The 115,343-nt window shown below is 43.2% G+C and carries 95 protein-coding genes and 1 riboswitch (2 of these 96 cut by a window edge); of the genes, 58 read left to right on the top strand and 37 right to left on the bottom strand.

Features of this window, described 5'->3' with window-relative positions; translation table 11 throughout:
- From AACS00_RS07675 to AACS00_RS07665, 3 genes are all read left to right on the top strand, one after another.
- On the top strand, positions 1-146 hold the 3' portion of the coding sequence (locus AACS00_RS07675; protein WP_072669433.1) for a GTP cyclohydrolase II. The gene continues 502 nt to the left of window position 1, outside the view; only the last 146 of its 648 coding nucleotides appear in the window; its start codon lies beyond the left edge, outside the window; it ends in the stop codon at positions 144-146.
- A gap of 386 nt (positions 147-532) precedes the next feature.
- Complete coding sequence (locus tag AACS00_RS07670; protein WP_110167005.1) at positions 533-2,071, top strand: L,D-transpeptidase family protein; 1,539 nt, start codon at positions 533-535, stop codon at positions 2,069-2,071.
- A gap of 135 nt (positions 2,072-2,206) precedes the next feature.
- Positions 2,207-2,863, top strand: a complete 657-nt coding sequence (locus AACS00_RS07665; RefSeq protein WP_110167004.1) for an MBL fold metallo-hydrolase — start codon at positions 2,207-2,209, stop codon at positions 2,861-2,863.
- A gap of 75 nt (positions 2,864-2,938) precedes the next feature.
- Here the strand turns inward: AACS00_RS07665 and AACS00_RS07660 are convergent, their stop codons facing one another.
- Positions 2,939-3,604: a DUF2982 domain-containing protein gene (locus AACS00_RS07660; protein ID WP_110167003.1), complete on the bottom strand. Its 666-nt coding sequence runs from the start codon at positions 3,602-3,604 to the stop codon at positions 2,939-2,941.
- Positions 3,605-3,851: 247 nt separating this feature from the next.
- Here AACS00_RS07660 and AACS00_RS07655 point away from each other — a divergent pair, with 247 nt between their 5' ends.
- Entirely contained in the window at positions 3,852-4,238 is a 387-nt protein-coding gene (locus AACS00_RS07655) for a MarR family transcriptional regulator (protein ID WP_072669429.1), read from the top strand.
- 69 nt (positions 4,239-4,307) lie between these two features.
- On the opposite strand, the gene AACS00_RS07650 is transcribed toward AACS00_RS07655, so the two are convergent.
- The gene (locus AACS00_RS07650; RefSeq protein ID WP_072669428.1) at positions 4,308-4,784 is read right to left on the bottom strand and encodes a MarR family winged helix-turn-helix transcriptional regulator; all 477 of its coding nucleotides are present in this window, start codon (positions 4,782-4,784) and stop codon (positions 4,308-4,310) included.
- Between the two features lie 305 nt (positions 4,785-5,089).
- On the opposite strand from AACS00_RS07650, the gene AACS00_RS07645 reads away from it, so the two are divergent.
- Positions 5,090-6,973, top strand: a complete 1,884-nt coding sequence (locus AACS00_RS07645) for a methyl-accepting chemotaxis protein (protein ID WP_072669427.1) — start codon at positions 5,090-5,092, stop codon at positions 6,971-6,973.
- A 124-nt stretch (positions 6,974-7,097) separates the two neighbouring features.
- Here AACS00_RS07645 and AACS00_RS07640 read toward each other — a convergent pair whose 3' ends face one another.
- The gene (locus AACS00_RS07640; RefSeq protein WP_110167002.1) at positions 7,098-7,814 is read right to left on the bottom strand and encodes a 3'-5' exonuclease; all 717 of its coding nucleotides are present in this window, start codon (positions 7,812-7,814) and stop codon (positions 7,098-7,100) included.
- A gap of 7 nt (positions 7,815-7,821) precedes the next feature.
- A complete protein-coding gene (locus AACS00_RS07635) occupies positions 7,822-9,711 on the bottom strand; it encodes a DUF294 nucleotidyltransferase-like domain-containing protein (RefSeq protein ID WP_072669425.1) in 1,890 nt (629 codons plus the stop codon).
- 234 nt (positions 9,712-9,945) lie between these two features.
- Here AACS00_RS07635 and AACS00_RS07630 point away from each other — a divergent pair, with 234 nt between their 5' ends.
- Positions 9,946-10,566, top strand: a complete 621-nt coding sequence (locus AACS00_RS07630) for an Ail and OmpX (RefSeq protein ID WP_110167001.1) — start codon at positions 9,946-9,948, stop codon at positions 10,564-10,566.
- A 101-nt stretch (positions 10,567-10,667) separates the two neighbouring features.
- Here the strand turns inward: AACS00_RS07630 and AACS00_RS07625 are convergent, their stop codons facing one another.
- Both AACS00_RS07625 and asnS read right to left on the bottom strand, forming a co-directional pair.
- Positions 10,668-11,858, bottom strand: a complete 1,191-nt coding sequence (locus tag AACS00_RS07625) for an amino acid aminotransferase (RefSeq protein WP_110167000.1) — start codon at positions 11,856-11,858, stop codon at positions 10,668-10,670.
- A 205-nt stretch (positions 11,859-12,063) separates the two neighbouring features.
- On the bottom strand, positions 12,064-13,464 hold the full coding sequence (gene asnS / locus AACS00_RS07620; protein ID WP_072670034.1) for an asparagine--tRNA ligase: 1,401 nt from the start codon (positions 13,462-13,464) through the stop codon (positions 12,064-12,066).
- Between the two features lie 436 nt (positions 13,465-13,900).
- Here asnS and queD point away from each other — a divergent pair, with 436 nt between their 5' ends.
- The gene (gene queD / locus AACS00_RS07615) at positions 13,901-14,260 is read left to right on the top strand and encodes a 6-carboxytetrahydropterin synthase QueD (RefSeq protein ID WP_110167051.1); all 360 of its coding nucleotides are present in this window, start codon (positions 13,901-13,903) and stop codon (positions 14,258-14,260) included.
- A gap of 38 nt (positions 14,261-14,298) precedes the next feature.
- On the opposite strand, the gene AACS00_RS07610 is transcribed toward queD, so the two are convergent.
- The 7 genes from AACS00_RS07610 to pabB form a co-directional block, all read right to left on the bottom strand.
- Positions 14,299-15,681, bottom strand: a complete 1,383-nt coding sequence (locus AACS00_RS07610; protein ID WP_110166999.1) for an efflux transporter outer membrane subunit — start codon at positions 15,679-15,681, stop codon at positions 14,299-14,301.
- A 2-nt stretch (positions 15,682-15,683) separates the two neighbouring features.
- The gene (locus AACS00_RS07605) at positions 15,684-17,654 is read right to left on the bottom strand and encodes a MacB family efflux pump subunit (protein WP_110166998.1); all 1,971 of its coding nucleotides are present in this window, start codon (positions 17,652-17,654) and stop codon (positions 15,684-15,686) included.
- A complete protein-coding gene (locus tag AACS00_RS07600) occupies positions 17,654-18,841 on the bottom strand; it encodes an efflux RND transporter periplasmic adaptor subunit (protein WP_072669420.1) in 1,188 nt (395 codons plus the stop codon). Before AACS00_RS07600 ends, AACS00_RS07605 begins: the two co-directional genes overlap by 1 nt.
- Positions 18,842-19,005: 164 nt before the next feature.
- Positions 19,006-20,367 carry an L-serine ammonia-lyase gene (locus AACS00_RS07595; RefSeq protein ID WP_110166997.1) on the bottom strand — a complete coding sequence of 454 codons (1,362 nt, stop codon included), beginning with the start codon at positions 20,365-20,367 and terminating at the stop codon, positions 19,006-19,008.
- A gap of 147 nt (positions 20,368-20,514) precedes the next feature.
- The gene (locus AACS00_RS07590) at positions 20,515-21,768 is read right to left on the bottom strand and encodes an aromatic amino acid transport family protein (protein ID WP_072669418.1); all 1,254 of its coding nucleotides are present in this window, start codon (positions 21,766-21,768) and stop codon (positions 20,515-20,517) included.
- Positions 21,769-22,062: 294 nt separating this feature from the next.
- Entirely contained in the window at positions 22,063-22,662 is a 600-nt protein-coding gene (locus tag AACS00_RS07585) for a CoA pyrophosphatase (RefSeq protein ID WP_040904333.1), read from the bottom strand.
- Between the two features lie 192 nt (positions 22,663-22,854).
- Positions 22,855-24,222 (bottom strand): aminodeoxychorismate synthase component 1, encoded by a 1,368-nt coding sequence (gene pabB / locus AACS00_RS07580; protein ID WP_110166996.1) that lies wholly within the window; start codon positions 24,220-24,222, stop codon positions 22,855-22,857.
- Positions 24,223-24,416: 194 nt separating this feature from the next.
- Here pabB and AACS00_RS07575 point away from each other — a divergent pair, with 194 nt between their 5' ends.
- The 7 genes from AACS00_RS07575 (at position 24,417) to AACS00_RS07545 (ending at position 31,636) form a co-directional block, all read left to right on the top strand.
- Positions 24,417-25,940: a fumarate hydratase gene (locus tag AACS00_RS07575; RefSeq protein ID WP_072669416.1), complete on the top strand. Its 1,524-nt coding sequence runs from the start codon at positions 24,417-24,419 to the stop codon at positions 25,938-25,940.
- Between the two features lie 208 nt (positions 25,941-26,148).
- The gene (locus tag AACS00_RS07570; protein WP_040904331.1) at positions 26,149-26,334 is read left to right on the top strand and encodes a hypothetical protein; all 186 of its coding nucleotides are present in this window, start codon (positions 26,149-26,151) and stop codon (positions 26,332-26,334) included.
- Between the two features lie 47 nt (positions 26,335-26,381).
- Positions 26,382-27,761, top strand: coding sequence for a YcjX family protein (locus AACS00_RS07565; protein WP_110166995.1), 1,380 nt, complete (start codon positions 26,382-26,384; stop codon positions 27,759-27,761).
- A complete protein-coding gene (locus AACS00_RS07560; protein WP_110166994.1) occupies positions 27,758-28,780 on the top strand; it encodes a YcjF family protein in 1,023 nt (340 codons plus the stop codon). Before AACS00_RS07565 ends, AACS00_RS07560 begins: the two co-directional genes overlap by 4 nt.
- 165 nt (positions 28,781-28,945) lie before the next feature.
- A complete protein-coding gene (gene tyrR, locus AACS00_RS07555; RefSeq protein ID WP_110166993.1) occupies positions 28,946-30,490 on the top strand; it encodes a transcriptional regulator TyrR in 1,545 nt (514 codons plus the stop codon).
- Positions 30,490-31,077: a ribosomal protein S5-alanine N-acetyltransferase gene (gene rimJ, locus AACS00_RS07550; protein ID WP_258306842.1), complete on the top strand. Its 588-nt coding sequence runs from the start codon at positions 30,490-30,492 to the stop codon at positions 31,075-31,077. Before tyrR ends, rimJ begins: the two co-directional genes overlap by 1 nt.
- 85 nt (positions 31,078-31,162) lie before the next feature.
- Positions 31,163-31,636, top strand: a complete 474-nt coding sequence (locus AACS00_RS07545; protein ID WP_110166992.1) for a DUF2947 domain-containing protein — start codon at positions 31,163-31,165, stop codon at positions 31,634-31,636.
- Positions 31,637-31,720: 84 nt separating this feature from the next.
- On the opposite strand, the gene AACS00_RS07540 is transcribed toward AACS00_RS07545, so the two are convergent.
- The 3 genes from AACS00_RS07540 to AACS00_RS07530 form a co-directional block, all read right to left on the bottom strand.
- Positions 31,721-32,590 (bottom strand): EamA family transporter, encoded by an 870-nt coding sequence (locus AACS00_RS07540; protein WP_110166991.1) that lies wholly within the window; start codon positions 32,588-32,590, stop codon positions 31,721-31,723.
- Between the two features lie 345 nt (positions 32,591-32,935).
- On the bottom strand, positions 32,936-34,159 hold the full coding sequence (gene alr, locus AACS00_RS07535; protein WP_110166990.1) for an alanine racemase: 1,224 nt from the start codon (positions 34,157-34,159) through the stop codon (positions 32,936-32,938).
- 256 nt (positions 34,160-34,415) lie between these two features.
- Positions 34,416-36,047, bottom strand: coding sequence for a methyl-accepting chemotaxis protein (locus AACS00_RS07530; protein ID WP_110166989.1), 1,632 nt, complete (start codon positions 36,045-36,047; stop codon positions 34,416-34,418).
- A 471-nt stretch (positions 36,048-36,518) separates the two neighbouring features.
- Between AACS00_RS07530 and AACS00_RS07525 the strand changes: the two genes are divergently transcribed.
- From AACS00_RS07525 to AACS00_RS07515, 3 genes are read left to right on the top strand one after another with little or no spacing between them, the layout of a single operon-like run.
- Complete coding sequence (locus AACS00_RS07525) at positions 36,519-37,937, top strand: SLC13 family permease (protein ID WP_181397515.1); 1,419 nt, start codon at positions 36,519-36,521, stop codon at positions 37,935-37,937.
- Between the two features lie 30 nt (positions 37,938-37,967).
- A complete protein-coding gene (locus AACS00_RS07520; protein WP_110166987.1) occupies positions 37,968-39,290 on the top strand; it encodes an ATP-binding protein in 1,323 nt (440 codons plus the stop codon).
- Positions 39,277-39,750 (top strand): response regulator, encoded by a 474-nt coding sequence (locus AACS00_RS07515; protein WP_110166986.1) that lies wholly within the window; start codon positions 39,277-39,279, stop codon positions 39,748-39,750. Before AACS00_RS07520 ends, AACS00_RS07515 begins: the two co-directional genes overlap by 14 nt.
- A 62-nt stretch (positions 39,751-39,812) precedes the next feature.
- On the opposite strand, the gene nqrM is transcribed toward AACS00_RS07515, so the two are convergent.
- Complete coding sequence (gene nqrM, locus AACS00_RS07510; protein WP_110166985.1) at positions 39,813-40,004, bottom strand: (Na+)-NQR maturation NqrM; 192 nt, start codon at positions 40,002-40,004, stop codon at positions 39,813-39,815.
- Between the two features lie 30 nt (positions 40,005-40,034).
- Positions 40,035-40,493, bottom strand: coding sequence for a NifB/NifX family molybdenum-iron cluster-binding protein (locus AACS00_RS07505; protein ID WP_110166984.1), 459 nt, complete (start codon positions 40,491-40,493; stop codon positions 40,035-40,037).
- A 414-nt stretch (positions 40,494-40,907) separates the two neighbouring features.
- Here AACS00_RS07505 and AACS00_RS07500 point away from each other — a divergent pair, with 414 nt between their 5' ends.
- The 6 genes from AACS00_RS07500 (at position 40,908) to AACS00_RS07475 (ending at position 49,741) form a co-directional block, all read left to right on the top strand.
- Entirely contained in the window at positions 40,908-41,603 is a 696-nt protein-coding gene (locus AACS00_RS07500) for a GntR family transcriptional regulator (RefSeq protein ID WP_072669404.1), read from the top strand.
- The gene (prpB, locus tag AACS00_RS07495) at positions 41,600-42,499 is read left to right on the top strand and encodes a methylisocitrate lyase (RefSeq protein WP_110166983.1); all 900 of its coding nucleotides are present in this window, start codon (positions 41,600-41,602) and stop codon (positions 42,497-42,499) included. The genes AACS00_RS07500 and prpB overlap by 4 nt, the downstream gene beginning before the upstream one ends.
- Positions 42,500-42,614: 115 nt before the next feature.
- Positions 42,615-43,739 (top strand): bifunctional 2-methylcitrate synthase/citrate synthase, encoded by a 1,125-nt coding sequence (prpC, locus tag AACS00_RS07490; RefSeq protein ID WP_110166982.1) that lies wholly within the window; start codon positions 42,615-42,617, stop codon positions 43,737-43,739.
- 51 nt (positions 43,740-43,790) lie between these two features.
- Positions 43,791-46,379, top strand: a complete 2,589-nt coding sequence (gene acnD / locus AACS00_RS07485; protein ID WP_110166981.1) for a Fe/S-dependent 2-methylisocitrate dehydratase AcnD — start codon at positions 43,791-43,793, stop codon at positions 46,377-46,379.
- 5 nt (positions 46,380-46,384) lie between these two features.
- Complete coding sequence (prpF, locus tag AACS00_RS07480) at positions 46,385-47,620, top strand: 2-methylaconitate cis-trans isomerase PrpF (RefSeq protein ID WP_110166980.1); 1,236 nt, start codon at positions 46,385-46,387, stop codon at positions 47,618-47,620.
- A 258-nt stretch (positions 47,621-47,878) separates the two neighbouring features.
- On the top strand, positions 47,879-49,741 hold the full coding sequence (locus AACS00_RS07475) for a potassium transporter Kup (RefSeq protein ID WP_110166979.1): 1,863 nt from the start codon (positions 47,879-47,881) through the stop codon (positions 49,739-49,741).
- Positions 49,742-49,828: 87 nt separating this feature from the next.
- Here AACS00_RS07475 and AACS00_RS07470 read toward each other — a convergent pair whose 3' ends face one another.
- Together AACS00_RS07470 and AACS00_RS07465 are read right to left on the bottom strand one after the other, a co-directional pair.
- Positions 49,829-50,512: a DedA family protein gene (locus AACS00_RS07470; RefSeq protein ID WP_181397497.1), complete on the bottom strand. Its 684-nt coding sequence runs from the start codon at positions 50,510-50,512 to the stop codon at positions 49,829-49,831.
- A gap of 51 nt (positions 50,513-50,563) precedes the next feature.
- Positions 50,564-50,941: a hypothetical protein gene (locus AACS00_RS07465; RefSeq protein ID WP_072669397.1), complete on the bottom strand. Its 378-nt coding sequence runs from the start codon at positions 50,939-50,941 to the stop codon at positions 50,564-50,566.
- Positions 50,942-51,151: 210 nt separating this feature from the next.
- On the opposite strand from AACS00_RS07465, the gene AACS00_RS07460 reads away from it, so the two are divergent.
- Together AACS00_RS07460 and AACS00_RS07455 are read left to right on the top strand one after the other, a co-directional pair.
- A complete protein-coding gene (locus tag AACS00_RS07460) occupies positions 51,152-51,934 on the top strand; it encodes a cytosolic protein (RefSeq protein WP_110166978.1) in 783 nt (260 codons plus the stop codon).
- 60 nt (positions 51,935-51,994) lie between these two features.
- Positions 51,995-53,029 carry a cytosolic protein gene (locus AACS00_RS07455; RefSeq protein ID WP_110166977.1) on the top strand — a complete coding sequence of 345 codons (1,035 nt, stop codon included), beginning with the start codon at positions 51,995-51,997 and terminating at the stop codon, positions 53,027-53,029.
- Between the two features lie 87 nt (positions 53,030-53,116).
- Here AACS00_RS07455 and AACS00_RS07450 read toward each other — a convergent pair whose 3' ends face one another.
- Positions 53,117-54,436 carry an alpha/beta fold hydrolase gene (locus AACS00_RS07450; protein WP_110166976.1) on the bottom strand — a complete coding sequence of 440 codons (1,320 nt, stop codon included), beginning with the start codon at positions 54,434-54,436 and terminating at the stop codon, positions 53,117-53,119.
- Positions 54,437-54,940: 504 nt separating this feature from the next.
- Here AACS00_RS07450 and AACS00_RS07445 point away from each other — a divergent pair.
- The gene (locus tag AACS00_RS07445) at positions 54,941-55,498 is read left to right on the top strand and encodes a sugar O-acetyltransferase (RefSeq protein ID WP_072669079.1); all 558 of its coding nucleotides are present in this window, start codon (positions 54,941-54,943) and stop codon (positions 55,496-55,498) included.
- A gap of 81 nt (positions 55,499-55,579) precedes the next feature.
- Here AACS00_RS07445 and AACS00_RS07440 read toward each other — a convergent pair whose 3' ends face one another.
- Positions 55,580-57,061, bottom strand: a complete 1,482-nt coding sequence (locus AACS00_RS07440) for a carboxypeptidase M32 (protein WP_110166975.1) — start codon at positions 57,059-57,061, stop codon at positions 55,580-55,582.
- Between the two features lie 429 nt (positions 57,062-57,490).
- On the opposite strand from AACS00_RS07440, the gene AACS00_RS07435 reads away from it, so the two are divergent.
- The 4 genes from AACS00_RS07435 (at position 57,491) to AACS00_RS07420 (ending at position 61,324) form a co-directional block, all read left to right on the top strand.
- Entirely contained in the window at positions 57,491-59,176 is a 1,686-nt protein-coding gene (locus AACS00_RS07435; protein ID WP_110166974.1) for a carbon starvation CstA family protein, read from the top strand.
- A complete protein-coding gene (locus AACS00_RS07430; protein ID WP_072669082.1) occupies positions 59,163-59,435 on the top strand; it encodes a cory-CC-star protein in 273 nt (90 codons plus the stop codon). Before AACS00_RS07435 ends, AACS00_RS07430 begins: the two co-directional genes overlap by 14 nt.
- Before the next feature lie 76 nt (positions 59,436-59,511).
- Complete coding sequence (locus AACS00_RS07425) at positions 59,512-60,495, top strand: ArsA family ATPase (RefSeq protein WP_445285990.1); 984 nt, start codon at positions 59,512-59,514, stop codon at positions 60,493-60,495.
- 193 nt (positions 60,496-60,688) lie between these two features.
- The gene (locus AACS00_RS07420) at positions 60,689-61,324 is read left to right on the top strand and encodes a LysE family translocator (protein ID WP_110166973.1); all 636 of its coding nucleotides are present in this window, start codon (positions 60,689-60,691) and stop codon (positions 61,322-61,324) included.
- A gap of 91 nt (positions 61,325-61,415) precedes the next feature.
- Here AACS00_RS07420 and AACS00_RS07415 read toward each other — a convergent pair whose 3' ends face one another.
- Positions 61,416-62,789 carry an alanine/glycine:cation symporter family protein gene (locus tag AACS00_RS07415; RefSeq protein ID WP_110166972.1) on the bottom strand — a complete coding sequence of 458 codons (1,374 nt, stop codon included), beginning with the start codon at positions 62,787-62,789 and terminating at the stop codon, positions 61,416-61,418.
- Between the two features lie 186 nt (positions 62,790-62,975).
- Positions 62,976-63,080: riboswitch (glycine riboswitch) on the bottom strand.
- Positions 63,081-63,519: 439 nt separating this feature from the next.
- Between AACS00_RS07415 and AACS00_RS07410 the strand changes: the two genes are divergently transcribed.
- Positions 63,520-63,678 (top strand): hypothetical protein, encoded by a 159-nt coding sequence (locus AACS00_RS07410; protein ID WP_167363644.1) that lies wholly within the window; start codon positions 63,520-63,522, stop codon positions 63,676-63,678.
- Between the two features lie 19 nt (positions 63,679-63,697).
- Complete coding sequence (locus AACS00_RS07405) at positions 63,698-64,429, top strand: chromosome partitioning protein ParA (RefSeq protein WP_110166971.1); 732 nt, start codon at positions 63,698-63,700, stop codon at positions 64,427-64,429.
- Between the two features lie 60 nt (positions 64,430-64,489).
- On the opposite strand, the gene AACS00_RS07400 is transcribed toward AACS00_RS07405, so the two are convergent.
- Complete coding sequence (locus AACS00_RS07400) at positions 64,490-64,972, bottom strand: YajQ family cyclic di-GMP-binding protein (RefSeq protein ID WP_072669087.1); 483 nt, start codon at positions 64,970-64,972, stop codon at positions 64,490-64,492.
- A gap of 17 nt (positions 64,973-64,989) precedes the next feature.
- Positions 64,990-66,048, bottom strand: a complete 1,059-nt coding sequence (locus tag AACS00_RS07395; protein WP_110166970.1) for a 3-deoxy-7-phosphoheptulonate synthase — start codon at positions 66,046-66,048, stop codon at positions 64,990-64,992.
- Between the two features lie 206 nt (positions 66,049-66,254).
- On the opposite strand from AACS00_RS07395, the gene AACS00_RS07390 reads away from it, so the two are divergent.
- Together AACS00_RS07390 and AACS00_RS07385 are read left to right on the top strand one after the other, a co-directional pair.
- The gene (locus tag AACS00_RS07390) at positions 66,255-67,145 is read left to right on the top strand and encodes a putative PEP-binding protein (RefSeq protein ID WP_110166969.1); all 891 of its coding nucleotides are present in this window, start codon (positions 66,255-66,257) and stop codon (positions 67,143-67,145) included.
- Positions 67,146-67,280: 135 nt separating this feature from the next.
- The gene (locus AACS00_RS07385; protein ID WP_110166968.1) at positions 67,281-67,763 is read left to right on the top strand and encodes a DUF4442 domain-containing protein; all 483 of its coding nucleotides are present in this window, start codon (positions 67,281-67,283) and stop codon (positions 67,761-67,763) included.
- A 21-nt stretch (positions 67,764-67,784) separates the two neighbouring features.
- Here the strand turns inward: AACS00_RS07385 and AACS00_RS07380 are convergent, their stop codons facing one another.
- Positions 67,785-69,134, bottom strand: coding sequence for a hypothetical protein (locus AACS00_RS07380; protein ID WP_110166967.1), 1,350 nt, complete (start codon positions 69,132-69,134; stop codon positions 67,785-67,787).
- A gap of 102 nt (positions 69,135-69,236) precedes the next feature.
- Between AACS00_RS07380 and AACS00_RS07375 the strand changes: the two genes are divergently transcribed.
- Positions 69,237-70,070, top strand: coding sequence for a CvfB family protein (locus AACS00_RS07375; protein ID WP_004395302.1), 834 nt, complete (start codon positions 69,237-69,239; stop codon positions 70,068-70,070).
- A gap of 242 nt (positions 70,071-70,312) precedes the next feature.
- Here AACS00_RS07375 and rsmF read toward each other — a convergent pair whose 3' ends face one another.
- The 4 genes from rsmF to AACS00_RS07355 form a co-directional block, all read right to left on the bottom strand.
- Entirely contained in the window at positions 70,313-71,737 is a 1,425-nt protein-coding gene (gene rsmF / locus AACS00_RS07370; protein ID WP_110166966.1) for a 16S rRNA (cytosine(1407)-C(5))-methyltransferase RsmF, read from the bottom strand.
- A 68-nt stretch (positions 71,738-71,805) separates the two neighbouring features.
- A complete protein-coding gene (locus AACS00_RS07365; RefSeq protein WP_181397495.1) occupies positions 71,806-74,445 on the bottom strand; it encodes a PqiB family protein in 2,640 nt (879 codons plus the stop codon).
- Complete coding sequence (locus tag AACS00_RS07360) at positions 74,438-75,697, bottom strand: paraquat-inducible protein A (RefSeq protein ID WP_110166965.1); 1,260 nt, start codon at positions 75,695-75,697, stop codon at positions 74,438-74,440. The genes AACS00_RS07365 and AACS00_RS07360 overlap by 8 nt, the downstream gene beginning before the upstream one ends.
- Before the next feature lie 70 nt (positions 75,698-75,767).
- Positions 75,768-77,558 (bottom strand): ABC transporter ATP-binding protein, encoded by a 1,791-nt coding sequence (locus AACS00_RS07355; protein ID WP_110166964.1) that lies wholly within the window; start codon positions 77,556-77,558, stop codon positions 75,768-75,770.
- A gap of 84 nt (positions 77,559-77,642) precedes the next feature.
- Between AACS00_RS07355 and AACS00_RS07350 the strand changes: the two genes are divergently transcribed.
- From AACS00_RS07350 to rmf, 13 genes are all read left to right on the top strand, one after another.
- The gene (locus AACS00_RS07350; protein ID WP_110166963.1) at positions 77,643-78,116 is read left to right on the top strand and encodes a GAF domain-containing protein; all 474 of its coding nucleotides are present in this window, start codon (positions 77,643-77,645) and stop codon (positions 78,114-78,116) included.
- 101 nt (positions 78,117-78,217) lie between these two features.
- Positions 78,218-78,850 (top strand): RNA chaperone ProQ, encoded by a 633-nt coding sequence (gene proQ / locus AACS00_RS07345; protein ID WP_004395295.1) that lies wholly within the window; start codon positions 78,218-78,220, stop codon positions 78,848-78,850.
- A 17-nt stretch (positions 78,851-78,867) separates the two neighbouring features.
- Complete coding sequence (gene prc, locus AACS00_RS07340; protein ID WP_110166962.1) at positions 78,868-80,865, top strand: carboxy terminal-processing peptidase; 1,998 nt, start codon at positions 78,868-78,870, stop codon at positions 80,863-80,865.
- 182 nt (positions 80,866-81,047) lie between these two features.
- Positions 81,048-81,722 carry a hypothetical protein gene (locus AACS00_RS07335; protein ID WP_072669099.1) on the top strand — a complete coding sequence of 225 codons (675 nt, stop codon included), beginning with the start codon at positions 81,048-81,050 and terminating at the stop codon, positions 81,720-81,722.
- A 266-nt stretch (positions 81,723-81,988) separates the two neighbouring features.
- Entirely contained in the window at positions 81,989-84,598 is a 2,610-nt protein-coding gene (pepN, locus tag AACS00_RS07330; protein ID WP_110166961.1) for an aminopeptidase N, read from the top strand.
- Between the two features lie 72 nt (positions 84,599-84,670).
- Entirely contained in the window at positions 84,671-84,892 is a 222-nt protein-coding gene (locus AACS00_RS07325) for a DUF2835 domain-containing protein (protein ID WP_040904316.1), read from the top strand.
- A 184-nt stretch (positions 84,893-85,076) separates the two neighbouring features.
- Positions 85,077-89,918: an NAD-glutamate dehydrogenase gene (locus tag AACS00_RS07320; RefSeq protein WP_110166960.1), complete on the top strand. Its 4,842-nt coding sequence runs from the start codon at positions 85,077-85,079 to the stop codon at positions 89,916-89,918.
- 70 nt (positions 89,919-89,988) lie between these two features.
- Positions 89,989-90,999, top strand: a complete 1,011-nt coding sequence (pyrD, locus tag AACS00_RS07315) for a quinone-dependent dihydroorotate dehydrogenase (protein WP_110166959.1) — start codon at positions 89,989-89,991, stop codon at positions 90,997-90,999.
- Positions 91,000-91,164: 165 nt separating this feature from the next.
- Positions 91,165-91,710 carry a cell division protein ZapC gene (locus AACS00_RS07310; RefSeq protein WP_072669103.1) on the top strand — a complete coding sequence of 182 codons (546 nt, stop codon included), beginning with the start codon at positions 91,165-91,167 and terminating at the stop codon, positions 91,708-91,710.
- Positions 91,711-92,262: 552 nt separating this feature from the next.
- Positions 92,263-94,410: a bifunctional 23S rRNA (guanine(2069)-N(7))-methyltransferase RlmK/23S rRNA (guanine(2445)-N(2))-methyltransferase RlmL gene (rlmKL, locus tag AACS00_RS07305; protein ID WP_110166958.1), complete on the top strand. Its 2,148-nt coding sequence runs from the start codon at positions 92,263-92,265 to the stop codon at positions 94,408-94,410.
- Positions 94,411-94,506: 96 nt separating this feature from the next.
- The gene (locus AACS00_RS07300) at positions 94,507-96,426 is read left to right on the top strand and encodes an ABC transporter ATP-binding protein (RefSeq protein ID WP_110166957.1); all 1,920 of its coding nucleotides are present in this window, start codon (positions 94,507-94,509) and stop codon (positions 96,424-96,426) included.
- Positions 96,427-96,434: 8 nt separating this feature from the next.
- Entirely contained in the window at positions 96,435-98,114 is a 1,680-nt protein-coding gene (locus AACS00_RS07295; protein WP_181397513.1) for a DUF3466 family protein, read from the top strand.
- A gap of 166 nt (positions 98,115-98,280) precedes the next feature.
- Positions 98,281-98,454, top strand: coding sequence for a ribosome modulation factor (rmf, locus tag AACS00_RS07290; RefSeq protein WP_040904313.1), 174 nt, complete (start codon positions 98,281-98,283; stop codon positions 98,452-98,454).
- A gap of 146 nt (positions 98,455-98,600) precedes the next feature.
- Here rmf and fabA read toward each other — a convergent pair whose 3' ends face one another.
- Together fabA and AACS00_RS07280 are read right to left on the bottom strand one after the other, a co-directional pair.
- Positions 98,601-99,119, bottom strand: coding sequence for a bifunctional 3-hydroxydecanoyl-ACP dehydratase/trans-2-decenoyl-ACP isomerase (gene fabA, locus AACS00_RS07285; RefSeq protein ID WP_004395285.1), 519 nt, complete (start codon positions 99,117-99,119; stop codon positions 98,601-98,603).
- Positions 99,120-99,188: 69 nt separating this feature from the next.
- Entirely contained in the window at positions 99,189-100,829 is a 1,641-nt protein-coding gene (locus AACS00_RS07280; RefSeq protein WP_072669107.1) for a S16 family serine protease, read from the bottom strand.
- A gap of 165 nt (positions 100,830-100,994) precedes the next feature.
- On the opposite strand from AACS00_RS07280, the gene matP reads away from it, so the two are divergent.
- Complete coding sequence (gene matP / locus AACS00_RS07275) at positions 100,995-101,444, top strand: macrodomain Ter protein MatP (RefSeq protein ID WP_110166955.1); 450 nt, start codon at positions 100,995-100,997, stop codon at positions 101,442-101,444.
- Between the two features lie 11 nt (positions 101,445-101,455).
- Positions 101,456-101,773: a DUF3634 family protein gene (locus AACS00_RS07270; RefSeq protein ID WP_110166954.1), complete on the top strand. Its 318-nt coding sequence runs from the start codon at positions 101,456-101,458 to the stop codon at positions 101,771-101,773.
- A 308-nt stretch (positions 101,774-102,081) separates the two neighbouring features.
- Here AACS00_RS07270 and AACS00_RS07265 read toward each other — a convergent pair whose 3' ends face one another.
- The 3 genes from AACS00_RS07265 to AACS00_RS07255 all read right to left on the bottom strand — a co-directional run bounded on the left by AACS00_RS07265 (position 102,082) and on the right by AACS00_RS07255 (position 105,256).
- The gene (locus tag AACS00_RS07265) at positions 102,082-103,812 is read right to left on the bottom strand and encodes an ATP-binding protein (RefSeq protein ID WP_181397511.1); all 1,731 of its coding nucleotides are present in this window, start codon (positions 103,810-103,812) and stop codon (positions 102,082-102,084) included.
- Positions 103,813-103,821: 9 nt separating this feature from the next.
- Positions 103,822-104,937, bottom strand: a complete 1,116-nt coding sequence (locus tag AACS00_RS07260; RefSeq protein ID WP_181397509.1) for an FIST signal transduction protein — start codon at positions 104,935-104,937, stop codon at positions 103,822-103,824.
- Positions 104,938-105,058: 121 nt separating this feature from the next.
- Positions 105,059-105,256: a hypothetical protein gene (locus tag AACS00_RS07255; protein WP_072669110.1), complete on the bottom strand. Its 198-nt coding sequence runs from the start codon at positions 105,254-105,256 to the stop codon at positions 105,059-105,061.
- A 253-nt stretch (positions 105,257-105,509) separates the two neighbouring features.
- Between AACS00_RS07255 and AACS00_RS07250 the strand changes: the two genes are divergently transcribed.
- The 3 genes from AACS00_RS07250 (at position 105,510) to ttcA (ending at position 108,442) form a co-directional block, all read left to right on the top strand.
- On the top strand, positions 105,510-106,262 hold the full coding sequence (locus AACS00_RS07250) for an FNR family transcription factor (protein ID WP_072669111.1): 753 nt from the start codon (positions 105,510-105,512) through the stop codon (positions 106,260-106,262).
- Between the two features lie 155 nt (positions 106,263-106,417).
- Complete coding sequence (uspE, locus tag AACS00_RS07245) at positions 106,418-107,365, top strand: universal stress protein UspE (RefSeq protein ID WP_072669112.1); 948 nt, start codon at positions 106,418-106,420, stop codon at positions 107,363-107,365.
- Between the two features lie 144 nt (positions 107,366-107,509).
- Positions 107,510-108,442 (top strand): tRNA 2-thiocytidine(32) synthetase TtcA, encoded by a 933-nt coding sequence (gene ttcA / locus AACS00_RS07240; protein WP_072669113.1) that lies wholly within the window; start codon positions 107,510-107,512, stop codon positions 108,440-108,442.
- 99 nt (positions 108,443-108,541) lie between these two features.
- On the opposite strand, the gene AACS00_RS07235 is transcribed toward ttcA, so the two are convergent.
- Positions 108,542-109,336, bottom strand: coding sequence for a glucosaminidase domain-containing protein (locus AACS00_RS07235; protein ID WP_072669360.1), 795 nt, complete (start codon positions 109,334-109,336; stop codon positions 108,542-108,544).
- Positions 109,329-110,132, bottom strand: coding sequence for a hypothetical protein (locus tag AACS00_RS07230; protein WP_072669114.1), 804 nt, complete (start codon positions 110,130-110,132; stop codon positions 109,329-109,331). The genes AACS00_RS07235 and AACS00_RS07230 overlap by 8 nt, the downstream gene beginning before the upstream one ends.
- 511 nt (positions 110,133-110,643) lie before the next feature.
- Between AACS00_RS07230 and potA the strand changes: the two genes are divergently transcribed.
- From potA to AACS00_RS07205, 5 genes are all read left to right on the top strand, one after another.
- Entirely contained in the window at positions 110,644-111,777 is a 1,134-nt protein-coding gene (potA, locus tag AACS00_RS07225; protein WP_110167048.1) for a spermidine/putrescine ABC transporter ATP-binding protein PotA, read from the top strand.
- Positions 111,761-112,618, top strand: a complete 858-nt coding sequence (gene potB, locus AACS00_RS07220; protein WP_181397507.1) for a spermidine/putrescine ABC transporter permease PotB — start codon at positions 111,761-111,763, stop codon at positions 112,616-112,618. Before potA ends, potB begins: the two co-directional genes overlap by 17 nt.
- The gene (gene potC, locus AACS00_RS07215; protein ID WP_004395273.1) at positions 112,618-113,388 is read left to right on the top strand and encodes a spermidine/putrescine ABC transporter permease PotC; all 771 of its coding nucleotides are present in this window, start codon (positions 112,618-112,620) and stop codon (positions 113,386-113,388) included. Before potB ends, potC begins: the two co-directional genes overlap by 1 nt.
- 106 nt (positions 113,389-113,494) lie before the next feature.
- Positions 113,495-114,526 carry an extracellular solute-binding protein gene (locus tag AACS00_RS07210; RefSeq protein WP_040904305.1) on the top strand — a complete coding sequence of 344 codons (1,032 nt, stop codon included), beginning with the start codon at positions 113,495-113,497 and terminating at the stop codon, positions 114,524-114,526.
- A gap of 126 nt (positions 114,527-114,652) precedes the next feature.
- Positions 114,653-115,343 carry the 5' portion of an extracellular solute-binding protein gene (locus AACS00_RS07205; RefSeq protein WP_072669116.1) on the top strand. The gene runs 347 nt beyond the window's last position, so 691 of the gene's 1,038 nt are visible here — the first part of the coding sequence; its start codon is at positions 114,653-114,655; the stop codon falls past the right edge of the window.

The following is a 115,343-nucleotide window of genomic DNA, read 5'->3' as shown; positions in this document are numbered from 1 at the left end:
CGAATAACCCGAAAAAAATAAGAGAGTTACAAGAGCACGGGATTGAGATTGTCAGTGTGGTTAATACGGCTGCACATATTAAACATGGTAATGAAGATTATTTAAAAGCGAAAGTCTCACGCGGCAAACATCATTTAAAGTTATAAATCGTGATGCTTTTTCTATATAAGCGATTGAACTTTCAGCGTATTCTCTTTCATCTGATGAATCTGTGTAAACACCTTTAGCCCAGATCACTAAAGTTTTTGTCCATAACTCATCATTTCTTCATTTGAAGTGATGAGTTTTGTTGTTTATAGATGGTGGACTTTTCTTGCGTTGGCACTACAAGATAACGCCAATCTTAGCCAAGAACAGCCGATCACGATTGGTTTAGGAAGTTGAGCTCAATGTCGATAAAGAGTGGGTAAAGCGGAGAATATTTGCCATACTTAATCAAACATCGGCTGGACGGTTTAGTGCTAGGTATCGTCTACGCTCACCAATTCTAAATTAACCTACGTTATTGGTTAGCCAAGGGGACATCGAAAATATGAAGCGTTACTCATTGATGGCCATTGTTTTGCTTTGGATTAGTTTGCCACTTTTTGCTCATGCGTCAGTGGTTCAACCTTCTGATCTCAAGGGACAAAGTGAGTATGCACTATATTATCCTCAGCAAGTCGAGAAACTCTACCAGCGTAATCAGCATCAATTAATTTGGCGAGATGAGTTGAGTCGAGTCTATTTTGAGCAGCAACTTGCACTGATTCATCAAGCGAACATTAGCCCATTATTTTCAAAACGCTATAAGCAATTACGAGCCTTGAGTGAACAACAGGCATGGGTTCAATATGATGTGTTAGCGACAGACACAGTCATCGGCTATCTTAGCTACGCTCAATTAGCCGCTCAACAAGGGATGGATTGGTTTTTTAACGGTAAATTAAATCATGTATTACCTTTGCCGAGCAGCTCTTCATTATTAGCACTGTCGGTCGCTGCGGGTACGCCTGCGATGGCTGATTTAGTTTTGCAACATGCCCCACAAGATCCTGCTTATCATCAATTGGTTTATGCTTATAGTTTTTTGTCGGCACTTAAAACGGCACCATTACCGATTTATCGACAAGTCGGTTTGAAACGCCCAGGCGATAGATTGGAAGATCGTTCTAGCTTGATCCAACGTTTAGCTCTGGTCAATATTGATGTTACCGTGATTCGTGACGATGTTTCTTGGTACGATAATTCATTAATCGAACCCATAAAGCATTTTCAGCAGTTACATGGACTAACCGCTGACGGTGTGATTGGTCCGCAGACCTTAAAATGGCTAAATGTCTCCGTTGAAGAGCGTTTAGGCTTAATTGCTTTGAATGCTGAGCGAATGCGTCTGTGGCCAGCCAGTAATACATCGATAGTGGTTAATGTACCAAGCTTTGAATTGAAGTATTGGCATGCGGGAGAAAACGTTTTTCAATCAAAAGTGGTGGTGGGACGCATTTCTCGGCCAACGCCAGTCATGACGACACGTTTAGATTCTTTAATTGTTAATCCCACTTGGAATGTTCCTTATAAAATCATGGTCGAAGACATTCTACCTATGGCGAAGCGAGATCTGCGTTATTTAGATCGTCAAAACCTAGAGATTCTACCGCGTTGGGGAGCGACACAGACTCTAGAACCGACATCGATAGATTGGGAGAATACTTCATTAGAGGCATTTCCTTATCGGATGCGTCAAAGAGCGGGCTATCACAATGCGCTGGGATTATATAAATTCAATACCCCAAATCGACGAGCGATCTTTTTGCATGATACCCCAAGTAAATATTTATTTGAGCGTGACTCGAGAGCATTTAGCTCGGGTTGTATTCGGGTTGAACATGCCGATCAATTTGCCAATGTATTGTTAACCAAACAGGGGTTAGACTCTCAACAATTTGCTCCGCAAAGTAGCCCTGTGAATCAAGCCATTCCATTAAGACAGCGCATACCAGTACAAATTATTTATCAAACGGCGTGGTATGACGCAGGACAATTGCATTTCAGAGACGATATTTATCGTCTTGATAAACGGGTTACTCAATAATGAGGATTTTTATGAACGCTGCGATACTTACTTGTACGCCGTATCCAGTTGTTTGAGTCTTGAGCACGACTTGTCAAAGCCGAATGAGAATGTCATAGTTGATGATAATTTTTTGCTGTTTGTTCAGGTTCTCTCATGTCTTTGAAGTATCAAATTGTCCCCGTTACTCCGTTTGCGCAAAACTGTTCAATTGTATGGTGTGATGACACCATGCAAGGCATCGTTATTGATCCCGGTGGAGATGTAAAACAATTAAAAATATTGATTGATCAACTAGGCGTCCAAGTGGTTAAACTGGTTTTGACTCATGGTCATTTGGATCATGTTGGGGGTACCGAGCCTCTTGCTGCTCTGTTGGGCGGGGTAGAAATTATTGGTCCTCATAAAGCCGATAATTTTTGGTTACAAGGCTTAGAAGGGCAGAGTCAAATGTTTGGTTTTCCGCTGACCGAAGCCTTTGAACCCCATCAATGGCTCGATGAAGGTGATACCGTCACGTTTGGTAACCAGACGCTTGCCGTCTTGCATACCCCCGGCCACACTCCTGGTCATGTGGTTTTATTCAGCGAAGAAGCCAGTTTAGCATTTGTTGGTGATGTGCTTTTCAATGGCAGTATTGGACGAACTGATTTTCCACAGGGTGATTTCAATACGTTGATTGATTCTATTAAAAACAAACTTTGGCCCTTGGGTAATCAAGTAACGTTTATTCCCGGTCATGGACCGACCTCAACGTTTGGTCGTGAACGAGCGAGTAATCCTTTTGTGGCTGATGAAATGCCACTTTACTAGTTGTCATCGATGTTAGGGTGTATTTTTGTGATAACAAGGAGCCTATTGTACTTTGGCTCCTAAGACAATCTTATCTTATTCGGGTTTGGCTGCGGCGAGATAGCGTCGAGCCAGACCAACAAATTCATCAGCCGAACGGTCAAGATCATTCTCCGAGATAAAAACATCAAAACCATAAAAATTACGTTGATGGTGCATTCGGTTAGCGAGCATTGCCATTAAGCCTGTGTATATTTTACCTTGTGGATCGGTATAGGGTGTTGAATCTAATACGATGTCTTCAAAAAGTAGGCTTTTATCATGCTGCTTCATGCCTAAATACAGTAAGGCTCGTTGGTTAAATAACATTTCTCGAGCAATTCTTGGGCAGATACCGTCTAAAAAAGGTCCGTAATTTTTTAAACGAATACCTATCCATGGCAGCGGTTGATGCCATCCCTCTTGTTGATAGGTACATATTCCAATTTGATTGATATTTTGCCATTTCACTACCCACCCACCATAGTAAAAATGTTGTTGTAAGTGACTGGCGGTGAGAGTAAAACCTACCCAACTTTTACGTGCTAACCAATAGCCCGCTGCACATAAAATCAATACACACATTATCGCCACTAATGCCTGTTGCCAACTGTTCGATAAGCGAATCAAAGCAATAATCATCAATAACACGAACAACAAACCGATTTTGGCGTAGAGTGAATGTCGATCGAATTGATAATTAGATAAGTGGATTGTTGGCATACCGACCTCGCATGCAAAGGCTCTATGATTAATACTCAATATTCATCGATGGTGATCACTGCGCATCACTGAAACCGTAAACAGCAAATAATGATGGACTGTTTAAATTCTAGCCGCTTATCGGGTAAATCTTGCTTTTGTTAGGTGAACTTGAGCGATACCCTACAAAAGGTCGATGAATTTTGCTATAAAACGCGCTTCAAATTTTCACCACTGCATCCTGTGCAGTGAAATGGAGAGATACTCGATGAGACTTGCTCATAAGCGTAAAGTGCAGGCAAAACTGCAAAAGCGCATCATAGCGATGGTAGCAAATATTACCTCAGCACCAAAAACAGCCAAGCCTGTAGCCGTTAATTCTGTCGTTGCCAAGCAAACGGCACAACCATCAAGTGAACCCGTTTCATCAACGATACGTGCAGATATCGTGTTAACCCCTAAACAGCAACAAGTATTTGATATTGTTGTGGCGAATGCTGAGGGCATTAATCCTAAGGCGATTGGTTTAGCGGCTGGACAAGAAGAGAGTAAAGCCGCGTCTTGGGCGACGGGGGCATTAAAGAAACTACTTGAAGTTGAATTAGTTGCCAGAGAGTCCCAAGCGGGTAATAAGGTTATTTATAAAGCGTTGTAAATGACCAATGACTCTACAACTGCTCTTGTTATTCAGGTGGCAGTTGTAGAGTGATATGGCTTATCAAATTTACTCGATCTTAGTGATGCTGCCGATTTCCAACATCGGTGCAACATCCATTTTTTCTGCATTCATCATGGCAGATAAACGCTGAACTGATGAGAGTAATAAACTTTGCTCCCAATCGGCTAAATGCTGAAACTGTTGCACAAAACTGTCTTGTAGTGGTTGGGGCGCGCGAGCTAATAGTTCTCGTCCAGTGTCTGTTAAATGAGCGTGAACTTTACGTTTATCAGTACTACTTCTGACGCGTTGTACATATTGATTTCGTTCTAGACGGTCTAGAATAGTCGTTGCGGTAGCTTGACTCATGTTGGTGTGCTTGGACAATTGACGAATCGTGACTTCACCTAATTCTTCAATTGAACGCATCAAAATTAATTGCGGACCCGTCAGCCCAGCATACTTGCTTAATTTTTTTGAATGCAAATCTATGGCTCGGATAATTTGACGAATCGCAACCAACACTTCTTCGTGTTTTTCCACAATCTTTTACCTACAACAAACAATGGACCAATTAGGTCGGACCATACCTTAGTTGAGGATAATTGAAAAGTAGAGTTATATCCTTGCTATTGAAAGTCGTGGTGGCGTTAGCCATTTTTGCTCATCCATTTCTGACAGAGAATAAAATGGTTGGAATGATGACATTTGTCACTAATTTGACGGTAATGTGATTAAAAGCAAACAGTTATTGCAACGGTGTTTATTTTTACATAATGCGTGCAAACGCTTATAAACCTCGCTATTATTTGCCGCCCAACTGTTCCTTTTATCAGCGATAATTCACTATGAAATTAACCCTAAAACAAAAGCTTATTGGCACCAGCCTGTCAGCGGTCGTCGTGATGGCGGCCGCATTAACTTGGTTGTCTGCCGATCAACTCAAACAACAAACCAGCCGTGGCGTGCTTGCCCGTGCACAAGCTATTTCTGAAACGGCATCGAAAGGTATTTCTGATTGGATTTCGATCCGAAAAGATATCTCTACGGCATTTAATGACTATACCGTGCAACCTGATGTGGTGCCTTTTTTACAACAGGCGCGTAAAGCCGGCGGATTTGACGATATTTTCTTTGGTACTGTTAACGGTGAAATGTATCGCTCCCATCCAGAGCGTAACCGAGCTGATTATGACCCTCGTACTCGTCTTTGGTATCGTGATGCCGCGAATGCGGGTAAACAAATTATCACTACGGCTTATCAAGATGCGATCACTAATGCTTTATTAGTGACCATTGCTGAACCTATTCGTCACAATGGTCAGCTACGTGGTGTGGTTGGTGCAGATGTACTGATTGATCAATTAATCAGTGATGTGTTGAGTATCGACGCGGGTGATAATGCCTACGCGATGTTGATTGATACCCAAGACGGTTATTTTCTGGCACATCCAGACAAACGATTGCTTTTAAAGCCAGTCAGTTCGCTTGATAGCGCGCTTACCATGAATGCTATTCAGCAAGCCGCTAATAGCCGTCAGCTAATGACACTGAACCATAACGGCCAAGAGAGCTTGTTTTACTTCGATCGAGTTGCCGATACGCCATGGGTATTTGCTGTGCAGATGGATAAAAATACCGAATTCGCAGCGCATACTCAATTGCTCACCGGCTTATTGATCACCGCGATTTTTATCACCTTGGTCGTGGTGTTGATTGTCTCTTGGTTAGTCAGCTTTTTATTCAGAGATTTATTACGTGTCTCTAAAGCATTAGAAGAAATCGCAACCGGAGACGGTGATTTAACGCAACGCTTAGAACCACGTAGTGACGATGAAGTGGGACAACTGGCGAAAAATTTCAATATTTTCGTCGGTAATATGCATACCATGGTCAGTAAACTGAGCGAAGTCTCAGCGTCACTGTCATCACAATCGCATATGACGGCAGCTCATGCTGAAGAGCGCAGTGCCCGTATCCGTATGCAGCAAGATGAAATTAATATGGTTGCGACAGCGATCAATGAAATGGCCGCGGCGACTCAGGAGATTGCTAATAACTCTGAACATACTGCGCAAAACTCATCCGAGGCGGTAACCGCTTGTGTTGATGGCTCTAAGCAAGTGTCGCAAACACAGAACTCTATTCTGTCTTTAGCGAAAGAAGTGCAGGTGGCAACTGGCGTTATTCAAGAGCTGGAAGAGCATGGCAATCAGATCAGTACCATTCTTTCAACCATTCAAGGCATTGCTGAGCAGACCAATCTATTGGCATTGAATGCGGCGATTGAAGCGGCTCGTGCAGGTGAACAAGGTCGCGGCTTTGCGGTGGTTGCCGATGAAGTGCGCGTACTGAGCCAACGTACACATGCGTCAACGAAAGAAATTCAAACCATGATTGAAATGCTACAAGGCACGACGGGTAAAGCCGTTGGAATCATGAATGATAGTCGGATGCTAGCCGATACGAGTGTTGATGATGCACACTCTGCGGCAGCGAGCTTGATGCAAATCCATCATGCAGTTGAGCGGATCAGTGATATGGCGACCCAGATTGCTTCGGCTGCCGAGGAACAGGCGTCAGTCACCTCTGAGATCACGCGTAATACGGTCGGTATTCGCGATGTGTCTAATGATCTTGCCCAAGAAGCTCATGATGCAGCCGCTCAAGCTGCGGAGCTATCACAGCTCTCTTATCAGCTCGACCAAGAGATCCGTCGCTTTAAGTTATAAGCTCTAATTGATAAAAGATGAGCTAATAAACTTAAGTTATTCGCGATAGTTTGTGATAAATCATAGGGAGCGAAAGCTCCCTATGTTGATCCTTGATACGAGTGATGACAACTTCAGTCAGAAGCTATAACCAAAATCGTTTAAGCCGATCATCTGGTGAATAATGGTGTGCGATTTGCGCCTGCATCAGTTCTGCTGTGGCAATCGCATCTGTCAGAGCGTGATGAGGATTATAAGCCGGTAAACCATAGCGTTGTCGGGCTTGCCCTAAACGCAGTGATTGCGGTTTTTTACCACGTAGCTTATTCCAAATTCCTGCGGTGAGGCGCTTTTGAATCTCCGCTTCAAGTTGCATGGTATCGATAATCGGAAATTCAATACCTTCGTTTATTCGTCGTTTAAAGGCTTGATCCAAAAATTCACGTTCGATCTTATGATAATGGGCGACGATGACTTTCCCTTCCAGTGCGGTTAATAACGCTTCAATTACCTCACTTAAATCGGGGGCGTGTATAATATCACTGTGCGTGATGCCATGAATGATCACCGAACCTTCGTCCAGTTTTTGTCGAGGGCGAACGATCCAGTGCTGCGCTCGCTTAAGATAGACTCGCTGTAAAGTGAAGGGTACTAAGCCGATGGTAATAATTTCATCTTTATTTGCATCAAGCCCAGTGGTTTCAAAATCCATCGCGACAAACTCAATCTCACCCAAAGTCGAATTGCCATCAGCCAGTTCAGCTTGATAAAAACGTTGCAGCAAAGGGGATTGGGCAAGCTTTTGTTTCGCTCGATATTTATAAGGCCAATCGATACTTGGCGCTTGAAATAGTCCTTTCATGCTCACCTTATTTAAAATTGCTGCTCGCTTGATAACGATATTTAAGGAAATTTTGGCCGTTACTCAAAATTTGAAAGGCATCTTTTAAATTACGTCGTTCAAATTCAGAGAGGTTTTCTGGTTCAATGTTGTTATCGGGTTCATTATTATTTTCCACATCCAGAGCTTGATGGCGAATGCGTACCATCGAAATAAACTCTAACGCATCGCGTAGATCTTGCCCTCGTCCTTTGGGTAAGATGCCCGCATCGATAATATCATCGAGTCGTTCGAACGAGTTTTTTGCCCGAGAGCCGACTGCCAGAGCATGAACGCGAATTAAATCTGCCAGTGGTGCGGTACCACGACGTTTTAGATTGATCGAATTATTGTGGCGACCATCTTTTTCCATGACGAAGTTTTTGAAAAAACCAAGTGGTGGGGTTCGGTTTAAAGCATTACGAGCCAAACAAGCTAAAAATCGGTTATTCCGTCTAGCGCGGCGGACAATAAATCCATTCAATTGCTCTGCCCATTTCAATCGGCCATAAACTCCATCTAAGTCAAAGAAGATAGAGGCATTCAGCAAAGCTTTCGGATTAGGATTATCAATCCAATCGGCAAAACAGGTTTCCCATTGTTGACGAGTCATACGCCACATTGGGTTGGTTGCCATAATCTCGCCTGTACAATAGGTGTAACCGCACTGATCGAGCCCATCACAAACAAACTGAGCTAAGTCTGCAAAATATTGACCGTGCAATCCTTCATCATAACTATCATCAAGCAGTAGAGCGTTATCTTGATCGGTGACAATCAGCTGTTCATCTCGTCCCATAGAACCCAGTGCTAAAAAGCAGTAGGGGACGGGAGGAGGACCAAACTTCTCTTCAGCCAGCTCTAATAATCGTTGCTTGAAACTACGACCAATCGTTGACATGGCGGTACCGACCATATGCGAGTTAGCGTCTTCATTAACGAGACGGACAAAAGCGGGTTTAACCTGTTTGGCTAGATTCGCCAAATCTTCAATACTATTTTGATGAAAAATTGTACTGACTAATAACAGTGAGTTATGTGATTCATGACGAACAATATCGGTCATGCCGACAATACCAATCGGATTGTTTTCCTTTAGCACGGGTAGGTGATGGACGTTGTAACGCAGCATAAACAGCATCGCTTCATAGACATAAGCGTTATGATCCAACGAAATCACTTCGCTGGTCATGATTTCAGTCACTGCATGTTGGTAATCCAATCCGGTGGCAATCACCCTTCGACAAAGATCGCGATCTGTCAGAATGCCGACGACAGGGCTGCTATCATTTTCATCATCTTGCAGGATGTTAGGGTCGATGATCAGCAGTGAAGAGACGTTCTCTTCCGACATTTTTATAGCGGCTTGTTGGATACTGGCATCGTTGTAGACGAAAGGGGCTTCGCGAGTGAGTAAATGTTTGACTTTAGAGGTGGTTAAATCATTTTGATCTTGAGTATTGGATACCGTCTGTCGTAGACGCGCATTATCTTGTACTTCAACATAATCAGCAAAAGTATCGTATTCATCGTATAACTTTTGAAACATGGCTTCGGGCATACAATAAATCAGCGTGTCTTCAATGGCGGTAACCGGAAAAAGCACTTTATTATTAGTCAACAGCCCCATTTGCCCAAATAAGCCGCCTTCTGATAATCGATTATATAATTCCCCTTTGCGACGATAAATTTCTACTACACCACTACGAACAATATATAAATCTTGAATATGATCGCCAGCATGAATGATCGGCGTATTTTGGCGGTAATAAGCAATTTCTATTTGGTGAACGGCTTCATCAAGCACTGACTCAGGAAGCTCATTAAAAGGTGGGTATTGAGCAAGAAAGTTTTTAATATCGATTAATTCTGCTTCCATCAAGGGACTCCTTTGGCCCAAATCATCCTTAATCGGGATTCTCTGGGTATCACAATATGTTTGAAATGAGTGAGATACTCATCTCTTGAGGTCGGCAATATCTGCACCTATTTCATTTAATTAATCACTTAGTCTACACGATTTTGTGGTTCAGCGCAGATTTGAGGTAGCGCCTACTCTTTTCTTCGCGATTATCCGTTATTCTAAGAGCAGATAAAGAAGATAGGTAGAGCGATGAATAAAACCAGTATATTGATGATAGCGATGGCTGTTTTTCCGCTAGCACACGCTGAAAATTCTCACATAGATCAGCGGTTGAAGTATGATTTTTTTAGCGCAGAGCTGACGTCAGGGACCATGAGTGGTTTATACGCTGCTGGAAGAAGTGATAATACGACAGCACTATCGATAGGAGTGAGCCATCAACTGGCCGAGCGACGCGTATTGTTGATCTCTGATTATAGTGCTCGCTTTTATCATCCTAATGACGAGACGATCGAACAGTACCGTTTACGATTTGGGGTTGGCTATCATTGGCCAATAATCGACAAGCTTGATCTGGTTAGTCATGCCCGAGTGGGGATGTTAAGGATCAGCAGTGATTATACCGTCGATAATGAAACTCGCTCTGTTTTTGGTGCGGATATTGGGCTACGTTATCTGATACGCCCCAACTGGGAGGCAAGTTTATTTGCCGAAGCAAATTATAACCACTGGCAAGATGAATACGTGTTTACATTGAGAACCGATTATCGGTTGACTAAGCGCTTGTCGTTAGGAGGGCTTGTTACTTATCGAGATGGTGAATTGCAAAATATCAATGAAGTTGGCATAACGATGCGAATTCATTATTAACTTTATATGTCGATATCAATTAAAAAAGCCAAGCAGAGGTTGTTTCCGCTTGGCTTTGTATTCATCGCTGTGTTTGCTCAACCTGTTGGTAGATAAGCCATTTATAAAACGACTTTAATCCCTTCACATAGAGGAGACATGTTGTTTTTCGTCATGCCTGCAACGCTTATCCGGCCAGAACCGACAATATAAATACCAAACTCTTCTTTCAATCGTTGCACCTGCTGCTTATTTAAGCCGGAGAAAGAGAACATGCCATTTTGTCGTTCGATAAAGCTAAAATCTGCATTAACGCCAATTTCTTGTAAACGAGTAACGAACAGTTCGCGCATCTCTTGAATTCGTTCACGCATCTCGGCAACTTCTGCTTCCCATTCTGCGCGTAGGGCAGGGTTTTGCAGTATGTATGTGACGACAGCAGCACCATGAGCGGGTGGATTCGAATAAATAGAGCGAATAATCGCTTTGACTTGTGAGAACGCCGTATTGGCTACCTCGGCTGAGGCGGCGACTAAGGTAAATGCACCGACGCGCTCGTTATACAGACCGAAATTTTTTGAAAATGAAGAGGCGACTAAAATTTCTGGATTGTATTGAGCAAAAATTCGTAGCCCAGCGGCATCTTCTTCGACCCCTTTAGCAAAACCTTGATAAGCAAAATCAAACAGTGGGAGTAAGCCTTTTTCTGCTACCAATTTAGCTAAGATTTCCCACTCTTCTAACGTTGGATCAATTCCCGTCGGATTATGGCAGCAGCCGTGCAGTAAAACCACATCACCTGTGGATGCTTGCTCAAGATCGGCGAGCATCGCTGGGAAATCTTTATCTTTTTTCTCGGCGTTGTAATAAGTGTACTCTGTTGTTTCAAGTCCCGCTGCACCAAATACACCATGATGGTTAGCCCATGTTGGGTTACTGATCCAGACTTTGACATCACCGAGTTGACGTTTAATAAACTCACCCGCCACGCGAAGCGCACCTGTACCACCAGGCGCTTGAGCGGTTTTAGCACGTTGAGCATTAATGATGTCGGCTTGCTCACCAAACAATAATTTCTGTACCGCTAGGCCATATTCAGTAGTGCCTTCAATCGTTAAATAAGATTTGGTTTTCTCCGATTCAAGCAGCGCAGCTTCGGCTTTTTTGACGGTCGCCAAGACTGGCGTTTCACCGGCTTCGTTTTTATAAATACCTACGCCTAAATTGATTTTGTCTGTACGAGGATCATTTTTAAACTCCTCAGTTAAACCAAGAATAGGGTCAGCAGGTGCTGCGACAACTTTTTCAAACATAATGTCCATCCATGTAAAGTTAAGGTGATACGCTTCGTACTTGGCCTTGCAGTGATGCTAGTCGCGTACCGATAACGCCAAGTCGTTTGCAAAGAGAAGATTGATTGTCAGTATTTATACCTTTCTGATTGAAAAGTGACAACCATCACGCAACGGAAAATTAAAAAAACCTCCGCGAAGCGAAGGTTTTTCATGAAAAGTAGATTTAGAAGTTGGCGCTACGTGGGGTACGTGGGAATGGGATCACATCACGGACATTACCCATGCCTGTCACATAAGAGACCAAACGCTCAAAGCCTAGACCAAATCCTGCATGAGGAACGGTGCCATAGCGGCGTAAATCACGGTACCAGCTCATGTGCTCCGGATCGATGCCCATTTCAATCATGCGCGCATCCAATACATCTAAACGTTCTTCACGCTGTGAACCGCCGATGATTTCACCAATTCCTGGTGCTAATACGTCCATAGCGGCAACGGTTTTACCGTCTTCGTTAAGACGCATATAAAACGCTTTGATGTCTTTTGGATAGTTTTTAACGATCACTGGCGCTTTGAAGTGCTCTTCAGCAAGATAACGCTCATGCTCTGAAGATAGATCGATACCCCATTCCACATCAAATTCAAACTTGCGACCAGAATCCAGTAGAATTTGAATCGCATCGGTATAGTCAACTTGTGCAAAATCTGATTGAACGAACTGTTCTAAACGAGTAATCGCGTCTTTATCGATGCGAGAAGCAAAGAATTCAAGGTCGTCACGACGTTCAGTCAGTACGGCATTAAACACGTACTTGAGCATGTCTTCAGCTAACTTAGCTACATCGTTTAAATCGGCAAAGGCAACCTCAGGTTCCACCATCCAAAACTCAGCTAAGTGGCGACTAGTATTAGAGTTTTCTGCACGGAAGGTTGGGCCAAAAGTATAAACCTTGCTCAGTGCACAAGCGTAAGCTTCAGCGTTTAACTGACCCGAAACGGTGAGAAAGGTCTCTTTACCGAAGAAGTCTTCGTTAAAGTCAATATCGCCGTTGTCTTTATGCGGTAGGTTGGTTAAATCTAAGGTTGATACACGGAACATTTCACCAGCACCTTCAGCATCGGATGCCGTGATCAGTGGGGCAGAAACCCAGAAATAACCTTGTTCATGATAAAAACGGTGGATCGCTTGAGACAAGCAGTTACGAACACGAGCGACTGCACCAATCACGTTAGTACGTGGACGAAGGTGAGCGACTTCACGTAAATACTCAATAGAATGACGTGTTTTGGCCATTGGATAGGTTTCTGCATCTTCAACCCAACCGACAACTTTAAGGCCAGTGGCAGCGAGTTCGAAATCTTGACCGCTGGCTGGGGATTCAACAACGGTGCCTGTAATTTCTACAGAACATCCGGTGGTGAGTTTCAAAACTTCATCTTGATAATTATTGAGTGAATTCGGGACCACGGCCTGAATCGGGTCGAAACAAGAGCCGTCATATAAGGCAAGGAAAGAGATTCCAGCTTTGGAATCGCGACGTGTACGGATCCAGCCACGAACAGTAACTTCACTGTTTACTGCAAGCTTGCCGCTTAATACGTCTTTTACAGGCGCGTAAGTCATGGTTAATATCGTCTCCATTGAGGTAAAAACTCAACCCAAAGTGCTGACTGCTTCCTAGAACGACTTGAAGTTACGATAACGTGTGAGTCGTTAGCGTTTTTTAGACAGATACGGTTACCGTATTCAAACAAGTTGAAGGAAAAAAGCGAAACATTAGGTTGGCTAAAATTCTACAAATTCAATGGCACATATTACCTGTCAATTTGTCCGCATCAACCTTTAATATGCTCTGATTGTTGATTTCTTATTCGAAAGGCTAAATTGATGGAATAAATGCGCTCTTCTGATCGTAAAAGCGAGGCTTATTCATCATACGAGCAAGTGGTTTAGAAAGATGAGTTGCGGGTTTTCGGTTGCCGAGGTTACTTGATTTGGCTTGTTTCAGTTGACAAGATTCCGTAGTATGACGGCTCTTTTTTTAAGCCTGAGTTTTACGATGAAAACCGAAATTTATAAAGAGTTCATGTTTGAAGCTGCCCACTATTTACCTCATGTGCCTGAAGGACATAAATGTGGTCGTTTACATGGGCACTCTTTTTTAGTTCGTCTTTATGTCGCTGGAGAAGTCGATGCTCATACTGGTTGGCTGATTGATTTTGCAGAGATCAAGGCGGCGTTTCAACCGATTTATGATCGTTTGGATCATTATTATTTAAATGATATTGAAGGATTAGAAAACCCAACCAGCGAAGTGTTAGCAAAATGGATTTGGCAACAACTTAAACCAAGCTTACCGTTACTCAGCAAGGTTGAAATTAAAGAGACCTGCACCGCCGGGTGTGTCTATACGGGGTGATTTTTAGCCAAGCTATGCTGTTAGCTTGGCTAAAGGGTCTAACTCTCTTCGTCTGTAAGGATCGTCTGTCCCCCTAGGCTTCGATAAAGGGTGCTTAGGGTTACTCGTTGATGATAGTCGTTTTCCAGTAAAGCGGCCCGTGCATTACGCTCGTTTTCTTGGGCATCTAGTAGCGTCTTAATTTCTATAGCCCCATGCTGATATTGGCTTTGATAGATACGCATTGCTTCAGCGGCGCTTTGCCATTGCTGAACTAATTTTTCAGCTTGGTACTGATAATTTTCTCGGGCGGATAAGGCATTATCGACATCCTGAAAAGCGGCATACAAGGTTTTACGGTAGTTGATGATGGCCGATTCATACTGCACTTGTGCGATATCTCGCTTTAGCTGCATTTCATTCCAATTTAAAAATGGCAAAGTTAAGTCAGCGCCTAAAGTGCCGATAGGATCGCTCAATAGTTTTTTTAGTTCCGTCGATGATCCACCTAATGCTCCAGTCAGAGTGAGCGCAGGAAAATAACTGCGGCGAGTGCTTTCCTTGGCAGCCAGAAAAGCTTGAAGTTGATACAAGGCTTGTTTGACATCGGGTCTACGTGCCAAAACTTCTGCGGGTATGCCTGCAGATATAGCAGGCAAGGCTTGAGCGGGTTGTTGATCAATTTCAATAGCGGCTTGATCTGGATCTTGCTCAAATAAAATAGCTAAGGCATTACTGGCTTGTCGATATTGTTGCTGGTAATCGCGGTGTGCAGCTTCCAATCCAGCCAGTGACCGTTTGGTTTCTAATACGGTCAAGCGTGAGGTTGCGCCATGAGTATATTGACTTTGAGCAAGATTAAAGTTTTGGATGGCGTTATCAATATCTTGCTGACTTAAACGAATTCGTTGTTTTAAATAGCCGATTTGCCAATAGAGTTGGGCGGTGGTTGCCACTAAACTTTGTGCGGTTGCTTCTCGCTCTTGTTGCGTCGCGAGGGCTTTCCATTGACTTTCATCAATCGTCGCTGAAAGCTTGCCCCATAAATCCACTTCATAACTGACGCTAATTTTAGCCTGATAGTTGTTAGACATGTCGCCATGGTTGAGATCTTTTGAACGGCTGCCGGATATCCCAGCGGCGAGATCGGGAATTCGTTGATCTCGGTCTAGATTGGCATTCAAACGAGCTTGTTTTAAAGTGAGTGTCGCTAATGCAAGGTCGTGGTTGGTGGACAGGACGCGCTCAACTAACAAATCAAGATTAGGATCTTGAAAGTTTTTCCACCACTGGCTTTCCCACACCGTATTGGTTTCTTGTTGAGGCGAATGCCAGTCATTCGCAATAAAAACAGAAGGCTCTACAAGATCATAGTGAGCGGAACAACCAAGCAGTAGCAACATGGATAAAGCTAAGCTGGAATATTGAGTTGCAGGTAACATGTTTACTCCCGGGCAAGCGCATCAATCGGATTTAGCTGAGCGGCATTTTTCGCAGGAAGATAGCCAAATAGAACACCGATTAATGTTGAGCACAAAAAGGCAGAGACGATTGGGGCGGTAGAATAGATCAAGGTAAAACTACTACCGAATGATGAAAAACCGACGCCGATTAAATAGGCGAGGGCAATTCCAATGATCCCACCACACAAACAAACAAGTACCGCTTCGATAAGAAACTGACGCAAAATATCGTTCTGTCTTGCACCAACAGCCATACGTACGCCGATTTCTCGGGTACGTTCGGTGACCGAAACCAGCATAATATTCATTACGCCAATCCCCCCGACAATTAATGAAATAACGGCGATGGCGGAGATGAGTAAGGTCATGGTTGCGGTTGTTTTTTGAATATTTTGTTGAATGGTGTCGGTATTAATCGTAAAGAAATCTTTAGTACCATGACGCATGGTTAATAAAGAGATAATCGCTTGCTCTGCCGCATCACTAGGAATGTTGTCATCAAGACGTACAGTGATTCGATTAAGATGGCTTTGACGCATCATTCGTGCATTAATCGTACTGTAAGGAACCCATATATTGAGAGCGTCGTTATTGCCAAATGCACTCTCTTTCGCCGCAGTGACGCCAATAATTCGGATAGGCAGTTTACCTGCAAAAATGACTTTACCGATGGGATTCTCATTAGCAAAAAGTGCCGTTAATGTATTGTGATCGATGACAGCTTCTTGGGCTAAGTTATCCACACTGGTTTGATCCCAATATTGCCCTTTGGCGAGTTCATAGCCACGGACTCGGAAAAAATCAGGGCCAACTCCTTGTATCGAAGCGGTGACCGATTGATTACTAAATTTGATGGTCGCGGAACTATTGACGGTAGGAGTGACACTATCAATAAACGACAGTGATTGCAGCGCTTGAGCATCTTCTGCGGTTAACGTTCGAATTCGACCGGATCGCCGATCGCCAAAGCCTGAACCAGGCATAATATCAATCGTATTGGTGCCCATGGCGGCAATACTTTCTAAAATCGACTTTTGTGAGCCATTACCGAGTGCCACCACGGAAACCACTGAAGCAATCCCAATGATGATGCCGAGCATAGTCAAGAAGGTTCTTAATCGATGGTTTGACATCGCTAACAGTGCCATTTTTAACGCTTCCCAACAATTGTCGAGCCACCTTTTGTTACGACCGACAGTTGAGGTTTTGAGTAGCGGAGTATGATGGGCAAGGGCATGTGGCTGAAGTGCCGTGTCACTGGTCGAGTGGTTGATACGATCACTGAGAATTTCACCATCTTTGATCTCTATAATGCGGTCTGCATACTGAGCTACATGCATATCGTGGGTGACGATAATGATGGTGTGCCCAAGGCTATGAAGCTCTTGCAGCAGTTGCATCATTTCTGAACCACTTTTACTGTCCAGTGCGCCCGTCGGCTCATCGGCAAGAATGACATCGCCGCCATTAACGAGGGCTCGAGCCACAGAAACACGTTGTTGCTGACCGCCGCTTAGTTGGTTGGGCTTATGATCCAGTCGTTCGGCTAGTCCTAATCGTTCAAGCAGTTTGCGTGCTCGTTCATGGCGAGTCTGTTTATCGTAACCAGCATAAATAGCTGGGATTTCGACATTTCCTAAGGCGTCTAAATCCCCTAATAGGTGGTAGCGTTGAAAGATAAACCCGAAATATTCACGGCGTAGCTCAGCCAGTTGATCAGAATTCAGTTGTGAGGTGTTTTGTCCATTCACCCAATATTCACCACAACTTGGGGTATCTAAGCAACCTAAGATATTCATTAAAGTAGATTTACCTGAACCAGAAGCGCCAACTATGGCAACCATTTCACCTCGTTCGATAGTTAGATCGATCTCTTTTAAGACAGTGAGCGTTTCATCGCCAGAAGTAAAGTGGCGAGAAACATTGACTATGTTTAATAAAGCCTCTGACATTAGAAACGCATCCCTGGTGGACTCATACGACGGCTCGTGTTGTTATTGAGTGTATTTGGCATGCCTAAAATCAGTGTGTCGCCTTCATTAAGTCCCTCAAGAATTTCTACATTGACTTTATTATTGAGGCCGATTTTGACATCACGAAATACAGCTTGATCATTTTCTAATACAGGAACTTGATAGCGAGGTTTTGGTCCTGGTTGTTTGATCAGCACTTGAGCGGGGATCAATAGTGCATTTTCTGAGCGGTGTAAAACAATGGTGACTTGAGCTGTCATACCGATGCGCAATAGTCCATCTGGGTTATCCACATCAAACAAACCATGATAGTAAATGGCCTCATCATTACTGATTGAAAGATTACTGTCATTACCAGTCATTAATGTTGGGCCGGGTTCAATAGCACGCAATGTACTGGAGTAACGTTTATTCGGTTGACCTAGAATAGTGAAATAGATGGGCAGTCCCGGAGTGACTTTAATGATGTCGGCTTCGGATATTTGAGCTTTTACAGTCATGGTATCGAGTACTGCTAGTTCAATAATTGTCGGGGTGGTTTGATTGGCATTAACGGTTTGACCTTCTTCAACGGCACTGTAAACCACCGTCCCATCCATCGGCGCTCGGATGGTGGTGTAATTGAGATCGAGGTTGGCGCTATCAACACTAATTTTTGCTTGTTCTTGCTGTGCTGCTAGTTGTTTCAGTTCTGCAATATGCACAGCCAGTGATGCCTGAGCAGCTTCGTAATCCGCTTGTGAGCTAGCGTTTTCTGCCAGCATCGCTTTTTGTCGGTTAAACTCAGCTTGAGCTTGACGAATCAATGCCTGTTTGGCTTGGTATTGGGCATTTAAACTGTTCAATGATGCTTGGGCTTCTTTGAGTTTATTCTGTTGGGCCAAATTATCGATTTGAGCCACTAAATCACCTTGTCGAATAGTGTCCCCTAAATTGACCGCTAGTGTCTCAATTTGACCTGATACTTGCGCACCAACCGCCACCAGTTTTGAGGCTTGTAGCATGCCGGTAGCAAGGACGGTTTCTTCGATGTTGCCACGCTGAACGGTGTCGGTAACGTAGGTTGTCGCATTTTTTTGGGGATACAAGATATAACCCACTGCGATAAGAATAAGAATGACGATCAAAAACGTAAGCGTCGTTTTTTTAGTAATAGAGAATGACATGGTAAAAATGAACCAGCATATAAAAGAGAATGATTATCACCATTTATAACGTTATCTGGAGATAAAACAAGCGGCGGTTAGGTAAAGCTAAGTAAAGATGGAGAAAGGGAAAATAAAAAGCCTGATGAAGTATCAGGCTTGGGAAGATCAATCGTTGAGGAAGATTAACAGATCACTTTAACCGCTAATCCACCTTGGGAGGTTTCGCGATATTTAGCATTCATATCTTTACCTGTTTCAAGCATTGTTTCGATCACTTTGTCTAAAGAGACACGGGGAGCCGATGAACGACGCATCGCCATACGAGTGGAGTTAATTGCTTTCACGGCGGCAATCCCGTTACGTTCGATACAAGGTACTTGCACTTGTCCTGCAACTGGGTCGCAGGTAAGACCTAGATTATGCTCCATAGCAATCTCTGCAGCCATACACACTTGCTCAGGACTGCCCCCGAGTAGCTCTGCTAAACCCGCAGCGGCCATTGAGCATGCTACCCCGACTTCGCCTTGGCAACCGACTTCAGCTCCAGAGATAGAAGCATTACGCTTGTACAAACCACCAATCGCACCTGAGGTAGCAAAGTAACGAATGTAGTCTTTCTCGGTTACGGTTTGGATAAATTTGTCATAGTAGGCTAAGACCGCAGGAATAATACCACAAGCACCATTGGTGGGTGCGGTTACCACGCGACCACCTGCTGCGTTTTCTTCGTTAACCGCAAAAGCATACATATTAACCCAATCGACAACGGCCATCGGATCATTAGTCGTTTTTTCAGAAGTTAGCAGTTGTTGGCGAAGTGCAGCGGCACGGCGGGGAACACGCAAAGGCCCCGGTAAAATGCCTTCAGTATTCAGACCACGTTCCATACATTCACGCATGGTGCGCCAGATATTAGCGAAATAAGTACGAACTTCTTCGTCTGAATGAAGAGTTTTTTCATTGGCCATCACTAGAGTGCTAATAGAAAGGCCGTGCTCTTGGCACTGAGCAAGAAGTTGTTCGGCACTCGTGAATGGATAGGGAACTTGGACTGGAGATTCAATCTCTTTACCAAAGTTTTCTTCATCGACAATAAAACCGCCACCAATAGAGTAGTAGGTCTTTGAGTAGACAGGATTGTCATCAATCCAAGCGTGAATTTGCATACCATTTTCATGCAATGACAAATTGCTTTTATGGAAGTTCATGCCACCTTCACGAGGAAAATCAACGGTATGGCAGTGCATGCCAACAGGAAGGCGCTCCGTTTCAGTAACGCGAGCAATAAAACTTGGAATCGCATCGATATCGACTTTTTCTGGGGTATTACCCGCTAAGCCCATAATGATGGCGATATCTGTGTGGTGACCTTTCCCTGTCAGTGATAATGATCCATAAACATCCACGGTAATTTTAGTGATGTCGCGCAATTTTCCCATTGCTCGTAAATCATCAATAAATTGTTTACCCGCTTTCATTGGGCCAACCGTGTGTGAGCTTGACGGTCCGACACCAATTTTATAGATATCAAATACACTAATCATATTGATTGCCTCAAAAGTAAGCCCCCCTTGGTTAAGGGAGGCTTTTTTATTGTTATATTTTACCTGACTAGCTTGATGTTACCGCGTGGTTGATCACGCTATTCTTCAAGCTTCAGGTATCTTTTCACTCATACGCTGATGCAGAGATTAAAGAGCGCCGTAGATTACAGAACTAATCGCGGCAAAACCACAAATAACTGTGAATATTTGTACTGGTAGTGTTGTTTTATACTTCGCCATTGCTGGTACTTTTTGCATCGCAAAAACAGGTAAAATGAATAGGATAGCAGCAATCATTGGTGCACCCATAGTTTCAATCATACCCAAGATACTAGGGTTAACAATAGCGACAATCCAAGTAGTAAGGACGATAAACAGGAGCGAGATTTTATCGATTTTACCCACAGACATTTGACTGCGTGATTTAACTAAACCGACTAAACCTTCATGAGCACCTAAGAAGTGACCAAAGTAGCTTGAAGTGATTGCTGCAAGTGCCACGATAGGACCAAGATAAGAAATCAGTGGTGATTCATGCACATTGGCTATGTATGAAAGCACACTGATGTTCTGCTCTTGCGCCATAGTTAACTGTTCTGGTGTTAAAGACAGTACCACAGAGAAGACGAAAAACATCACAAATCCCATTAACATCATTGCTGCACCAGCAGTGATCATATCGGTTTTCACGACCGCATGCTCACCGTGCTCTTGACGTTGTGATTTGGTAAATTGGCTGATGATTGGACTGTGGTTAAAAGAGAACACGATGATAGGAATGGCTAACCAGACAATCACTGGAACGGTTGACCAATCTGGAGAGGTTTCGATCATTGAAGTGTTCCAATCCGGGATAAGGAACACAGACAAAGCCAATAGAATAAATACTAGAGGATAAACCATCGCTGAGGTCGCTTTAAGCATTAATTCTTTACCAAAAACAACACCAGCAGTCATTAATGAAATTAGCGCGCCAGAGAGTAACCAGCGAGGAATGGATTCCATACCAAATTGGTGCACAAGGAAAGAGTCGACGGTATTCGTAATCCCGACTCCGTAGATAAGAACGATAGGGTAGATGGCGAAAAAGTAAGCAAAAGTGATAAGGTTGGCGCCAGTTTTACCAAAGTGTTCTTCGACGGTATCGGTGATGTCAGAGTCAGTTTTACTCGCAGAAAGAACGAAACGAGCCAGTCCTTTATGGGCAAACCAAGTCATTGGTGCTGCAATCAGTGCAAGAATGACCAGCGGCCAAAAACCACCCGCACCAGCTTTGATCGGCAGAAAAAGAACGCCAGCACCGACGGCGGTACCAAAAAGGGAAAGCGACCATACAAAATCTTTATAGGTCCACTTGCCAGTGGATTGTGTCGCTGATGTAACCGTTGTGGTTGTATTCATGTTTAATTTACTCATTTTGGGAACAGGAAATAAGTCGGGCGCAATTTTGCAGGTTTTTTTACAATAAAAAATAGATCTAAATCATGAATTGTCTGCGCCTATTGAATGATATGTCAAAAACCCCTGATTGATCACGAAAAAACTGTGCCACATGTGGAAATTGTTAATGGTTGGGTTGGTTAAGGTTATTTGAAGGTGTCATTTTATGATAATAATGCAAAGCAAACGATTGCTTTGGTGGTTGAAATAATGGATAGATGACAAAATGTGTACGTAAATTAATCATTTCAAAGGTTATCTATCACTATTAATGTGTTTTTGCAGTGCTTGGATGATTTGTGCAGTCATACCCCATATAAAATGATGTTTATATGGCAAGGCGAAGACTTTATGCAGGGAGTTTTTTATTAAAAAGGTATTACTGAGTAAATGTTTTTGATCGAAAAGATAAGCGGCTGGAACCTCGAAGACTTCTTCGACTTCGTTAGTATCAATGGACATTTCATAACGGGGATCAATGAATGCAATCACTGGAGTTACCGCAAACTGACTGATCGTCACCAGTTCTGGTAACTGGCCGAGGATCTTAATGTATTTAGCTTCTAATCCGATCTCTTCGTGCGCTTCTCTTTTGGCCGTTTGGTAAAGAGTACCATCACTGGCTTCATATTTTCCGCCTGGGAAGCTAATTTGTCCTGGATGGTGCTTAAGATGGGCGGCGCGTTTGGTTAAAACAACACTGAGGCCTTGTGGTCGTTCGACAAAGCCGACTAACACGGAGGCCTTTCTTAATGAGGCTGACTGCAAATGAGCTGCGCGGTTGAGTGACTGGGCATGGTAACCAACGGGGGTTTTGAGTAAAAAATCTTGCATCAGTTGTTGTTTACTGATCATGCCTCGTTCTCCTGCGATAAAAAGCGCGCGACGGAGTCATGCGCTCAGATCGATTAACTTACGTCATGTTGATTAGCTTTGCTACTCGAAGCTACGCAAAGTGGGCTGCTTTATCTGTGTTGAACGGCGATCATCGACCAGCAGATTAACGGCAGCGCCAAGCTATTTGAGTATTTATTTTATAAATTTAGCCTATTGTTCAAGAATTGGCAGGATCCGGCTGAGTTTATCTAACGTTTCTTGATATTCAGCTTGCCATTGGCTATCGGCGACGATACCGCCACCAGCCCAAGCGTAAATCTTCTGCTGATGGGTAACCAAGGTCCGGATGGTTATACTGGTGTCCATTTTACCATGACGACTGATATAACCAATTGAACCGCAATAAGCACTGCGCCGATGTGGTTCCAATTCTTCAATGATCTGCATCGCCCTGACTTTCGGTGCGCCAGTAATCGATCCTCCGGGAAAGCTTGCGCGCAGTAAGTCAGTGACTTGATATTGCTCATCAAGCTGGGCACGAATGGTGCTGACCAAATGGTGTACTGCAGGAAAACTCTCGATTTCAAAGAGCTTAGGTACGTGAACACTGCCAGGTTTAGCGACTCGGCCAATATCATTACGCAGCAGATCGACAATCATTAAATTCTCAGCTTGATCTTTGGCGGCTTGCGCGAGTTCATTAGCTTGTGCTTTATCGTGTCGGGGATCTTGATGACGTGGTCGAGTACCTTTAATTGGTTTGGTTTCAATGACTCGTTGATTCACTTGTAAAAAACGTTCAGGAGAGACACTGAGAATCGCGCCTTGTTCCAAGCGAATAAAAGCAGAGAAGGGAGCGAGATTACTTTGTTCTAACCGCTGATAGGCAAGCCATTCACTGCCTTGATAATCCGCGCTAAAACGTTGCGCTAGATTAATTTGATAGCAGTCACCGGAGAGTAAGTACGCTTCGATTTGGTTAAATTTTTGCTGATATTGTTGGGCGGTCATGTTCGATGACCAAGCACTGGTGAGCTGAAATGGCGGCTGAGAGAGAGGTTCGAACGAGGCAAACCAAGCCTGAGCTTGCTCAATATTGATGCCAGCCCAGCAAGCAGTTTGTTGTTGATGATCGACGATCAATGCCCACTCATAAAGCCCAATCGCCATATCCGGCATGGCAATATCGTGCTGCGCTTGCTCAGCTAATGACTCTATTCGACGGCCTAAATCATAGCCGAAATAGCCCAGCGCACCGCCAACAAAAGGCAACTCACTTTGATAAACCGCTGCTGGTAAATGGTGCGCTTGTAGTTCAGCCAGTAATGCAAAAGGATCTTTTTGTGACAATGTCACACCACTGGGTTGTTGGATTGTGGTATCATTACCAATCGTCACTAGGGTAGCAATCGGATTAGCGACCACAATATCAAAGCGGCTATCGATATGCTGAGTCGAGGCCGAACGAAGCATCATTGCCCAAGGAAGTTGCTCTACACGACTAAAAAGCTGCTGAGCGAGATCTTTTTGATAAGCGATGGGCTGCACTTGAATAAATTTTTTTTCTTCAACATTCATTTGTGTAATTTGTGACAATGGGTCACTTCACTGCGTAGCACATAAAGGAAAGCAAGAGTATCATAAAAGCCTGAAAGAAAGCTGTTTCTTGACGTAAGCGCTTAATTCAGTCGTTTGTTGCCCTTAGGCTTTACTGACTTTACCTTGTGCTTTCGGTTTCAGATTATGAACATATAACTATAATGAGGCATGCAATGACGGTAATTCGCCAACAAGATGTGATCAGCAGTGTCGCTGACGCATTACAATACATCTCTTACTATCATCCCCTTGATTTTGTCCAAGCGCTAGAACAAGCCTACCATCGTGAAGAGAGCCAAGCCGCTAAAGATGCGATTGCGCAAATCTTAATTAACTCACGTATGTCAGCAGAGGGGCATCGTCCCATTTGTCAAGATACAGGCATCGTGACTTGCTTTGTTAACATCGGTATGGCAGTCCAATGGGACTCAACCGATATGACTGTACAGCAGATGGTTGATGAGGGCGTTCGTCAGGCTTACACCAACCCAGATAACCCTTTACGAGCTTCTGTACTGATGGATCCCGCCGGTAAGCGGATTAACACTAAGGACAATACTCCAGCAGTGGTACACATTAATATGGTGCCGGGCGATAAAGTAGAAATACAAATTGCTGCCAAAGGCGGCGGTAGTGAAAATAAAACCAAAATGGCGATGCTTAACCCTTCTGATGATATTGCAGAGTGGGTGGAGAAAACGCTACCGACCATGGGAGCTGGTTGGTGCCCTCCGGGCATGCTCGGCATTGGTATTGGTGGTACGGCAGAAAAAGCTGCAGTACTGGCTAAAGAGTCTTTAATGGAACACATTGATATTCAAGAGCTGATTGCTCGTGGCCCACAAAATGCTGAAGAAGAGCTGCGTTTGGATATCTTTAATCGAGTCAATAAACTTGGTATTGGCGCGCAGGGTCTAGGCGGTTTAACCACCGTGGTGGATGTGAAAATTAAATCGGCACCAACCCACGCGGCTTCTAAGCCAGTGTGCTTGATTCCTAACTGCGCGGCAACTCGTCATGTGCATTTTACATTAGATGGTAGCGGTCCTGCAGAGCTAACACCACCTAAGCTTGAAGATTGGCCACAAATTACTTGGCAAGCGGGCGCGAATACACGCCGAGTGAATTTAGATACGGTGACCCGTGAAGAGACTCAGCAATGGAAAACCGGTGAAACCGTATTGCTGTCGGGTAAAATTTTAACTGGACGTGATGCGGCGCATAAACGCCTACAAACCATGCTTCAAAACGGAGAGAAACTTCCTGAGGGCGTTGATTTAAGGGATAAGTTTATCTACTACGTTGGCCCTGTTGATGCGGTTGGCGATGAAGTCGTAGGGCCAGCGGGACCGACAACTTCAACTCGCATGGATAAATTTACCGATATGATGCTTGAAGAGGTGGGTGTGATGGGCATGATAGGTAAAGCCGAACGCGGCTCTGCGACCGTTGAATCCATCAAGAAGAATAAAGCGGTTTATTTAATGGCGGTAGGCGGTGCGGCGTATCTTGTTGCTAAAGCGATTAAGAAAGCGCGCGTTGTCGCTTTTGAAGATCTCGGTATGGAAGCTATCTATGAGTTTGAAGTGGAAGATATGCCAGTGACGGTCGCCGTTGATTCGACCGGAGCCAACGCCCATCAGATTGGTCCGGATACATGGCGCGTCAAAATCGCTGAAGCCACTCAGCAGAGCTAAATAAATGTGTAAGCAAATTGAGCTTAAGTGACTATTAGGTGTAGCATAACGCTACACCTTTTCTTTATCTGGTCTATGCATATCTTGTTGTGACTATCGAGGAACAATCGCTATTGACAAACAGACTATCAGTGCGATTTAACCAAGTAGTTCAGGATGAGAAATAACCGATAACCAGCATTGTTAATAGAATTTCAGAGGAGAAACCATGCCACGTTTTATTCGATTGCTACAAATCGTCGTTGCTATCGTATTAGCCGCGTTATTAAGTTATGACCTGATTTTTCATGGTCTTTCTATTTTTTACAGTAAATATGTTATTACTAGTTGTGTTCTGTTTGTTTTGCTACAAATAAGCTTATTTGTCATTTACAAACTGATTGAAGACGATTAATTATCTTGACCTAAAATGGCAACATTTACTGAGGATACCCACGAGCTATGCAGCGAATCAGTCAAGAGGTGAGTGCACTTCTGCACCGAGGTTTAGACGCCCATGTTCGTCTAGCTGTCACCGGTTTATCGCGAGCAGGTAAAACCGCGTTCATTAGTTCGTTAGTGAATCAACTGCTTCATACGGCCACACATGATCAGTTACCTTTGTTGGCAGCGGCGCGTGATAAACGGATTATTGGTGCCAAGCGTATCCCACAAAGTAATCTTATGGTGCCTCGTTTCAGTTATGACCAAGCCATGGAGCAACTCCATGCTGATCCGCCTGACTGGCCAGTACCCACCCGTGATGTCAGTGAAATTCGTTTAGCGATTAAATATCGACCACACAAACGCAGTAAAAAACTACTGGGTAGTACAGCAACACTGTATCTGGATATTATTGATTACCCTGGTGAATGGTTATTGGATTTGCCATTACTGAGTATGGATTTTTATACTTGGTCTACTCAGCAATTTAATGCGCTACATGGTCAACGGGCAGAATTAGCGAAACCTTGGTTAAATGCATTGGATAAGCTTAATCTCGATCAGGAAGCCAATGAAGCACGATTAGCCGATGTTGCCGCGCTCTATACCGATTACCTTCATCAATGTAAAGAGCAAGGGTTACATTGGGTTCAACCAGGACGTTTTGTATTACCGGGAGAACTCGTCGGAGCGCCGGTATTGCAGTTTTTCCCTTGTCGTGTGGCTGATCCTGAGAAGAAACCTACGAAAAATTCAATGTTGAGCCTGCTACTCGCTCGTTATCAAGAGTATCAAAATAAGGTAGTTAAAGTGTTTTATAAACAACATTTTGCCACCTTTGATCGACAGATTGTATTGGTTGATTGCCTATCGCCGTTAAATGCTGGTCATGAAGCATTTCTGGATATGCGTTGTGCACTAGAACAGATTATGCACAGCTTTCGTTATGGCCGAACTGGGTTACTCCGTCGCTTATTGGCGCCTAAGATTGATAAAGTACTTTTTGCGGCAACCAAAGCTGATCATGTAACGCCCGATCAGCATCCGAATATGGTGTCATTGCTGCAGCAGATGATTCATCCGGCTTGGCAACATGCCGCTTACGAAAATATTGAAATGCGTTGCATCAGCCTTGCGTCGATTCGAGCGACTCAATCGGGCTATGTTGAGAATCATCATCAAAAAATTGCGGCTATTCAAGGGGTGGATATACAAGGACAACCGATCACTCTATACCCCGGAGATGTCCCTAAAAAGCTGCCTCATCCTGACTATTGGCAGCAGCATCAGTTTAAGTTTATTGCTTTTCGTCCCATGCCGAGTCTCGATGATCAACCTTGTCAGCACATTCGGATGGATAAAGCGTTAGATATCTTGATTGGGGATAAATTGACATGACAGAGTTAAAAGATCAGCAAATATTCCATCAACCACTTAAGCAAACTGAAACGGAACAAACTTTAACCGAGTCAAAGACATTCAGTGATCCGCAGAAGTTTATTATTGAAGCGAGTACGGAGCCAGAAACTAAATTAGAGGCTCAGCTTGAAAAAGTCATTCGCCCAAGGCGGAAGAAAAAATGGTTGATCGTCAGTTTATTGGTGGTTTTTTCTACCTTACTTGGTTGGCAAGCGATTGAGAGTATTTTTACTGCGATTCAAGCGGCTAACTGGCTTGATCTGGCTTGGATTATTTTATTAACGCTTTTAGCGAGCTTAGGTATTGGGCGCTTAGTGCAAGAGTTGTGGACGTTGCGCCGTTTACGTCAGCATTTTTCCATCCAAGAGCAAGCTGAACAATTGATTCAGCAAGATGGGCTAGGGCAAGGACAAGCTTTTTGTACGATGCTAGCCAATAAAAGTCACACTAATTTGCATAGCAGCGCTTATCAACGCTGGTTGAAGAGTATTGATAATAGTCACAGCGATGCTGAAATTATTGAATTGTACGATGCGATGGTGGTCAATGAACAAGATAAACAGGCCACTCAAATCGTCTCACGCTACGCCACTGAAGCTGCCGTATTGGTAGCGATCAGTCCTTTAGCTTTGGTGGATATGTTATTAATTGCTTGGCGTAATTTTACGATGATTGATCGTTTAGCGGATGTCTATGGCATTGAGCTTGGCTACTGGTCTCGTTTACAGCTGTTTAAAGCCGTATTAGTTAATATGGCCGTGGCAGGAGCGAGTGAGTTGGCGATTGATGCCAGTATGGATTTGTTATCGATGGATCTGACTAAGAAACTGTCTGCTCGGGCAGGGCAAGGGCTTGGTGTTGGTTTGTTAACCGCTCGTTTAGGCCTAAAAGCGATTGCGCTACTTAGGCCATTACCGTGGCAAAAGAATCGAGTGGTTAAGTTGAGTGCAATACGTAAACAAATCGTGGCAAAAATTACTGCTTTGGTCAGTCAATAATCCGATTAACGTCGTCAACACCACTGTCGCTTCAAGTAGGAAGAATATAGTCGGAGTTTGTAGGAGCAACTCGAAGTATTTAACGAGAATGACTTGACGCTGTGCAAGGCTTGATAGAAACTACTGTCAACTTTTCGTGACACTTTCTGCTTAGGATAACATTCAGTGCGTCTAGAAGTCATTTGTGAAGATAGACTCGGCTTAACCCGAGAGCTTCTTGAAATCCTCGCTTCAAAAAAAATCGATTTACGAGGTATCGAGATTGATGTGATAGGCATTATTTATCTCAATTGCCCAGATATTGATTTTGATACTTTTAGTGAGTTAATGGCGGAAATTCGCCGTATTTCTGGCGTCAAAGATGTTCGTAAAATTCAGTTTATGCCGATGGAGCGTCATAATACTGAATTGATTTCCTTGCTCAATAACCTCCCTGATGCTGTATTAGCGATTGATCTAAAAGGCTTTGTTGATATGGCGAACCAAAGCGCTCTCGCGCTATTGAATAAACCTAGTCAAGAAGTGATTGGTAGCCAAATATCTCAATTGTTGCCACTGTTTAATTTCTCTCGTTGGGTTGATGGCAGTAAAGCGCCGATTCGTGAAGATGTTGTGATTGACGGCCTAGATTATACTATGGAAGTCATGCCTGTTTATATTGGCAACTCGCCCCATGAAGCTAGTTTGGCTAGCTCGATGATGATTTTGCGTTCCAAGGTTACGACGGTACAGGGACACGACCGATTATCTATCCATAATGCATTAGGCTTTGAGCATTTTGTCGGTGTTTCCAATCGTCATAAAGCTTTGATTAATCATGCTAAAAAATTAGCTATGCTCGATCAGCCGTTATTAATTGAAGGTGAAACAGGCACCGGAAAAGAGATGCTTGCCCGAGCTTGTCATCATCGCTCTCACCGCTCTAGTGCTCCCTTTTTAGTGTTAAGTTGCGCCTCTATGCCAGATGATGTAGCAGAAACGGAGCTTTTTGGACATGCTCCGGGATCTTTTAATCATCAACAAGGGCATAAAGGGATTTTTGAACAAGCGAACGGTGGCACGGTCTTTTTAGATGAAATTGGCGAAATGAGCCCGCATCTACAGATCAAATTATTGCGTTTTTTACAAGACGGTACCTTTCGCCGAGTCGGTGAAGAGCATGAAATACATATCGATGTTCGAGTGATTGCTTCTACGCGCCATAATTTGGCCGAATTAGCCGATTCAGGTTCGTTCCGAGAAGATCTCTTCTATCGACTGAATGTATTAACCTTGCGTATTCCAGCACTGCGTGAACGACCAAGTGATATCCAGCCGCTTTTGGATCTTTTTGTTACCAAGCACTCCCATAAATTAGGCATGGCAAAGCCGGAGTACGCAGAAGCTTTAGTCGACCAGTTAATGCAATACCCGTGGCCGGGTAATATTCGTCAGTTAGATAATATGGTGCTACGCGCCTTAACCGAAATGGATGGTGATCAATTACAGGCCGATTATTTCCATTTGCCAGCGGTCGATAGCGGTGGTTTAGGGTTGTCTACGGTTAACCTCGATGGCTCGCTTGACGACATTATGAAAGACTATGAATCACAAATTCTAGATAAACTCTACCAGTCGTTTCCATCCAGTCGAAAACTTGCTAAACGTTTAAATGTATCACATACCTCAATAGCCAATAAGCTACGTGATTATGGGATCAGGAAGCGTTAATGACTAAAAAAAGAACGACGATGTTGATCAGTGATGGTGAGATTATTGTACGCACTGCTCAATTAGAGGATGCTGAAGGACTGGCTGATTATTTTGTGACTAATCGTGATTATTTAAAACCGTGGGAGCCTCAACGCGAAGCGGCTTTTTTTGAGGTCACTGGTTGGCAGCAGAGATTAATTAAACTGGAAGAGTTGCACCGCTTAGCTCTCGGATATTATTGCTTAATCATTGATGTTAATAGCCAACAGATTGTTGGCACGATTTCGTTCAGTAACGTCACGCGTTTTCCTTTTTATGCTTGTCATGTTGGCTACTCGTTAGCCGAGTCGGCAGAAGGGCGTTATATCATGACTCGGGCACTTCATATGGCGTGTGAATATTTGTTTAAGCAACAGAATATACATCGTATTATGGCCGCTTATATGCCAAGCAATCATCGAAGTGCAGCCGTTCTAGAGCGAGTTGGCTTTAGTCGAGAAGGATTAGCCAAAGATTACTTATTGATTAATGGCCAATGGCAAGATCATGTATTGGTTTCGTTGATTAATCCAAACTGGCAAGCCAATGTTTCAATCAGCGGATAGGATCATATGTTATCCGCCGTTTATGTCGCTATTCTCACTTTATTTATCGCCAGTACCATGCTGGTTTAACGTCTAAGGACATCTCATGTCGTATTTGCCTTTGGAACAGTATTCAAGAAAATGGATTTTCACGCATCAATCAATGCCCGTCCCCGAGGGTGATCAAGCACAGATAAAACCGATGAGCCCATCACGCTCTGCTCAGTTTTGGAAAGAAAACATCAGTGCACAAAGTCCAGATGCTGAACGTTTTAGTTCGCAAGACTGGCCCAAAAAAGCCGCCAGTTGGCAGCAAGACATCTCATGGATGGAAGCATGGGAAAGTGATGATCCTGCTTTACCAGCAGCGATACTGGAACACATTGATTGGCAAGATGATGTGACGGTTTATTTTTGCTATGAGAAATACAATGTCATTGAAACCAAATGGTCGGTGTTTAAAAGCCATTGGAAGAACTTTTTATTCTATGATGATGGTCCAATCTTAATTGGTCGCCGTCGCGCACAAGCATTATGGTTTCAAACGAATGGCTCTGTGAAAATTGGTCAGCGTTTATAGCTTCAAGTTGAGTTCTTTCTGACGATAAAAAGAGTGGTTGTACTAGCAAAAGCAATACAATCACTCTGTCCCTCTCTTAAAAAGTTACTGCGTCACTATCTTTCTGCGCTGCGCACTTAAAGTACTACCCATTGACGCGCTGATGATCAAAGCGATAGCGAACCACTGTGATAACGCTAGCCTTTCATCTAAAATCATCAATCCTGCCATGGCCGCGACGGCGGGTTCTAGACTCATTAATACACTAAAATGTTGGGTAGATAAGCGGCTTAACGCCATCATTTCCAAACTATAAGGCAATGCACTGGAGAGAATCGCTACGGTGATTGCCATTGGCAATATTGACCAAGTAAAGATCGTGGATGATGCGCTATAAGCGCCAATCGGAAAAATAAACAGCGCCGCTACGGTCATACCGATGGCCACGGTCATTCCACCAGAACCAACCGTACCTGCTCGCTGCCCAAACCAAATATATCCAGCCCAGCAGCCGCCAGCAGCCAATGCTAGCGCAACACCAATTGGATCGAGGGCATCAACCCCTCGCATATCGGGCAGTAACAACGCCATACCAGATATCGCCAAAGCAACCCAAAGCAAATCGAGCTTACGTTTTGAAGAAAATAGCGCGAGGAGTAGTGGGCCAGTAAATTCTAAAGCGACACCAATCCCTAATGGAATACGTTCGATGGCAAAGTAAAATAAGATCTGCATTCCGCCTAAACTTGTACCGTAGATGATCATCGATCGCCACTGTGTAAGGCTTAACGATAATCGCCACGGGCGGAAAATGATCAATAAAATGCAAGCTGAGATACTCACGCGCAGGGCAACCGTTCCACCGGGACCGACGAGGGGAAACAGTTGTTTAGCAATTGAGGAGCCTGATTGTATAGCCATCATGGCGATCAGTAGGCAACCTACCGCAAAAAGAACGGGTGATTTCTGGGTCATATACTCTTTTACTTGAAGTGGGCAATCTAAAAGGTTTCCAGCGATATTTTCGACAGATAAGCCGTAATTACTGGAATTCACTGAAATAGCGTGAGGCGATCAAGGTCAACCTAAAGATGGATTATTCTGCCTGAAATAAAACAAATGGCAATGGTAACAGGATATGAATTTTCTTTTGCTACAAACGTCTAAACAATATTCGTAGGCAAGTTCTATCATAGTCGCTGAGCGTAATCGTCCCCTTATCGATAGAGATAAGGGGACTGATGGCGGAGTGAATTTAGAAGAGGATCATCCCCTCAAAGACTCAATAGCCTGACAAGTAGACGAGTAGGTTTAACTCTACTACTTAACGTAAAAACGCGGATTAGCCGTGCCCCATATGGTGTAAAGCTCAGGGAAGATGAGATCGCTATGCGTTTCAATATCATCGACACTGATTTGTTTTTTGCCTTGAGCACCGAACAGTACAACTTCTTGTCCAGATTGAACGCCTTTAATTGTTGATACATCAACCATAGTGGTGTTCATTGAGGTAACGCCAACCACGTTTGCCCACTGACCATTGATCAGTACTTGCGCTTTATTGCCCATTTTTCGCGGATAGCCATCGGAATAACCAACCGGTAAATTGGCCAATACGGTGTCGCTGTCCGTGATATGAGTACTGTCATATCCTACTGTCTTGCCTTTTGGTAGGTGATGCAGTGATGCGATGCGAGTTTTGAATGAGACAATAGGAAGGTATTCTGGATTGGTTGGTAAATCACCATACAGCACGCCACCAGGGCGAACCATGTCTAATTGAGCTTCGGGTACATTAAGCGCCGTATATGAGTTAGCAACGTGAAATTGAACCTCTTCGCGTTTCAATGGGCCTTGCTCAACCAGCCAATTGGCATGTTGGTTAAAGGTCGCTAATTTTGCACGAATATCATCGGGATTATAATTGGGGAAATGTGTCATGATCCCAACAATTTGTAAGCCTTTTTGCTGAGTAATACTGAGTGCTTCCTGTTTCCCTTTTTCATGGCTCATATCAACACCATTACGGCCCATACCACCATCATTTAACGCTAAATGCGCTTTGATAGGTGAACCTAAACGTTGACCTAATTGAGCAAGATCCATCGCTTGTTGTTTGGTGCCGATCAACTCTTCAATATTCAGCTCGGCGACAGCGGCAATTTCGTTAATGGTTGCAGATCGAACACGCATCAGTTGACCTTGAAAGCCACTTTCGCGTACTGCACGTGCTTCAGCATTACTGGTGATGGCGACACAAGGAATACCTTGTTCGATGATCGTTGGCATTAAACCACGGATGCCATTGCCATAAGCATCAGCCTTCATCACTGCACAAATTTTACTGCTTGGGTTAATGTGTGATTTAAACCGTTCAATGTTGGTTTTAAATTGACCTAAATTGATTTCAAGCCAAGCATTGGATTGAGCGATTTGCTCTGCGGAAGGGACGGTGGTATCAAGCGCTAATGGAGCTGAATGGCTGAGAAAAGAAGGTAGGGCGCTCGCCAAAGCGATAGAAAGTAGCGTAGCTTTAAAATGCATAATGTCTCCAAATCGGGGCATGAAATTTAAAAATCGAATTTCGCTTAACTTCATATGAACATCAGTATAGCGAGAATCTCAGGTTGTTTTGATAAGGTATTAGAATAGACGTTTAATCTGTGATGGGCGTTTGAAAAACCAACGGTAGGGAAATCCGTGAGTATAAAATGACAGCCCAATAATATAAACGCCTACCATCTGTTTAGAGAGTAGGCGTTTTATAGAGTATTCTAAACGATTGTTAGAATAGCGTATTTTATTGAAGTTTGAAACGCATCATCGAGTTTTGTAATGATACGGACAGTTGCGCCAATTCGGTACACGCTTGTGCGGTTTGATTAGCACCTTGAGCCACCTCTTGAGAAGCATGGTGAATATTTTCAATATTACGCGTTAATTCATCGGCAACGGAATCTTGTTGGCTACAAGCGCTGGCAATTTGCGCCCCCATATCGGCCACTTGAGCAATGGATTGCTCGATAGAGTGCATGAGTTGTTGTGAATGGTTACCTTGTTCAACACAGTTATCAATACTTGCACACGAGCGATCGGTACCTTCCTTAGCCTGTTTCGCCATGTTTTGCAGTTTTTCAATAATAGAGGTAATTTCACCCGTTGAATCTTGTGTGCGTCCGGCAAGGGTTCTAACCTCATCGGCCACCACAGCAAAGCCTCGACCAGATTCGCCAGCGCGAGCCGCTTCAATGGCAGCATTGAGTGCAAGTAAGTTGGTTTGATCGGCAATACCACGAATAACATCGACAATCATATTGATTTGATTAGATTGTTGTTCAAGCTCAGAAACCGTTTGACCCGTTTGAGTAATGATTTCTGCGACCTGACCAATCGCATTAACCATCAATTTATTATCGCGTGCGCCTTCTTGCACTTGTTTATTGGTTGAATCAATTTCATGCGCCGAGCTTTCGGTATTGCTGGCAACATCGGCAACGGCAGCCTTCATCTGATTCATCGCCGTCGCGACTTGTGTGATTTGATCTTGCTGCTCTTGCATGCCTTGAGCTGCTTGAGAGGAAATTTGTGACATCTCTTCTACTGCGCTACTTAGTTGGGTTACCGCTGAAATAGTCTCTTCAATTAAGTGGCGAAGATTGTCTTGCATGGCGATTGAGGCGTCGGCCAATTCACCAAGCTCGTCATTGCCAATCGCTTGTCGATTGAGTTTTTGTGATAAATCACCTTTAGCAATCGCATTCGATTGTGCGACCACTAACTTTAATGGCCCGCAAATGATCTGCGTTATAAAGTAGGTGACCAGCGCCATAATAACTAAGATCGCGATGTTGATGATACTCGAACTCACATCAATCCGATGTACCGCTTTAAGGATGTAGTCTTTATTGCCATCCATCGCTTGGCTAAGAATGCTTTCTAATTTTTTTATGTCGGTTTCAATTTGACGAAAATCTTGATTGGAGCGGTTTAAAATATCTAAGGCTTTAATCTGCTCGTTGGCTGCTAATGCTTGATTGAATTCAACCATGGTCTGATTGTAGCTTTGCCAATGTCGCATCAGTTGATTGAAGATGCGCTCTTCTTCACCAGGCCAAATATCCTGCCCGTATTTCTTTAACTCCGCCTCGATTTCTTGTTGCAGTTGACGGCTTTGATTGAGTCGATTGGTAATATCGCTGCGATCGCTAGAAAGTAATGAAGCAAATTGAGTGCGACGCCAATAAGACAGTTTATCACCAATATTATCGACCGCTTCAAAAGCGGGGAAGGTGTCTTCGGTAAAGTTAATGAGTTGATTTTTAATCTCACGGTGTTCCGTATGTAAAAACCAAGCAAATAAAATGTTGATAAGAGCAATGAGCCCAAATCCGCTGGCTAATTTTTTGCTAATCGACATATTTTTTAAAAACATGAATAAGCTACCTTACATTGGGTGGATTGGATTGGCACCAAACACAACTCCCTTGTGCACTTATTATCCAACGATGATTTGTTAAATATCCATAATCTGTGACTTTGGTTCAATTAATTGTGTATTTTATCACTATTTTTATTACCTGTGTTGCTAGTTATAAAAATAGTCAATAAATCACCAAAAGGAGAGGCGGTGATTAAAAAAATTTTCCCTAGAAGATGAGATCAAGGCGAGGTTTTACTGATTTTCCGCGCTAGTGATTGAAACTAATAGATATTCGTTGATCTACCCCTAAGTATTTCTTTCAGGTATAGGCATAATTCATGCTGGCTTCGAACTGTAACTATTTGTAATAGTTATTAACTTACAACAGTTATTAACTAACAATAGTTATCAACGGGTCGTGGATAAGCGATCTGGCCATTATTCGTGGTTTTTATGCACATTGTCTCTGGAAGAGTAACTATGATACGCCCCTATATTAAGTACATTGTCCCGTTAGCGATTCCCTTATTGATCCTCCTTTTACCCCTCTCTGCTTTTCCTTTTGAGGGGCTGACCATTATCCAGCAGCGAGTAATTGCGATTTTCCTGTTAGCGGCCTTATTGTGGGTATTTGAACCGATCCCGATTTATGCCACTTCAGTGGTGATCATTGTTTTAGAACTACTGATGTTATCGGATAAAGGCTTGTGGCTATTTAAAAATAAGCAGCATCTTGCGGAATTTGGTGGGCTATTAAAACATAGTGACATCATGGCGACTTTTGCTAGTCCGATCATTATGTTGTTTCTCGGCGGTTTTTTCTTAGCGATGGCGGCGACTAAGTACCGTTTGGACGTCAACTTGGCAAGGGTATTACTCAAGCCTTTCGGTCAAAATCCTAAATTTGTCATGTTAGGTTTGATGTTGATCACTGGTATTTTCTCAATGTTTATGTCCAATACCGCAACCACAGCCATGATGCTCTCGATTTTAACGCCAGTTATCGCCGTTTTTGGCCCGAAGGATCCGGGCCGAATTGCTTTCGCCTTATCGATTCCGGTTGCCGCTAATATAGGTGGCATTGGTACGCCTATTGGAACGCCGCCGAACGCGATCGCTTTAAAATATTTGGTCGGCGATAACTTAATCACGTTTGGTGAGTGGATGGCTTTTGGTGTGCCTTTTGTGATCGTATTAATGGCGCTGGCTTGGGTGCTGATTGGATTTATGTATCGAGCAGAACAAAAAACCATTGAATTAAGTATTAAAGGTAAATTTCTTAAAACACCGAAAGCGATGGTGGTTTATGTCACCTTCGCACTGACCATTTTATTATGGTTAATGGGATCGACGCATGGCATGGACTCTTATACCGTGGCGTTAATTCCGGTTGCGGTGTTCTCGGTGACAGGGATCATCAATAAAGAAGATTTGAAAAAAATCTCCTGGGATGTGTTGTGGTTAGTCTCTGGTGGTATCGCACTGGGTTTAGCGCTTGATAAAACAGGATTAGCGGAATTAGTCGTTAATAGCATTCCTTTTGATCATTACTCGCCTTATGTCGTGTTATTTGGTGCGGCGTTCTTATGTTTATTGATGGCGAATTTTATGTCGCACACCGCGACAGCAAACTTATTGATGCCAATTATGGCGGCATTGGGTACTTCTATGGTCTCACTGACGCCATTGGGCGGTGAGTTAACTCTAATTCTCGTCGTTACTTTTGCAGCTTCGCTAGGGATGTCACTGCCGATCAGTACTCCGCCTAATGCTCTCGCTCATGCGACCGGTCATGTACAAAGTCATCAAATGGCACGAGTTGGCGTTATCCTAGGTATTGTTGGTGTGTTGATGAGTTTTGTGATGATTTGGTTTTTACACTTTATTGGACACATTGGTTAATTAATGATGCTGGAAAACATGGATCCGCAGATGCAGGTATTAGTTGAGCGTTATTTTACTCATGCTCAGCGCTGCATCTGTTTACCCAGTGGCTCGATAATTCTTAAGCAAAATGGCTATAACGATCGCCTCTATTACGTAAAATCGGGTGAGCTACTCGGTCAATTTAGAGAAAAAGAGGGAAAAGCCATTCCGATTTTTTCGGCCTCAGCGGGTGCCTTTATCGGTGTACACAGTTTTTTCTCTGGTCATTGGATAGCGTCTTCCACGGTGATTGCGCAAACCGATGTTGAGCTCGGTTGGATTGATCGACATACGCCAGTGATTGAGCCACAGCAGTTTGGTCCGCTGAGTACCCAGTTTATGCCAGTGATTGTTGCCGAGCTTTCGCGTCGTCAACGACGCGCGATGCAAGAAGCGGTCGCCAAAGAAAAAGCGCTTGAGCGGTTACATATGGCGGAACAGATGACGACCTTAGGTCAGTTAGCCGCTGGTATTTCTCATGAATTAAATAACGCAATTGGCGTAGTAAGCAGTAAAACAGAACGGTTAGAAAGCTTATTTATTGAGCTGTTGCATGAAGTGCATCCCGAAGCCAGTCAGTTTTTTGATTTTGGTTTGTTGTATGGGCAAAAAGTGTCGTCGAGTGAAGCGCGCGAACGTGGCGCACACTTTGCGCAGCGCTATCAATTGCCGAAAAATCTCGCTCGTGAATTAGCTCGGGCAGTACCGGAGGAGACACTGTCCGCTCATTGGCTGGCCAATCCACATTTAGCGATTCGCTATTGGCAAATGGGGCGTGATTTACACGATTTACGTGTTGCCTCGAAACATGTGGTTGGGATCGTGAAATCGGTCAAACAATTGGGGCGTAGCGAGATCCATTTTGATGAGCAGTTGGATCTGAATGACACGCTAAATCGGGCGTTAGCATTATTGCAAAGTGATTTACGTCGAGTCTCGGTGCGGATGCGTCCCGGAGTCTTACCAATCTTAAAGGGATCGCAGACCGAATGGGTACAAGTATGGGTGAATATCATTAAAAATGCTTGTGATGCTATGCTCCAAACAGAGCATCCGGAAATAGATATCCATACTCGATATGATAAACAACGCATTTTGATCACTATTGCTAACAATGGGCCAGAAATCGATGAAGCCACACGGCGGAGAATATTTCAGCCCAGTTTTACCACCAAAAAAGAGGGATTATCGTTTGGTCTTGGGTTAGGGTTGGCGATTGTTAAGCGCATTGTGACCAGTTATGGCGGAACTACGGTTGTCAAAAGCAATCATGAGAAAACGATTTTCAGGATAAAACTACCAGTCGAGGATGGATATGGAGAAGCTTAATATTATTTGTGTCGATGACCAAAGGGAAGTGCTCAGTGCGGTGTTGCAAGACTTGCAACCGTTAGCGAGTTGGTTACAGATAGAAGATTGTGAATCAGCAGATGAAGTATTGCAACTGATGGACGAATTAGACGCTGAAGGTGAGTTTATTGCTCTGATTATTTCTGATCATGTGATGCCAGGAAAAACGGGTATTGAACTACTCAGCGAGATCACACAAGATCCTCGTTTTATCGGTACGAAAAAGGTCTTACTCACTGGACAAGCGACCCACTCTGATACGATTAATGCGATAAACACCGCAGGCATCAACCGTTATTTTGATAAACCATGGAGTACAGAAGCGTTGATCGCCAGTGTTAGACAACTAGTGACAGAATTTATTTTTGACAAAGGGTTGGATTACACGCAATGGCATCAAGAGTTGGATCAAAACGTGGTGCTAACTCGCGTTCGCTAAATTTAACCTCAACTCAGCGTGATGATTAGCTCACGCTGAGTTCGCTATTTCTACTATTTTTGCTATTTCAGCTCGTCGGTTTTAGTCGATTTAGTGTGATCTTGACACGGTGTCTTACAGTTACAGACTTTATCAATCTCAACCTTTGCCAGACCGCCACAACTACCCTGAATCGGTTTTCGCCGAGCCATTACGCCAATGCTCATTAAGAGCACCATCAATAGAAAAACGCCAAAAGCGATCAAGTACACCATGTTTATGACTCCTTTTGTGTTTCGTATGGGTTAGCGGTGAATCGTAAAAATACGCTGTAACTTTTTTAACGTTGTTGGGTTGAGTTTAGTCCTTGCTTGCGAAGAATGACAACCTTGCTTTGTTTGGCAGGGTTTCTGGTGTTTATGAATCGAAGGACGAGCGTAAGCCAGATCGGTGATTTCCTGAAGTTCAGTAAGGGTAAGCTGAGCCAATGAGCGGCGAGCTGGATAGGCGAAGACTTTGATACCTAGCTTAAATAGTGTCGATAGCATCGCCTGACCGATATTTTTTACGATTACAGCCTCGACTTTATGTTGCCGTAACAGCTCAAGCAGCGCCGCTTTTTGAGCGCAGCGTTGAGCTGGGTCATGAGGTCCAGTGACAACAACCCTTTGCTGCTCGGTCACAGAGTTAATCAATAAAAATTCGGATGCTTTGGAAAAATGGCTACTGAGTTTTTGACCTTGGCTGGGTATGGCATAGATCATATCAATATTCCTATTGTAGTGAGAGAAGAGTGAGAAGTGGATATTGTGCGCCAGTAATTAGCATATGCCAATTATTTTCTGTATTTTGCCTGTTTTTTTATCTAAGAAATCGTGGGTTTATCTTTGAGTGGACTTATTGATTGTCGACAATATTTGTTGAGATGATTCGATAATACAACGCCACAATCACTAACATTTAATTTTTTCTATAATTAACGGGGGTTCTATCAGGTTTTTTGATTGTTGTTGCGATGGTTTTTTGTGCGACCTTAGTCTAAATTGTCGCCGCTTTGCTTGATTGTCGACAATTGGTTGTTTATGGTAAGCGGTATCAGCAAGTCGAGGTTGTTCGTATTAACCACTCATCAGCTTGATGAGCTCAGCGTAATGACTGATGCGAGGTAGAAGAGCCAAGTGAATAAACACACAGATAACGAAAAAGAACATACTAAATCGGAAAGTTTAACCGAGTTTTTGATAGAGGCGATTGTCTCTGGCGACATTGCTCCGGGAAGTAAAATTTCTGAGCCTGAGTTAGCTAAACATTTTCAGGTCAGTCGAGGGCCTTTACGTGAAGCGCTGATGCGGATTGAAGGCTTAGGGTTGATTGAGCGTATTCCTCATGTTGGGGCTAGAGTCATTAAGCTTTGTCAAGAAAAGCTGGTGGATTTGTACGGCGTAAGAGAAGCGTTGGAAGGAATGGCGGCTCGTTTAGCGGCGCGTCATATTACCGAAGACGAATTGTCTAGCTTAGAGCAATTACTCATCACGCATTCTCGTCATATTGAACAAGTCGATGGGGCGGGCTATTTTCATCAATATGGTGATTTTGACTTTCACTATCGAATCATTCTAGCCAGTCGTAACCCACAATTGATTCGTTTGCTGTGCGATGAGCTTTACCATTTGCTGCGTATGTATCGATATCAATCGCCTCGTTCTCATTCTCGACCGATTGCCGCCCTTGAAGAGCATAAATTTATTCTGCAGGCGATACGTCACCGTGATGAAGAGTTGGCGGAGATGTTGATGCGTAGACATATTGCTTATAGCCGGCGCTTAATTGAACAGCAAATTAAGCTCGATAATCATACTAAGGAGTGTTTATGAGCATCAGTCCGGGAGCTAAATTTAAGCTTGCCCTTCACCAGCAGCAACCTTTACCCATTGTCGGTACGATTAATGCTTATTGTGCGATGATGGCTAAACAGATCGGCCATCAGGCTATTTATCTATCCGGTGCAGGCGTCGCGAATGCATCCTATGGATTGCCTGATCTTGGCATTACGGCATTAAATGACGTACTGATTGATGTCGAAAGGATCACGAATGCTTGTGATTTACCCTTGTTAGTGGATATTGATACCGGATTTGGTGGCGCGTTTTCGATTGCTCGGACGATAAAGCTAATGGAAAAAGCAGGGGCGGCGGCGGTTCATTTGGAAGATCAAGTGGCTCAAAAACGTTGCGGCCATCGTCCAAATAAAGCCATTGTTAGCCAACAAGAGATGGTTGACCGACTCAAAGCTGCGGTCGATGCTCGTCATGATAGTGATTTTGTGATCATGGCGCGTACTGATGCACTGGCCAACGAGGGCATGGACAAAGCCATTGAAAGAGCGATTGCTTATGTTGAGGCGGGGGCCGATATGTTGTTTCCCGAAGCGATGACGGAATTGGAACAATATCAACAGCTCGCTTTGGCATTACAATCGGCAACCGGAAAAAACGTACCGATTCTTGCCAATATGACTGAGTTCGGCCAAACCCCACTGTATAGCAAAGCGCAATTGGCACAGGCTAGTGTTGCCATGGCCTTGTATCCTCTCAGTGCGTTTCGCGCCATGAACCACGCTGCAGAAACGGTTTACCGCCACTTATTGAACAACGAGCATCAACAGGCGTTATTAGACGAGATGCAAACTCGTCAGGAGCTTTACCACTATCTCGATTATCACACCTATGAGCAAACGTTGGATACGCTATTTTCAAAAGACAAATCTTAAGTTTTTTATGCGGGCGTGATAAGTACAGTGCGGTGGTTTATCGCGACAAGAGGATTGTCGCTTTAACCTCCAATACTGAATCAACAAAACTTAATGCGAAAAGGAGTTCATCATTATGTCTTGTCCCTCATCCTCAGGATTACGTGGTCAAAGTGCTGGCAGTACGGCACTGTGTACGGTGGGTAAAACCGGTACTGGTTTGACCTACCGCGGTTATGACATTACCGATTTAGCCAACCATGCTCAATTTGAAGAAGTGGCGCACTTATTATTGATTGGGCACTTACCGACTCAGCGTGAGTTAGACAGCTTTAAAGCGCGATTAATTGATTTACGAAGCTTACCTCCCGCGCTTGCCGAGGTCTTAGAGCGGATCCCCGCGACGGCTCATCCGATGGATGTCTTACGCACTGGCTGTTCGATGCTGGGCAATATCGAACCAGAGCAAGATTTTGCCCAGCAGTTAGCCAGTGCCGAGCGAATGTTAGCTCTATTTCCTGCCATTATTGCTTATTGGTATCGTTTTAGTCATCACGGAGTCAGGGTTGATACCCAGCAACATGGTGAAGACTCTATCGGTGGCTATTTTTTGGCAATGCTTAGTGATCGTGCACCGAGTGTACTGTTTAAACAAGTTATGCATTGTTCATTAATTCTATACGCTGAGCATGAGTTTAATGCGTCAACTTTTACCGCTCGCGTGTGCGCATCGACCTTGTCTGATCTGCATTCTTGTATTACTGCCGCGATTGGTTCATTACGAGGGCCATTACACGGTGGAGCTAATGAAGCAGCAATGGCGATGATAGAGCCGTGGACGACGGCAGAGGAAGCCGAGCAACATCTGCTGCGTATGCTGGCAGAGAAGCAGACCATCATGGGCTTTGGGCATGCGATTTACCGTGAATGCGATCCACGTAACGCCTTGATCAAACAGTGGTCTAAGCGCTTATCCGAGCAGGTAGGCGATAGCCATCTTTATGCGGTTTCTGAACGAGTTGAAGCCGTAATGCTGCGCGAAAAAAACTTATTTTGTAATGCCGATTTTTTCCACGCTTCGGCCTATCACTTTATGGGTATTCCGACCAAACTCTTTACCCCGATTTTTGTGCTGAGCCGTTTAACTGGGTGGGCTGCACATGTGTTTGAGCAGCGGGCTAATAATCGAATTATTCGTCCAAGCGCGGACTATATTGGGCCCGATCCTCAAGATTGGGTTCCGATAGATCAGCGTGGCTAATCGTGACACTGTTACTCAACGTGGTGGATTATTGAGGATCAAGAGAAGAGCATGAAGAGTCGTTTTAGACAAACCTTACCCGGAACCGAGATTGATTACTTTGACGCTCGCGCAGCGATTAACGCCATCAAGCCTGATGCGTATCAGAGCCTACCTTATACCTCGCGGATACTGGCTGAAAATCTGGTGCGCTGTTGTCCTAGTGAACAGCTTATGTCAGCATTAACACAACTGATTGAGCGTAAACGAGATCAGGATTTTCCTTGGTATCCCGCACGTGTAGTGTGCCATGATATTTTAGGTCAAACCGCTTTGGTTGATTTAGCGGGACTACGTGATGCGATTGCTGAGCAAGGCGGGGATCCAGCTCAAGTCAACCCCATCGTCGAAACGCAATTGATTGTTGATCATTCGTTAGCGGTCGAGCACGCTGGTTTTGACGCCGATGCTTTAGCAAAAAATCGTGCGATTGAAGACCGGCGCAATGAAGACCGTTTTCATTTCATTGAATGGTGCAAACACGCGTTTAAAAATGTCAGCGTGATCCCCGCTGGTAATGGCATTATGCATCAAATCAATTTAGAAAAAATGTCGCCAGTCATCCAGTTGAAGCAAGGAGTGGCCTTCCCTGATACTTGTGTGGGGACCGATAGCCATACCCCTCATATTAATGCTCTTGGGGTTATTGCGATTGGTGTTGGCGGCTTAGAAGCGGAAACCGTCATGCTCGGCCGACCATCGATGATGCGTTTACCGGATATTGTCGGGGTAAAGCTTATCGGCCAGCGCCAAGCTGGAATTACCGCGACCGATATTGTATTAGCATTAACCGAATTTTTGCGTACGCAGCGAGTGGTCTCAGCCTATTTAGAATTTTTTGGTGAAGGCGCTCATCAACTGACGATTGGCGATCGCGCCACCATCGCCAACATGACACCAGAATATGGTGCTAGCGCGGGTTTGTTCTATATTGATCAGCAAACTCTACGTTATCTTCAGCTCACGGGCCGCGAGCCAGATCAAATCGCGTTAGTTGAGCAATACGCGAAACAGACTGGCTTATGGGCTGATGCGTTACTCGATGTGCAGTATGAAAGAGTCTTAACTTTTGATCTCTCTCAAGTCGAACGCACCATGGCTGGGCCTTCTCAACCCCATCGCTGTTTACCTACCTCACAATTGGTTGAACGCGGTATTGCCCATACGCTAAGACAAGAGAGTACTCAATTCGGCTTACCTGATGGGGCGGTGATCATCGCAGCGATCACCTCATGCACCAACACCAGTAATCCGCGTAATTTGGTCGCGGCGGGATTACTTGCTAAAAAAGCCAATCAGCGTGGCTTGATACGTCAGCCTTGGGTGAAAAGCTCGTTTGCGCCCGGTTCTAAAGTGGCCAAACTGTATTTGGAAGAAGCCAACTTATTAACCGAGCTTGAAACGCTAGGCTTTGGGATTGTTGGCTACGCTTGCACAACCTGTAATGGAATGAGTGGTGCGTTGGATCCGGCCATTGAGCGAGAAATTCTTGCCCGTGATCTCTATACCACCGCAGTATTATCTGGTAATCGTAACTTTGATGGACGAATTCATCCTCATGCCAAACACGCTTTTTTAGCGTCACCACCGCTGGTTGTCGCTTACGCGATTGCTGGCAGTATTCGTTTTGATATTGAGCGAGATGCACTTGGTGTGGACAGTCAGGGGAGACCTATTTACTTAGCGGATATCTGGCCGAGTGATGAAGAGATTGATGCCGTGGTCGAGAGCTGCGTTAAGCCGCAGCAATTTCAGCAAGTGTATATTCAAATGTTTCAGCTACAGGATCCGACTCAGCAAACATCACCGCTTTATGATTGGCGTCCTAACAGTACTTACATCCGACGCCCTCCTTATTGGCAAGGCGCGCTAGCTGGCAAGCCGAGTTTAACTGGCATGCGTCCGTTAGCGATTTTAGGTGACAATGTCACGACTGATCACCTTTCTCCCTCGAATGCGATTTTAGCGAGCAGTGCCGCCGGAGAGTATTTAGCCAGCATGGGTGTTCCCGAAGCGGACTTTAACTCTTATGCGACTCATCGTGGCGATCATTTAACAGCGCAACGCGCCACGCTTGCTAACCCCAAACTATTGAATGAAATGGTCAAAGAGAACGGCGAAGTGATACAAGGCTCGCTAGCGCGGATTGAGCCAGAAGGGCGAGTCACTCGACTATGGGAAGCAATAGAAACCTATCTAGAACGTCAACAGCCGTTAATCATTATTGCTGGTGCCGATTATGGCCAAGGCTCTTCTCGTGATTGGGCGGCGAAAGGGGTACGTTTAGCTGGCGTTGAGGCGATCGTTGCCGAAGGCTTTGAGCGCATTCATCGCACCAATTTAGTCGGTATGGGGGTATTACCGCTGCAATTTATGACAGGGATGAACCGTTTAATCCTTGATTTAGACGGCAGCGAGTTATTTGATGTCCGCGGAGTGATCCAGCCAAATGCCACACTCACGTTGACCATCACTCGCCGAGATGAGTCTTCTTTTTCGATTCCGGTGATTTGTCGCCTTGAAACGGAAGATGAAGTTGATGTCTATCAAGCAGGCGGCGTATTGCCCCGTTTTGCTCAGCAATTTTTAGTGAAAGAGTAGCCCCGATGAGTGATATTAATTCTAAGATCTCTATTGCCTCAGATAGTACCGTTGGTTCAGCGCGGCAAATAAAAATTCCCGCTACCTATTTAAGAGGTGGCACCAGTAACGGCGTGTTTTTTAAGCTCTCCGATCTTCCTATTGATGCACAATCATCCGGCGAGTATCGCGATAGACTGTTGTTGAGGGTTATCGGTAGCCCTGATGCCTATGGCAAGCAGATCGATGGTATGGGGGGCGGAAGTTCCAGTACCAGTAAAGTGGCATTGATTTCAAAAAGTCAGCAAGCGGATCACGATGTTGATTATTTATTTGGTCAAGTCGCTATCGACCAACCACAGATTGATTGGAGTGGTAATTGCGGTAACCTTTCCGCTGCGGTCGGTCCTTTTGCGATAGAGGCTGGGTTGATTGACCCTGCTCGTATCCCTGAACAGGGCGTGGTGGCGGTAAAAGTATGGCAAACCAACATTCAAAAAACGCTGATCATTCACGTACCAATCGTCAACGGTCAAGTTCAAGAAATCGGTGATTTTCAGCTCGATGGTGTTACTTTTCCTGCGGCTGAAATTCAGGTCGAGTTTGTTGATCCAGCTGAGGGGCAGGGGGCGATATTTCCGACAGGAAATCTACGTGACTGCTTATCTATCCCCGGTCTTGGTGATATTGAAGTGACGTTGATTAATGCAGGGATTCCGACCATTTTTCTTGATGCTCACCGACTGGGTTATCAAGGCGATGAAGGGCAAGAGGTGGTCAACGCCGATCTTGAAATGCTCGCTAAGTTAGAAATGATCCGTGCCTATGGCGCGTTAAAAATGGGTTTGATTGAGCATTTAGAACAAGCTAAAGCGCGTCAACATACGCCTAAAATTGCTTTTGTAGCGCCATCGAAAGCCTATCTCACCGCTAGTGGAAAGCAGATTGAGAGTGCTGAAGTTGATCTCCTGGTGCGCGCTCTATCAATGGGGAAATTACACCATGCGATGATGGGAACCGCTGCCGTTGCCATTGCCGCGGCGGCTTGTGTTCCTGGCACGATCGTCAACCAAGCCGCGGGAGGTGGTCAACGAAGTCAAGTCACTTTTGGTCATCCTTCTGGTACCTTAACGGTCGGCGCGACGATAGAAGGAATGATTATCGAAGGACAGACACAGCCCGTTTGGCAAATCACTAAAGCGGTGATGAGTCGCAGTGCACGAATTTTAATGCAGGGTTGGGTGCGGGTTCCTGCGCCTTAACCATTTTTTGGAGATAGTGTTGAGCTATCTCTATGTTCATATTACATTCAGCGATTGATACTATGCTGGCTTAGGGAGCTTGAGTAATCATGAGATATCTGACTTATTGAGTATTGATTGCAACAGAATGCTCTTTGGCGCTGAAATTTTATATTTTCTATATATCTCTTATCGTGTTTTATACATTTTCTTTAAATCCATCTGATTAGTATGGAGGATCTCTATTCAGATAGGATGCGCTCAAAGCGCAATAGGAAAATGAAACCATCACAAAAAAGTACGTCTTCGCTTGCTCTATTGGCTGTCGGTATTGTTTATGGTGATATTGGAACTAGCCCTTTATATGCATTGAAAGAAGTGTTTTTTAGTCACCATCCCCTTGTTATTAATTCAACAAATGTTTTTGGCATACTCTCCTTAATCTTTTGGGCTTTTATTATTATCGTGTCGGTAAAATATTTATTGTTCATTACCCAAGCCGATCAAAATGGTGAAGGCGGTATTTTAACCTTAGCAAGTATTGCTAAAGCGCATTGCCCACATGCAATGAAACCGGTTGTTCTACTATTAGGCTTATTAGCGGCAGGATTCTTCTTCGGTGAAGCGGTAATTACACCAGCAATGTCGGTGCTTTCTGCGGTTGAAGGGATCGCTGTAGCTAAGGCCAGTTTAGCCCCTTATGTTTTGCCTGCTGCATTGGTGATCATTTGCGTATTATTTGCTATTCAAGTTTTAGGAACTGAGCGGATAGGCCGTTTCTTTGCGCCAATTATGCTGCTCTGGTTTATCACGTTGGGTATTTTAGGGTTGATGGCTATCGTCAAGCAGCCACAGGTTTTAGCTGCAGTGAATCCTTATTATGCTTGGCATTTTATAGCTACTCACGGTATCGGTACTCTTATTATCTTAGGTGTTGTTGTACTGTCAGTCACGGGTGTCGAAGCGCTATACGCTGATATGGGCCATATTGGCATTAAGCCCATTCGATGGGCTTGGTTTACTATCGTTTTACCTAGTTTACTGTTGAACTACTTTGGGCAGGGGGCGTATTTACTTCAAACACAAGGCCTAGAAAGACAAACCTTTTATGGCTTAGTACCCCATGCGTTACTCTGGCCATTGATCATTTTAGCGACGTTAGCGGCGATTATTGCTTCTCAAGCGGTGATTTCCGGCATCTTCTCATTAACTCGCCAAGCGATGAACTATGGTTATCTCCCACCATTAAAAATCACCCATACTTCAGCGCATTCTCAAGGACAAATTTATGTGCCTGCCGCGAATTTACTATTATTCACATCCGTAATGATGGTGATGGCGAGCTTTAAATCCTCAACAAATTTAGCGGCTGCTTATGGTATTGCCGTGACCGCGATCATGACCATCTCTTCATTATTAATACTGATTGTCGCTCGTTACTACTGGCAGTGGCGATTACGTTATGTGATGACCATGGGCGCTGTCTTTATTACCTTGGATCTCGGCTTACTGATATCAACATCGACGAAATTTAGTCATGGTGGTTGGCTGCCAATCGTGCTTGGTGGTGGTGTATTCCTTATTATGTACATTTGGCAGCAACAGAAGCGGCGTTTATTGGAACAATCGGGGAGTGATTTATCGTTACCCGCAATGATCTCGTCACTTGAAGGGGAAACCTTTCAACGTACTCAACGTACTGCGGTGTATTTTTCTCGTTCGAGTGATCATGTGCCTCGGTCACTGATCCACAACTTAAAATACAATAAGGTATTGCATGAGCGTAATGTGTTGATGACCTTTCAAAATGACTCTCAGCCTTATGTTCATCCCTGCCGTCGAGCGGAGATAACCCAACTGTCGGATACCTTTTGGCAAGTGATCATTCATACTGGATATCAAGAAACCCTAGAGATCGACCAAGTAATGCACTCTTGTGGTTTAAAAGGGCTATTTCTCCATCCGAATGAAACGATTTTTTTCCTCTCCGCTGAGCATATTCAAGCGCAAAAAATCGGTTTATGGCATGACTTTAAAGCTAGGCTATTTATTCTATTAAGTAAGCACGCATTACGAACCTCTGAGCGATTAAATATTCCCTCAGATCGATTAATAGAGATGGGCGTTTATCGGGAAATTTAGTCTCTGTCATTTACGTTACGAAAAAAATAAAAAGGCCAAGTAACGGTGTTTACATGGCCTTTTTTGCTAATAGAGAATGAAAGCTTATTAATTTGATTCGCGATGAATCGGCGATATTTTTTGCTGAGCGCGTCGGCGTACAGACCAACCAATAAGTAGGCTTACGACACCAATCAATAACGTCATCAACGGGGCGAGAATCAAAATATGATTGGCAATTTTCGATAAGTTATCAGGCAGTAATGACACGCCATAGCCTGAAAAGACCAAAAAAAGAACCCATGCAATGGCACTTAAGGGGGTGACCAGTAAAAAACGCGTTGGAGATATCGCATTTCTCAGTCCCATGACCATCGGCAATAAAGAGCGCACCACAGGTAAAAAACGCGCCATAAACATTGCCAGCAGGCCGTATTTATGAATTAAACGATCCGTTGTATCCCATTGTTTAGCAGGAACTTTCTCTAACCAAGAAGCCACCATACGCCATTCTTTCAATTGATGACCTTGGTAAAATGCCATTGCTCCTCCTAACCATCCTGCGATGATCAGCACGCCAATCACGGCGTATAAATTCAAAATGCCGACAGCAGCAAGGCTACCACACAAGATAACGATGCTATCACACGGTAGAGGCGCAGCAGGCAGGAAAGCACTCTCAACAAAAATCAGTAACCCGATGCAGAGATACAATAACGAAAGATCGATGTGCTGTAGTGCAATCAGATCTTGATGCCATAAGGCAGAAAAAATAGACAATAGCGTATTCACAATATCTTTCCTCAATCAAAAAATAATAACGAGTTGTTTGATTGAAAAAAGTTAAGCGTGGGCAAAACGTGAATAGAGATTAGAAAATTGCAGCGCTTTGCGGATAAAAAACAGCGTGGATTGACTAAAGTAAAACCACAATATGATCGCCGCGACACTCAGCGCAAGGGCAAGATAAAAGGGAGTGTCTTTCTTTAGCGCGATATCGTCATTATCATCAGAGATTAAGCGAATGGGTGTTGTGCGATTGGGTTCACTGCGTACGACTATGGCGAGTGAATATTGTTCTGGATGCGCTTGTTCGCTAGCCACATGTTGATGAATCAAGGTAGGGGCTGCTAGTGGTTTCTCTTGAATAGCATTTAAATCAAGCCAGTTTGGAAAACTGACCAGAGCGATAAACAATGCAAACAGAGCAGACTGGATCATAAGACGATTATGGATAACTTGAAATTACCCAGAGTATGCGGCGTGTCAGCCATATCTGTAAAGTGTTTTTAACCGTCGAGCAAGAGATAACCCTAATTCATTCATCGAGGTTGGCGTACTCAACTATCTAAACAAACTATCATCCCTTAACCTATCATTTCCATTGAATTTTTGTTAAAGTGCGCGGTTTAATTTTTCTTCGGGGAAGTAATGAAGTTACTGTATTGGCTCAATGAAGCTTTATCGCTTTCTCGCCCAGCGTTACAAGCTAGATTACCGTTAACAGGCTCGAACCTGATTGATGATGTATTTATACGTTACCAGTTGGTGGATCTTGACCAGCCGTTGCTATTTCTATTTTCACCTTCGGGCAGTAATGTACGTCAGCAAGAGTTGCATGCTGATTATGTCCCTTGGGGTTATGATTTCGCTCAGCAGCAACAGGTTAATGTGATTGCTTTTCAGCACCTAGGAATGACGAACTGGTTTCGTAGTCCGAGTTTAATTGATTTCCTTGAGCAACTTGCTCCTTTAATTTCGCCATTTCCCCAGCGCTTAGGTTATGGCTTAAGCAGGGGTGGATTTGCGATTGGGGCGTTTGCAAATTTACTGCAGCTTAATCATGTGCTGCTGTTTTACCCTGTGAGCACCAAAAATAAGCATCAGGTGCCGTGGGATACACGCGCTAGTACCGAGGCGGCCCAAAAATTTGATTGGCAGGGGAAATACCACGATAAAGACCTAGGTGATGCCCAAGGCTATATTATTTACGATCCTACCGACTCTATTGATACCCTGCATGCCCAACGTTATCCAGAGTTAGTTCATGTGCCAATTTCAGGAATGGAACATGGTATTCGTTCAGATGATACTGAAAAGTTAAGTTTTTATAACTCTATTGCTGAGCAATTTATCAACGAACAAAAGATAGATGTTGATGATTGCCATAAACAAGCTCAGCAATGGTTTTTAGAGAGGAAAGAGCCCGAATAAGCGGGGAAACACACGGTATTTTTAAACACAATTGCGTAATGCAATTTAGATGGAGGATAAATGAAGTTACTGTATTGGCTGGATGAATGGGCGTCTCTTTCCAAAGACGAACAGCAGGCCAAGTTACCTATGTCTGGTGAGGATTTACTTGACGACATTTTTGTGAAATATCAATTTGTTGATTTAAATAAACCCTTGTTATTTACCTTCTCACCAGCAGGGACGAATTTACAGGAACAAGACTTAGATTCGAATTTTTCGCCTTGGGGCTATCGCCTTGCGCAAAAGCAAGGAGTTAACATTATTGCTTTTCAGCATTTAGGGAAAAGTAATTGGTTTCGTAGTCGCAACTTAATTTTCTTTTTAGAGCAATTGTCCACGTTGTTGAGTCCATTTCAGTCTCGACTAGGCTATGGATTGAGTCGTGGTGGATTTGCGGTGGGCGCGTTCGCCAATTTATTAAAGCTAAATCAAGTTTTGCTTTTTTATCCGGTGAGCACTAAAAACCAACAGATTGTCCCTTGGGATGACCGATCAAGCACTCATCTGGCGCAGCAATATGATTGGCAAGGTGATTATCACGATCTTGATTTAGGGGATGCGAAGGGGTACATCATTTACGACCCGACGAATCAGATCGACCGACTGCATGCGAAACGTTACGCTCAATTAACTCACTTAAGGGTATTTGGTATGGGACACGGAACTCATGCTAATTATCTGAATCAATTTGGCTTTTACAAGCAAGTGGCGGTGGATTTTATTCAGAATCAACATATTGATATTGCGCAGTTTCGACATCAAACCAGGGCTTTGCGCTTTAAAGAGGATTACTATCAGTGCCTGAATAAAGCTAATGCAAATTCTAGGCATCGTTTAGGGTTGCTGAGTACCGCGCATCATGTATTGATGGCTGAGAAGAAAGCGCATATTAAGGAACATCAAACGAGTATTGATATTCAGCCTTTGCTGGATATTGCCGTCAAGCATCAGGATGAAAACCCACAAGATGCTGTACAGCTATTGGAGCTTGCGCAACAAATCGTGCCCGGCGATCCTATGGTTGAATATAAATTGCAGCAACTGCTTTGCTAAATGCTGGTTTAGTTGACAGAAAAAAGCGCCAACGGCGCTTTTTATGATCTGGATGTCACGAAAGTTAACTGCAAGCTTGAACCGCCATTAAGCCATTTGTTTTTGAGCGTTAATATTTGCAGCGATTTGGTCACCCATGGTGATTAACTTATCTAAAATTCGCTCGCCATCGGTGCGAAGTCCGTTGTGCTCATACTCATTGGTGATCCACGCGGTTGAATTTGCTATTTGCTTCAGGGTTGCGAGGCTAATACCCATGTCAACAAACATGTCATCAGCGTAAACCGCGCAAGTGACCGGAACTTTATTTTGCGCCAGCACTTGCGGATGATACAGTGCAGGCCAATCGCTTTTGACGGCCAATTGCTCTGCTGCCGCTTGCAGTGGTTTTAAGCAGGCGTATTGTTCGAACATCCAAGGGAAAACCATTTCACCAGTAAATAAGAAGGTTTGATTCGGCTGGTAATCAAAGACTTGATACTCTTGGCGAATGCGTTGCGCGGACCAATTTGAAGCGCTGTGCTGACAGTAAATCGACTCATGCAAAATGGCGTAAATAGGGTTAGTTTGAAACGCTTGTTGCATGAGCATCTGATTGAGAAACTCGTAGCTTAGGGTCTCTTGCCCATCCACCGAGATCAAGGCATTTTCCAGTAAGTAATAGGTGGGCAGAAAACTGTCACTCATACCCAAATTGATGCCGATTTGTTGAAACTGCTCAACGGTAAATAGTTGACCATTGGGTAAGTGAACTCGATGGTTAAGCAGATGATTGGCAATACGCTGACATAAGGTTTGCGCTTGAGGGAACTGAGCAAAAAAGGCGTGGTTTTTCTCCAAAGTACGAGCAAACGTTGCGCGGTACACCTCATCAGCATGGGCGGTAAGCGAGGGCACGCCACCGGTAATGTAGGCGCGTGTTAAGCTCTCTGGATAGAGAGATAAATAAGTGAGCGAGCAAAAACCACCGAAGCTTTGCCCTAAAATCACCCATTGCTTCACTCCGAGCGCTTCACGGATGGCTTCTGCGTCGCGCACGATATTATCAGCACGGAAATGACATAAATAATCGGCTTGTTGAGCTGGGTTCATGGTGGATAAGGTTTGGTGGGAGATCACCGAGCTATTACCCGTGCCACGCTGATCAAGAAGCAATACTTGATAATCTTGCAGCGCGCGTTTTAACCAGCCAGATAAACCATTAGGGCGCGGTGCAGGGAAGCCAGGCCCACCTTGAAAATACACCAGCCAAGGTTTTTGTTGCTCGCCATCAGGGACTAAACGAATCGCCCGCGCAAAAACCGAAATCGTGCTTGAATCCGGGTCGTTGTAGTTTAAGGGCAGGGTAAAGGAGTGTGGAGTGTATTGCACGCCATTGTCAATAAAAGCAGTCAGATCTTGCTGCATCACGATTCCTTGTTGATGATGGTTATTTGCTTGGTGACATTGTCACTTATTATGATTCACTAAAGTAATCAGCAAGGTTATAGCAGTTTTCTGCTCGGTTCAAAGCATCTGTGTCAGTCAATCTGATCTTAATCATGCAGAAAATAAAAAAGCCAGTCGCAAGAGGCGGCTGGCTAAAAATGTGAACAAAATCTATTCACTAACAACGTCAGTTGGCTAGGTGATCCTCGGCTTAAAAGGATCAATCTATATAAGGCATTTAGCGTGCCAACTTTTTATGTGGGGTAATGCTCATAAAATCGGTGTTTATTTGAGTTTAATATCGTTTTGTTTCATAGTTTGCTTTGCAAAATGCAATTGATTTTTTGTTTTGCGATTTTTATCTGATGATCAATCGAGTCAGAGTTTAGTCATCAATCTGTAGAGTGTGGGTGACTTCCTTGAATTGATTTTATGATCCGTTTATACCGAGATAGTTGATTTGATAAAGAGAATCCTTGCCTTATGAATGAATTTGAAAAAATGACCTTAGGTTTAGAGCATGATTCAGATAGTCCGGAATTTGCGATACTAAGAAACCAAGCTTTTGATCTACTTAAAGAGATAAATTCTCGTCAGTTTGCTGCGGCTCGGCCCTATCTTGAGAAATTATTCAAGCAGATCGGTGATAATACGGTGGTTTGCCCGCCGTTCTTTTGTGAGTACGGGAAAACCATTTCCATTGGCAGCGAGACTTACATCAATATGGGAGTGACGATGTTGGATAATGCACCGATCACGATTGGTAATAACGTTTTAATTGGTCCTAATAGCCAATTTTATACGCCGACCCATTCGCTCGATTACCAGCAGCGGCGTGGTTGGACTTTTCAGTGCGCGCCAATTGTCATTGAAGATGATGTTTGGATTGGAGGAAATGTTGTTATTTGCCAAGGCGTGACGATTGGCGCTCGTTCAGTGGTAGCAGCGGGAGCTGTTGTCACCAAGGATGTTGCTCCTGATACTTTGGTTGGTGGTGTCCCAGCTAAATGGATCAAGACATTAAAGCAAGTTGAACAATAAAAATAGGGAGACGAAAAGTCTCCCGTTTGGATCTGTCTTTTTCCTATCGTAAGCGACAGCGGTGTTAGCTACGTTGATTGATTAACCCAAATAACGCGACACTAAATGCGCCTTGAAGTGTATTGGGTTAAGTACCTCGCCTGTGGCTTGTGTCACTAATTCGTCAGTCGTCAGTAGGCTACCTTGACTCCAGATATTGTCACTCAACCAAGTAAAGATCGGGCTAAGATCTTTACGAGCAATCGCTGCTTCTACATCAACACCTTGTTTCATCGTCGCCATAAATTGCGCGGCATACATAGCGCCAAGCGTATAAGAAGGGAAGTAGCCAAAGCTGCCGTCTGTCCAGTGAATATCTTGCATACACCCATTTTGATAGTTGCCAACGGTGGAAAGGCCAAGATAGTCGCCCATTTTTTCATTCCATAACTCTGGTACATCCGTGTGCTTGATGTGGCCGTTCATTAGATCACGTTCAATCTCATAACGTAAGATAACGTGAGCTGGGTAAGTCAGCTCATCAGCATCAACGCGAATGAAGCCTTTTTCCACACGGGTGTAGAGTTTTTGGAAGTTGTCGGCGGCGAACACGGCACTTTCATTAGCGGAGAAATGTTGCTGAGCTAGAGTGGCTAAATGCTCAATAAATGGCGCGCTACGGCCCAACTGCATTTCAAAAAATAGCGATTGAGATTCGTGAATGCCCATTGAGCGAGCGTGACCAACCGGATTGCCCGCAAAGGCTTTGGGTAAGCCTTGCTCATAACGCGCATGGCCGGTTTCATGGACAATACCCATTAACGATTGAGTAAACTCGGCTTCATTATAGCGGGTGGTGATCCGTACATCACTCGGTACGCCGCCGCAGAATGGATGTGTGCTTTGATCTAATCGGCCATGGTTAAAATCAAATTGCAGCAGTTTCATGACCTCTAAGCCAAGTTTTTTTTGTTCACTGGCTGGGTAATGGGCTTTAGGGAGAATGACTTGCTCACTGCGCTGTTTTTCTAAGACTTGCTCAATTAAGCTTGGTAACCAGCTTTTTACATCGGTAAAGACCTTATCCAGCGCTTGGCTATTGGTTCCCGGTTCATAGAGATCAAGCATGGCATCGTAGCGGCTTAAGCCGGTGATATCTGCTCGAATTTGCGCTTCTTCTTGAGACAGTTTGACCACTTCGGCCCAATTTTTTTCAAAACCAGTCCAGTCGTTATTTTTACGTTGACTGCGCCAAGCGTGCTCACACTGCGAGCCTGCTAGGGATTGCGCTTTAACCAAAGATTCTGGTAGTGCATTGGCCAGTTGCCATTGACGATGCATTTCTCGCCAAGTGGCTTTTTGCTCTGCGGTTTGGAGTTGTTCTTGGCTGCGATCGAACCACTCGGCCAGTTGCGGCTCGGTCAGTAACTGATGAATATGAACGGATAATTGTGCCATCGCTTCGGAGCGAGCTTGAGCTCCGCCCGCGGGCATAACCGCAGCTTGATCCCAGCCACAAATCGAGCTGAGATGTTGAAAATGGGCAATTTTTTTAAAATGTTCAATCAGAGCGGTAAAAGCCATGTTGATTTCCTTATTCGATGATGCTTTGGCTCACGACGGAGAATACGTGGAGCCTTGATTTGCAGTGCTAGAAAACAGAGTCTATAGAATAGGGGATTCTGACTGTGCTGGCTAATCGTTCTTGTTTAAGCTCAATTAATGAGTCTGATACGCGCTAAATTTCTATCCCTAGTTGATGATCCGTCACTGTCTTCTGTCTGAAGTCTTGATTTGCAGACGTTATCTATTATTTTCCTTAGCCAGTTCTGTGTAGGTTATATGGAAGAGCTTAATGTCAACGAGAAAAAATTAACTGAGAAGTGGCTCACTAATAGTACAAATAGGTTGCGAAGATGTTCAAATTTGTTGTGTTTTTATTTCTGAGGTGAATGTAAAGGTATTACTATCTTTTCGTATATAACAATAATGAACGCTACAGTGGAGGTAGACATGAATGCAATATTCCTGATGCTGATGGGCTTAGGTGCCATGGCGCTGGGTTACATTTTTTATTCGAAATTTATTTGTGAAAAAATTTTTAAAGTCGACCCGCATTTTCGAACCCCCGTCCATGAAATGAATGATGGTATCGATTATGTACCAACCAATAAATACGTCTTATGGGGGCATCATTTTACGTCTATTGCTGGGGCTGCACCGATTATTGGTCCTGCCATTGCCGTGATTTGGGGCTGGGTTCCAGCCTTTATCTGGGTCGTTTTTGGCACGATTTTCTTTGCTGGGGTACACGATGCGGGAGCGATTTGGGCCAGTAACCGTAATAAAGCAAAATCGGTCGGTGCGTTAACTGGCGATATTATCGGTCCTCGTGCACGCAGTCTGTTTATGATCGTTATCTTCCTTGTACTGCTGATGGTCAATGCGGTATTCGCAGTGGTCATTGCCCGTCAGTTAATCAGCTTTCCCAGTGCGACTATCCCTGTGTGGGGAGCCATTTTGGTTGCGTTGGTGATTGGTCAGTTGATTTATCGTCGTTATATCGGGCTTGCGATGGTCTCACTACTAGGAGTTATTGCTCTATATGCAATGATTTATGTTGGCCCTATGATGCCACTTTCTTTGCCCGATACTTTGATGGGTTTGAATCCTACACAGAGCTGGATCATCATTCTGTTTGCCTATGCAGCTATCGCTTCTTTATTACCGGTTTGGATGCTACTGCAGCCAAGGGATTATATTAACGGTATTCAATTATTCATCGGTTTGTTTTTAGTTTACGGGGCGGTTTTATTCGCCGGTCCTGATGTGGTGGCTCCAGCGTTTAACACCAATTTACCAGAGGGGACGCCATCACTGATCCCATTGCTGTTTGTGACCATTGCTTGTGGCGCGATTTCTGGTTTCCACGGTCTAGTGGCGAGTGGTACCACGTCGAAACAGTTAGATAAAGAACCGGATGTCCGTTTTGTTGGTTACTTTGGCGCGATTGGTGAAGGTTCTTTAGCGTTAGCGGCGATCATTGCGGCCACCGCAGGTTTTGCGACTTTAGCTGATTGGCAAGCGGTTTATCATGGCTTTGGTCAAGGTGGCGTGGGCGCGTTTATTAATGGCGGAGCCAATATCTTACAGCAAGGTTTGGGATTAGATACCACGCTGTCACAAACATTATTAACTGTGATGGTGGTTTTGTTTGCTGGCACGACCATGGATACTGGCCTACGTCTGCAGCGCTATATTTTCCAAGAATGGGGCAACATTTATAACATAAGTTGGATGCAAAAAGCCCTGCCAGCAACCTTGCTCGCCGTCGGTTCATGTGTGTTACTCGCCTTTGGTGCTGGTGGTGACGGCTCTGGTGGTCTACTGATTTGGCCGTTATTTGGCACCACTAACCAGTTATTGGCTGGTTTAACACTACTGGTGATTACCGTGATGTTGGTGCGTTTAGGACGTCCGATGTACTACACCTTAGTTCCTTTAGTTTTTTTATTGATCATGACTACCTTAGGTTTATTGATTCAGTTGAAAAGCTTTTACGATAAGCAAGATTGGTTCTTGTTCACACTCGATATTATCGTACTGATTGCCGCAATCTTGATTACCTTAGAGTGCGCTTCTGCTTTGAACAAATTGATTAAAAGTAAGAAAGAGGCGACGGTAAATGAAACTGAGTAAGATCCGTGCTTGTTTTAAGCTCGCTAATCATTACGCAGAAGAAATTTATAATGCGCCGTATCGTTCGGCTATTGCTCGCGCTAAGCGCGAGCAAGACGATTTGTTTATGTTGTTGATTTTCTCGGAAATGATGGGCGTGCCTAATCCCGCCAGTTATTACACACTTGAATTACAACCGTTATTAATGGAGCGTTTTCATGATTGGCATCTGCGTATGGGCATGCCTCATTCGCCCTTAGATCAGTTTCGTTGTTGCTGAGTTCTAGGCCATCATGCAATCACAGATATTTAATCGAGAGGAAAGAGTTGTGTCGTTATTACTCAACACTCAACGGGTGATCTTAGTGGGTGGTAAAGGTGGAGTAGGAAAAACCACTACCTCTGCGACCTTAGCGTTACTTGCGGCAGAAAGAGGGCGCAAAGTCTTAGTCGTCTCAACTGATCCTGCGCACAGCTTAGCCGATGCTTTTGATCGCCCCATTGGCGATAAAATCACTCGTATAGCTCCCAATGTCGATGGGTTAGAAATTGATCCCGATGAAGAGGTGGTTCGTCACCTTGAGCAGGTGATCAGTCAGTTAAAGCGTTTTACCCGCCCCGAGTTGTATGGGGCTGTTGAACGGCAAATTCGTTTAACGGGTCAATCGCCTGGAGCGCAAGAAGCGGCGTTATTGGAATGCATAGCTCGTACATTAGAGCATGGCTTGCAGCACTATGATTTGGTGATTTTTGATACCGCGCCCACCGGCCACACTTTGCGTTTACTGGCTTTACCGGAAGCGATGGCGGCTTGGACACAAGGGCTGCTCAAGAGTAATCAACAATCGGATAAATTTGGCAAGGTGCTTGATCACTTAACACCGAGAGCAGGCAAAGATATTGCTAACCCTTTGGTCAGCCCAGAAGAGCATGCCACCAATGGTCTTGATGAGCGACATAAGGCGATTGCGGAAATTTTACTCAATCGCCAACGTTTATTACAGCGTACACGTGAGACGTTTCTCGATAGCAGCATGACTTCGATTCTATTTGTGCTGACGCCAGAAAAACTGCCAATATTAGAAACCGTGCGTGCCGTACAAGCACTTAGTGAGGAAAAACTACCGGTGGCAGGTATCGTTATTAATCGTATTTTACCCATCGAAGCCGATGGCACTTTCTTAGCTCAGCGCCGAGAGCAAGAAAAACAGCATTTACAAGAGATTAATCGCCAGTTTGCTCATCTCAATCGTTATCCGATTCCTTTACAAGCTACTGATATACAAGGGGTTGAGCAGTTACTTGCCTTGAGTGAGCGTTTTAGTGAAGCCGGTTTTTAAATCCCTAAAGTGCGTAAAAAGTAAAAAAATATTACAGACAAGTGATTCACTCTCAGGTATAACGATTTTGTGATCTGAATCGTTCAGCTATTCAGCATCACAATGATGGCTAGGGAAGGCAGAGTATCGGTGATGTTCATCACTGGCTCACTGTCTCTACGCACTTTGCTGTTGATGACTTGTGTGAGAGATTATGTATATTCAGAATTTTGAAGCGTTTTTAATTGCGATAACCATTTTAACCTTAACGCCGGGTTTAGATACCGCGTTAGTTATCCGTAATACCTCGCGAGCGGGGATGGCGGATGGTTGCGTGACCAGTTTGGGGATCTGCGTCGGTTTATTCGTTCACGCTACGTTTTCCGCGATAGGCATTTCGGCGATTCTGACTCAATCTGCCGAGTTATTTCAATTGATGAAAATGGTTGGTGCGGCTTATTTGATCTGGCTGGGGTTGTCGAGTTTGCGTGCTTTAGCAAAATCACCGAGTGGTGTTGACATTGTGACTTTGCAACATGCACAGTTAAATGTTCGTCGTTCACTACGTGAAGGTTTTCTTTCTAACGTATTAAACCCGAAAACGGCGGTGTTTTACTTGGCTTTTTTGCCGCAATTTATTAACCCTGAGCATTCGCCTTTGTTGCAATCGTTATTGATGGCAGCCATTCACTTTATGATTGCTATGCTGTGGCAATGCGGTTTAGCTGGTACGTTAAGTAGCGCTAAAAACCTGCTTAAAAACAGCTCGTTTATGCGTTGGATGGAGGGGACGACCGGGGTGGTTTTGGTTGGATTAGGCTTCAAATTAATGACGGATGACATTGAATAGCCATCAATTTACGAACAGAAAAGGGCTTGAGAATATCTCAAGCCCTTTGTTTTTTATTGTTAAAGTTAATCGTAGCAGTAAAAAGAATAAACTAGGCTTTGGCTTTAATGGTTTTTAACTCTGGTAGCTGCGCTTCAAAATAAAGCTTAGTCTCTTTTATAACGACATGACGTAAGGCAATTAAGCCTATCAGGTTAGGAATTGCCATCAAGCCGTTAACAATATCAGCAATAATCCAGATCAGATCGAGATGAAGAAAAGCACCGGAAGCAATTAATCCGATAAAAATCACTTTATAAGGCAGCACAGCCTTGGTTCCCCATAAGAAGACTACGCAGCGCTCACCATAATAATTCCAACCTAAAATCGTTGTAAAAGCGAAAAAGATCAATCCAACAGAAACCAGTAATGGTCCAAGCGTCTGGGCATTAAGCCCCGTGGCAAAGGCATGCGTTGTCATCGCTGCGCCCGCAAAATCGCTTTGCCATGCACCAGTTAAAATCAAGGCTAGACCCGTCATGGTACAAATGATGATCGTATCAAAGACGGTGCCAGTCATTGAAATCAGACCCTGTTTAACACAAGAGTCTGTTTTTGCTGCCGCTGCCGCCATTGGCGCACTGCCTAAGCCGGATTCGTTGGAAAATACACCACGTGCAATACCCGACTGAATTGCCAACATAATGCTGGCGCCTAAAAATCCGCCGCTCGCTGCGGTTGGCGTAAAGGCGGAAACCAGCACCAGTTGAATCGCTTCTAGTAGTTTGTCACCATTACTGATGATGACACTTAAACACGCAACAACATAAAAAAGCGCCATGATAGGTACGACTTTACCTGCGACCTTAGCGATAGATTGGATACCACCGACAGTGACGAAAGCAACAAGGATGGTCAGTACAACAGCGGACATCTCTCGTGGCACGCCAAAAGAAATTTGAGTCGCGTCTAAAATGGCATTAACTTGTGGGAAAGTACCGATCCCAAAACAGGCGACACCAAGCGCAAAAACCGCAAATAAAATCGCTAACGTGTTTGAACCAACCCCATCACGCAGATAATACATCGGTCCGCCAACCATCTGTCCTTTATCATCGACTTTACGGTATTTAACGGCGAGTAGACATTCTGCGTATTTGGTCGCCATACCAAACAAAGCCGCTAACCACATCCAAAAGAGTGCACCAGGCCCCCCTAATTTGATTGCGGTTGCGACGCCAACAATATTACCAGTACCTATGGTGGCAGAAAGTGCTGTACATAGTGCAGCAAAGCTGGATACATCACCTTGTTTTTCATCGGGCTCTTTACTGAACACCATTTTGATAGCAGAGGGTAAGTAGCGAAACTGAAGTAAGCCTAGGCGAAACGTAAAATAGATTCCGGTTCCCACAAGGAGGATAAGCAGTGGTGGGCCCCAAATAAAGTGGTCAATAGTTTGTAGCAGTGTTTGTAGATTGGTCATTATTTCCCCTTAATAGTGTCAACATAAGGAGAAGAGGAAAGGGGGCTGAATAAATATATTCAGTCAAACTCACAGCGAAAAAGCAACGCACAAGAAAACCATGTCACGATACCCGTGGTAACCGCCATGTTCAGCATTGTATTAATGCAAAATGAGCAAAGCCATGAGGCTTAGAATCATAAAACCTTTCACTCCTCTGTCCTTTTGCCTGAGAGTTTCACTGTACTGATGTATCCAGCACAGCTTGCTCCTTCGGCGACCGATTGAACGGTTCTCTCCAGAGGTTCCTCCAACAACAGTCCTCGCTTTTATCTTCAAAAAAGAATAAAGCACCTGAAAGATTTACTTCTTCGGCGGGTATAGTTAACTAAGTGTTGTAGTTTAGTTAATAACCACTCTCCTGCTGTCTTCAACGGAACAATTATCTAGTGTTACAATAATTTGCTTGGCGATACTAACCAAAATAAAGTGTGATGTCATCTACAAATTTAATGGTAAATGATTTGGGATTGATAAGGTGATTAAGAGCAAAAAGGTCGCGTTGTTCGAAAAAGCGCCGCCGCCAATGTGGATCGAATTAAATTATTGACATAACAGCAGGTTAATTCATTTTTCTTTGACCCATTTAGGCTGATAAATGGTATAAAATAGCAAGCAGCAACTGGCTTGAGAGCTACACTTGTCTTACCGCATATTATTGAAGTAGGCAAAATAAAAACCGGAGCATACTATGACCAGATTAATTTTTATTGGGGTATTGATTGTTCTTGCTTTTCTTTTAATCCGCTATGGAACTAATGAGAAGCTTCAAAAGTGGGTGGTGATTGTTTTATTATCGGCTTTTGCTCTTTATACCGCTTCGCTTGTGGTTACTGAATTAATTCGCTGATGCTAAATTGGGAGTCAATGTGAATCAAAAAAAAGCAGATGAGGATCAAGATGTTGTCGTCATCGAACAGCGTGACAAACGCAGTTATCTTTATATCGGGTTAGCGGCAGCACTAGGGTTAGCATTAGGGGGATTAGTCGGTTCGTCAGTGACGGAGACTAAATGGCAGTCGGCTTATGCTGGTTTGCAGGTCAATGTACAAGCATTACAAGACAATGCTAACGCATTAAAAGAACAAAGCGCTCAACAAACAGAGCAACAAGAGCAAGAGTGGCAAGCTAAATTACAAGAGCATCTTGATCAGCAAAAAAGCCAATATCAAGAGCAGCTAGATCAATTAGAAAAACAAATAGCAGAGTTAGAAAAAGTTAACTTATCGTTGGATCAGCAATTAGTAAAGCAAAACCATGCATTGCAAAGTGCTGATGAGCAAAATGCACGTTTACATCGTCAGGCTGATATGCAATCGATACTTTTTGAGCGTTCACGAGAGTTATTTCAAAAAGAGCTAAAGATTAAGCAAGAAGTTGAACAACTACAAAAAGAGCAAAAGCAGTTGCAGGAAGCCTTGCACATCTTGAAAAAAGAGTGTGATGTTTATTTAAAAGGCCAATCTTGGGATGCAAAATCCGATGCTTGTGATAGGCAAGATGCAGCGAGTTCAAGATTAAGTCAAGTGGAACAAATGCTGCGAGTTCATCAACTGGATTTACAAGAAATCAAATCATTATCGGCTGAAATAGGTTTGTAGCATCATGCGGTCAAAGACCGAAAAATCCAGCCTCTAGATTGATAGAGGCTGGATTTTTAGTTATTCACGAAAGTTATTATACTGGAAAGGTTGTTCTAGGTTACTGTCTTTTAAAAAGGCGATCACCGTTTGTAAATCATCGCGTTTTTTACCGCTGACTCGAATTTTATCGCCTTGAATAGAGGCTTGTACCTTGAGCTTAGCGTCTTTGATCATCTTGACCACTTTCTTGGCCAGTAATGATTCGATCCCTTGTTTAAATACAACATCCTTGTACCAGTTTTTACCTGAATGAACAGAGTCTTTTAGCTCCATAGATCGTGCATCAACACCGCGTTTGGCTAAATTGCCGCGCAGGATATCCAACATTTGATTAAGTTGAAAATCATCTTCAGCGGCCAATTTCACTGTTTCGTCTTTAAGTTCGAAACTGGCGTCGACATTACGAAAATCAAAACGCGTGGCGAGTTCACGATTAGAGTTATCTACCGCATTACGTAGTTCTACAGTATCAACTTCTGAAACAATATCAAAAGAAGGCATAATGAAAATTCCTTATCTTATTGAGCACGTCGAGTGGTTATTGCTTGAGCCAGGCGAGTAATCATGGTTGCCGTATCATCCCAGCTTAAACAAGGATCAGTAATCGACTGACCATAAGTTAAATTAGTCAAATCACACATGGACTGATTGCCTTCGATAAGAAAACTTTCAGCCATAATACCCGCTACCTTATGGCTACCGGATTCAATTTGACGACAAATTTCTTCAGCAACCTCAAGCTGCTTACGATGCTGTTTTTGACAATTAGCATGGCTAAAATCAACCACTAATCGTTCAGGTAAATTAAATTCAGCCAACTGAGCACAGGCGCTATTAATTGAATCGATGTCAAAGTTAGGACCACTTTCACCACCACGTAAAATGACGTGTCCATATGGATTACCGCTGGTGCGATAGACGGTCATGCGCCCATTTTTATCGGGCGAATAGAAATAGTGTGAGGCGTGAGCTGCGCGAATCGCATCAATAGCAATTTTGACGTTACCATTAGTGCCATTTTTAAAACCAACAGGGCAGGAAAGAGCGGAGGCCATTTCTCGGTGAATTTGCGATTCTGTTGTGCGCGCTCCAATTGCTCCCCAACTAATAAGGTCGGCGATATATTGCCCCGTGATCATATCGAGAAATTCGGTCGCGGTTGCCAATCCGAGTTTATTGATATCGAGTAATAATTGACGTGCTTTGTTTAAGCCCGCTTCCAACGCGTAGGAGCCATCTAAATTAGGATCGGTGATCAAACCTTTCCAGCCAACCACGGTGCGTGGTTTTTCAAAATAGGTACGCATGACAATGAACAGTTGTTCACTATACTGTTGTTGTATTGCGCTTAATCGACGTGCGTATTCTAGTGCTGCATGGGTATCATGCACAGAGCAGGGGCCGACTATCACCAATAAACGATCATCTTGACCTGATAGGATTTGTTCAATTTGTTGACGTGAGTGAGCAATGCGCTCGGCAACCTCATCGGTAACCGGATGCGCAAGGCTTAATTCAGCCGGCGTTGGCATTGGGCCAAGGGCTTGAGTTCTTAATTCATCAGTTTTTAATGGCATCATATTGCCTATTTTTTTATTGCGAAGCGCTAAAGATAACGAATTTAACCCAGAGAATAAACCACTTAGCAGAAATGTGGATGATGAAAACTGTAAAGGTGACTTTTTATTCTCTTTTTATGAATTAATATTGATTTTTGCCCTTGTGTTTGGTCAATGAACTCGGTATTTTCGTCCTACAGTAATCAACAACAGATGGAGCCGTTATGAGTGTTGTATCACCTTCTTCAGTAAATAAGCCGTTTGAGCAAGGTAATACCTTACCTCAATGGTCTCAACAAACCTTGAGTTCAACCTTGTTTGTTGCCATTTCGGAGCTGATCGCAGATAGCATTTTTTATTATCCTGGTTTGGTCACGGATCAAGATCAGTTATCCGAGCTAGAGAAAAGTTCTTTACAGGCATTATTAAATGATCAAACGATTGCTGAGCATTTTGTTGATACGTTAGTGGAGCGAATTGAACAAGGTATTCAGCCACATCACCAAAGCGTTCGTATTTGTTTAAGTAGTGCTGATAGTGCACAAAGCCGTACTTTACTGGGCGGAGAAAAAGTCGCGGTTGAATCAAATCCGGCGCTTGGAGTTCGAGGTGTCGCTCGATTAACGGCCATTGAATACGCTGATGCATTTGAGTTGGAGTGCAACGTGATCAAAAGGTTGATCAGTAAAGGGCATCCTATTGAAATCGTCGTGCCTTTTGTTCGCTCGTTGAGTGACGCCGCCGCAATTATTGATAGCCTCGCCGAACAAGGTTTACCGCGTGGTTTACATGGGTTAAAGGTATCATTCGTTTGCCAAGTGCCTTCCGCTGCACTATTGGCAGAACGTTTACTGGCTTATTTTGATGGGATGCTATTGGATTGGGACTCCCTTGCCCAATTTACCTTAGCGGTTGATAATAGTGCCGATACTCTTGTTGAACGCTATCAACCCAGCGACAATGACGCCGTGTTTCAGTTAGCCGAAATGGCCGTTAAAGTAGCCCATCAAACGCAGAAACCGCTGAGTATATTAGTGAGCGAACAGAATGTATCGAAGAAGATTCAGCGTTTTTTATCTGAAGTCGCTCAGCCAGATTCGGTTTATTATTACTGAGTTTTCTCTTTAAGACATTAAGCTAATCAGAAACCAAGTAAAAATGACTTGGCTTCTGATTTTTTGTAACATTCCGTTGACATTTTCTTGGCTATCGAGTGAACTGGTCTGATGAGATCACAGGGAAGTCTAATTATGTTTTCTGCTTTAACCAAAGCCAATTTCTATCTTAATTATTTCGGTATTTTTAAGGTACCCCTTATTTGGTATTGTCGACCTAAAATTCTGCTGTTAAATGATCAAGCGGTTGAAGTCCGTATTCCGCTGAAAAGAAGGAATAAAAATCATCTAAATAGCATGTATTTTGGCGTACTTGCCGTAGGTGCGGATGTAGCTGGTGGCTTTATGGCCATGCACAAAGCTCAGCAGCGTGGAGAAGTTATTTCTTTAGCATTTAAAGCCGTCAAAGCAGAATTTTTAAAAAGACCGGAAGGGGATGTCCACTTTCATTGCGTCGATGGCGCTGCGATTGATGCCATGTTGGATGAAACCATGGCGACTGGTCAACGCGTAAACCGAGAGGTCAAAATCGTCGCCACTTGCCCATCACAGCATGGTAATGAGCCAATGGCAGAGTTTTGGTTAACGTTGTCTGTTAAAGCGGTGAAATCAAAATAATCAGCGTAAAGAGAGTGTGACTTAATCTAACTCAATTGCTTCAATGTCGACAATTTTGCTCCGGTTAATCACGATTTTCCAACGATAATAACGGGCGGCTTGCCGATGGTCTTTTTCTTTTACAATTAAGTTAATCAAGTGGCGTTTCTCGACCGCTTCCCGACTGACTTGACCATTGCTGAGTTGATAAATACGAGTCGAGCTTTTATCAATTAAGCGTGTTAACGGACGTAAATCGATCATCATCGCTTCACGGGTTTCTTCATAACCGCTCATAAAGCGTGATGTTGACATATCGACTTCCGAGCGATAGTGAAGAATTTGTTCTTCACGATGGACAATCCGTTTCTTACGAATGGCTTGAATTTTTTCCGGTAACTCAGATAACGATTGGTAATCTAGCCATTCATCTTTTTGCCCAACCTGAGTTCCTGTCGTTGGATCAAAATAACGTCGCCGCCATTTGGGCTTGCCTTTACGGATCCAGCGCCACAGTATATTGCGTAAATCATCTTTAAATATCTCACGCAAGGCATAAATGAACGACATCGCAATGATAAAGGAGGCGGTAATCTCCCCTAGATAGTCACGAGCGACAATGGCAGTAAGTGTTACCACGACCATGATTAAGCCTGTGACGACCCCTTTAACCATCCGTTTGACGTTATTGCCCAGAGAGGTCACTTTTTCATTAAGAATGATCGGATGTTCAATAAGACGCCGTAATAAACGCATCTTATTACTCAGGCGGGTTACATCTGTGCCAGCTTTTTCGGAGTTGTAATGATTTAAGGCCCGATGAGCCTGCTCTTTTTCAACTAAGGTGATGAGGCGTTCTTTAATGGTTTTATAGTCATTATCACGAGTAAGGTGAGCGACTATCGACAGAAATTTTTGCTCGGTATACCAAGAAAGATAGTTATCAATATTGGCGTAGTAACGTTTAAGGTTCTCATCGTAAGGAATGGTTCTACGTAATCGTTTTAGAATATCGAGCGATAACTCGATAACCGTATCAACCTCATCTGCGGTGACGGTGTCACTGGTTGCATTAAGCTGATTAACGGCTCTATCTAAGGCGATAACATATTGATAAGCAAATAAACTCAAACTTACCCGATATTGAGTTGATGAGAGTCGGCCGCGTTGTGCTAATCGGCTATGGACAAGTGGCAGCAGAATTTTATCACTGTAATAGGAGCGCTTTTGATGAATGGAGCTATAAAAGAACTCCGACTCTGAAATGATTTCTGGGCTAAGCCCTAATTCCCCAGGAATAAAAAGATAAACATCCAAATCGAGTTTTTTACTGCCTGACATTTGAGTGGCAATCCTCAACGTGACAGCGTCATATTTATCTACCGTGATCAACGAAAGCTCCTGAAAAATTGCTGAATTTTATCGATACAATTGCGAGAAAGGATAGCAGAGATCACGTATAATCTCTGCAAATTTGCTGTGAGACAATTCTACATGATTAACATTGGCCAAATTAATAGCTTAGAAGTCGTAAAAATCACTGATTTTGGTGTTTTTTTAGATGCGGGAGAGTTCGGTACCACTCTATTACCTAAACGTTATGCACCACAAGGCGTAGAGCTAGGGCAATTTATTGATGTGTTTCTGTTCTTTGATTCAGAGAATCAATTAGCCGCGACAACAGAGACACCTATCGCTCAAGTCGGAGAGTGGGGATTAATGAAAGTCGTCGGTGTGAATAATACCGGAGCATTTGTTGATTGGGGCATTAAAGATAAAGACTTACTGATCCCCTACAGTGAGCAACGTGCGCGCTTTAACGAAGGACAGACGATTTTAGTTTATGTTTATACCGATAAAGCGTCTGGCCGTATTGTGGGTACCACTAAATTTAATAAATGGTTAGATAAAACACCAGCGCATTATAAGGTTAACCAGCCTGTTGATTTGATTATTGCTGAGCGTTCAGAGCTGGGCTTTAAAGCAATCATTAATGGAGCGCATTGGGGGATGATTTTCCCATCGGATGTGTTTGGAAAACTGTTTATCGGTAAAAAAATCAAAGGTTATATCAAAAGTATTCGTCCTGATGGCAAAATCGATCTGGCTCTTCAAAAAGTCGGTGTGGAAAAAATGGATGAGTTAAGTAGCAAAATTTTATCCATGTTAGAGAAAAAACAAGGCTTTTTACCGCTTAGCGATAAATCGACTCCAGAAGAGATTTTTGCCACTTTCCGGACCAGCAAGGGTACGTTTAAAAAAACCATCGGTGGTTTATTTAAGCAAGGAAAGATTGTGATTGAAAAAGACGGTATTCGTCTCGTTTAAGCTAGATTGAGTATTGTTGACCAAAAAAATGGCCCAAAACAGCGTTAGGTTTTGGGCCTTGGGAAACGCGCCAGAAGGGGAGTTAAGCGCGATTTACGGCTATCCCCTTGGTTTGGCTATTATGTGGGGATATTGATAAAGTATAGACCAGTGCCCACTGTTTGATACTTATCATTCCTTAACGCGCAGCAATGCTTTTAAATCCTTCTATTAATATCATCAGTGTGGAATGTTCATTGGCTTTAAAACAGATTTTTATCGCGCACTAAATCTCGTGGTAAGCCATTTTTGATCCGATTACCGACCCATTTCCCTAGACCAATCACATCGCCTTGATAACAAACGATCACTTCACCTTGACCTGTCGTCTCTTCTGGTCGAACATCACGTCCCATAAACCAATCACGAGCTTGATCTTTATCTAATTCAACGGATTGCGATTCTTGTCCGGTTGCCAATGTTGTAGCGACTTGATGTTGCCAGCGATAGCCCCGTTTATGTTGCTCAGCAATTTTTATCCCCATTCGAGAAAAACGCAGCTCGCCGAGTAGCGATTCTAAAGCCGAGGGAAAGAGCCAGATGTCACCATCACGTGACCACACGTGGCTGTCTTCTGGTAAACGAATGTTCAGTGCATGATATAATTGTTGCTCAATCTCAAGGCGTTGTGCAGGGCTAACTTTAACAAATGGGAATTTACCCAAGCGTTTTTTTACAGCAGGCGTTTCCACTGACGCTAATTTGGTGATTTTAGCGACGAAAAATCCTTCACAGTCATAAACTTGTGGGAAAATATGCAAAAAACCTTCTTCAGTAATGGCCTGTTCAGCACTCTGGAAAAGTTGATCGAGACGAGTGAATGTGACCGCGTCACCATAAGTCTGTTTCAAATGCCAGCAGACGTCTTGGTTCTCTTCACGGCTTAATGTGCAGGTTGAATAGACCAACACGCCGCCAACTTTGAGCGCTTGAAAAGCACTTTCAATTAACGACTTCTGGGTTTGCGCGATACTCATTACCGAAGCTTTGCTCCAGTTTTTCATCGCATCAGGATCTTTGCGTACAGTGCCTTCACCAGAACAGGGAGCATCAAGCAAGATTGCATCAAATTGCTCAGGTAACCAACCACCAAAGATTTGGCCATCGAAATTAGTCAGAGCGCTATTACGAATACCACAACGTTCAATATTGGCGTGTAAAATTTTCACTCGACTTGCCGAATATTCATTTGCTACCAATACGCCTTGATTATCCATTAACGCTGCGATTTGTGTTGTCTTGGATCCCGGCGCTGCTGCCATGTCTAATACATACTCAAAAGGCGTGCCAGATTGCATAAATAGGGCAGAGACGGGCATCATTGAACTGGCTTCTTGGATGTAAAATAGGCCCGCCATATGTTCTGCGGTATTGCCAAGCGGAACCTGTTCTTCATCTGCAGTAATCCAAAATCCACTCTCGCACCAAGGGATAGGTTCTAGGTGCCATCCCTTTCCTGCCGCTCGGGTTTGAAAATCAACCACAGATATTTTTAACGTATTAACACGAATACTTTTTCTGAGTGGCCGTTGGCAGGCGGCGATAAAATCGTTCAGGTTGAGTGTTGAGGGCAATATTTCAGCAATGGTAGAGAGGAACTCTTCGGGTAGCGTAACGGTGGAATGCAAAACAGTGTCTCGATAAGCGGATTCTGGCCGCGATTATATACACATCGCGACCAGACTTGAAGTTTATCTCAAGGTCTAGGTATCGCTGTTCGCCAGCGTTTCCATTCTTCTTGTGGTTTGGCGTGAAGATAAAAAGATTGGCCAGCTTGAGCAGGAGGAGCAAGCTGTTTTTGTTCTGGCGTTGCAAAAGTAATTCCACCGCGAACCATACTTTCTAGGGTGCCTGATTTGATGTTTGCTCCCGTCAGTCCTATCGAAACATCAACGCCTGAGGTATTCCAAAATAGGCTATTGCGACGGACTAAGTAAGCATAGTTGGGATCAATATCGATGGTCGAGATAACTCGATCTGCAAACGCACCCAATTGGATGTCAATCACTCGCCCTACTTCTATATCACGATAAAAAATCGGGGTGCCAATATTAATCGATCCGCGATATTCCGTTTGTAGAGTGAACCTAACACCACTTGGCGAGTAAGGTTGGGTAGCAAGGTGAAAAGTATGCTGCGCAGCGCCTTGCCCAGGATAGACTTCGATACTCGGTGAGACTAGATTTTCTAAATTAGTAATACCTTGTAAGCTCACATTAGCTTTAGCCACCCAAAATACGCTCGTTGCGCGAGTAATAAAAGGAGCGTATTCGGGCTGAATGCGAGCAGAAAAGGTGACTTGTGCTTGGCTAAAACTTGGTACAACAGCGATCACTTCACCGACTTGTACTCCCTGATATTTGATTGGAGTACCTTTGACGATACCGTCGCTATTTTCTGCCAGTAATGTGATGGCTTCCCCAAATTGTTGTGCTTGTTGGTAACTCGAATAAAGCTTCCAATGTCCGTCGAGCTTGTTTTCTACTCCCGGCAAAGTATCAAAAGCAATGCCACCTTGAAGTAGCGTTTGTAGCGGAGCTGCTTGAATACGAAGCCCATCGCTTAAAGAGGCATTCACTTCAATACCTGAATGGTTCCAAAATACGGTTTGATCATTAATTAAATGTTGGTACTGGTTATCAATATTAACTTCAACCTCGACGCCTTCTTTTTGTAACTTAAATTGAGTGACATGACCAACGGGGAGATGACGAAATAACAGTGGGCTGCCAATTTGTACCGGAGGCAGGGTTTCTGCATGGAGGCGCAAGGCGCGAGAGCCGGATTGCTGATACGCCGCCAGTTCTGCTAATGATGGGTTAGCATACAGAGAATAGCGTTCAAGTACGGTGTTTTCACCTTCACTAATAAAACTGATAGTACCACTCAGGAGTTGTTTGACGGGGGGAAGTGAGAGATTAATGCCGGCGCGGCCAAGCTCGGCACGCATTGATCCATCAACATAAAAACGGTTTTTGGAACGAATTAATGATTGGTATTGTTGTTCAATAACGGCATGAAACTCGACTTGATCCGCGCTGAGTTGAACATCTTTGATGATGCCAATTCGTACTCCGCGATACAAAATCTCAGCCCCTGATGTCAAACCATAAGCATGTTCAGCGGTAAGGGTAATGGAGAAAGTATGTGATTGAGATTGTTGATACTCAATTTTTCTTAGCGCTGTAAATTGTCGAGTACGTTCACCTTCACCCGGTTGTAAAGTAAGGTAATTACCTTTGATTAAGTTTGATAAATTTTCTAAGCCAGATAGTGAAACTTTTGCTTCTTGTAAAATGAACTGGCTGCCTGTTGTGAGTAGTTCATTTAATGACGGTTGAATCGCAGCATGAGCAATAATTTGTGTCTTATCCTCATTCAGTTGTAGATGGGTGATCTGTCCTATCTCCAATCCACGGTACATAATGGGCGCTCCCGAAGCGTTAATCCCACTGTCATCAGGCAGTGTAATCGTGATAGGGATCCCGCGTCCGGCCGTTTTGAGATCTCTGTAGAGACGAAACTCGCTGAATTGAGCTGCGGGTTCACCGCCATCGGGGGAATCAACAGCAATCGCTCCGCCAATTAGGGCACTCAAACTTTCTAAACGAACATCGATACCATCAAAGCCTAATGAGGTGCCAATGCCACTCACATTCCAAAAGCGACTTTCTTTGGTGATCAAATGGCGATATTCAGATTCAATTGAGACTTGTAACACGATGGATTGTGCATCTTTGGCAAGTTGATAACTAAATACTTCACCAATCGGAATTTTTTTATAAACAATGGGCGAGCCAATAGAAATTCCGCCAAGATCGTTGGCCCGCAAAGTGATCTGTAGTCCACCATTGGAGACTAAATCGGATGGGGCACGCTCTAGAGCGTGGTATATCTGAGGATGATTTTCTTGCCCAGGGCCACCTGGATGTAAGGCGATATAATTACCAGAGACCAAAGCATCCAATCCTGAAACACCAGACAAACTTGCGGTAGGTTTCACTAACCAAAATCGAGTAGTATCAGAAAGCAATTGAGTTGCTTCGGGATAGATATCTGCTTCGACATAGATACTGTCTAATTCGGGAGCAAGTTTTATTTCCCGCACCATACCGACTTCTAAACCCTGATAACGAATGGTGGTTCTGCCTGCGACGAGCCCCTGTGCATCAGAAAAATGAATTTGGATACGTTCACCGGCATCATGTATCGCTTTACCGACCAGCCAACCCGCGAGCAATAAAGTGAGGATCGGTAATATCCACAATGGGGAAATCCCTTTATTGGATTTGATTTGCGGAGAATAAGACGCTTGGGTCATTGGTGGTTTATTCATTACAAGACTCGCTGTGTTTTGTCTCTTGCTGATAATTGTCCCACAATAGACGGGGATCAAGGCTTTCGGCCGCTAACATGGTTAAGACGACCACAAAACCAAAGGCTAGAGCGCCATCACCAGGGATAAAATTAAGTAACTGCCCTCGATCGACCAAGGTCAACATAATGGCAATCACAAATAAGTCGAGAACAGACCATTTTCCTACCCATTTTATCGCATAGAAAATGCTCATTCGCTGACGATGATAACGGCTGCGTCGATATTGAATCGCCAACAATAAATAGATAAGACCTAAAATTTTAATCACAGGAACGACAATACTGGCTACAAAGATGATCGCGGCAATGCCATACATTCCTGAATTCATCAGCGAAGCAACACCCGATAAGATAGTATCTTCAAGACGTTGCCCATTGGTGATTAATATGGAGATCGGTAGCAGATTGGCGGGAATGATGGCGATACTCGCGGCGATAACATAGGCCCAAGTCCGTTCGATAGAACGTGGTTTTCGATGATAAAGTGGGTGATGGCAGCGAATACAACGGGCGTTTTCGTGTTGCGATAAGTGGCAATGATGGCAATGAACTTGTTTATCCGTTTGAGCAGGGTAATCTTGCTCGGGTTTCCACGCTTCCCAATAGCGGCGAATGCTAATTCGGCTGAGTAATAAAACAGTGAAAATTTGCAAGAGCACCAAACTAAACAGCGCAGGACCCATAAAAATATCCGCGTAATCGCTTAATTTAAAGCTTGAAACTGCAACGCTGACCAAAAAGACATCAATCATTGCCCATGCTTTTAACTGCTGCATGATCCAGACCGAATAGCGTAAACCAAGAAACCAGTGATAACGTAGCGCAATATGGGCGGTAACGATGGAGGCAAAGACCAGAAATGGGGCTAGGGAGCTGCAAAAAAACACCAGTAGAGCCAGAATCACGTATCCTTCATTCGCTAGAGCGATGATCCCCCCAGATAACGATGCTGGGATCATTACGCCGATCAAACGGATAGTTAAAAAGTCAAAGGCGTGAGCAGGAAAAAACAACAGTAAGCAGGTGACGGCAATCGCTAAATTACCCGATAATGAAGGGCTGCCACCTCGATAAAGTTGGGTTCCACAGCGAGGGCAGTAGGCGCTTTTACCACGAGGCACATCAACAATATCCACCGGTAGCTCGCACCCCTGACACAGACGAAGGTTACTGGTGCTCGACGAATGTTGAGAGAGCGGCGTACTAGTCATCAGCCATTACTCGACACTCGGTGACGTTGTCACCGAGTAAGTGGCGGGGAGTATCATAAGCCAAATAGAGTTATGACTGAATAGCGCCATATAATGTTTGATAAAGTCCTTGCTGTTCAAGTAACTCTCCATGTGTACCAATTTGACTCACTCGCCCATCTTCTAATACATAAATCAAATCGGCTTGTTTCACGGCCGACAGACGATGGGCAACAATCAGCGTGGTTCGTCCTTTTAAAAATCCACTTAATGCAAGATGCAGTGCAGCTTCGGTCGCGGTATCGAGTGCTGATGTTGCTTCATCCAAAATCACCAATTTCGGATCACTTAATACCATTCTAGCAATAGCTAAGCGTTGGCGCTGGCCACCAGACAAGCGGATACCGTTACGACCAATAGGAGTATCCAATCCTTGACTGAGTTGATGAGTGACATCTTGCAGTTGCGCTACTTCTAATGCATGCCAAAGCGAGTCGTCGTCATAATCACCACCAAGGGTTAAATTATGCCTTAAAGTGTCGTTGAAAAGTATAGGTTGTTGTAATACCACCGCAATTTGACTGCGGATAATCTCAAAACCAATATCATCACACCGTTCGCCATTAAAATAAATCTCACCTGAATCTGCCCGATATGCTCCAAGCAGTAATTGAATTAAGGTTGATTTTCCGCCACCACTGGCTCCGACTAAAGCGACTTTTTTGCCAGCGGGGATAGTTAAAGACAGTTCATCAAGCACCTTTTTCTCGCCATCATAAGAAAAGTTCACTTGTGAGAGTATGACCGCTACTGGTTGATGCTGAGTAAATGGGTTGACTTTACTGATTGGACGATACTCTTCCTCAAGCTGTAATAACGTATTGATTCTGGCCAGTGCCGCTTTCGCGCTATACCACGAAAATTGGATACCCAGCAGTTCTTGTACGGGTCCTAACATAAACCATAAGTAGCCAAAAACCGCAAAAATTTGTCCGATAGTCAGGTCGCTAAATAGCACCATTAACATCGCGACCGCACGAAACAGTTCAAATCCCAGTAGAAAAAGTAAAAAGGATAGGCGTCCCGCGGCTTCAGCTTGCCAAGCGTATTTATCGGCGTTGGCTCGTACTTCGTCGGCATTGTTTTTAAGTTGAGTTAAAAACTCCCGTTCCTTGTTGGCTGCTCTAAGCTGATAGATACCATCTAAGGTTTCGACTAAACGGTTTTGAAATTTCTCAAATGCTTGGTTCTCGCGTTTTTTGAGATGTTTGACTTGGCTGCCTAGTAGACGGGAAAAATAGATAACAATTGGGTTAACCAATAGGATAAATAACCCTAATCGCCAATCAAGCCATAAGAGTACTAAGGCTGTACCTAATACCGTCAGCAAACTGATTAAAAATTTACTCAATGTTGAGCCAATAAATTGATCGATGGTTTCTATATCGGTTACCAGATGGGCATTAATTCCACCGCTGCCTCGTGTTTCATACTGACGAATACTGATTCGACCTAGTTTATCAATCATTTTACAGCGCATTTGGTAGGTAACCGTTTTTGATACCCGTGTAAACTGCCGACTTTGTATAATATTCAGCAGTTGGCTACCGGTGCGCATGAGCACCACCAGTAATAAAGTGAATAGGATATATCCAGTGGGTGTTTGCCAATCAGAGGGCAAGAGTGTATTCATTAACGCCAAACCACCAGCAGGTTGATTAAGCAAAACTTCATCGACCATCAATGGCATTAACAAGGGGATAGGCACACTGATTAATGTTGCAGCGATAGCAATAAAATTGGCAAAAAGCAGTGGGCGTTGATGTTTTTTTACTTGAGTTATCAACCAAGAACGGCTAATAGTGTCATGATTATTGATCATTATAATGAGAATGCATCCTATTTAGTTTGATGGGCATTGTACGAAGAACAGTAAGTGAAGTCTTTAATTTTATTGGGAATGAATATGAACTTAGCAGATTACCAGCGTTTAACGAAACAAGCGGTGGCTTTACTCGAATCTGAAACTGACTTAGTGGCTAACTTAGCGAATTTAAGTGCTTTATTAAATATGGAACTGAGCGATTTAAACTGGGTTGGTTTTTATCTCTTACAGAATGATGAATTAGTGTTAGGCCCTTTTCAAGGTAAGCCCGCTTGTGTTCGAATTCCAATAGGGCGTGGAGTTTGTGGGACGGCTGTGGCAACTAATACGGTACAGCGCGTAGATGATGTGCATGCCTTTGTTGGTCATATCGCTTGTGATGCAGCCAGTAACTCAGAATTGGTGATCCCGTTCACTATCTGCGAGCAATTGGCTGGTGTGTTAGATATTGATAGCCCAACTATTGCTCGCTTTTCAGAAATTGACCAGCAAGGACTGGTATTTTTAATGACGGAAGTAGAAAAGGTGCTTAATTCACACGCGAACAAGGCATAAATTCGCCTTTGCCAGTGGTTTTTCGTACTCAGGTCACTATAATACCGAACATATTTTATTATTTATGCCCCGCGGACCAGCCGCATCAACCAGGAATCCTCATGGAAAACACTGAAAAGTTAAAAAACAGCAAAGAAGTGATTGCGTATATTGCTGAATGTTTCCCTAACTGCTTTACTTTAGAAGGTGAGGCTAAGCCTCTTAAAATTGGTATTTTTCAAGATCTTGCTCAGCGTCTTAATGAAGATCCTAAAGTAAGCAAAACTCAACTTCGTGCAGCGCTAAGACAGTACACTTCGTCATGGCGTTATCTGCACGGTGTTAAAGCTGGTGCGGTTCGTGTTGATCTTGATGGTAATGCTTGTGGTGAACTTGAACAGCAACATGTCGATCATGCTCAAGCTGCGTTAGCAGAAAGCAAAGCTCGCGTTGATGCGCGCCGTAAAGAGCAAGCGAAGAAAGTGCGTGAAGAGGCCAATAAAGCCAAGCCAAAAGCGAAAAAACCTCAACCACGTCGTGCACAAACACAAGATGTGACGGCAAAGACAGAGAAAAAACCAGTTGAAACACGCGTGTTACAAGCCGATGAAATGAAAGTTGGCAAAGAAGTAAACGTGAACATGGGCAAAGGCAACATGGCTGCGACCATCGTTGAAATTAATAAGGAAGATGTGCGTGTTCAACTCGGTAACGGCCTACAAATGGTTGTGAAGACGGAGCACTTGCGCGCTTAAAGGAGACATTCCTAAGCATGAAATGCCGTTCAAAATTAACATCAATTGCTGCTGGCCTATGGCTGGCAGCTTTTTCTGTTCAGGCGATAGAAGCCAATCTCAAGATTGAGGATTTACCTCTTCTTACTCCACAAGCTCAACATGAAACCGCCAGTAAGCGGGTAACGTCACGTTTTACTCGTTCTCACTATAAACACTTCTCTTTAGATGATGCGTTTTCTCAAGCTATTTTCGACCGTTATGTTGGCATGTTGGATTACAATCGTAATCTCTTTACTCGGGCCGATATTGACGCTTTTAAGCCTTGGTCAACCCAGTTAGATGATCAGCTAAAAGCAGGTAATAACCAGATAGCGTTTGAATTGTATAATCTTTCAATGCGTAAACGTTTTGAACGTTTCCAATACGCGTTGTCGCTTCTTGATCATGAAATGACTTTTGATAGTGATGAGTTTATCGAACGTGATCGCTCTAAAGCGGCATGGCCGAAAGATCAAGCGGAAGTCGATGAGCTATGGCGTCAGCGCGTTAAATTTGACGCATTGAACTTGAAATTAACAGGGAAAACCTGGCCAGAAATTCAAGAAACGCTGGCTAAACGTTATAACAATGCGATCAAGCGGTTAACTCAGACCAACAGCGAAGATGTTTTTCAAGTCTATATGAATGCCTTTGCTCGGCAGATTGATCCTCACACTAGCTATTTATCTCCTCGCAATGCTGCTCAGTTTCAATCAGAGATGAATTTATCTCTTGAAGGGATTGGCGCGGTATTACAGATGACGGACGATTATACAGTGATTCGCTCGTTAGTCGTTGGTGGCCCTGCGGCGACCAGTCGACAGTTGAGTGAAGGAGATCGCATTATCGGTGTTGGTCAAGACAAAGGTGATATTGTTGATGTGATTGGCTGGCGTCTCGATGATGTCGTGCAGTTAATTAAAGGGCCGAAAGGCACTAAAGTGCAACTGCAGATCTTACCGGAAGGTAATGACGCAAAAAGTCACATTGTCACTATTGTCCGAGATAAAATTCGTCTTGAAGACCGAGCGGTTAAGTCTAAAGTTATCGAACAAGATGGCAAAAAGATTGGTGTCCTTGAAGTACCTAGCTTTTACGTTGGCTTAGCACAAGATACCGATAAGTTATTGACTGAGCTAAAAGCCAGCGGAATCGATGGTATTATCATCGATTTACGGAATAATGGTGGTGGCGCATTAACGGAAGCTACCGCACTTTCTGGTTTATTTATTACCAGTGGTCCTATTGTGCAGGTACGCGATAGTTATGGTCGAGTAAATGTTAATAGTGATACTGACGGCAAAATCAGTTATCAAGGTCCAATGACGGTTTTGATTAATCGATTTAGTGCCTCCGCATCTGAGATTTTTGCCGCAGCCATGCAAGACTATGGTCGAGCGATTATTCTTGGTGAAAATTCATTTGGTAAGGGTACGGTTCAGCAACATCGCTCTTTAAATCATATCTATGATTTATTTGAACAAGAGCTTGGTTATGTTCAGTATACTATTCAGAAGTTTTATCGAATTGATGGTGGCAGTACTCAAAATCGCGGTGTGATCCCTGATATTGTGTTCCCGAGTGCTATCGATGCTAGCGAAACAGGGGAAAGTGTTGAAGAGAACGCGCTACCTTGGGACCGTATTGATCCTGTCAAATATCAAGTGTTGCATGACTTTAGTGCGACGATCGCTAAACTCGATCAACGCCATCAAGCTCGAATCTTAGCGGATCAAGAATTTGGCTTCATCTTGCAGGATATTGAAAAATATCAAGCAGAAAAAGACGATAACTTACTATCTTTAAATGAAAAGCAACGCAAGCAAGAGATGGAACAAGCCGATAAACAGCGATTGGATAGAATTAATCTTCGTCAAGCTTCGCTTGGTAAAGAACCATTTGCGACCTTGAGTGATGTTCCCAAAGATTATGAAACTCCTGATGCTTATTTGAATGAATCAGTATCGATCATGGTGGATATGCTCAAGATTTGAACTTTTCTATCTTGATGAGTGAAAGCGAGCCAACTGGCTCGCTTTTTTATAACCGTTTGTTTTATCGTTGTTAATTTGAAATAAGTGTGCAGATAAGAAGAATTTATAATGTGATTTTCATCGAAATTTCGCATTATAAATTGAAACCGCCTAAGCTTAAAATAAAAGCATTAGGGGGCACGATGAAATGGATTGCACTATTTATTGCTTGCTTCAGCTTAACGGCAACGAGCCCACAGTTAGAAGCGCGTTATCACTCAAGACAAGATCTGACTCAGTTTGACGTGCCTTTTTTGCTTGGCGATTGGTTTTTGTTTAACTCTGCACCAGAGAAATCTAAAGAAAACTTTCTCGTCGTTCGCTTAACTCTCAAGTCGGATTATTCATTTTTAATCGATATACAAAAGAAAGACTACAGTGTTGATCACTGGCAAGGGCAATATTCGCTCAATCAAGATAGCTTGATTCTTGGTATCGATAGCAGCACACCACAGCACTATTTTTATCAAGCGAATCACAATCAACTAATGCTTAATGGCGTTATTTTTACCAAGATGTTAACTAGCCCGTTAGCGGGAACTTGGTCAGGAGACTCATTGGCTGGCAGTGATCAATCGCTTCTCAATTTACAAAGCCTCGATTTAATTTTACAACCTGATTTCATCTTCTTTTTTCGTGCAACAGGACAAAATGGTAATCAAACCGTGCAACAAGGGGTGTTTTATACCGAAGATGAACAATTGGTCCTGTTGTATCCCCATGGTGAACATAATACGCGCTTTCAACTTAACCAAAATCGCTTAACGTTAGACATTGAACAGGGCATGCTCTACGCCGAATTAAATCGAATTCGTTAGTCGATCTTTTCTCTACAATGTCGCACCAATTGAAGATTTTCTTTTTTAGCAGAGCTATCAACTTGGCGTTTTATCGATTTATTACCTTTATTTTTGACCTTATTGCTAAAACCCAATATCGCGTATTGGTTATACAGCGGATTAAAATCTCTCATTTTTTCGGTCTAGGGGTTGTTATTGGTGAAAACAAGATTAAGATCAGTTGATTAACATCAAGGTTTCTCAACCTTACTCTTCATCTGTTTATGTCAAAAAGGATTCCGACCATGGCGACAAGCCCATTAGCCAAGTATCGTAAAGATTATCTGGCTCCCTCTCATTATATTGATCGTATTGATCTAACCTTTGATTTGCATGATCACGCGACTGTCGTTACGGCGGTTTCTCACGTTGAGCAAAAGGCTGAAAGCTCAACACTATTGCTAGATGGTGAAGGGCTAGTATTAACATCATTAAAAATTAATGGTGAAGAGTGGCAACACTTTACCAAGTCAGAGGCTCATTTAGAAATAACTCAACTACCTCAGCAGTTTGAGTTAACCATTGTGACGGAAATCGATCCTCAAAGTAACACTGCATTAGAGGGGCTCTATAAGTCCGGTGGGGCTTTCTGTACTCAGTGTGAAGCAGAAGGATTTCGTCGCATCACTTATTTCCTTGACCGCCCAGATGTGTTAGCCAAATACACCAGTACAGTGATTGCCGACAAAGCCTTATACCCATATTTGCTAAGTAATGGTAATAAAGTTGCCCAAGGTGAGACCGATAATGGTCGTCACTGGGTAAAATGGCACGATCCTCATCCTAAACCTGCGTATTTATTTGCTTTGGTCGCGGGGGATTTTGATGTCTTGCGTGACCAGTTTGTCACTCGTTCTGGTCGTAACGTTGATTTAGAAATTTTTGTCGATAAAGGCAATTTAGATCGCGCAGGTCATGCGATGACTTCGCTAAAAAATTCCATGAAATGGGATGAGCAGCGGTTTGGCTTAGAATACGATCTGGATATTTATATGATCGTAGCTGTCGATTTTTTCAATATGGGGGCGATGGAAAACAAAGGGTTAAATATTTTTAACTCAAAATTTGTTTTAGCCAATGAGAAAACGGCGACGGATACTGATTATCTTGGTATTGAAGCGGTGATTGGCCATGAATATTTCCATAACTGGACGGGGAACCGAGTTACTTGTCGTGACTGGTTTCAATTAAGCTTAAAAGAAGGCTTAACGGTATTCCGCGATCAAGAATTCTCTTCTGATCTTGGTTCGCGAGCGGTGAATCGCATTCATAATGTTCGGATTATTCGTGGTCCTCAATTTGCAGAAGATGCAAGCCCAATGTCGCATCCTATCCGTCCGGATAAAGTGATAGAAATGAATAACTTCTACACCCTGACCGTCTATGAAAAGGGCAGTGAAGTGATTCGGATGATGCATACCTTATTAGGTGAAGAAGCGTTCCAGCAAGGAATGAAGCTCTATTTTGAACGTCATGATGGTACCGCAGCAACCTGTGAAGATTTTGTTTTAGCAATGGAAAAGGCAAGCGGTATTGATTTAACTCAATTCCGTTTATGGTATAGCCAATCGGGTACACCACTACTTAAAGTGACGAGTCATTATGATGAGCAAGCTCAAACATATGCGTTAACGGTTGAACAAAGCACAGAGCCAACACATGATCAGCCAGAAAAATTGCCACTGCATATTCCATTTGATATTGAGCTGTATCATGAAAATGGTGAAATTATTCCGTTACAGTGTAATGGAAAGTCCGTTTCTAATGTCCTCAGTGTGACTCAAGCGAAGCAGACGTTTGTTTTTGAGAAAGTCCCCAGTCAACCGATCCCATCTTTATTACGTGAGTTTTCTGCTCCGGTAAAACTTGAATATCAATATACCGACCAAGAATTAATCTTTTTAATGATGCATGCGACTAACGCTTTTGCACAATGGGATGCTGGGCAGATGTTGTTGGCAAAATACATTCGAGCGAATGTTGAAGCTGCTCAGCAACAACAAAAAGTCACCTTACCTGAAGCGGTTGTCGATGCTTTTCGTGGTGTGCTGCTCAGTGATAAACTTGAGCCAGCTTTTATCGCTGAAATGCTGGCTTTGCCGAATCATAATGAAGTATCGGGTTGGTATAAGCAGGTGGATGTCGATGCGATTGCCAAAGTACTGCATGAACTGAAAGTGATGTTAGCCACTGAGCTAGAAGATGAACTCAGTGCCACTTATCATTCATTAACTCAGACTGAATATTCGATTGAGCATGCGGCGATTGGCCAGCGAACTTTACGTAATACCTGTTTAGGTTTATTGGCTTTCACTGAGCAAGGCAACCGTTTGGTCCAACGTCAGTATCAGCAAGCCAATAATATGACCGATACGATTGCCGCAATGAGCGCAGCAAATAGTGCTCAGCTGGCTTGTCGAGAAACACTGATGGCTGATTATAGCGCGAAATGGCAACACGATGGATTGGTGATGGACAAATGGTTTGCTTTGCAAGGATCGAATCCTGCTGAAGATGCTTTAGATGTCATTCAAGCCACGATGCAACACTCCGCTTTTAGCTTAAAGAATCCTAACCGCATTCGTAGCTTAATTGGTTCATTTTTTACCATGAACCCGGTTAATTTCCATGCGCTTAGTGGTGATGGTTATCGCTTTGCGGGGCAGATATTGCGTGAGTTAAACAGCAGTAATCCTCAAGTGGCCTCTCGTTTAATTGATCCGTTACTCAAGTTTCGACGTTATGACGAGCAGCGACAAGCATTAATGAAACAGGAGTTAGAAGCGTTACAGTCACTGGATGATCTTGCACGTGACTTATTTGAAAAAGTCAGCAAAGCGCTTGAACAAGCCTAACTTGTTCGCTACTTATTGATTGATCGGGTGCTGGAAGGGGAAGTCGCTTCCAGCACTCTATACAGTACAATTATGAACTATTATTTTTTCTCTCTTAATATCTCTTATCAAACTTTCCTAGCTCATTATTCTGGGCTAGCCAGTCACATCCTAGTTACCACCGAACATGGCTTACGTTTACAATTACCAGCTGCAAAATTTCGCCCATTTCTTAGCCAAATTGGAGTAAAAGGTCGATTTCGTCTAACAACTGACCAAAACAATAAGTTTATAAAGTTAGATATGCTGTCCTGAGGTAAATTTGTGGTGATTTGAATCGCTACGCCTGTCACATTATTAAACATTTCACTATCAATTGCGTCCAAATGCGTTAACGAACGGTTAGCAAAGCACTACAATAGGCCTCGCATTACCGTAAGTTACAACTATGCTTAGCGCATACCCTACCAGCCTATAATTCTAATATTTGGAGTCGCATATGACCGCGCGTGAAAGTTTGATGCCGGTTCTACTTGAAAAAGTATACCAGCTAATTCAAGACAAACTTGAGCTTGCTCACCAACCTCTTGTTACTCAACTTGGTCAACACCTATTTAGTAATGTTGCGCAAGACGATCTTAGTAAACGTAATGAATCCGATTTATACGGTGCCGTGGTCAGTCTTTGGCATCATATTAATGAGAAGAAAGCCGACCAACGTTCAGTACGTGTATTTAATCCAACCGTTAGTAAACATGGTTGGCAATCGACTCATACGATCGTTGAAATTGTCGTACCCGATACTCCTTTCCTTGTTGATTCAATCAAAATGACTTTAAGTCGTCTCGATTTAACATCGCACTTAATGCTAAACGGCCCAACGCACATCGAACGAGACAATAACGGTGCGGTGCTGAGCATTGGTCAAGGCGCTGGCGCATTGCAATCACTTTTTCACATTGAAGTGGATAGACTAAGCAGCAAAGAAGAGATGACGGCGCTAAAAGAAGAGCTGCTAGAAATCCTCAGTGATACGGCTTTGGTCGTTCAAGACTGGAAGCCAATGGCGAGTAAGCTTGAGCAAGTGATTGAACAATTGGAAGCGGATAAAAATCATATCCCTGTCGATGCTGAACATTACCAAGAAACCCTTGTTTTCTTACGTTGGCTAGGGGCACATAATTTCACTTTCATGGGCTACAAAGAATTTGATCTGGTCAATCATGATGATGACACCGAGCTTCGCCCTACGCCAGAAGCGGGACTAGGCCTATTCTCGGATCCAAAACGGGTTCGTGGTGTAAAATTATCACAATTTTCTGATTCTGCTCGTTTAGAAGCGAAGAAGCCTTTCTTACTGATCCTGACTAAAGGCAACAAACAGTCGCGCATTCATCGTCCAGCGTATACCGATTACATTGGTATTAAAAAATTTGATGCCAATGGTAAAGTCATCGGTGAGCATCGTTTTACGGGTTTATACACCTCAGCCGTTTATAACCAAACGGTCGAAAGCATTCCACTGGTTCGCGAGAAGGTACAACGGATTCTTAAAGCAAGTGGCTATCGTGCAGGGTCTTATGCTTATAAGGCCCTACATAATATTTTAGAGAACTATCCTCGCGACGAGCTTTTACAAGCGAAAGAAGAAGAGCTACTGGAAGTCGGGATGGGGGTTGTGCAGATGCAAGACCGCGACCTGATCCGTTTATTTGTTCGCAAAGATCCCTTTGGCCGTTTCTTTAGCTGCATGGTTTATGTTACTAAAGAGCGTTACAACACCGAACTACGCCGTCAAACACAGCGCTTATTAAAGCAGTATTTTGGTTGTGAACAAGAAGTAGAATTCACTACCTATTTTTCTGAAAGCCCGCTAGCAAGAACGCACTACATTGTGCGGGTAGAAAATAACAGTGCCAATATTGATGTTAAGAAGATAGAGCAAAATTTAATGGAAGCATCAACCAGCTGGGATGACCGTTTATCCGAAGCAATTATTGCCAATTTTGGCGAAAGTTCAGGTTTATCATTAGCCAAAGAGTATCAACGCGCTTTTCCTCGCTCTTATAAAGAAGATGTCATGCCAGGCTCAGCGGTGTCTGATATTGAACGATTAGAAGCACTGAACGAAGAAAATAAACTCGGTATGCTGTTTTATCGTCCTCAAGAAGAGGCGAAAGATTCTAAAGCAGTACGCTTAAAGCTGTATCATCGTGATGAGCCGATTCATCTGTCCGATGTGATGCCGATGCTCGAAAATCTTGGCTTGCGTGTCATCGGTGAATCGCCATACGAAGTGACGAAGACTAATGGACAAGTCTATTGGATTCTAGATTTCTCTATGCTGCATAAGAGCGAGAAGCAAGTTGATTTGCGTGAAGCACGCGATCGTTTCCAACAAGCATTTTCAGCCATTTGGCATGGTGAATTAGAAAGCGATGGCTTTAACCGCTTAGTGCTTGGCGCTTCTTTAACCGGACGCGAGATCTCTATTTTACGCGCTTATGCACGTTACATGCGTCAAGTTGGTTTCCCGTTCAGTCAACACTATATTGAAGATACCTTAAGTCATTACCCTGATTTAGCGAAAGGGTTGGTTGATCTGTTTGTACGTCGTTTTGATCCTAAATTTAAAGGTTCACAAAAAGGCCAAGCGGAGTTGATTGCGCAATTAACCGAGCAATTGGATCATGTTGAAAGTCTCGATGATGATCGTATTCTTCGCCGCTATATGGAAATGATCTGTGCAACGTTACGTACCAACTATTTCCAAGTGGATGAAGAGCAACAACCGAAACCTTGGCTAGCTCTGAAGTTGAAACCACGGGAAATTCCTGATATTCCAGCCCCTGTTCCGGCCTTTGAAATTTTTGTCTATGCGCCGGATATGGAAGGGGTTCATCTACGTGGTGGTAAAGTTGCCCGTGGTGGTTTGCGTTGGTCTGATCGTCAAGAAGATTTCCGGACCGAGATTTTAGGCTTAGTAAAAGCCCAACAAGTCAAAAATACCGTGATTGTTCCTGTTGGAGCGAAAGGCGGTTTTGTTTGTAAGAAACAGCACTTACTAACGGGACGAGATGAAATCTTTGCCGAAGGACAACGTTGTTACAAGCGCTTTATCCAAGCATTATTAGATGTCACCGATAACATTGTTGAAGGTGAAATAGTTCCACCACGTAATGTAGTTCGTCATGATGAAGATGATCCTTATTTGGTTGTCGCTGCCGACAAAGGGACAGCGACCTTCTCTGACTTAGCAAACTCAGTATCGGCGGATTACCAATTCTGGTTAGGAGATGCCTTTGCTTCTGGTGGCTCTAATGGTTATGACCATAAAGCCATGGGCATTACCGCTCGTGGTGGTTGGGAATCGGTTAAACGTCATTTCCGTGAACTCGGTATTAACTGTCAAACGACGGATTTTACCGCGGTCGGTATCGGCGATATGGCGGGCGATGTGTTTGGTAATGGTATGTTGTTATCGCAACATATTCGTTTACAAGCCGCTTTTAACCATCTGCATATCTTTATTGATCCAAGTCCAGATGCTCAAAAGAGCTGGCAAGAGCGGCAACGTCTGTTCCAATTACCTCGCTCTAGCTGGGAAGATTATGACCCAAGCTTGATCTCGCAAGGTGGCGGCGTTTTCTCACGCAAAGCGAAATCAATCACGCTCAGCCCTGAAATACAAAAGATGCTTGGTACTAAGAAAGCGTCAGCCGCTCCTAATGAACTGATCAAGATGATCCTGAAAATGCAGGTTGATCTTCTGTGGAATGGTGGGATCGGCACTTATATTAAGTCATCGAAAGAATCGCATGCCGATGTTGGCGATAGAGCGAATGATGCACTGCGTATTGACGGTCGTGAAGTCAAAGCGAAAATTATTGGTGAAGGCGGCAACTTAGGTATGACTCAGCAAGGGCGGGTAGAGTACGCGCTCACTGGTGGGCGAGTGAATACCGATTTCGTTGACAACGTAGGTGGGGTTGATTGCTCGGATAATGAAGTCAATATTAAGATCTTCTTGAATGGTTTAGTTGCCAATGGCGATCTAACCGTAAAACAGCGCAACCACATCCTAGAATCCATGGAAGAGGAAGTCGGTGAAATTGTTATTGAAGATGCTTACACTCAATCAGAGTCTATTTCGGTGACCGAGCAATTGGGCGTTGAGGTGGTTAAAGAGCAAATTCGTTTTATTCACCACATGGAGAAAACGGGCTATCTTGACCGAGCCTTAGAGCATATTCCTGATGACGAAACGTTGTTAGAAAGAGAGAAACAAGGTTTTGCATTAACTCGACCAGAGCTTGCAGTGCTGGTGGCCTATGGAAAAATGGCCTTAAAAGAGGAGTTGGCTTGTGATGAGATAGCTAATGATCAGTTCCATGCGCAGCAATTGATTCAGTACTTCCCATCAAAGTTACGTGGTGACTATTCGCAGCAGATGCACAACCATCCACTGCGCAAAGAAATCATTGCCACCGCGTTAGCTAACCAAATGGTTAATGAAATGGGCTGCAATTTTGTGACGCGTTTGCAAGAAGAGACTGGAGCTAGCGTCACGGATATAGCTCATTCTTATGCCGCTGCCCGTGAAATCTTCGAACTTGGCAACGTATTGCAGCAAGTTCGCTCGTTGGATAATCAAGCCACTGCGAGTGCTCAATATCAAGTGATGTTCCAAGTTCGTCGAACGTTACGTCGACTCTCTCGCTGGTTGCTGCGTAATCGCACTGGAAAACAGTCCGTACAAGCGCTCATTGATCAGTACCAATCAGATGTACGCAGTATTACTTGTCAGTTAGATACTTTGCTGGTGGCTGATGAAGTTGCTGAACATGATCTGCTGGCGAATAGCTGGATAGAGCAAGGCATCAATTCGGATTTAGCGCATTATGTTGCTCGTCTATCCAGTCTTTACTCTGTGCTGGATATATCCACAGTCTCTCATGAGAAGGCGATTCCAGTTGAGCATGTCGCTAAATTATACTTTAATTTGGGTGATCGTCTGTCGATTCATTGGTTCTTAAAACAGATTAATAACCAAGCGGTTGAAAATAACTGGCAGGCATTGGCAAGAGCGGCATTTAGAGAAGATCTCGACTGGCAGCAGCGTCAATTAACAGCGCAAGTGCTCAATGCGGTCAATGGTTCAGAGACTGCCGATGTCATTCATGCTCTGCAACGTTGGATGGACAATAACAGCATTTCATTGCAGCGTTGGGAAAACATTCTTAATGAATTTAAAGTGGGCTCGGTTCATGAGTTTGCTAAGTTTTCAGTAGCGATGCGTGAATTGATGTTGCTCAACTTAAATTGTGTGGCGACCGAATAAGCATTGAATTGTGTTACGAATAGGTCAATAATAATGCCCCGTTTATACGGGGCTTTTTTTCGGAGGCACAATGCTTTACCGCTTAGCCAGAGCTGGCTTTTTTCAATTGGATGCTGAAAGGGCGCATGATCTCGCCATTCAAAATTTCAAACGTTTTACCGGTACACCGCTTGATCTCTTCTATCGTCAACACCTTCCTCATCGTCCTGTCGAATGCATGGGACTCACCTTTAAAAATCCTGTTGGTTTAGCCGCTGGGCTCGACAAAAATGGCGAATGTATCGATGCTTTTGCCGCGATGGGCTTTGGATTTATTGAAGTGGGCACGGTGACACCTAAACCACAACTTGGTAATGATAAGCCACGATTATTTCGCTTAGTTCATGCGGAAGGCATTATCAATCGAATGGGCTTTAATAATCTAGGTGTTGATCATTTAGTCGAGAAAGTAAAGCAAGCGAATTATGATGGCATCATTGGAATTAATATTGGAAAAAATAAAGACACGCCAATTGAAAAGGGAGCTGAAGATTATTTAATCTGCATGGAGAAGGTGTATCCTTATGCAGGTTATATCGCGGTAAATATTTCTTCACCTAATACACCAGGATTACGAACGTTACAATATGGTGAAGCTCTAGATGAATTGCTCGGTGTCTTAAAGCAGAAGCAGACCGCTCTCGCTGAGTTGCACAATAAATATGTACCTCTCGCATTAAAAATTGCTCCAGATTTAACCGATGATGAATTGCAGCAAATTTGCCAATCTTTACTCAAGTACAATATTGATGGGGTAATCGCCACCAATACCACTTTAGATCGTTCTTTAGTGGAAGGCATGAAGTTTGCCAATGAGGCAGGGGGACTGAGTGGCCGTCCACTGCAATCACGCAGTACTGAAGTTGTAAAACTACTGTATCAACAACTCGGTGAACAAATTCCAATTATTGGTGTGGGTGGCGTGGATAGCTATGTGGCAGCGAAAGAAAAATTACTCGCCGGTGCTAAGTTAGTCCAAGTGTACAGTGGCTTTATTTATCATGGCCCTAAATTGGTCAGTGATATCGTAAAGAACTTATAACGCATTGAATTAGGTTCTGATTTTTTAAAAGTGACAAGGTGACATAAAGAGGAAGTGAGTAACTCATTTCCTCTTTTTTTTTATTCCATGCTTCCTAGAATGCACTAATAGGTAAGAAATTTTTATCTGATTGGTTTGATTATCAGCAAATAGAGAGCCGGAATAATGCTAAAGCCCAGTGATAAATGGAGTTGGTACTATTCAGATAGTGAAGGCTATTTGATGCTGGACCTTGGACAAGAGATGGTCTTTCGTACCAATCTGAGTCGCAACCTATTGGTGGATTCAGCTTTCTCAAATCCTTCATTTACAGTTGATGATGCTTCCGATTACCAAACCTATAAAGAACGAGTCAGTGGCCTTCAACTCACTGAGCCTCGTCAAGTCGAGTTGGCACTGTATTGCGTAGCGGCGAAGCGTTTCCATAAGCCAGTGCAGCCAAAGAGCTGGTTTTTTGATTATCAATCAGCTACTGACATTAAACCTGAAGAGGGTGATATCGTTAGTTTAGTGAACAGCTTTAATCAAGGTTTTTTTATCGTACTTGAGGTTGGAGAGAGTGCGAGTTTATGTGTATTAATAGAGTTAGCGCCATTTACATTAAGCAGTACGAAGCAATTAGAGTTTGGACAAGTGATTAAGGTCATGCATGATCGAATGTCTATCGCCAATCATATCCTTCAGCCAGAGCGAGTTGCTTTGGTTAGTTAATCTCCTCACTATTTCGTTCCTTTGTTTTATTTCCCATCGGCATTCTGCCGATTTTTTTTGCCTCTAGTTTACTAAAAACGCTCACCGAGCATTTTTTATCGACGGAAAGAGCGCGATATTCTGCGCAAAATTGAGCAATTAATTTCCTAAAAGTTACACAAATGAAGGGGGCTAATTAAGCGGTAAGGCCCAAAAACTTCCTTGTTTGCGCCCAAATGGCGTTTTATTACAACCAATAACCAGCTCTGGTATAGTCCAGATTAGTAGTGAATAAATACTCACTCCGTTGTTGGAGCAATAAAAACGTTGCTGATAAATGAGTAATATCAGTCAAGAAAATTATTAACGGATAGCCATCAGTGATGTTGTAGTAAGTTTGTATCAGATAGAGTTGTCTTTACTTGAACAGTTGCCATGCTAAGGGGTTTAGATATCGATAAAGAGTTAAGCCATGAATGGGGATGATTTTTTGTAAAATGCTCTGTTTAACTTTAGGAATGGCCTTTAATGTCAGTTATAATCTGAGGCCATTTTTACCAGTTAAAGAACCTTATGAATCAATATCTAGCAGTAACCTCAAACGGCCTTGAAAATCTATTAGCCGAAGAACTCACACAATTAGGCATCACTAATGTAAAACCCGTTCAGGCTGGGGTGAAATTTACCGCTTCCAATGAACAGATTTACCGTTGCTGTTTATGGAGTCGATTAGCTTCTCGATTTGTTCGCGTTGTTGCCGAGTTTGCCTGCCAAAATGATATGGACTTATACCTTTCCGCTAGTGCGATTAACTGGGTTAATCATTTTCATAGTTCGAAGCAGTTTGTCGTCGACTTTAATGGTACTAACCGTGAAATTCGTAATAGCCAGTATGGTGCGATGAAGGTTAAAGATGCGATTGTTGATTGTTTTACTAAGAAAAACTTGCCACGCCCTTCGATCAATAAAGAGCAACCCGATGTAAGAATTCACGTTCGTTTACATAAAGATAAAGCGCTACTTGGTATTGATATGGTAGGAGCGGGTTTACATATTCGTGGTTACCGCCCTGAGTCGGGCCGAGCTCCATTGCGAGAAACATTAGCGGCGGCGATTGTATTACGCAGTGGCTGGGAAAATAGCAAGCCTTTACTCGATCCAATGTGTGGTTCTGGTACCTTATTGATTGAAGCTGCGATGATGGCGGCGAATATTGCTCCGGGTTTGAAAAGAGCCAAATGGTGTTTTGAAGCATTAGAAGATTTTCAACCAGAACTGTGGGCAGAAGTGAAAGCTGAAGCAACGGTGCAAGCGAGAAAGGGTGTCAAGAAAACTGACGCAAGGTTTTTCGGCTTTGATAATGACAGCCGTGTTTTACAAATGGCTAAAGACAACGCACGTCGAGCCGGTGTAGAGAGCTTAATTCAATTTGACGTTGGTGATGCTGCGAAGTTGACTCGTCCTGCAGAGTTTACTCAGGGAGTGATCATTTGTAATCCACCTTATGGTGAGCGATTAGGCACTCATCCCGGTCTTATTGCCTTGTACACGGCCTTCGGCGCTCAATTAAAAACAGAGTTTGGCGGCTGCCAAGCCTCTATTTTCTCTGGTTCGGATGAGTTATTAAGCTGTTTGCGCATGCGAGCAGAAAAACAGTTTAAATTAAATAATGGTGCGTTACCTTGTCACCAAAAGAATTACCTGATTGCTGAGCGCGAACAGGCTCAATTAGAGGGGATGCAGCAAGCTCCGACGCAGCAGATTGCGCCTGATTTTTCCAATCGTTTGAAAAAAAATCTCGCTAAAATTGCCAAATGGGCTAAACGCGAAGGCTTAGACTGCTATCGTATTTATGATGCCGATTTGCCTGAATATAACGTTGCAATTGACGTTTATGTTGATCAATTGGTCATCCAAGAGTATGCGCCACCTAAAACCATTCCTGAAGAAACGGCTAAACGTCGTTTAACCGATATTATCCGTGCTGCGATTCAGGTAACGGGCGTTGATGCCAACAAGGTCGTATTAAAAGTCCGTGAACGTCAAAAAGGCAGTGCTCAGTATCAAAAGATGGCTCAACAATCTCAAACCTTTGCGGTTAACGAGTATGGTGTCAAATTGTTGGTCAATCTGCATGATTACCTCGATACTGGTTTATTCCTCGACCATAAGCTGACGCGTCGCCGTTTAGGTCAAATGGCGAAAGGATGCGACTTCTTAAATCTCTTTGCTTATACCGGCTCGGCAACCGTACACGCTGCGTGTGGTGGGGCTACGTCGACCACGACCGTTGATATGTCCAATACCTACTTAGAATGGGCAAAAGAGAACATGAAGCTCAATGGTCAAGTAGGAAAACGGCACCAGTTTGAACAAGCTGACTGTTTACAATGGCTAGATAATGCCAAAGGCCAGTATGATCTTATTTTTATTGATCCACCGACTTTTTCTAATTCGAAGCGAATGGAACAGTCGTTTGATGTGCAAAGAGACCATATTTTATTGATGAAGAATCTTAAGCGTATTCTGCGCCCAGGTGGCACTATAGTTTTCTCAAATAATAAGCGTCATTTCAAAATGGACATGGACTCGCTACAAGAGCTTGGTTTATTGGCGCAAAATATATCAACTCAAACACTGCCAATGGATTTTGAGCGTAACAAGCAAATCCATAACTGCTGGTTAGTCACTCATCAACCGCAGCAACCTGGTTTAGTGTGATTTTAAGTGACAATGTAACCAATGTTCAGCTTACTTGGTGGAGATATTCTCTTCACCTTGTTGTTTTAATCAATTAACTCAGTGGTTTGAAAAAACATGGCATTAATTACCATTCATAATGGGTTACTGGCGTTCGGTGATCATCCTTTGCTCGATCATGCAGATTTTGCGCTGCAAGAAAACGAACGGGTATGTCTTGTGGGTCGCAACGGGGCAGGTAAATCAACGCTGATGAAGGTGTTGGCAAAAGAAGTCTTACTCGATGATGGTAAGATGCAGATCATGCAAGATGTGGTGGTCTCACGTTTAGAACAAGATCCTCCTCGTGATCAAGAAGGTACTGTGTATGATTATGTTGCCGGAGGTCTAGCAGAGGCTGGTGAGCAGCTCAAGATCTATCAAGATCTTTTGGATCTTGTTACCCATTCGCCCACCGATGCCAATATTAAGAAATTATCAGCAGTTCAAGAGCAACTGGATCACACTGGTGCATGGCGCTTTGAAGATAGAATCAATAATGTATTAACCGCCCTGAAATTGAATGGGCAAACTAAGCTTACCGATTTATCCGGTGGATGGCAGCGTAAAGCTGCTTTAGCTCGCGCCTTGGTTTGCGAGCCAGATGTATTGCTGCTCGATGAACCAACCAACCATTTGGACGTGACAACCATCGAATGGTTAGAAGGCTTTTTGAAAGATTTTCGTGGTTCGATTATTTTTATTTCTCACGACCGAACTTTTATTAAATCAATGGCAACACGCATTGTCGATTTAGATCGCGGCAAGTTAAATTCTTTCCCCGGTAACTATGATCAGTATTTAGTTGAGAAAGAAGAGCAATTACGCGTTGAAGAAATGCAAAATGCTGAATTTGATAAAAAATTAGCTCAAGAAGAAGTGTGGATTCGCCAAGGCATTAAAGCACGCCGTACTCGTAATGAAGGACGAGTGCGAGCCCTGAAAAAACTTCGTGAAGAACGCAGTCAGCGACGTGAAGTGCAGGGCAAGGTTAACCTTAAGATTGATGATGGCTCCCGCTCAGGCAAAATTGTCTTTGAAGCGGAACATTTGTGTTATTCGATTGATGGTAAATCGATCGTTAACGATTTCAGCTTTAATATCATGCGTGGCGATAGAATCGCCTTAATCGGCCCAAATGGCTGTGGTAAGAGTACGTTATTAAAGCTGTTACTCGGTGAATTAACCGCTGACAGTGGCCGTTTGCATTGTGGTACGAAACTTGAAGTCGCTTACTTTGATCAATATCGAGAGCTACTCGATCCTGAGAAATCGGTGATTGATAACCTTGCTGATGGTAAACAAGAGGTGATGGTTGCAGGGCGACCACGTCATGCGTTAAGTTACCTGCAAGATTTTCTCTTCGCGCCTAAACGGGCTCGAACGCCGGTGAAAGCTCTGTCTGGTGGTGAGAAAAACCGCTTATTACTGGCGCGGATTTTCCTAAAATCCAATAACTTATTGGTGCTCGATGAACCAACCAACGATTTAGATATCGAAACATTGGAACTTTTAGAAGATTTGCTTGCCAATTACCAGGGTACATTATTATTGGTGAGCCACGATCGTGAGTTTGTCGACAATACCGTGACCACCAGTTGGATTTTTGAGGGTAATGGCGTTATTGAAGAGTTCGTTGGCGGATATCATGATGCGCAGCAGCAGCGGCAACAGGTCTTACAGACTCGTCTTACGGATGTTGAGCCGATAAAGCCAGTTAAAGCTGTTGATAAACCAGCTAAAGCCAGCGAAGTAAAACCGAAACTTAAAAAGTTATCTTATAAGTTGCAGCGTGAGTTAGAAGAACTGCCTGCCAAACTTGAACAGTTTGAAACTGAGATTGAGACGCTACAGCTGCAAATCAATGACGCTGATTTTTTCAGCCAGCCTGTAGAGCACACACAACCGATATTAGATAAGCTAGCGGCCACTGAGCAGGCGCTCGAAGTAGCTTTTGAGCGTTGGGAAGAGCTTGAAGCGATGCAACAGGAAAGTTAATGAAACCAATAAGTAGTAACATGTTTAAGCTGACAGCGATCAGCGCGATGATTCTGTCAACCACATCGGCCTCAGCGGCACTGTATCAAGTGATTGAGGTTACTCCACCAACTACTTTTGCTTTTGAAAGTGTTTATGGGGTCGCGATTCAACCGGGTAATGTTGCCGATGATAATCCATTAGGTTGCTTTGCCGATGGGACAACAGATTGTGCATCATCGTTTAAACTTGCCGGTGAAACTCGCCTTGTCGCCACCCATGCTGGACAAGCTATCGATGGTCTTAGTTACCGTGAAGAGGCACCATTTGGGATAGATAACGGATTTATCTATGTACAAGATGATGCAAGAGATTTTGAGCGTTATTGTCGTACGGCTCTACGCTATGCCATTTGTGAAACTTGGGCAGACATTCGTTGGAATGTTTGGAAGAAAGAAATTAATAGCGATCAAACGCCAAACTCTATTGCTTTTATTGAAGGTCAAGCGACACCCATTGATGAAACTAAGAATGTCGTCGTCAATAGTTTAACTTCAGATGCAAAGCCTATCGGAATTAAAATTGCTGTCGGTGATGTTACTGGTTCACGACGTAACTCGGTGAAAGCCTTAGTCGCCAATGAATTGATCGATATCAATGATGGCTTGCAAACTCGCGCTTGGAAAACCGATGAAACTTACACGGTCGGCAGTATTGCTCACGAAAAAACAAATAACCAAGGTAACTTTTACACCTCTAAAGGCGCGATTTGGGACAGCTCAGGTACAATAACGGAAATCCCTTGGCAAACGACAAATCCAGAACGAGATAATCGTTTAGCGCAAGGTAGTCTGCGAGATGTTACGGTCAAAGGCGGTAATATTTACGCGGTAGGTTATAACACCTTCTATGACGACCGTAACTTTATGCAAGCCAGCGTTTCTTCGGTAAAAGTAGGAGAAAGCAATTGGATTACTAAGCCAGTTGCAGGAGCAACCGTGCGAGAAAACGGTACTAGCGGTGATTTTATTCACTCTAATTCGCTGTTAACGGCCGTGAATAAGAATGGCATTGCGATTGGTGAGGCTAAATTATCTCGTGCTGAAAGTGGAGCTTACGCTAATCGGTTATTTGTTGTTCCAGAGATTGACGATCCTAAAGCTAACTTCTTAAATAGCAGTATATTTTTTGCTGGAGCGGGGGGTAAAGCGGGAGCCATCAATAACTTTAATGAAATCGTCGGGCAGATTGATACCGAAGAAACTCGCGAAGTAGGCGGCAAACCGCGTCGTAAGCGAGGATTTATTTATCCTTATGGCACTTTAGATCAAGGTAGTGTTCCTGAACGCCAGGCTATTTTCAACAACCGTGCGTGGTTATTAGATGATTTAACCAATGGTGGGGCGTTTTCTGGAGACAATAACCAATATCGAATTATTGCGGCTACCGATATTAATGATGCCGGTATAATCGCGGCCACCGCACTAAAATGTACTGGTGGTTATGATTCTACTGCGCACAATGCTCAATGTGGTGCAGGAAAAGGACAAGAGAAAACGGTCGCAGTTAAACTAGTACCAATTGCGGGGCAGACCTATGAGAATATTTCTCCTCGAGGTACGGATGATCCAGTGGCAGAGCGTAATGGTGCTGGACTCGGATTGTGGTCTTTGATTCTTGGTGGCTTACTTTGGTTCCGTAGAAAATAGTTAAAATTTGTCAAACGAGGCATAGGTTCACAATTTTGGACTTATGCCTTTTTTATTGCTTGAGAAAGGAGCGCTTTTGGTCGATTCTTAATGATGTGGTCATAAAAACGCCACATCATTTTAATAGTTGTAAGTTAGAAACAAGTTACTGTATGAGGACTGCACTATGAAGAGACAAAAGCGTGATCGCCTGGAAAGAGCGCAATCTCAAGGATACAAAGCAGGATTGAACGGACGTTCTCCTGAGGAGTGCCCTTACCAACAAACAGATGCTCGCTCATATTGGCTAGGTGGTTGGCGTGACGCCAGAGATGATAAACACTCAGGTCTCTACAAATAATTTGCCACATACAACATGGTTCTAAGCCCCGAAAGGGGCTTTTTATTTTATTCCGTATTATATAACACCTAACTAGCGCACTATAACTTATTGTTGATGGCAAAATAAAACAGCCATTAAAGCTGCTTCATTGTTAAGTATTATTTTTAAAAAGCAGAAGTGTCTTGGAAAAGGCCCACTTTTAAATCTTTCGCGACGTAAATTTCTTTGCCATCAACTAAAACTTTACCATCAGCAAGCCCCATCACTAACTTACGGTTAACCACGCGCTTCATGTGGATCTCATAGGTCACTTTTTTGGCGGTAGGTAAAATTTGCCCAGTGAATTTTACCTCACCAACGCCTAGCGCTCTTCCTCTACCTTTGCCGCCAACCCAACCGAGAAAGAAACCAACCAATTGCCACATAGCATCCAGACCTAAACAACCAGGCATTACAGGGTCACCTGGAAAATGGCAATCAAAAAACCAAAGATCAGGAGAAATATCCAATTCAGCGAGAATCAGTCCTTTACCAAAATCGCCTTCTGTTTCTGACATTTTACTTACCCGATCCATCATCAACATATTAGGCGCGGGCAGTTGAGGATAACCTTCACCAAATAGTTCACCACGGCTTGAGGCTAGAAGATCTTCACGATTATATGAGTCACGTTTATTGTGCATAGTACTACTCCAATTTCAGATAGGAAGCATGTTAGTGAACGCATGTACGCTAAACAACTCCGATCAGTGTTAGATAAACCAATTTTTTATTCTTTCGACTATTCCGGGCGGTTGAATATGTTTCTCAAAAAATTCAATACGTTCAGCAATTTTGCTGATTACGCTTTCTTCATCATCGCCTCTAAACGGCTTATTCATCAAAATTGGAATAGCCTCATCGACTGTGGAGACCGGCCAGATATTAAACTCACCGTTCTTAATACTTTCTACGACTTGAGAATGTAGAGCGAGATGTTTTAAGTTACTGTGCGGAAGAATCACACCTTGCTGGCCAGTAAAACCATGATGCTGACAAACTCGGTAAAAGCCTTCAATTTTTTCATTCAAACCGCCCACGGCTTGAACTCGGCCAAATTGGTCAACCGCGCCGGTGACGGCAATTTGTTGATCAATAGGGTATTCTGATAAAGCGCTGACTAACGAGCACAATTCAGCGAGTGAGGCACTATCTCCATCCACTTCACTGTATGATTGTTCAAAGACCACTGAAGCTGAGAAAGGCAAGGGGACATCAAGATGAAGAGCACTACTGACAAACGCTTGCATAATCATCATCCCTTTAGCGTGTAAATTACCACCAAGCTCGACCTTGCGCTCGACATCAGCAATATCACCATCACCAAAATGAATAACACAAGATATTCGTGCAGGCTCGCCGTAAGATATTGGGTGACCAGCGACGTCAATAACTGTTAGGCCGTTAACTTGGCCAACTTGTTCACCCTGTGTCTCAATAATCACTTGTCCATCGAGAATGTCATCTAACGCTCGCTCTGGCAGATAAGAAGCTCGGTAGTAGCGTTGATTAATAGCTTGCTCCACATGCTGCTGTTCAATGGTTTGACCTTGAGATTCGATAGCAGATTCTTCGAGTAATGAACGATGCCACATCACGCAAAGTGGAGCGTAATGTTGATCCTCAGTATAACGAGCGCCCGCCGTCATTAGAGCTTTAATCGCATCTGGCGTAAGTAAAGGCAAATCGTAACGCTGAATTAGCCAACGCAAATAACCTAGATAGGTCAGCATGCGATCATTTTCAATTTTAATATCGAGTTCCATTTCACTAAACAGACATAATCCAGCATGAATGTCTGAATCGAGAAAATCGATATCACCGAGTTGATGACGATCACCGACAACAATCAATTTAATGTTATAAGATTGACTGATAGGTGTCTGCAGTAGCGATTTTTTACTCACATTAATCGGAGATACTGGTTCACCGAGCACGGCAGCTTTTAGCATCGGCCAGCAGAGTGGGTTAGCAAGCAGTAAATTCGCTGAAATAATCAAATAGCCATTATCCGCTTGGTCAAGTAATCCATGCGTTTGATGAATAACTTGACCATTTTTAACGGTAACTTGACCAAACAACATGGCCATGTCTAGTGTTTCAGTTCTAATCACTGGCACACAATGGGTGTTTTCAAGATGCTCTTTAATCAAACAACGATAAATGGAGTTATCTGGCGCATTGATCAGCAGAACTCGGCTAAAACCCTGTATATGTATGAAACGTTCAATCGCCTGTAACAGTCTTGGTTGAGTGTCGAAAAACGGCACCGCCGTTAATTGTGCAAACTGAGCCAGTGATTCATTAAAATCATCATACTGGGGCGTTACTAAACGCCAGATATCTTGTGTCATTGAGTCATCGAAGTGATTAAAAGGATTGAAATTATATAGAAAAACCCTGACCGCGAATAGCTTTGTTATCAGGAATGATCATCAGAGTATTTTTTATTGCTGTGATTGAAACTCAGCAAAGCTTGAGTTACCCTGTCACTATGTATTTATATGGACTTGCCGACTATGAAATATCAACAACTCGAAAATTTGGAATGTGGTTGGAAATGGCAGTATTTGATAAAGAAATGGAAAGATGGCGAGTCAATCACTTGCCACATTGATCGTAGTGAAGTGGAAAATGCGATAACAAAACTCAAATCTATCGAGTATGAACCCACATTAGTGCTTGATTGGATCGCACAGCATATGGCTCCTGAGCTAGAAAACAAGCTAAAACAAGCTATTCGTGCCAAGCGAAAGCGGTATTTCAATGCTGAGCAATTGCATACTCGTAAAAAATCAATCGATCTCGATTATCGTGTGTGGGAAAAATTATCTTCAAGAGCTAACGAGTTAGGTTGCACATTATCAGATGCTATTGAATATCTACTTAGTGAAGCATCGCGTAGTGAAAAAGCAAGCCGTGCTGTGAGCAGTTTAAAAGAAGATCTTAATAAATTGTTATCCAATTAGGAGTGAATGAAATGCTGTATGTTATTGTGATTGCGGCAATCGGTATTTTTTGGCTAGTAGCAATTGATAGACCCATTTTAAAAGTCACGTTTAAATCTGGTCATATCGTAGCAAGCAAAGGACATTTTCCCGCAACCTTTAAACACAATGTCTGTGAGATAGCAGAATCAGCACCATTTGATGGTCATATGAAGGTTTATCATCAAAGAACCGGAATGAAACTTATCTTTTCCAAACAAGTGCCGAAGAAGGTCCAACAACGGATTCGCAATGTGTTTCCTCATCAAGGCTTTAAAACCTCAGGATCCAAAGCCAAAAAAGGTCGATAATTTTTTGCTATAAAAAATCTGACTAGCGTATGGGAATACCTAATGGAGAAGAGAATCTTAGAGTGGACGATCAGAATCAATTCCATATTCCCTTTTTGCCGTCCACTCATAGTTCGCATTATGTATATTATGTTAAATGATCCACATGTAGATACACCAGACTTATCCTTACCGCACTTCTATTCTTCCTTTTGCTTATTGCATTAAACATAAGTCTATTTACCATAAAGTATATAATTACCATATTGGTTCATGCTTGCACATTGAACAATATGGTAATTATTAAATATACTGATTGGCCAATTTCTTCATCGTGGTTTTAGATGGTGTTTAATGACTCGCTGTAATTCTTGGCTACGAATGGGTTTTAAGACAACATCATTCATACCCGCTTGTCGAAATATCGCGTGATCATCTTGCATTGCATGTGCTGTAAGCGCGATGATCGGCGTTTGGATATTCTTACAACGCAAAATTTTTGTTGCTTCAATTCCATCCATTACTGGCATCGAGATATCCATTAGAATTAAATCAAAGGTATGGCTGGTTTCTGTTAATGATACCGCTTGCTCTCCATCACTGACCATAGTGACATTGTAACCTAAGCGCGATAAGAGTAACTGAATGACCATTTGGTTCGTTTTGGTATCTTCAACGACCAAGATATGCCTCTGACTATTTTGATGGTTTGAATCCTGTTTTAAAATGGGTTCAAAGGTATTGGTGTCATTCCTGTCTGCTTGTCGTGAATTGACGGGAAGACGAATGGTAAAGTTACTGCCTTTTCCTAAACAACTGGTGACTGAAATTGTTCCTTTCATTAATTCAACAAGATGCTTGGTGATCGCTAAGCCAAGTCCAGTGCCACCGTAATGACGTGTAATTGAGCTATCAGCTTGAATAAATGGAGAAAATAAATGCTCTATTCGCTCCGGTTCAATCCCAATGCCTGTATCTTCGACATGGATGACCAATTCATTTCTTGCTGCACTTAAATGGACATCTACGGAGCCTGCCTCAGTGAATTTAATCGCATTGCCAATGACGTTGAACAGGATTTGAATTAAGCGTACAGGATCAACCCAATACTCATAATGGTCACAAATTGAAGTACGAACATTAAAGCGGATCCCTTTAGTCACACACGCTTTATGATGATAAGACAATGCATGCACAAGCTTTTTATGCAAATGAACCCAGTGACATTGTAACTTGAAATGTCCCGATCCAATTCGACTCAAATCCAGAATATCATTGATGATCACTAACAGCAGCTCGGCTGAATTTTCCATTTGTTCTAATAAGTCGAGTTGAGAGCGATTAGAATCTTCACGCAAAACATCAATGAGACCTAAGACAGCATTGAGCGGTGTTCTCAACTCATGACTCATCATGGCTAAAAATTGTGACTTTGCTTGATTTGCATGCTCAGCTTGCTGCTGTGCAATATAGAGTTCATGAGTTTTGATACGGACTAAGCTTTGTAGCTCTTCTTTATGCTCAATATCATTGATGGCTCGCTCTAGAAGTGGACGAAAGCGTTGCAGTGTTGCTTTGGTCTCCAAACTAAACTGCCCTTTCCTACCGCCTAAAAGCAGCAATACAGAATCGCTGGTTTGGGTTTGAATGCCAGTAATTAATGCTGAGTTAATGGTTTCTTGTAGAAATGGATTTAAATTTTGAAATTCGGCAAGCTTAGTCGGCTCAAAAAGGATAATACACTCGCCTTCTAATACTCGTTGAAATTTATCACCATTAATCCACTGCTTACCTTGAAAAGCAATATTTGAGGACAAAAACGTTGTAAAGAACGAATTTGGCGCATTTTTAGCAATAACAACAAAGTCATCAAAATTAATATATCGATGAAGGACATTTTTAAGTTCTTCAAAAATCTGATATTTATTATCAGCGTGACTAAGCGCCGATATCGCGCTGAGGATAACGCGATTCTCTTCCGCTAAGCGAAGCTCTCTTTCTTTACTTCTCTCTAACTCAAGTAGCACCTCACTCAGCTGCTCATTTTTGTCTTGTTCTATCATCTTTGTCTATTCTGACTCATAGAAGATAACTGATGCTATCATTAGGTTTCCGTGGGCATTCTCGCCACCAATGAATCGTCCCTGTTCACCAAAGGTAAATGGGCAAATAAAAGGTTGGCCATACATTTGTTCGATCAGTTTTTTATGGACAAGCTGTATGTCTTTTCCTAAACGAAGCATTGCACCTGCACAATAGATGATAATTGAACCGAGGGATAATGACGCATGATAGTTTTGTGTATTAGCATCTTGAATCACCCGTGATGCTCGATTCAGCAGCTGTTCTTTTGAACCTGTCATCAGTGTTATTTTTTCGCCTTCATTAACCGTAGCAAATAGTTCAAGCGATCCATCATTCAGCATTCGAATAGGATGACACAATTTATAGTAAGGCTGTTGATTAACATATCCGGCCACCCTCCCCAACGGAAAGCGAGTCACGTGTTCAAATAAATGTAAATCATTAAATTGGATGTTGGAGTGATCGCTGATCCACTCTTTATAAATCGCAGAAGCTGGTTCACCATCAATGCTTTGCACACATCGATGATTAACTTGAGTAATTTCACCTTCAAACTCAGTCGGTGAATAACCAGCACTAAAACCTGAAGTTAGTGGCTTAGATGGAAAAAATAGCTGCAAAGCTATGCCATTAGAGCTCCATCCCTGTTGGGTAATGATCGACCATTGTTTTTGAATATGATTATCAGCGGCACTGCCACCGATAATAGGAACGTGAGTGCCAAAAGTTGCATCAATCGCATCGATAAAAGCTTCTTCATGTCCCGGTGTTGAATGCAACAGAATTAAGCTCGGAACTTCTCCTACTCTATTAGCTTGTTGTAATGCTTGTTGTATTGCTACATAAGCAGCTCGTTGATCATCCTCTTGGCCTAACTCGACTAAACCTGTTCCATAAGCGCTATAAGAGCGGTCATAAATAGCCATTAAAGCGACAACAGGCCCAATATGAACTCCTTTATCTGTCATGATAGCCTGACAGGAAGAACAGCCAATAAATGGAATGCCAGGAAAATTTAGGCGGAGTTCTTGTTGTATTTGTTCAGCGGGATATTCTTGTGAATAATAACAAATGAGGTTAGACAAACCATCCGGCTTCAGTGTTTGTGCTAGCTGCGCTATGGCCTCTTTCGTCGTCGAAAAATGAGTAAAAGCAGTAGTAAATTGCATATATCAGGCTAATAAAAATGCATTAATGGTGTGATTTTACCATGATAATTTTTTATTGACTGTTTTTGTATTGTAAGGATTGGTTGTTTTTGTGGTCTATAGTCTGATTTTCAGTCGTTGATTCTTTTTCAACGATGTTTTTTTCTTCGTTTATATGAGTTATAGTGCGCCAGGTAAAGGCTGATAGCAAAATGACCAGCATGATTATTATTTGAATAAGTTTATTTTTGGTGAGCTTTTCTGCAGGCATAAATTACTATCCTAATTAAAAATGATATTTGCGTCATATACCCTTCCTACCTTCAATTCCAAATTGTTTGGGTATAGCGTGTTAAATCAGAAAGAGAGTACTACATCGGCTTTTAAATGTTAACGACCGTGACCATGATATCAATTAACAATACAAACCCCGCTTACGCTCTTTAGTTGTTTATCGATCACTATCCTTTAAAGATAATGAATGCTAGAATTCTTGATGTACATCAATTTAGTGAAAGGTTGTTATGATTTCTGAAAAGCCTGCGGCAAAGCGTATTCAATCTGGTGGCTGCGCCATTCATTGCCAAGACTGTAGCATCAGTCAACTTTGCATTCCGTTTACACTGAACGAATCAGAACTGGACCAGCTTGACCAAATTATTGAGCGAAAAAAGCCGATTCAAAAAGGCCAAGCTCTCTTCAAAGCTGGGGATGAACTTCGCTCTTTGTACGCGATTCGTTCAGGAACCATTAAAAGCTATACCATCACTGAACAAGGTGATGAACAAATTACCGCTTTTCATCTTGCTGGTGATTTGGTTGGCTTCGATGCGATTACTGGCGACTCTCATCCAAGTTTCGCTCAGGCATTAGAAACCTCAATGGTTTGTGAAATACCATATGAAATCTTAGATGACCTTTCTGGTAAGATGCCTAAGTTACGCCAACAAATTATGCGGTTGATGAGTAACGAAATTAAGGGCGATCAAGAGATGATCCTACTACTCTCCAAAAAGAACGCCGAAGAGAGACTAGCCGCCTTCTTGTACAATCTATCAACGCGTTTTTCGCAACGAGGCTTCAGCCCTCGTGAGTTCCGTTTAACCATGACTCGTGGTGACATTGGTAATTATTTAGGTTTAACCGTAGAAACCATCAGTCGTTTACTGGGGCGTTTTCAAAAGTCAGAAATGCTTAGCGTGAAAGGCAAATACATCACAATTTTGGATCATGACGCTCTAATGCAATTAGCCGGCGTATCAAAAGACAGCAAATAATTCTTGATTCATGGCGATGATGCAGCACTATGATGAGCTGCATCATACTTTTCTTAAAAAACTTACTCTCTTCACTAAAACTCTCTCTTCAACTGCGTTAAAGTATCTCTAAGGTCTGTGAGTTATTGACCTCCTCCACAAACAAGGAGTTTGTTATGAGTATCTATAGCAAAATATTAGTTGTTGCAGACATTAATCACGATGAACAACCAGCATTAGCCAGAGCAGTTCAGCTAGCAGCCAAAAGCCAATCTCCTAGCCATATCACTTTCTTCATGTCGATTTACGATTTTTCTTATGACATGACCTCAATGCTGTCTATTGATGAACGAGATGCGATGCGTAGAGGCGTGATTCAACAACGTGAACAATGGATGAGAAGCGTTGCTGAACCTTATGTAGACTCATCTATTCAATTTGAAGTGAAGGTGGTTTGGCACAATCGTCCTTATGAAGCTATCATTGCAGAAGTTTTCTCTGGTCAGCACGACATTCTTATCAAAGGCACTCATAAGCATGATGTCTTAGAGTCGGTAATATTTACGCCTACCGATTGGCATCTACTGCGTAAATGCCCGACTCCTGTTTTACTGGTTAAACACAGCCACTGGCCTGAGAATGCCAACATTATCGCCTCTGTACATGTGGGTTCAGAGGTCGATACCCACATTCAGCTCAACGATATAATGGTAGAACAACTACTCAATTTAACTCAACGTCTTGGCGCTTCGCCCTATTTAGTTAACGCTTATCCAGTCACTCCAGCCAATATCACCATTGAGCTACCAGAGTTTGATCCGACAACTTACACCGATGCGGTGCGTGGTCATCACCTCACATCAATGAAAGCGCTAAGACAAAAACACGGTTTAGATGAAAGCCAAACCATTGTTCAACAAGGTTTACCCGAAGATGTTATTCCGGAAGCTGCCAAAACACTGAATGCGGCGATGGTTATTTTAGGAACCACAGGTAGAACTGGACTCTCCGCGGTATTCATTGGCAACACTGCAGAACAAGTCATTGATAAAATTAACTGTGATGTACTTGCTTTAAAACCCGCCGGTTATGTTAGTCCTCTTGATCCTAACATCGCTAGCTAAATATACTTTGCTCACTCTTTATTAATCCCCGCCCTTTTGGGCTGGGGATTTTTTGTTACAGAGGATGCTTAATACTGGCATCTTGTCAGCAGATCCGTATTATACGCACTTCATTTTGTTTGGAAGATTAAAGAACGAAAGCTAATGACAGAGCAAACTCAAGAGTTGACTAAAGCCCAACATTACAATTTCAATAAGCTACAAAAACGTATTCGTCGTAATACGGGGCAAGCTATTGCTGACTTCAACATGATTGAAGATGGCGATCGAATCATGGTCTGTTTATCAGGAGGCAAAGACAGCTTCACGATGCTCGACATTCTGATGAGTTTGCAAAAAAGCGCACCGATCACCTTCTCACTCATCGCGGTCAATCTTGATCAAAAACAACCCGGATTCCCTGAACATATTCTACCTGAATACCTTCAAGAATTAGGCGTTGAGTATAAGATCATTGAAGAAGACACTTATTCCATCGTCCAAGATAAAGTTCCCGAAGGTAAAACTACGTGTGCTCTTTGTTCACGTCTACGCCGTGGTATTTTATATCGCGCTGCGAAGGAGTTAGGGGCCACTAAAATTGCTTTAGGCCATCACCGTGATGACATTATTGAAACGTTGTTTTTAAATATGTTTTACGGCGGAAAAATGAAAGGGATGCCACCTAAGTTAGTCTCTGACAATGGCGAGCATGTCGTGATCCGCCCTCTTGCTTACTGCAGAGAAAAAGACATTATCAAGTACGCAAACCATCGCGCTTATCCTATCATTCCGTGCAATTTATGTGGTTCGCAGCCTAATATGCAGCGCCAAAATATTAAGCAAATGCTTAATGCTTGGGATAAACAGTTTCCAGGTCGTATAGAAACCATGTTTAGAGCCATGCAAAATGTGGTGCCTAGCCATCTTGCCGACTTTGAATTATTTGATTTTAAATCGATCAATCGTGATTCTGGCATTATTAATGGTGGTGATATTGGTTTTGATAAAGAGCCCGTTCCTCAGCCCATTCTCGATGAAGACGATACGGTGATGCCGTTTGATCCTGCATTAAAATTAGACGTGACTAACTTGTAGCATGTTCTTGATAACAAGTTGCACAGATACCAATAAGGCTGCCACTGGGCAGCCTTATTGGTATTTTCAGGTTAATGATTGATCGGATAAAATTTTTCTTTATTGCTCTACCCAATAGACTTGATTATGGCGGATCATCGCCTGTACATCTTGTACATAATCTGCTCCACGTTCAGAGTAACGCAATAATCCATTACTCAAAGCCAGCGCACTATCCACACTGAATAAATTTTCGTCATTTTTACGCAGCTGTTGGCGAATATTGCGCAAATCACGATAAGCCGCGTTACGATTCACATTCATAAAATAACGATGAATCGATTCTTGCACCGAAGAAAACTTGGCAACTTCATGGGTCATTCCTGCGCCTCTTGCTGCTGGAACGACACCACAGCCCGGAGAGTAACACCACTGACCAAAATAATTATTCGCTTCAGTTGCAAAACGCGAGGTTCCCCAAGCGGACTCATTAGCAGCTTGAGTCAGTACCAACGCTTCGGGTAAAACATCAACACGCTGCAACATCGCGTTCAACCACTCCCCGCTCAGACGATTGCCCTTATTCAGTGCTAATCCGTATTGTTCAGCCAATTGAGCCGCCAGTGTCTTATCTTTGCTTGACAGTTTACCCTGCTGAAAACGGGTTGCTAATCGTTGCAATTGTTGTCTTTCTTGTAAAATACGCTGATTCTCGAACGCAACTCCTGGTCTTAAATAAGAAAAAAACGCCTCTTTTTTCTCTGCTATATCCGTTATCGATGAAAAATCAGGTGCTGCAGATACGGCATGGCCAGTTAACTCAACCGGCCGGGGATCAGTAGTCCGAGTTGAATAATAAACGCTCCATCCAATGAGTACGATCACTAATCCGATAAGGATAAGGCGTTTACGCATTAAAAATTTGTGAATTTGCATCATGATCATCATCGCTATTGGTTTTGTTAGTGGTAACGATTTGTAGACGAATACCAAACATATTGCGGTAAATAATACCTTTCACATGAAAAAAGAAAGGCAAAACAAAGATTAAGCCAATGCCATAAAACAGGACGGCAGCTACGAACATCAACATCAGTAAAGCGTAGATAGCGGCTAAAGGGAGTAGTTTTTTGTTCACCGCACGTAATGATAACCACAGCGCTTGCATTGGGGGAACTTTCTTCTCACAGATCAGTAAAATCGAATTACTAAAGGCCAATGAAAAATACATCGAGAGGAGTGGGAAAACCATCCCTGCAACTCCTTGTAATACAAGGCTCAATAATGAAGCAATAATTACCGGTATGGTGAACTGCAATCCTTTAGTGATGTGATTCGTCTTGGTTTTAAGACCGGCAGCATGACTCATGGCCATTAAGCTCACTCCAGCATAAATCGGAGCACTGACGACTTCGTAACTAAAGTTAGCAATCAAAATCCCTTGAATAACGCCCGGAGGGATATTGCCCTCTTGAGCAAATAAAGAAAAGATGACCGATGGGTCACCGACCATCAATCTGAAGGCAATAATAAAAATTGCCAATTGGATCACGACCAAAATAACAATGGCAGGAGAAAAAGACAGGAAGTGTTTTAGGGTACAGTCCCATGCTTCTTTTAGTATCTCACCTATCTTAAGTTGATAATCACCAGAAAGAGCGCGTTGCAACGTTCCTCCTAAGTTAAAGTCTTTCTCGATATTATTGCTCATATTTCGCCCTAGTTTGGCCTGTCAAAATGCTTTTGAAACAAACGGAGATAGTTTTTCATTATACTGAAATACCGTCGAGTCTAAAATCTTAGTGTTAAACTCAGCTTGCTTTATGCTTCATATGGCTGATAATTGACCACTTTAAAGCCTTTATTATTCGTTAACGGGGCATGGTAAAGAATCATCACTCAACGATGCAAAATTTTTTCTGTTTCAAGATAAGAAAATACTTTGATTTCGTCGGGTATGCTAATTATGATGCGCCCTTTGAAAAGGTATAACCAGTGTATAAATTCGATCAATAAATGCACCAAGCATGATACTGATTTATGACTGGTTTTCGTGTTATCCCCGAACAGCTAAGAAGTGATGGCAAACTGTGCTGGCACTTTGAGCTAAACGGGAATAATAATGCACTGTATATCACGCTCCTATACTCAAAACCGTCAAGGACGATTGCTTGAATGCACCATTCAACGACGTTTTTGCCATTTTTGGGTATACAACCACTGTGGGAGAAAAACAGACGTTGAACAAACAACACTCGGTAGGAAAGCCAGTTATTCGTCTATCTGGCATTAGCAAAAGCTTTGATGGTAAAGAGATCATTTCTCACCTGAATTTAGATGTCAATCACGGTGAATTCTTAACTATACTTGGCCCATCAGGGTGTGGGAAAACCACCGTATTACGAATGATTGCTGGTTTTGAGACGGTCGATAATGGCCAAATCTTACTTGACGGTCAAGATGTGACTCAAGTTCCTGCTGAGCAGAGGCATGTCAACACGGTCTTCCAAAGTTACGCCTTGTTTCCTCATATGACCGTGTTTGATAACGTAGCCTTCGGATTGCGTATGCAGAAAGTACCAAGCGCAGATATTGAGCCACGAGTCATGGAAGCGCTACGCATGGTTCGCTTAGAGCAAATGGCACAACGTAAGCCACATCAGCTTTCTGGTGGTCAGCAGCAACGTATTGCGATTGCTCGTGCCGTAGTCAATAAACCAAAAGTGTTATTGTTGGATGAATCTTTATCTGCTCTCGATTACAAATTGCGTAAACAAATGCAAATTGAGCTGAAGCAACTCCAACGTCAACTGGGCATTACCTTCATCTTCGTGACTCACGATCAAGAAGAAGCGTTGTCCATGTCGGATCGAATCATTGTTATGCGCGACGGATGCATCGAGCAAGATGGTTCACCACGTGAAATTTATGAAGAGCCCAAAAATCTATTTGTTGCTCGATTTATCGGTGAAATCAACGTATTTAATGCAGTCACTCAAGATCGTATTGATGACAAATGCATTAACGTACAGATCGAAGGCGTTCCTGCAATTGTCTATTATGACCAGCCCGTAACTAACGGTGATAAGTTGCAAGTTTTGCTGCGCCCAGAAGATTTACGCATTGAAGAGATTAAAGAGTCTGAAAATGCGGGTATTGTCGGCCATGTTATCGATCGAACTTATAAAGGCATGACGTTAGAGTCGGTGGTTGAATTAGAGTCAGGCATGCGCGTTATGGTGAGTGAATTCTTTAACGAGGATGATCCAGACGTAGACCACTCTATCGGCCAGAAAGTGGCCATCACTTGGGTTGAAAGCTGGGAGGTCGTCCTCAATGATGAGCAACAAGCTTAATCTACAAAACGCGATCATTGTTTTGATTGTCGGTTGGTTAGGACTGTTTGTTCTGATCCCCAATCTGATGATCATCGTGACCAGCTTTTTAACGCGTGATGAATCGAACTTAATCGCTTTTACCTTTACGTTCGATAACTATATTCGTTTAATGGATCCGATTTATGCCAGAGTGATGCTGCACTCATTTTACATGGCTATCGTAGCGACCTTAATCTGTCTTGTGGTCGGCTATCCATTTGCGTATATCGTTGCCAAAATGCCGCAAAAATGGCGTCCTATTATGCTGTTTTTAGTGATTGTTCCGTTTTGGACTAACTCGCTGATCCGTACCTATGGATTAAAAATTGTTTTGGGCACTCAAGGCATTTTGAATAAAGCACTATTAAGCATTGGCATCATCGATACTCCGATCCGTATCATGTTCACCGAAACGGCGGTAATGATTGGTTTAGTGTATATCTTGTTGCCATTTATGATTCTGCCTCTCTATTCTGCGATCGAGAAACTCGATCATACTTATATAGAAGCCGCACGAGATCTTGGTGCGAACAAGTTGCAAACGCTGATTAAAGTCATTCTACCCTTAACCATGCCCGGCATTATTGGCGGTTGTTTACTGGTACTGCTACCAGCATTAGGAATGTTCTATATTTCCGATTTACTGGGAGGCGCGAAAAACTTATTGATCGGTAACGTCATTAAGAGCCAAGTGCTCAACGCCCGAGACTGGCCATTTGGTGCAGCGACAAGTATTGCCCTCACCTTAGCCATGGCCGTCATGCTCTACGCGTATTATCGAGCAGGTAAACTCTTGAATAAGAAATCGGAGCTAAGCTAATGGGAAAGACAGTTCGATTTAGCTTTATGAGCTTAGTGTACTTATTTTTGTACCTACCGATTATTGTTTTGATTGTGAACTCTTTTAACGACAACCGCTTTGGGATTCGTTGGGGTGGCTTCACGACCAAGTGGTATCATGCTTTGATTAATAATGACAGCTTGATGCAAGCCGCCTGGCACTCTATCAATATTGCGGTATTTTCAGCGACCGCAGCGACAATTATTGGTAGTTTGACAGCTGTTGCCCTATTTCGTTACCAGTTTAAAGGTAAGAAAATGGTCAATGGCATGCTGTTTGTCGTCATGATGTCACCCGATATCGTAATGGCAATTTCATTACTGGCGCTGTTTTTAGTCCTTGGCTTTCAATTGGGCTTTCTAACTCTTTTGATTGCGCACATCACCTTCTGCTTACCCTTTGTGGTGGTCACTGTTTATAGCCGTTTGAATGGTTTTGATGTGAAGATGTTAGAAGCGGCAAAAGATCTCGGAGCGAGTGAATGGGTCATATTGAAAAATATTATTTTCCCACTTGCTAAGCCAGCAGTTGCAGCAGGTTGGTTATTAAGTTTTACCTTGTCACTCGATGATGTCATCATCAGCTCGTTTGTGACAGGACCAACCTATGAAATTCTCCCTTTAAAGATTTACTCTATGGTTAGGGTCGGGATTTCACCAGAAGTGAATGCGTTAGCAACCGTGATGTTAGTGGTTTCATTAATCCTTGTTATCACTTCACAGTTGTTAGCCAGAGAAAAAGTGAAGTAATATACTCACTGTAGGTTAAAAAACACGAAACAGAATGGCCACCATGACCATTCTGTTTCTCTATGTAACGCCTTAATGGGCAACGTTTGGTTTGGAGCTAACGTCGATGAAAAAATGGGCTACTTTATTAGCTGGTAGTGCATGTGCGCTTTCACTGTTGTCAAATTCAGCTATCGCGCAAGATAAAGAATTGGTTTTCATGAACTGGGGACCTTACATTAACAGTAATATCCTTGAACAGTTTACTCGTGAAACCGGTATCAAAGTCATTTACTCAACTTATGAGTCAAATGAAACTTTATACGCCAGGCTAAAAACCCATAATCAGGGCTACGATCTTATTGTTCCTTCGACCTATTTCGTATCCAAAATGCGTGATGAAGGTATGATTCAGAAAATAGATAAGTCTAAGCTGTCTAATTTCAGTAACTTAGACGCTAACTACCTGAATAAACCTTATGATCCGAACAACGACTACTCAATTCCGCACGTGGTCGCCATTACTGGTTTGGCAGTCAATACCGATATGTATGATCCGAATGATTTCCAAAGCTGGGGTGACCTATGGAAGCCTGAGCTAGCGAGACAATTGATGTTAATGGACGATACTCGCGAAGTATTCCATATCGCTCTGCGTAAACTCGGCTATTCCGGTAATACCACTGACGATAAGCAAATTGATGAAGCCTACGCAGAATTGCGTAAATTAATGCCGAATGTTTTGGTGTTTAACTCTGACAACCCTGCAGCCCCTTATCTTGCTGGTGAAGTTGGTTTAGGGATGTTATGGAATGGCTCTGCAGCGGCAGCGCAAAATGAAGGATTACCGATTAAACTGATCTTCCCGAAAGAAGGCGGTATTGGTTGGGTCGATAACTTCGCTATTGCTTCAGGCGCGAAAAATGTCGACGCCGCCCATAAGATGATCGACTTTTTACTGCGTCCTGAAATCGCTGAGCAAATCTCTCGTGACACTGGCTACTTAACAGGTGTTGCCGAATCGAATGCGAAGTTCAAAGATATCGCCCCCCTATTCCCATCTCAAGAAGATTTAGATCGCGTGGAATGGCAAGATGCGGTGGGAGATAAAACCATTAAGTATGAAAACTACTTTATGCGTTTAAAATCAGGTTTATAAACCAACGGTATTAAGTAAATAGGCAGCATTAGCTGCCTATTTTTTTGTGAGCTGATATACTTGGCGGCTGATTTAGCTAATCTCTCTAGCCTATTTGGGCTTTTGCTACCAAAATACGGAATTGTAATGAAGAAAAGTAAACTGTATGCGGGCGTACTATGCGCAGCGACTCTATTCACTACCCACGCGATGGCCAACGATACCGAACTGTATTTTTATAACTGGTCGGAATATATCCCTAGCGATGTACTAGAAGAATTTAGTAAAGAAACGGGTATCCGAGTTATTTATTCGACGTACGAATCAAACGAAAGCATGTACGCGAAGTTAAAAACTCAAGGCTCTGGTTATGATTTAGTGGTTCCTTCAACTTATTTTGTGTCTAAGATGCGCAAAGAAGGCATGCTGCAACCTATCGATAAAAATCAATTAAGCCATTTTGCGGATCTTGACCCTAATTTTCTCAATAAATCTTTTGATCCCGAAAACCGTTACTCAATTCCTTATATCTGGGGAGCAACAGGTATCGGCATTAATACCGATATGCTTGATAAATCAGCGTTGACCAATTGGAGTGATTTATGGGATGCCAAATGGCGTGGTCAGCTCATGCTAATGGATGATGCTCGTGAAGTGTTCCATATCGCTTTAAGTAAATTAGGTTACTCGCCAAACAGTACCAATCCAGAAGAAATTGAAGCGGCTTATCAAGAGCTAACTAAATTGATGCCAAATGTCTTGGTTTTTAACTCTGATTTCCCTGCCAACCCGTTTTTAGCGGGAGAAGTTTCGCTTGGGATGCTGTGGAATGGGTCAG

This window comes from Vibrio sp. 11986-1-5 (genome assembly GCF_963878025.1).
GTDB classification, from domain to species: Bacteria; Pseudomonadota; Gammaproteobacteria; order Enterobacterales; family Vibrionaceae; genus Vibrio; species Vibrio injensis.
The sequence above is the reverse complement of the archived record's forward strand: the minus strand, read 5'-3'. Positions and strand labels throughout refer to the sequence as shown.

Excerpts from the sequence above, each read along its gene's own strand:
- AACS00_RS07450 (WP_110166976.1), bottom strand. The coding sequence starts at position 54,436 with ATGCAGCAAGATCTGACTGCTTTTATTGACAATGGCGTGCAATACACT.
- AACS00_RS07560 (WP_110166994.1), top strand. The coding sequence starts at position 27,758 with ATGACAGAGTTAAAAGATCAGCAAATATTCCATCAACCACTTAAGCAA.
- pyrD (WP_110166959.1), top strand. The coding sequence starts at position 89,989 with ATGCTTTACCGCTTAGCCAGAGCTGGCTTTTTTCAATTGGATGCTGAA.
- AACS00_RS07400 (WP_072669087.1), bottom strand. The coding sequence starts at position 64,972 with ATGCCTTCTTTTGATATTGTTTCAGAAGTTGATACTGTAGAACTACGT.
- AACS00_RS07505 (WP_110166984.1), bottom strand. The coding sequence starts at position 40,493 with ATGATCTATGCCATACCCAGCCAAGGTCAAAAACTCAGTAGCCATTTT.
- AACS00_RS07455 (WP_110166977.1), top strand. The coding sequence starts at position 51,995 with ATGAAGTTACTGTATTGGCTGGATGAATGGGCGTCTCTTTCCAAAGAC.
- AACS00_RS07365 (WP_181397495.1), bottom strand. The coding sequence starts at position 74,445 with ATGAATAAACCACCAATGACCCAAGCGTCTTATTCTCCGCAAATCAAA.
- AACS00_RS07610 (WP_110166999.1), bottom strand. The coding sequence starts at position 15,681 with ATGTTACCTGCAACTCAATATTCCAGCTTAGCTTTATCCATGTTGCTA.
- rmf (WP_040904313.1), top strand. The coding sequence starts at position 98,281 with ATGAAGAGACAAAAGCGTGATCGCCTGGAAAGAGCGCAATCTCAAGGA.
- AACS00_RS07230 (WP_072669114.1), bottom strand. The coding sequence starts at position 110,132 with ATGAGCAATAATATCGAGAAAGACTTTAACTTAGGAGGAACGTTGCAA.
- AACS00_RS07255 (WP_072669110.1), bottom strand. The coding sequence starts at position 105,256 with ATGCCTGCAGAAAAGCTCACCAAAAATAAACTTATTCAAATAATAATC.
- AACS00_RS07605 (WP_110166998.1), bottom strand. The coding sequence starts at position 17,654 with ATGTCAGAGGCTTTATTAAACATAGTCAATGTTTCTCGCCACTTTACT.
- AACS00_RS07570 (WP_040904331.1), top strand. The coding sequence starts at position 26,149 with ATGCCACGTTTTATTCGATTGCTACAAATCGTCGTTGCTATCGTATTA.
- AACS00_RS07350 (WP_110166963.1), top strand. The coding sequence starts at position 77,643 with ATGAACTTAGCAGATTACCAGCGTTTAACGAAACAAGCGGTGGCTTTA.
- AACS00_RS07475 (WP_110166979.1), top strand. The coding sequence starts at position 47,879 with ATGAAACCATCACAAAAAAGTACGTCTTCGCTTGCTCTATTGGCTGTC.
- AACS00_RS07460 (WP_110166978.1), top strand. The coding sequence starts at position 51,152 with ATGAAGTTACTGTATTGGCTCAATGAAGCTTTATCGCTTTCTCGCCCA.
- AACS00_RS07645 (WP_072669427.1), top strand. The coding sequence starts at position 5,090 with ATGAAATTAACCCTAAAACAAAAGCTTATTGGCACCAGCCTGTCAGCG.
- AACS00_RS07385 (WP_110166968.1), top strand. The coding sequence starts at position 67,281 with ATGTTTTCTGCTTTAACCAAAGCCAATTTCTATCTTAATTATTTCGGT.
- AACS00_RS07665 (WP_110167004.1), top strand. The coding sequence starts at position 2,207 with ATGTCTTTGAAGTATCAAATTGTCCCCGTTACTCCGTTTGCGCAAAAC.
- AACS00_RS07635 (WP_072669425.1), bottom strand. The coding sequence starts at position 9,711 with ATGGAAGCAGAATTAATCGATATTAAAAACTTTCTTGCTCAATACCCA.
- AACS00_RS07655 (WP_072669429.1), top strand. The coding sequence starts at position 3,852 with ATGAGACTTGCTCATAAGCGTAAAGTGCAGGCAAAACTGCAAAAGCGC.
- AACS00_RS07630 (WP_110167001.1), top strand. The coding sequence starts at position 9,946 with ATGAATAAAACCAGTATATTGATGATAGCGATGGCTGTTTTTCCGCTA.
- AACS00_RS07585 (WP_040904333.1), bottom strand. The coding sequence starts at position 22,662 with ATGATCAGTAAACAACAACTGATGCAAGATTTTTTACTCAAAACCCCC.
- AACS00_RS07595 (WP_110166997.1), bottom strand. The coding sequence starts at position 20,367 with ATGATTAGTGTATTTGATATCTATAAAATTGGTGTCGGACCGTCAAGC.
- potC (WP_004395273.1), top strand. The coding sequence starts at position 112,618 with ATGGGAAAGACAGTTCGATTTAGCTTTATGAGCTTAGTGTACTTATTT.
- alr (WP_110166990.1), bottom strand. The coding sequence starts at position 34,159 with ATGCATTTTAAAGCTACGCTACTTTCTATCGCTTTGGCGAGCGCCCTA.
- AACS00_RS07440 (WP_110166975.1), bottom strand. The coding sequence starts at position 57,061 with ATGGCTTTTACCGCTCTGATTGAACATTTTAAAAAAATTGCCCATTTT.
- potB (WP_181397507.1), top strand. The coding sequence starts at position 111,761 with ATGAGCAACAAGCTTAATCTACAAAACGCGATCATTGTTTTGATTGTC.
- queD (WP_110167051.1), top strand. The coding sequence starts at position 13,901 with ATGAAAACCGAAATTTATAAAGAGTTCATGTTTGAAGCTGCCCACTAT.
- AACS00_RS07540 (WP_110166991.1), bottom strand. The coding sequence starts at position 32,590 with ATGACCCAGAAATCACCCGTTCTTTTTGCGGTAGGTTGCCTACTGATC.
- AACS00_RS07335 (WP_072669099.1), top strand. The coding sequence starts at position 81,048 with ATGAAATGGATTGCACTATTTATTGCTTGCTTCAGCTTAACGGCAACG.
- AACS00_RS07600 (WP_072669420.1), bottom strand. The coding sequence starts at position 18,841 with ATGTCATTCTCTATTACTAAAAAAACGACGCTTACGTTTTTGATCGTC.
- prpC (WP_110166982.1), top strand. The coding sequence starts at position 42,615 with ATGTCTTGTCCCTCATCCTCAGGATTACGTGGTCAAAGTGCTGGCAGT.
- AACS00_RS07250 (WP_072669111.1), top strand. The coding sequence starts at position 105,510 with ATGATTTCTGAAAAGCCTGCGGCAAAGCGTATTCAATCTGGTGGCTGC.
- AACS00_RS07415 (WP_110166972.1), bottom strand. The coding sequence starts at position 62,789 with ATGACCAATCTACAAACACTGCTACAAACTATTGACCACTTTATTTGG.
- pabB (WP_110166996.1), bottom strand. The coding sequence starts at position 24,222 with ATGAATGTTGAAGAAAAAAAATTTATTCAAGTGCAGCCCATCGCTTAT.
- prpF (WP_110166980.1), top strand. The coding sequence starts at position 46,385 with ATGAGTGATATTAATTCTAAGATCTCTATTGCCTCAGATAGTACCGTT.
- AACS00_RS07590 (WP_072669418.1), bottom strand. The coding sequence starts at position 21,768 with ATGAATACAACCACAACGGTTACATCAGCGACACAATCCACTGGCAAG.
- AACS00_RS07625 (WP_110167000.1), bottom strand. The coding sequence starts at position 11,858 with ATGTTTGAAAAAGTTGTCGCAGCACCTGCTGACCCTATTCTTGGTTTA.
- AACS00_RS07565 (WP_110166995.1), top strand. The coding sequence starts at position 26,382 with ATGCAGCGAATCAGTCAAGAGGTGAGTGCACTTCTGCACCGAGGTTTA.
- proQ (WP_004395295.1), top strand. The coding sequence starts at position 78,218 with ATGGAAAACACTGAAAAGTTAAAAAACAGCAAAGAAGTGATTGCGTAT.
- AACS00_RS07575 (WP_072669416.1), top strand. The coding sequence starts at position 24,417 with ATGACGGTAATTCGCCAACAAGATGTGATCAGCAGTGTCGCTGACGCA.
- AACS00_RS07395 (WP_110166970.1), bottom strand. The coding sequence starts at position 66,048 with ATGCCATTAAAAACTGATGAATTAAGAACTCAAGCCCTTGGCCCAATG.
- prc (WP_110166962.1), top strand. The coding sequence starts at position 78,868 with ATGAAATGCCGTTCAAAATTAACATCAATTGCTGCTGGCCTATGGCTG.
- AACS00_RS07325 (WP_040904316.1), top strand. The coding sequence starts at position 84,671 with ATGAACTATTATTTTTTCTCTCTTAATATCTCTTATCAAACTTTCCTA.
- rimJ (WP_258306842.1), top strand. The coding sequence starts at position 30,490 with ATGACTAAAAAAAGAACGACGATGTTGATCAGTGATGGTGAGATTATT.
- rlmKL (WP_110166958.1), top strand. The coding sequence starts at position 92,263 with ATGAATCAATATCTAGCAGTAACCTCAAACGGCCTTGAAAATCTATTA.
- AACS00_RS07530 (WP_110166989.1), bottom strand. The coding sequence starts at position 36,047 with ATGTTTTTAAAAAATATGTCGATTAGCAAAAAATTAGCCAGCGGATTT.
- AACS00_RS07670 (WP_110167005.1), top strand. The coding sequence starts at position 533 with ATGAAGCGTTACTCATTGATGGCCATTGTTTTGCTTTGGATTAGTTTG.
- nqrM (WP_110166985.1), bottom strand. The coding sequence starts at position 40,004 with ATGGTGTACTTGATCGCTTTTGGCGTTTTTCTATTGATGGTGCTCTTA.
- AACS00_RS07445 (WP_072669079.1), top strand. The coding sequence starts at position 54,941 with ATGAATGAATTTGAAAAAATGACCTTAGGTTTAGAGCATGATTCAGAT.
- AACS00_RS07435 (WP_110166974.1), top strand. The coding sequence starts at position 57,491 with ATGAATGCAATATTCCTGATGCTGATGGGCTTAGGTGCCATGGCGCTG.
- prpB (WP_110166983.1), top strand. The coding sequence starts at position 41,600 with ATGAGCATCAGTCCGGGAGCTAAATTTAAGCTTGCCCTTCACCAGCAG.
- pepN (WP_110166961.1), top strand. The coding sequence starts at position 81,989 with ATGGCGACAAGCCCATTAGCCAAGTATCGTAAAGATTATCTGGCTCCC.
- AACS00_RS07375 (WP_004395302.1), top strand. The coding sequence starts at position 69,237 with ATGATTAACATTGGCCAAATTAATAGCTTAGAAGTCGTAAAAATCACT.
- acnD (WP_110166981.1), top strand. The coding sequence starts at position 43,791 with ATGAAGAGTCGTTTTAGACAAACCTTACCCGGAACCGAGATTGATTAC.
- AACS00_RS07390 (WP_110166969.1), top strand. The coding sequence starts at position 66,255 with ATGAGTGTTGTATCACCTTCTTCAGTAAATAAGCCGTTTGAGCAAGGT.
- AACS00_RS07410 (WP_167363644.1), top strand. The coding sequence starts at position 63,520 with ATGACCAGATTAATTTTTATTGGGGTATTGATTGTTCTTGCTTTTCTT.
- AACS00_RS07280 (WP_072669107.1), bottom strand. The coding sequence starts at position 100,829 with ATGACACAAGATATCTGGCGTTTAGTAACGCCCCAGTATGATGATTTT.
- AACS00_RS07465 (WP_072669397.1), bottom strand. The coding sequence starts at position 50,941 with ATGATCCAGTCTGCTCTGTTTGCATTGTTTATCGCTCTGGTCAGTTTT.
- AACS00_RS07360 (WP_110166965.1), bottom strand. The coding sequence starts at position 75,697 with ATGACTAGTACGCCGCTCTCTCAACATTCGTCGAGCACCAGTAACCTT.
- AACS00_RS07310 (WP_072669103.1), top strand. The coding sequence starts at position 91,165 with ATGCTAAAGCCCAGTGATAAATGGAGTTGGTACTATTCAGATAGTGAA.
- AACS00_RS07640 (WP_110167002.1), bottom strand. The coding sequence starts at position 7,814 with ATGAAAGGACTATTTCAAGCGCCAAGTATCGATTGGCCTTATAAATAT.
- AACS00_RS07420 (WP_110166973.1), top strand. The coding sequence starts at position 60,689 with ATGTATATTCAGAATTTTGAAGCGTTTTTAATTGCGATAACCATTTTA.
- AACS00_RS07355 (WP_110166964.1), bottom strand. The coding sequence starts at position 77,558 with ATGATCAATAATCATGACACTATTAGCCGTTCTTGGTTGATAACTCAA.
- AACS00_RS07515 (WP_110166986.1), top strand. The coding sequence starts at position 39,277 with ATGGAGAAGCTTAATATTATTTGTGTCGATGACCAAAGGGAAGTGCTC.
- AACS00_RS07300 (WP_110166957.1), top strand. The coding sequence starts at position 94,507 with ATGGCATTAATTACCATTCATAATGGGTTACTGGCGTTCGGTGATCAT.
- AACS00_RS07660 (WP_110167003.1), bottom strand. The coding sequence starts at position 3,604 with ATGCCAACAATCCACTTATCTAATTATCAATTCGATCGACATTCACTC.
- asnS (WP_072670034.1), bottom strand. The coding sequence starts at position 13,464 with ATGACTTACGCGCCTGTAAAAGACGTATTAAGCGGCAAGCTTGCAGTA.
- AACS00_RS07430 (WP_072669082.1), top strand. The coding sequence starts at position 59,163 with ATGAAACTGAGTAAGATCCGTGCTTGTTTTAAGCTCGCTAATCATTAC.
- AACS00_RS07270 (WP_110166954.1), top strand. The coding sequence starts at position 101,456 with ATGCTGTATGTTATTGTGATTGCGGCAATCGGTATTTTTTGGCTAGTA.
- fabA (WP_004395285.1), bottom strand. The coding sequence starts at position 99,119 with ATGCACAATAAACGTGACTCATATAATCGTGAAGATCTTCTAGCCTCA.
- matP (WP_110166955.1), top strand. The coding sequence starts at position 100,995 with ATGAAATATCAACAACTCGAAAATTTGGAATGTGGTTGGAAATGGCAG.
- ttcA (WP_072669113.1), top strand. The coding sequence starts at position 107,510 with ATGACAGAGCAAACTCAAGAGTTGACTAAAGCCCAACATTACAATTTC.
- uspE (WP_072669112.1), top strand. The coding sequence starts at position 106,418 with ATGAGTATCTATAGCAAAATATTAGTTGTTGCAGACATTAATCACGAT.
- AACS00_RS07320 (WP_110166960.1), top strand. The coding sequence starts at position 85,077 with ATGACCGCGCGTGAAAGTTTGATGCCGGTTCTACTTGAAAAAGTATAC.
- AACS00_RS07520 (WP_110166987.1), top strand. The coding sequence starts at position 37,968 with ATGCAGGTATTAGTTGAGCGTTATTTTACTCATGCTCAGCGCTGCATC.
- AACS00_RS07545 (WP_110166992.1), top strand. The coding sequence starts at position 31,163 with ATGTCGTATTTGCCTTTGGAACAGTATTCAAGAAAATGGATTTTCACG.
- AACS00_RS07235 (WP_072669360.1), bottom strand. The coding sequence starts at position 109,336 with ATGCGTAAACGCCTTATCCTTATCGGATTAGTGATCGTACTCATTGGA.
- AACS00_RS07210 (WP_040904305.1), top strand. The coding sequence starts at position 113,495 with ATGAAAAAATGGGCTACTTTATTAGCTGGTAGTGCATGTGCGCTTTCA.